At 60.3% G+C, this 114,550-nt stretch carries 106 protein-coding genes and 1 pseudogene (2 of these 107 cut by a window edge); 57 read left to right on the top strand and 50 right to left on the bottom strand.

The genetic code is table 11. The features are described from left to right. Both xerC and AB4N64_RS25780 read left to right on the top strand, forming a co-directional pair. Positions 1-72, top strand: the 3' end of a protein-coding gene (gene xerC / locus AB4N64_RS25785; protein ID WP_460119736.1) for a tyrosine recombinase XerC. Its footprint begins 828 nt before the window's first position; the window shows 72 of its 900 coding nt (coding positions 829-900); its start codon lies beyond the left edge, outside the window; its stop codon occupies positions 70-72. Continuing rightward, positions 69-776 (top strand): HAD family hydrolase, encoded by a 708-nt coding sequence (locus AB4N64_RS25780; RefSeq protein WP_460119734.1) that lies wholly within the window; start codon positions 69-71, stop codon positions 774-776. The genes xerC and AB4N64_RS25780 overlap by 4 nt, the downstream gene beginning before the upstream one ends. Positions 777-883: 107 nt before the next feature. Here AB4N64_RS25780 and sutA read toward each other — a convergent pair whose 3' ends face one another. From sutA to glnK, 4 genes are all read right to left on the bottom strand, one after another. Next, positions 884-1,207 (bottom strand): transcriptional regulator SutA, encoded by a 324-nt coding sequence (gene sutA, locus AB4N64_RS25775; protein WP_460119732.1) that lies wholly within the window; start codon positions 1,205-1,207, stop codon positions 884-886. A gap of 101 nt (positions 1,208-1,308) precedes the next feature. Beyond that, a complete protein-coding gene (locus AB4N64_RS25770) occupies positions 1,309-1,734 on the bottom strand; it encodes a secondary thiamine-phosphate synthase enzyme YjbQ (RefSeq protein WP_428273959.1) in 426 nt (141 codons plus the stop codon). Positions 1,735-1,950: 216 nt separating this feature from the next. After that, positions 1,951-3,288, bottom strand: coding sequence for an ammonium transporter (locus AB4N64_RS25765; protein WP_460119730.1), 1,338 nt, complete (start codon positions 3,286-3,288; stop codon positions 1,951-1,953). A gap of 36 nt (positions 3,289-3,324) precedes the next feature. After that, positions 3,325-3,663 (bottom strand): P-II family nitrogen regulator, encoded by a 339-nt coding sequence (gene glnK / locus AB4N64_RS25760; RefSeq protein ID WP_002555808.1) that lies wholly within the window; start codon positions 3,661-3,663, stop codon positions 3,325-3,327. Positions 3,664-4,083: 420 nt separating this feature from the next. On the opposite strand from glnK, the gene AB4N64_RS25755 reads away from it, so the two are divergent. After that, the gene (locus AB4N64_RS25755) at positions 4,084-4,344 is read left to right on the top strand and encodes an accessory factor UbiK family protein (protein WP_460119728.1); all 261 of its coding nucleotides are present in this window, start codon (positions 4,084-4,086) and stop codon (positions 4,342-4,344) included. A gap of 747 nt (positions 4,345-5,091) precedes the next feature. Then, positions 5,092-6,585, top strand: coding sequence for a YifB family Mg chelatase-like AAA ATPase (locus tag AB4N64_RS25750; protein ID WP_460119726.1), 1,494 nt, complete (start codon positions 5,092-5,094; stop codon positions 6,583-6,585). A gap of 111 nt (positions 6,586-6,696) precedes the next feature. Here the strand turns inward: AB4N64_RS25750 and AB4N64_RS25745 are convergent, their stop codons facing one another. Next, positions 6,697-8,673, bottom strand: a complete 1,977-nt coding sequence (locus tag AB4N64_RS25745; RefSeq protein ID WP_460119724.1) for a methyl-accepting chemotaxis protein — start codon at positions 8,671-8,673, stop codon at positions 6,697-6,699. 178 nt (positions 8,674-8,851) lie between these two features. Beyond that, the gene (locus AB4N64_RS25740) at positions 8,852-9,772 is read right to left on the bottom strand and encodes a LysR substrate-binding domain-containing protein (protein ID WP_460119722.1); all 921 of its coding nucleotides are present in this window, start codon (positions 9,770-9,772) and stop codon (positions 8,852-8,854) included. Positions 9,773-9,930: 158 nt separating this feature from the next. Between AB4N64_RS25740 and AB4N64_RS25735 the strand changes: the two genes are divergently transcribed. Further along, a complete protein-coding gene (locus AB4N64_RS25735) occupies positions 9,931-11,328 on the top strand; it encodes a NorM family multidrug efflux MATE transporter (protein ID WP_460119721.1) in 1,398 nt (465 codons plus the stop codon). Between the two features lie 64 nt (positions 11,329-11,392). Here the strand turns inward: AB4N64_RS25735 and AB4N64_RS25730 are convergent, their stop codons facing one another. Continuing rightward, entirely contained in the window at positions 11,393-13,066 is a 1,674-nt protein-coding gene (locus tag AB4N64_RS25730) for a putative bifunctional diguanylate cyclase/phosphodiesterase (RefSeq protein ID WP_460119719.1), read from the bottom strand. 264 nt (positions 13,067-13,330) lie between these two features. Between AB4N64_RS25730 and rep the strand changes: the two genes are divergently transcribed. Together rep and AB4N64_RS25720 are read left to right on the top strand one after the other, a co-directional pair. After that, entirely contained in the window at positions 13,331-15,340 is a 2,010-nt protein-coding gene (gene rep, locus AB4N64_RS25725) for a DNA helicase Rep (protein WP_460119717.1), read from the top strand. Between the two features lie 56 nt (positions 15,341-15,396). Beyond that, positions 15,397-15,969 carry a xanthine phosphoribosyltransferase gene (locus tag AB4N64_RS25720; RefSeq protein ID WP_460119715.1) on the top strand — a complete coding sequence of 191 codons (573 nt, stop codon included), beginning with the start codon at positions 15,397-15,399 and terminating at the stop codon, positions 15,967-15,969. Positions 15,970-16,025: 56 nt separating this feature from the next. Here the strand turns inward: AB4N64_RS25720 and AB4N64_RS25715 are convergent, their stop codons facing one another. The 6 genes from AB4N64_RS25715 to dadA form a co-directional block, all read right to left on the bottom strand. After that, positions 16,026-17,948, bottom strand: coding sequence for an acetyl-CoA hydrolase/transferase C-terminal domain-containing protein (locus AB4N64_RS25715; RefSeq protein ID WP_460119713.1), 1,923 nt, complete (start codon positions 17,946-17,948; stop codon positions 16,026-16,028). A gap of 269 nt (positions 17,949-18,217) precedes the next feature. Then, positions 18,218-18,628, bottom strand: a complete 411-nt coding sequence (locus AB4N64_RS25710) for a c-type cytochrome (RefSeq protein WP_460126868.1) — start codon at positions 18,626-18,628, stop codon at positions 18,218-18,220. A gap of 181 nt (positions 18,629-18,809) precedes the next feature. After that, on the bottom strand, positions 18,810-19,358 hold the full coding sequence (locus tag AB4N64_RS25705; protein ID WP_460119711.1) for a cupin domain-containing protein: 549 nt from the start codon (positions 19,356-19,358) through the stop codon (positions 18,810-18,812). Between the two features lie 116 nt (positions 19,359-19,474). Further along, the gene (gene alr, locus AB4N64_RS25700; RefSeq protein WP_460119709.1) at positions 19,475-20,548 is read right to left on the bottom strand and encodes an alanine racemase; all 1,074 of its coding nucleotides are present in this window, start codon (positions 20,546-20,548) and stop codon (positions 19,475-19,477) included. A gap of 104 nt (positions 20,549-20,652) precedes the next feature. Beyond that, positions 20,653-21,006: a RidA family protein gene (locus AB4N64_RS25695; RefSeq protein WP_460119707.1), complete on the bottom strand. Its 354-nt coding sequence runs from the start codon at positions 21,004-21,006 to the stop codon at positions 20,653-20,655. Continuing rightward, positions 20,978-22,282 (bottom strand): D-amino acid dehydrogenase, encoded by a 1,305-nt coding sequence (dadA, locus tag AB4N64_RS25690; RefSeq protein ID WP_460119705.1) that lies wholly within the window; start codon positions 22,280-22,282, stop codon positions 20,978-20,980. Before dadA ends, AB4N64_RS25695 begins: the two co-directional genes overlap by 29 nt. A gap of 155 nt (positions 22,283-22,437) precedes the next feature. On the opposite strand from dadA, the gene AB4N64_RS25685 reads away from it, so the two are divergent. Beyond that, positions 22,438-22,926: an Lrp/AsnC ligand binding domain-containing protein gene (locus AB4N64_RS25685; RefSeq protein ID WP_003177284.1), complete on the top strand. Its 489-nt coding sequence runs from the start codon at positions 22,438-22,440 to the stop codon at positions 22,924-22,926. A 166-nt stretch (positions 22,927-23,092) separates the two neighbouring features. On the opposite strand, the gene AB4N64_RS25680 is transcribed toward AB4N64_RS25685, so the two are convergent. Continuing rightward, entirely contained in the window at positions 23,093-23,446 is a 354-nt protein-coding gene (locus AB4N64_RS25680) for a YkgJ family cysteine cluster protein (RefSeq protein WP_460119703.1), read from the bottom strand. A 148-nt stretch (positions 23,447-23,594) separates the two neighbouring features. Here AB4N64_RS25680 and AB4N64_RS25675 point away from each other — a divergent pair, with 148 nt between their 5' ends. Further along, positions 23,595-24,887, top strand: coding sequence for an NAD(P)/FAD-dependent oxidoreductase (locus AB4N64_RS25675; protein WP_460119701.1), 1,293 nt, complete (start codon positions 23,595-23,597; stop codon positions 24,885-24,887). 124 nt (positions 24,888-25,011) lie between these two features. Here the strand turns inward: AB4N64_RS25675 and AB4N64_RS25670 are convergent, their stop codons facing one another. Beyond that, entirely contained in the window at positions 25,012-25,257 is a 246-nt protein-coding gene (locus AB4N64_RS25670; RefSeq protein ID WP_460119699.1) for a DUF1127 domain-containing protein, read from the bottom strand. Positions 25,258-25,436: 179 nt separating this feature from the next. Between AB4N64_RS25670 and AB4N64_RS25665 the strand changes: the two genes are divergently transcribed. Continuing rightward, positions 25,437-26,870 (top strand): aminotransferase-like domain-containing protein, encoded by a 1,434-nt coding sequence (locus tag AB4N64_RS25665; RefSeq protein WP_460119697.1) that lies wholly within the window; start codon positions 25,437-25,439, stop codon positions 26,868-26,870. Between the two features lie 60 nt (positions 26,871-26,930). Further along, positions 26,931-28,499, top strand: coding sequence for a phospholipase D family protein (locus AB4N64_RS25660; RefSeq protein ID WP_460119695.1), 1,569 nt, complete (start codon positions 26,931-26,933; stop codon positions 28,497-28,499). An 82-nt stretch (positions 28,500-28,581) separates the two neighbouring features. On the opposite strand, the gene AB4N64_RS25655 is transcribed toward AB4N64_RS25660, so the two are convergent. Both AB4N64_RS25655 and AB4N64_RS25650 read right to left on the bottom strand, forming a co-directional pair. Beyond that, positions 28,582-29,727 carry an MFS transporter gene (locus tag AB4N64_RS25655; RefSeq protein WP_460119694.1) on the bottom strand — a complete coding sequence of 382 codons (1,146 nt, stop codon included), beginning with the start codon at positions 29,725-29,727 and terminating at the stop codon, positions 28,582-28,584. Positions 29,728-29,912: 185 nt separating this feature from the next. Further along, a complete protein-coding gene (locus AB4N64_RS25650; protein ID WP_460119692.1) occupies positions 29,913-31,406 on the bottom strand; it encodes an aldehyde dehydrogenase in 1,494 nt (497 codons plus the stop codon). 236 nt (positions 31,407-31,642) lie between these two features. Here AB4N64_RS25650 and AB4N64_RS25645 point away from each other — a divergent pair, with 236 nt between their 5' ends. Together AB4N64_RS25645 and AB4N64_RS25640 are read left to right on the top strand one after the other, a co-directional pair. Further along, on the top strand, positions 31,643-32,005 hold the full coding sequence (locus AB4N64_RS25645) for a cupin domain-containing protein (protein WP_460119691.1): 363 nt from the start codon (positions 31,643-31,645) through the stop codon (positions 32,003-32,005). 283 nt (positions 32,006-32,288) lie between these two features. Then, positions 32,289-32,642 carry an I78 family peptidase inhibitor gene (locus tag AB4N64_RS25640; protein ID WP_460119689.1) on the top strand — a complete coding sequence of 118 codons (354 nt, stop codon included), beginning with the start codon at positions 32,289-32,291 and terminating at the stop codon, positions 32,640-32,642. A 106-nt stretch (positions 32,643-32,748) separates the two neighbouring features. Here the strand turns inward: AB4N64_RS25640 and rpmG are convergent, their stop codons facing one another. Continuing rightward, positions 32,749-32,904, bottom strand: coding sequence for a 50S ribosomal protein L33 (rpmG, locus tag AB4N64_RS25635; protein ID WP_007894709.1), 156 nt, complete (start codon positions 32,902-32,904; stop codon positions 32,749-32,751). A gap of 11 nt (positions 32,905-32,915) precedes the next feature. Beyond that, positions 32,916-33,149, bottom strand: coding sequence for a 50S ribosomal protein L28 (gene rpmB / locus AB4N64_RS25630; protein WP_077044789.1), 234 nt, complete (start codon positions 33,147-33,149; stop codon positions 32,916-32,918). Between the two features lie 445 nt (positions 33,150-33,594). On the opposite strand from rpmB, the gene AB4N64_RS25625 reads away from it, so the two are divergent. Beyond that, on the top strand, positions 33,595-35,184 hold the full coding sequence (locus AB4N64_RS25625) for an ABC transporter substrate-binding protein (protein WP_460119686.1): 1,590 nt from the start codon (positions 33,595-33,597) through the stop codon (positions 35,182-35,184). Positions 35,185-35,275: 91 nt separating this feature from the next. Here the strand turns inward: AB4N64_RS25625 and radC are convergent, their stop codons facing one another. Then, positions 35,276-35,950 carry a RadC family protein gene (radC, locus tag AB4N64_RS25620; RefSeq protein ID WP_460119684.1) on the bottom strand — a complete coding sequence of 225 codons (675 nt, stop codon included), beginning with the start codon at positions 35,948-35,950 and terminating at the stop codon, positions 35,276-35,278. A 136-nt stretch (positions 35,951-36,086) separates the two neighbouring features. Between radC and coaBC the strand changes: the two genes are divergently transcribed. From coaBC to argB, 4 genes and pseudogenes are all read left to right on the top strand, one after another. Next, a complete protein-coding gene (gene coaBC / locus AB4N64_RS25615) occupies positions 36,087-37,295 on the top strand; it encodes a bifunctional phosphopantothenoylcysteine decarboxylase/phosphopantothenate--cysteine ligase CoaBC (RefSeq protein ID WP_460126866.1) in 1,209 nt (402 codons plus the stop codon). A 4-nt stretch (positions 37,296-37,299) separates the two neighbouring features. Further along, on the top strand, positions 37,300-37,755 hold the full coding sequence (gene dut / locus AB4N64_RS25610) for a dUTP diphosphatase (protein ID WP_460119682.1): 456 nt from the start codon (positions 37,300-37,302) through the stop codon (positions 37,753-37,755). A gap of 284 nt (positions 37,756-38,039) precedes the next feature. Continuing rightward, positions 38,040-39,413, top strand: a pseudogene (locus AB4N64_RS25605) (phosphomannomutase/phosphoglucomutase); the annotation flags it as partial. 17 nt (positions 39,414-39,430) lie between these two features. Further along, positions 39,431-40,336 carry an acetylglutamate kinase gene (gene argB / locus AB4N64_RS25600; RefSeq protein ID WP_192307119.1) on the top strand — a complete coding sequence of 302 codons (906 nt, stop codon included), beginning with the start codon at positions 39,431-39,433 and terminating at the stop codon, positions 40,334-40,336. 178 nt (positions 40,337-40,514) lie between these two features. Here the strand turns inward: argB and pyrE are convergent, their stop codons facing one another. Then, positions 40,515-41,159 (bottom strand): orotate phosphoribosyltransferase, encoded by a 645-nt coding sequence (pyrE, locus tag AB4N64_RS25595; RefSeq protein WP_460119680.1) that lies wholly within the window; start codon positions 41,157-41,159, stop codon positions 40,515-40,517. Between the two features lie 82 nt (positions 41,160-41,241). Here pyrE and AB4N64_RS25590 point away from each other — a divergent pair, with 82 nt between their 5' ends. Beyond that, positions 41,242-42,021, top strand: a complete 780-nt coding sequence (locus tag AB4N64_RS25590) for an exodeoxyribonuclease III (RefSeq protein WP_192307121.1) — start codon at positions 41,242-41,244, stop codon at positions 42,019-42,021. Positions 42,022-42,211: 190 nt separating this feature from the next. On the opposite strand, the gene AB4N64_RS25585 is transcribed toward AB4N64_RS25590, so the two are convergent. Together AB4N64_RS25585 and rph are read right to left on the bottom strand one after the other, a co-directional pair. Then, the gene (locus tag AB4N64_RS25585; protein ID WP_460119678.1) at positions 42,212-42,580 is read right to left on the bottom strand and encodes a DUF4870 domain-containing protein; all 369 of its coding nucleotides are present in this window, start codon (positions 42,578-42,580) and stop codon (positions 42,212-42,214) included. A 28-nt stretch (positions 42,581-42,608) separates the two neighbouring features. Continuing rightward, positions 42,609-43,331 (bottom strand): ribonuclease PH, encoded by a 723-nt coding sequence (gene rph, locus AB4N64_RS25580; RefSeq protein WP_460119676.1) that lies wholly within the window; start codon positions 43,329-43,331, stop codon positions 42,609-42,611. A gap of 279 nt (positions 43,332-43,610) precedes the next feature. Between rph and AB4N64_RS25575 the strand changes: the two genes are divergently transcribed. The 6 genes from AB4N64_RS25575 (at position 43,611) to AB4N64_RS25550 (ending at position 48,917) form a co-directional block, all read left to right on the top strand. Further along, a complete protein-coding gene (locus tag AB4N64_RS25575) occupies positions 43,611-44,474 on the top strand; it encodes a YicC/YloC family endoribonuclease (RefSeq protein WP_460119675.1) in 864 nt (287 codons plus the stop codon). Positions 44,475-44,486: 12 nt separating this feature from the next. After that, entirely contained in the window at positions 44,487-45,107 is a 621-nt protein-coding gene (gene gmk / locus AB4N64_RS25570; RefSeq protein WP_460119673.1) for a guanylate kinase, read from the top strand. A gap of 167 nt (positions 45,108-45,274) precedes the next feature. Further along, a complete protein-coding gene (gene rpoZ, locus AB4N64_RS25565) occupies positions 45,275-45,538 on the top strand; it encodes a DNA-directed RNA polymerase subunit omega (RefSeq protein WP_007921129.1) in 264 nt (87 codons plus the stop codon). Positions 45,539-45,595: 57 nt separating this feature from the next. Continuing rightward, positions 45,596-47,701 carry a bifunctional GTP diphosphokinase/guanosine-3',5'-bis pyrophosphate 3'-pyrophosphohydrolase gene (gene spoT, locus AB4N64_RS25560; protein WP_460119672.1) on the top strand — a complete coding sequence of 702 codons (2,106 nt, stop codon included), beginning with the start codon at positions 45,596-45,598 and terminating at the stop codon, positions 47,699-47,701. 24 nt (positions 47,702-47,725) lie between these two features. Then, positions 47,726-48,106 (top strand): RidA family protein, encoded by a 381-nt coding sequence (locus AB4N64_RS25555; protein WP_003229509.1) that lies wholly within the window; start codon positions 47,726-47,728, stop codon positions 48,104-48,106. Positions 48,107-48,176: 70 nt separating this feature from the next. Further along, positions 48,177-48,917: a hypothetical protein gene (locus tag AB4N64_RS25550; protein ID WP_460119670.1), complete on the top strand. Its 741-nt coding sequence runs from the start codon at positions 48,177-48,179 to the stop codon at positions 48,915-48,917. Between the two features lie 73 nt (positions 48,918-48,990). On the opposite strand, the gene AB4N64_RS25545 is transcribed toward AB4N64_RS25550, so the two are convergent. Then, positions 48,991-49,848, bottom strand: coding sequence for an SDR family oxidoreductase (locus AB4N64_RS25545; protein ID WP_460119669.1), 858 nt, complete (start codon positions 49,846-49,848; stop codon positions 48,991-48,993). 188 nt (positions 49,849-50,036) lie between these two features. On the opposite strand from AB4N64_RS25545, the gene exbB reads away from it, so the two are divergent. The 6 genes from exbB to AB4N64_RS25515 all read left to right on the top strand — a co-directional run bounded on the left by exbB (position 50,037) and on the right by AB4N64_RS25515 (position 56,959). Then, positions 50,037-51,017 (top strand): tonB-system energizer ExbB, encoded by a 981-nt coding sequence (gene exbB, locus AB4N64_RS25540; RefSeq protein ID WP_460119667.1) that lies wholly within the window; start codon positions 50,037-50,039, stop codon positions 51,015-51,017. A gap of 6 nt (positions 51,018-51,023) precedes the next feature. Continuing rightward, complete coding sequence (gene exbD / locus AB4N64_RS25535; protein WP_460119666.1) at positions 51,024-51,452, top strand: TonB system transport protein ExbD; 429 nt, start codon at positions 51,024-51,026, stop codon at positions 51,450-51,452. After that, entirely contained in the window at positions 51,449-52,195 is a 747-nt protein-coding gene (locus tag AB4N64_RS25530) for an energy transducer TonB family protein (RefSeq protein ID WP_460119664.1), read from the top strand. Before exbD ends, AB4N64_RS25530 begins: the two co-directional genes overlap by 4 nt. Before the next feature lie 270 nt (positions 52,196-52,465). Continuing rightward, a complete protein-coding gene (locus tag AB4N64_RS25525) occupies positions 52,466-53,395 on the top strand; it encodes a LysR substrate-binding domain-containing protein (protein WP_460119662.1) in 930 nt (309 codons plus the stop codon). Between the two features lie 9 nt (positions 53,396-53,404). Further along, a complete protein-coding gene (gene recG / locus AB4N64_RS25520; RefSeq protein ID WP_460119661.1) occupies positions 53,405-55,480 on the top strand; it encodes an ATP-dependent DNA helicase RecG in 2,076 nt (691 codons plus the stop codon). A 78-nt stretch (positions 55,481-55,558) separates the two neighbouring features. Beyond that, on the top strand, positions 55,559-56,959 hold the full coding sequence (locus tag AB4N64_RS25515) for an aminoacyl-tRNA deacylase and HDOD domain-containing protein (protein WP_460119659.1): 1,401 nt from the start codon (positions 55,559-55,561) through the stop codon (positions 56,957-56,959). 175 nt (positions 56,960-57,134) lie between these two features. Here the strand turns inward: AB4N64_RS25515 and AB4N64_RS25510 are convergent, their stop codons facing one another. Then, complete coding sequence (locus tag AB4N64_RS25510) at positions 57,135-57,524, bottom strand: SCP2 sterol-binding domain-containing protein (protein WP_460119657.1); 390 nt, start codon at positions 57,522-57,524, stop codon at positions 57,135-57,137. A 497-nt stretch (positions 57,525-58,021) separates the two neighbouring features. On the opposite strand from AB4N64_RS25510, the gene AB4N64_RS25505 reads away from it, so the two are divergent. Further along, entirely contained in the window at positions 58,022-58,423 is a 402-nt protein-coding gene (locus AB4N64_RS25505; RefSeq protein ID WP_460119655.1) for a DUF6124 family protein, read from the top strand. Between the two features lie 89 nt (positions 58,424-58,512). Here AB4N64_RS25505 and AB4N64_RS25500 read toward each other — a convergent pair whose 3' ends face one another. The 3 genes from AB4N64_RS25500 to AB4N64_RS25490 all read right to left on the bottom strand — a co-directional run bounded on the left by AB4N64_RS25500 (position 58,513) and on the right by AB4N64_RS25490 (position 60,317). Next, positions 58,513-58,788 carry an HU family DNA-binding protein gene (locus AB4N64_RS25500; protein WP_040071769.1) on the bottom strand — a complete coding sequence of 92 codons (276 nt, stop codon included), beginning with the start codon at positions 58,786-58,788 and terminating at the stop codon, positions 58,513-58,515. 192 nt (positions 58,789-58,980) lie between these two features. Then, positions 58,981-60,129: an NAD(P)/FAD-dependent oxidoreductase gene (locus tag AB4N64_RS25495; RefSeq protein ID WP_460119652.1), complete on the bottom strand. Its 1,149-nt coding sequence runs from the start codon at positions 60,127-60,129 to the stop codon at positions 58,981-58,983. A 20-nt stretch (positions 60,130-60,149) separates the two neighbouring features. Next, complete coding sequence (locus AB4N64_RS25490; protein WP_460119650.1) at positions 60,150-60,317, bottom strand: rubredoxin; 168 nt, start codon at positions 60,315-60,317, stop codon at positions 60,150-60,152. Between the two features lie 201 nt (positions 60,318-60,518). On the opposite strand from AB4N64_RS25490, the gene AB4N64_RS25485 reads away from it, so the two are divergent. After that, complete coding sequence (locus AB4N64_RS25485) at positions 60,519-61,082, top strand: chorismate--pyruvate lyase family protein (protein ID WP_460119648.1); 564 nt, start codon at positions 60,519-60,521, stop codon at positions 61,080-61,082. Continuing rightward, positions 61,082-61,972, top strand: a complete 891-nt coding sequence (gene ubiA, locus AB4N64_RS25480) for a 4-hydroxybenzoate octaprenyltransferase (protein WP_460119646.1) — start codon at positions 61,082-61,084, stop codon at positions 61,970-61,972. The genes AB4N64_RS25485 and ubiA overlap by 1 nt, the downstream gene beginning before the upstream one ends. Before the next feature lie 122 nt (positions 61,973-62,094). Here ubiA and AB4N64_RS25475 read toward each other — a convergent pair whose 3' ends face one another. Next, entirely contained in the window at positions 62,095-62,478 is a 384-nt protein-coding gene (locus AB4N64_RS25475) for a COG4315 family predicted lipoprotein (protein WP_460119644.1), read from the bottom strand. A 152-nt stretch (positions 62,479-62,630) separates the two neighbouring features. Here AB4N64_RS25475 and phoB point away from each other — a divergent pair, with 152 nt between their 5' ends. From phoB to AB4N64_RS25460, 3 genes are all read left to right on the top strand, one after another. After that, complete coding sequence (phoB, locus tag AB4N64_RS25470) at positions 62,631-63,320, top strand: phosphate regulon transcriptional regulator PhoB (RefSeq protein WP_460119642.1); 690 nt, start codon at positions 62,631-62,633, stop codon at positions 63,318-63,320. 75 nt (positions 63,321-63,395) lie between these two features. Continuing rightward, positions 63,396-64,682: a phosphate regulon sensor histidine kinase PhoR gene (phoR, locus tag AB4N64_RS25465; RefSeq protein ID WP_460126864.1), complete on the top strand. Its 1,287-nt coding sequence runs from the start codon at positions 63,396-63,398 to the stop codon at positions 64,680-64,682. A gap of 123 nt (positions 64,683-64,805) precedes the next feature. Next, positions 64,806-66,146 carry a hemolysin family protein gene (locus AB4N64_RS25460; protein ID WP_460119640.1) on the top strand — a complete coding sequence of 447 codons (1,341 nt, stop codon included), beginning with the start codon at positions 64,806-64,808 and terminating at the stop codon, positions 66,144-66,146. An 80-nt stretch (positions 66,147-66,226) separates the two neighbouring features. Here the strand turns inward: AB4N64_RS25460 and AB4N64_RS25455 are convergent, their stop codons facing one another. From AB4N64_RS25455 to AB4N64_RS25425, 7 genes are all read right to left on the bottom strand, one after another. Beyond that, positions 66,227-67,123 (bottom strand): peptidoglycan DD-metalloendopeptidase family protein, encoded by an 897-nt coding sequence (locus tag AB4N64_RS25455; protein ID WP_460119638.1) that lies wholly within the window; start codon positions 67,121-67,123, stop codon positions 66,227-66,229. Between the two features lie 182 nt (positions 67,124-67,305). Then, positions 67,306-68,235 carry a response regulator gene (locus tag AB4N64_RS25450; protein WP_460119636.1) on the bottom strand — a complete coding sequence of 310 codons (930 nt, stop codon included), beginning with the start codon at positions 68,233-68,235 and terminating at the stop codon, positions 67,306-67,308. 165 nt (positions 68,236-68,400) lie between these two features. Beyond that, the gene (phoU, locus tag AB4N64_RS25445; protein WP_371049745.1) at positions 68,401-69,162 is read right to left on the bottom strand and encodes a phosphate signaling complex protein PhoU; all 762 of its coding nucleotides are present in this window, start codon (positions 69,160-69,162) and stop codon (positions 68,401-68,403) included. Between the two features lie 113 nt (positions 69,163-69,275). After that, positions 69,276-70,109 carry a phosphate ABC transporter ATP-binding protein PstB gene (gene pstB, locus AB4N64_RS25440; protein ID WP_460119634.1) on the bottom strand — a complete coding sequence of 278 codons (834 nt, stop codon included), beginning with the start codon at positions 70,107-70,109 and terminating at the stop codon, positions 69,276-69,278. 92 nt (positions 70,110-70,201) lie between these two features. Beyond that, entirely contained in the window at positions 70,202-71,872 is a 1,671-nt protein-coding gene (gene pstA / locus AB4N64_RS25435; RefSeq protein WP_460119632.1) for a phosphate ABC transporter permease PstA, read from the bottom strand. Positions 71,873-71,887: 15 nt separating this feature from the next. Further along, the gene (locus AB4N64_RS25430) at positions 71,888-73,921 is read right to left on the bottom strand and encodes an ABC transporter permease subunit (RefSeq protein ID WP_460126863.1); all 2,034 of its coding nucleotides are present in this window, start codon (positions 73,919-73,921) and stop codon (positions 71,888-71,890) included. A 412-nt stretch (positions 73,922-74,333) separates the two neighbouring features. Beyond that, positions 74,334-75,332 carry a phosphate ABC transporter substrate-binding protein PstS family protein gene (locus tag AB4N64_RS25425; protein WP_460119630.1) on the bottom strand — a complete coding sequence of 333 codons (999 nt, stop codon included), beginning with the start codon at positions 75,330-75,332 and terminating at the stop codon, positions 74,334-74,336. 186 nt (positions 75,333-75,518) lie between these two features. On the opposite strand from AB4N64_RS25425, the gene AB4N64_RS25420 reads away from it, so the two are divergent. Continuing rightward, positions 75,519-76,577 (top strand): helix-turn-helix domain-containing protein, encoded by a 1,059-nt coding sequence (locus AB4N64_RS25420; protein WP_460119628.1) that lies wholly within the window; start codon positions 75,519-75,521, stop codon positions 76,575-76,577. After that, a complete protein-coding gene (locus AB4N64_RS25415) occupies positions 76,574-77,065 on the top strand; it encodes a PIN domain-containing protein (protein ID WP_460119626.1) in 492 nt (163 codons plus the stop codon). Before AB4N64_RS25420 ends, AB4N64_RS25415 begins: the two co-directional genes overlap by 4 nt. 11 nt (positions 77,066-77,076) lie before the next feature. On the opposite strand, the gene AB4N64_RS25410 is transcribed toward AB4N64_RS25415, so the two are convergent. Then, positions 77,077-78,375, bottom strand: a complete 1,299-nt coding sequence (locus AB4N64_RS25410; RefSeq protein ID WP_460119624.1) for an MFS transporter — start codon at positions 78,373-78,375, stop codon at positions 77,077-77,079. 363 nt (positions 78,376-78,738) lie between these two features. Between AB4N64_RS25410 and AB4N64_RS25405 the strand changes: the two genes are divergently transcribed. Beyond that, positions 78,739-79,143: an acyl-CoA thioesterase gene (locus AB4N64_RS25405; protein WP_007896491.1), complete on the top strand. Its 405-nt coding sequence runs from the start codon at positions 78,739-78,741 to the stop codon at positions 79,141-79,143. Positions 79,144-79,199: 56 nt separating this feature from the next. Further along, positions 79,200-80,099 (top strand): D-hexose-6-phosphate mutarotase, encoded by a 900-nt coding sequence (locus tag AB4N64_RS25400; protein ID WP_460119622.1) that lies wholly within the window; start codon positions 79,200-79,202, stop codon positions 80,097-80,099. A 59-nt stretch (positions 80,100-80,158) separates the two neighbouring features. Here AB4N64_RS25400 and AB4N64_RS25395 read toward each other — a convergent pair whose 3' ends face one another. The 4 genes from AB4N64_RS25395 to purE form a co-directional block, all read right to left on the bottom strand. Beyond that, on the bottom strand, positions 80,159-80,695 hold the full coding sequence (locus AB4N64_RS25395; protein ID WP_460119620.1) for a DUF3299 domain-containing protein: 537 nt from the start codon (positions 80,693-80,695) through the stop codon (positions 80,159-80,161). 85 nt (positions 80,696-80,780) lie between these two features. Continuing rightward, positions 80,781-81,026 carry a GlsB/YeaQ/YmgE family stress response membrane protein gene (locus AB4N64_RS25390; RefSeq protein ID WP_368556199.1) on the bottom strand — a complete coding sequence of 82 codons (246 nt, stop codon included), beginning with the start codon at positions 81,024-81,026 and terminating at the stop codon, positions 80,781-80,783. Positions 81,027-81,134: 108 nt separating this feature from the next. Then, positions 81,135-82,217 (bottom strand): 5-(carboxyamino)imidazole ribonucleotide synthase, encoded by a 1,083-nt coding sequence (locus tag AB4N64_RS25385; protein WP_460119618.1) that lies wholly within the window; start codon positions 82,215-82,217, stop codon positions 81,135-81,137. An 11-nt stretch (positions 82,218-82,228) separates the two neighbouring features. Next, positions 82,229-82,720 carry a 5-(carboxyamino)imidazole ribonucleotide mutase gene (gene purE, locus AB4N64_RS25380; RefSeq protein WP_095194600.1) on the bottom strand — a complete coding sequence of 164 codons (492 nt, stop codon included), beginning with the start codon at positions 82,718-82,720 and terminating at the stop codon, positions 82,229-82,231. Positions 82,721-83,114: 394 nt separating this feature from the next. On the opposite strand from purE, the gene AB4N64_RS25375 reads away from it, so the two are divergent. Continuing rightward, on the top strand, positions 83,115-83,693 hold the full coding sequence (locus AB4N64_RS25375; protein ID WP_460119617.1) for a hypothetical protein: 579 nt from the start codon (positions 83,115-83,117) through the stop codon (positions 83,691-83,693). 49 nt (positions 83,694-83,742) lie between these two features. On the opposite strand, the gene AB4N64_RS25370 is transcribed toward AB4N64_RS25375, so the two are convergent. Further along, the gene (locus AB4N64_RS25370) at positions 83,743-84,648 is read right to left on the bottom strand and encodes a LysR substrate-binding domain-containing protein (protein ID WP_460119615.1); all 906 of its coding nucleotides are present in this window, start codon (positions 84,646-84,648) and stop codon (positions 83,743-83,745) included. Between the two features lie 180 nt (positions 84,649-84,828). On the opposite strand from AB4N64_RS25370, the gene aspA reads away from it, so the two are divergent. The 6 genes from aspA (at position 84,829) to AB4N64_RS25340 (ending at position 96,258) form a co-directional block, all read left to right on the top strand. After that, complete coding sequence (gene aspA, locus AB4N64_RS25365) at positions 84,829-86,253, top strand: aspartate ammonia-lyase (protein WP_460119614.1); 1,425 nt, start codon at positions 84,829-84,831, stop codon at positions 86,251-86,253. Positions 86,254-86,696: 443 nt separating this feature from the next. Next, entirely contained in the window at positions 86,697-88,145 is a 1,449-nt protein-coding gene (locus tag AB4N64_RS25360; RefSeq protein ID WP_460119612.1) for an alanine/glycine:cation symporter family protein, read from the top strand. 78 nt (positions 88,146-88,223) lie between these two features. Further along, on the top strand, positions 88,224-89,228 hold the full coding sequence (locus AB4N64_RS25355) for an asparaginase (protein WP_460119610.1): 1,005 nt from the start codon (positions 88,224-88,226) through the stop codon (positions 89,226-89,228). 178 nt (positions 89,229-89,406) lie between these two features. After that, positions 89,407-90,399, top strand: a complete 993-nt coding sequence (locus tag AB4N64_RS25350) for an AraC family transcriptional regulator (RefSeq protein WP_460119608.1) — start codon at positions 89,407-89,409, stop codon at positions 90,397-90,399. A 144-nt stretch (positions 90,400-90,543) separates the two neighbouring features. Then, positions 90,544-91,572: a histone deacetylase family protein gene (locus AB4N64_RS25345; protein WP_460119606.1), complete on the top strand. Its 1,029-nt coding sequence runs from the start codon at positions 90,544-90,546 to the stop codon at positions 91,570-91,572. 141 nt (positions 91,573-91,713) lie between these two features. Continuing rightward, on the top strand, positions 91,714-96,258 hold the full coding sequence (locus AB4N64_RS25340) for a dermonecrotic toxin domain-containing protein (protein WP_460119604.1): 4,545 nt from the start codon (positions 91,714-91,716) through the stop codon (positions 96,256-96,258). Positions 96,259-96,397: 139 nt separating this feature from the next. On the opposite strand, the gene pdxR is transcribed toward AB4N64_RS25340, so the two are convergent. Then, entirely contained in the window at positions 96,398-97,933 is a 1,536-nt protein-coding gene (gene pdxR / locus AB4N64_RS25335; protein WP_460119602.1) for a MocR-like pyridoxine biosynthesis transcription factor PdxR, read from the bottom strand. Between the two features lie 90 nt (positions 97,934-98,023). On the opposite strand from pdxR, the gene AB4N64_RS25330 reads away from it, so the two are divergent. Genes AB4N64_RS25330 through AB4N64_RS25320 form a run of 3 tightly spaced genes read left to right on the top strand, consistent with a single transcriptional unit; the run spans position 98,024 to position 99,792 of the window. Further along, entirely contained in the window at positions 98,024-98,647 is a 624-nt protein-coding gene (locus AB4N64_RS25330) for an FMN-binding negative transcriptional regulator (protein WP_460119600.1), read from the top strand. 9 nt (positions 98,648-98,656) lie between these two features. Next, complete coding sequence (locus AB4N64_RS25325) at positions 98,657-99,103, top strand: N-acetyltransferase family protein (protein ID WP_460119599.1); 447 nt, start codon at positions 98,657-98,659, stop codon at positions 99,101-99,103. 17 nt (positions 99,104-99,120) lie between these two features. After that, positions 99,121-99,792: a GNAT family N-acetyltransferase gene (locus AB4N64_RS25320; RefSeq protein ID WP_460119597.1), complete on the top strand. Its 672-nt coding sequence runs from the start codon at positions 99,121-99,123 to the stop codon at positions 99,790-99,792. A gap of 56 nt (positions 99,793-99,848) precedes the next feature. On the opposite strand, the gene AB4N64_RS25315 is transcribed toward AB4N64_RS25320, so the two are convergent. The 3 genes from AB4N64_RS25315 to AB4N64_RS25305 all read right to left on the bottom strand — a co-directional run bounded on the left by AB4N64_RS25315 (position 99,849) and on the right by AB4N64_RS25305 (position 103,887). Further along, positions 99,849-100,121 (bottom strand): transcriptional regulator, encoded by a 273-nt coding sequence (locus AB4N64_RS25315; protein ID WP_460119596.1) that lies wholly within the window; start codon positions 100,119-100,121, stop codon positions 99,849-99,851. A 440-nt stretch (positions 100,122-100,561) separates the two neighbouring features. Further along, positions 100,562-102,370, bottom strand: a complete 1,809-nt coding sequence (oadA, locus tag AB4N64_RS25310; protein WP_460119594.1) for a sodium-extruding oxaloacetate decarboxylase subunit alpha — start codon at positions 102,368-102,370, stop codon at positions 100,562-100,564. Positions 102,371-102,471: 101 nt separating this feature from the next. After that, on the bottom strand, positions 102,472-103,887 hold the full coding sequence (locus AB4N64_RS25305) for an acetyl-CoA carboxylase biotin carboxylase subunit (RefSeq protein ID WP_460119592.1): 1,416 nt from the start codon (positions 103,885-103,887) through the stop codon (positions 102,472-102,474). Positions 103,888-104,077: 190 nt separating this feature from the next. Between AB4N64_RS25305 and AB4N64_RS25300 the strand changes: the two genes are divergently transcribed. After that, positions 104,078-105,040 (top strand): LysR family transcriptional regulator, encoded by a 963-nt coding sequence (locus AB4N64_RS25300; RefSeq protein ID WP_460119590.1) that lies wholly within the window; start codon positions 104,078-104,080, stop codon positions 105,038-105,040. On the opposite strand, the gene AB4N64_RS25295 is transcribed toward AB4N64_RS25300, so the two are convergent. Continuing rightward, a complete protein-coding gene (locus AB4N64_RS25295) occupies positions 104,982-105,191 on the bottom strand; it encodes a PA3496 family putative envelope integrity protein (protein ID WP_460119588.1) in 210 nt (69 codons plus the stop codon). The two genes, AB4N64_RS25300 and AB4N64_RS25295, sit on opposite strands and share 59 nt — an antisense overlap. A 229-nt stretch (positions 105,192-105,420) precedes the next feature. Beyond that, positions 105,421-106,287: a transcriptional regulator HexR gene (gene hexR / locus AB4N64_RS25290; protein ID WP_192307191.1), complete on the bottom strand. Its 867-nt coding sequence runs from the start codon at positions 106,285-106,287 to the stop codon at positions 105,421-105,423. Between the two features lie 352 nt (positions 106,288-106,639). On the opposite strand from hexR, the gene AB4N64_RS25285 reads away from it, so the two are divergent. Next, positions 106,640-106,954: a hypothetical protein gene (locus tag AB4N64_RS25285; protein ID WP_460119586.1), complete on the top strand. Its 315-nt coding sequence runs from the start codon at positions 106,640-106,642 to the stop codon at positions 106,952-106,954. 62 nt (positions 106,955-107,016) lie between these two features. On the opposite strand, the gene AB4N64_RS25280 is transcribed toward AB4N64_RS25285, so the two are convergent. Further along, the gene (locus tag AB4N64_RS25280; RefSeq protein WP_460119584.1) at positions 107,017-109,881 is read right to left on the bottom strand and encodes an EAL domain-containing protein; all 2,865 of its coding nucleotides are present in this window, start codon (positions 109,879-109,881) and stop codon (positions 107,017-107,019) included. Positions 109,882-110,137: 256 nt separating this feature from the next. Here AB4N64_RS25280 and uvrD point away from each other — a divergent pair, with 256 nt between their 5' ends. The 4 genes from uvrD (at position 110,138) to AB4N64_RS25260 (ending at position 114,427) form a co-directional block, all read left to right on the top strand. Further along, positions 110,138-112,321, top strand: coding sequence for a DNA helicase II (gene uvrD / locus AB4N64_RS25275; RefSeq protein WP_460119582.1), 2,184 nt, complete (start codon positions 110,138-110,140; stop codon positions 112,319-112,321). 60 nt (positions 112,322-112,381) lie between these two features. Then, the gene (locus tag AB4N64_RS25270; protein WP_460119580.1) at positions 112,382-112,822 is read left to right on the top strand and encodes an EamA family transporter; all 441 of its coding nucleotides are present in this window, start codon (positions 112,382-112,384) and stop codon (positions 112,820-112,822) included. A 180-nt stretch (positions 112,823-113,002) separates the two neighbouring features. Next, positions 113,003-113,872, top strand: a complete 870-nt coding sequence (locus tag AB4N64_RS25265; RefSeq protein WP_460119578.1) for a Tim44 domain-containing protein — start codon at positions 113,003-113,005, stop codon at positions 113,870-113,872. Between the two features lie 147 nt (positions 113,873-114,019). After that, on the top strand, positions 114,020-114,427 hold the full coding sequence (locus AB4N64_RS25260; protein ID WP_077430996.1) for an SMI1/KNR4 family protein: 408 nt from the start codon (positions 114,020-114,022) through the stop codon (positions 114,425-114,427). Between the two features lie 20 nt (positions 114,428-114,447). On the opposite strand, the gene AB4N64_RS25255 is transcribed toward AB4N64_RS25260, so the two are convergent. Next, positions 114,448-114,550: the final stretch of a cation:proton antiporter gene (locus AB4N64_RS25255; RefSeq protein ID WP_460119576.1), read on the bottom strand. Its footprint extends 1,661 nt past the window's final position; only the last 103 of its 1,764 coding nucleotides appear in the window; its start codon lies off the right edge, out of view — the gene reads right to left on this strand; its stop codon occupies positions 114,448-114,450.

Below are 114,550 nucleotides of genomic sequence, written 5' to 3'. Positions count from 1 at the left end.
TTCCAGCACCTGGCGACGGTCTATGACAGTGCCCATCCAAGGGCCAAACGCATTAAGGGCGATGATTCATGACGATCCAGTTGATCACCTTCGACCTCGACGACACACTGTGGGACACCGCCCCGGTAATCGTCACTGCCGAAGCCGTGCTGCGCGAATGGCTGGCCGAACATGCGCCGGACCTGGGCGCGTTGCCGGTCGAGCATCTGTGGGAGATCCGCGAGCGCGTGCTGACCTCTGAGCCTGGACTCAAGCATCGCATCAGCGCGTTGCGTCGTCGCGTGCTGTTCCATGCCCTGCAAGAGGCCGGTTACGCACACGGCGAGGCATCGGACCTCGCCGATCAGAGCTTTGAAGTGTTCCTGCACGCGCGCCATCAGCTGGACATCTTCCCGGACGTGCAGCCGACCCTGGAGATCCTCGCCAATCACTACGCCCTGGGTGTGGTCACCAATGGCAACGCCGATGTGCGTCGGCTGGGACTGGCGGACTACTTCAAGTTCGCCCTGTGCGCCGAAGACATCGGCATCGCCAAGCCGGATGCGCGACTGTTTCATGAAGCCTTGCAGCGTGGTGGAGCCACCGCCGAAACGGCGGTGCACATCGGCGATCATCCTGGTGATGACATTGCCGGGGCGCAACAGGCCGGTTTGCGGGCCATCTGGTTCAACCCGGCGGGTAAGACCTGGGAAGCAGAGCACCTGCCGGATGCCGAGATTCGCAGCCTGACCGAGTTGCCGGCGCTGTTGGCGGGTTGGAACAGCACTTCAGCCTGACATTTATCCCCTGCTCCCACAGGTATCTCCTACACAATGAGTTTTCTGTTCACCCATGAAAAAGCCCGCAGCGACGGCGGGCTTTTTCAGCAAGCAAGGGGAGCGGCTCAGATAGGCCGGCTGCCGTACTTGTTGTCAGGCTTCTTGGGCGGATCGGCGACCACATTGGCCTCCACTTCCTGCACCCTGCCACCCCTGGCAAGGAACTCTTCCATGGCCTTGGCCAAGGCATCGCGCTCCTTGTTCTTGGCTTCCACGCTCGGCAGTTCATCGACCGACACTGCAGCCTTGGCTTTGCCTTTGGCGGTCGGAGCCGGCACGTCACCGCCGTCGTCTTCAGCGACGTCTTCGGCCGCTGCTTCCAAACCTTCTTCGGTTTCGTCGTCGTCGCCTACTTCGAGGTCGTCGTTTTCCAGATCATCGTCGCTCATGTTCTACCTCATGACTTGCGAAAAGCAGGTTAGTTATAGTCCAGCTTAGCCGTCTGTCGATGGCTGCCAGAAAAATTCAGTAACCGCTGGTGACCAGCGGTTTATGCCCCTTCACCGTATAAGGTGGCGAGGACTTTACGAGCACCGCCATGATCACGGTGCTCGCCCAGATAAACGCCTTGCCATGTCCCCAGCGCCAACCGGCCTGCCGAAATCGGCAAACTGAGCTGACAGCCAAGTACGCTGGCCTTGAAGTGCGCCGGGAGGTCGTCCAGGCCTTCGTCGTTATGCTCATAGCCGTCTGTGCCTTGTGGGATCAGACGATTGAAAAATCGTTCGAAGTCGCGACGTACCGCCGGATCGGCGTTCTCGTTGATGGTCAACGACGCCGAGGTATGCTGCAGCCACAAGTGCAACAGACCGACCCGGCATGCCTTGAGTTCAGGCAGGCCAGCGAGTAACTCGTCCGTTACCAGATGAAAGCCCCGGGGCCTGGCCCGCAGGGTAATCAGAGTCTGTTGCCACATACAGTTCTCCGCACGTTCGGGGCGCATTCTAGCGCGCTCTGTGAAAAAACAAAGGCCCCAATATTCCTTCAATTACGTAAGTGATCGGCTTGCAAAAAACGCTTGGCGCAAACGCCATCAAACATGTACGAAAAAACCTTTCAGCTGCCCCCTTACTGACAAATACCGGGCAAAAAAATGCCCGGCAAGCCGGGCAGTTTTTTTGTGGCGCGCGTCTTACAGGTTGTAGCCGCGCTCGTTGTGAAGGGCCAGGTCGATGCCCACGGCCTCTTCTTCTTCGGTGACACGCAAGCCCATGACAGCGTCCAGCACCTTGAGGATGATGTAGGTGACGATCGCTGTGTAGATAACGGTGAAGCCCACGCCTTTGCACTGGATCCAGACTTGTGCGGCGATGTCGGTCACGGTGCCGAAGCCACCCAGGGACGGGGCTGCGAACACACCGGTCAGGATGGCGCCGAGGATACCGCCGATACCGTGCACGCCGAAGGCGTCCAGGGAGTCGTCATAACCGAGTTTGCGTTTCAGGGTGGTGGCGCAGAAGAAGCACACCACGCCAGCGGCCAGGCCGATCACCAGGGCGCCCATTGGGCCGACTGTGCCCGCCGCCGGGGTAATGGCGACCAGGCCGGCAACCACACCCGACGCGATACCCAGTGCACTTGGTTTACCGTGGGTAATCCACTCGGCAAACATCCAACCCAGTGCAGCAGCAGCGGTAGCGATCTGGGTAACCAGCATCGCCATGCCCGCAGTGCCGTTGGCAGCAGCGGCGGAACCGGCGTTGAAACCAAACCAGCCAACCCACAGCATCGCAGCGCCCGTCAGGGTGTAACCCAGGTTGTGCGGAGCCATCGGGGTGGTCGGGAAGCCTTTACGCTTGCCGAGCACGATGCACGCCACCAGACCTGCGATACCGGCGTTGATGTGCACCACGGTGCCGCCAGCGAAGTCGAGTACGCCCCAGTCCCACATCAGGCCGCCGTTGCCGGACCAGACCATGTGCGCAATCGGTGCATAGACCAGGGTGAACCAGATGCCCATGAACACCAGCATCGCGGAGAACTTCATGCGCTCGGCGAAGGCACCGACGATCAGCGCCGGGGTGATAATGGCGAAGGTCATCTGGAAGGTGATGAACACGGCTTCCGGGAACAGCGCCGCCGGGCCGGTCAGGCTGGCTGGCGTGACACCGGCGAGGAAAGCCTTGCCCATGCCGCCGAAGAAGGAGTTGAAGTTGACGACGCCCTGCTCCATGCCGGTGGTGTCGAACGCGATGCTGTAGCCATAAATGACCCACAGGATGCTGATCAGGCCGGTAATGGCAAAGCACTGCATCAATACGGAAAGAATGTTTTTCGACCGAACCATGCCGCCGTAGAACAGCGCGAGGCCGGGGATGGTCATGAACAGCACGAGGGCTGTGGAGGTCAGCATCCAGGCGGTGTCGCCGGAATTGAGGACAGGGGCTGCCACTTCGTCTGCCGCCATGGCCAGGCTTGGCATTACGATGGACAACAGGGCTCCTAGCCCTGCGAATTTACGCAGAGTCATATTGTTTTCTCCTGGGGCGTTGGGGTTTGGGGCGGCTTAGATTGCGTCGGTATCGGTTTCGCCGGTACGGATGCGAATCGCCTGTTCCAGATTCACCACGAAGATCTTGCCGTCACCAATCTTGCCGGTGTTGGCGGCCTTGGTTATCGCCTCGATAACCCGGTCGAGATCCTTGTCGTCAATGGCGACATCGATCTTCACCTTTGGCAGGAAATCGACCACGTACTCCGCGCCGCGATACAGCTCGGTGTGACCCTTCTGCCGACCGAAGCCTTTGACTTCAGTGACGGTAATGCCCTGCACGCCGATTTCGGACAACGACTCGCGCACGTCGTCCAACTTGAACGGCTTGATGATGGCAGTGACTAGCTTCATGAAAACTCTCTCCCGAATTGGTGGACTTGCCCCAGGAAAACAAACCCGTCTCAAGTCTAAGCGCAGTGCCTGGCTTTGTAACGCATCGTCGGCCTTTAACCTGCCCGCCCGACGCCAGCTAACCACTCCGCGCGAAACACTTCCCCCGTTCCGCTTGGCGCACTGCATTCGTCACAGCGACTGCATCAGTGCATGGGTTACTACCGACTAAGCAGAAAGCTTGCCATCTCGGCAAAAATCCCAAAATTCAATTGCTTGCCCCTGCCAGCTGGCGATTGCGCACAAATAGCCCGGCGCATACGCACAATAACGGTGCGATGCGGCCCGCCCGTATGCGCGAAAAACGTGCAGGACCCGTGGTCTAAATGAGCGCAACGCACTGCGTGATACACTGCCGGCCTCGATTACAGGACATCCACCATGCTCGCGCCCAAAGACTTCCTCGACGCCCTGACCGGCACCGCCTCTCGTCTCTTCAGCGGTGACACCCCGCTGCCCAAAAGCGAAATCGAAAGTCAGTTCAAGATGTTGCTGCAAAGCGCCTTCAGCAAACTGGACCTGGTGAGCCGCGAAGAATTCGACAGCCAGATGGTCGTCCTCGCCCGCACCCGCGCGCGCCTGGAAAGCCTGGAAGCCAAAGTCGCGGAAATGGAAGCAAAGCTGAACCCGCCCACCGAATAACCCTCTGTAGGAGCGGGCTTGCCCGCGATGAAGGTCGAAACGACCTTCATCTCCTCTGTAGGACTTGCCGCAGTCACGCTCCTCGCCCGCAAAGATCCCGGCAACGTCCTACGCAAATCTCATCCCCCGTCTGATTGCCCCCATAACCTCCGATTTATAAGCTCTCCCAATGCTGAATGTTTCAGCACCGGGTTTGGCGACCTGGAAGCTCAAGGTGCACCACCACCGTCCGAAAGCGGGTTTCCTCCCGAATGTTCGAGTCATGGCGGTTGTGCGTGGGGGACCCTCGGGTCTGCCGGATTCCTTTTGCTCCGGTTCGCCAGCCTGCGTACAACTGCCACCCAATACCCAAGAATGTCGCCCACACATGATCGCTTCTGCTATCCAGAACAAATCAGGTCTTAATGAAACTCAAACAGCGATGGAAGCAACTTCGACAGATTGTTGAGCTTCACAATGAAGCCATCCGACTCGGCGGTAGCCTCTCAGCCAATCAACGACGGTTTCTTGATGTCGCTGGTGCTTACGGCAAAGAACTTGAACCTGCGGGTCTGATGGCAGGTAAGAGGGTCTGAGTTCTTCCGAAGAAACCGCCCGATGGGCGTTTTCGTCGACGGATCACTCCAATGTCGAACCGCAACATCCTGCGAACATTCGTCCTCACCGCCCCCCTGGAAAACCCTCACCCCACGTCTACCCTTGAAAAAACCGCAGGAAGCGGCCTTTCGTTTAGCTCAAGGAACGACCATGTCCCTCTCCATCGTCCACAGCCGCGCCCAGATCGGCGTGGATGCGCCCGCCGTCACCGTCGAAGTTCACCTGGCCAACGGTTTGCCGTCGCTGACCATGGTCGGCCTGCCGGAAGCGGCGGTGAAAGAGAGCAAGGATCGGGTGCGCAGCGCGATCATCAATTCGGGGCTGCAGTTTCCGGCGCGGCGGATCACCTTGAATCTGGCGCCCGCAGACTTGCCCAAGGATGGTGGGCGCTTTGACTTGGCGATCGCCCTGGGGATTCTGTCGGCGAGTGTGCAGGTGCCCACTCTCACACTGGATGACGTGGAGTGCCTGGGTGAGCTGGCGTTGTCCGGTGCGGTGCGGCCGGTACGCGGGGTGTTGCCGGCGGCGCTGGCGGCGCGAAAAGCGGGACGGATGCTCGTTGTGCCTCGGGCGAATGCCGAGGAGGCATGCCTGGCGTCGGGGTTGCAGGTCATTGCGGTGGATCATCTGCTGCAAGCGGTGGCGCATTTCAACGGGCATACGCCGGTCGATCCCTATGTTTCGGACGGTTTGATTCACGCCGCCAAACCCTATCCCGACCTCAATGAAGTGCAGGGCCAGTTAGCGGCCAAGCGTGCGCTGCTGATCGCTGCCGCCGGGGCGCACAACCTGTTGTTCAGTGGTCCGCCCGGCACCGGCAAGACCCTGCTGGCCAGCCGCCTGCCGGGGCTGCTGCCGCCGCTGGCCGAACATGAAGCCCTGGAAGTGGCGGCCATTCAGTCGGTGGCCAGCGGCGCACCGCTGACCCACTGGCCGCAGCGGCCGTTCCGCCAGCCACACCACTCGGCGTCCGGGCCGGCACTGGTCGGTGGCAGTTCAAAACCGCAGCCGGGGGAAATCACCCTCGCCCACCATGGCGTCTTGTTTCTCGATGAATTACCGGAGTTCGATCGCAAGGTATTGGAGGTTCTACGCGAGCCATTGGAATCCGGGCACATCGTGATTTCCCGGGCGCGGGAGCGGGTGCGCTTTCCAGCACGCTTCCAGTTGGTGGCGGCGATGAACCCTTGCCCTTGTGGGTATCTGGGCGAGCCCAGCGGCAAATGCAGTTGCACCCCGGACATGGTGCAGCGCTACCGCAACAAACTGTCGGGGCCGCTGCTGGATCGTATTGATCTGCACCTGACCGTCGCCCGCGAGGCGACCGCGTTGAGCCCTGCTGTAAGAGCGGGCGATGACAGCAGCAGCGCCTCTGCCCTGGTTGCGGAGGCGCGGGGGCGGCAACTGAAACGCCAGGGGTGTGCGAATGCCTTTCTTGATTTGCCGGGGCTGCGGCGGCATTGCGGGTTATCCACAGCCGACGAGCACTGGCTGGAAACGGCTTGCGAACGACTGACCCTGTCGCTGCGCTCAGCGCATCGGCTGCTCAAGGTGGCGCGCACATTGGCCGACCTTGAGCAGGTTGAGGAGATCACGCGGGAACATCTGGCCGAGGCGTTGCAGTATCGGCCGGCGACTCAATAGGGCTTGGATTGAGTCGCCCCCAATTGCGAGCACGCTCGCTCCCCCAGTAGATCTACATACTTCGGACCCTGTGGGAGCGGGCTTGCTCGCGATAGCTATTTCAGCCGTACCTCAACGAAACCGGTCAACCTCCGAGCGCAGATCCGCCGCCAGTTTCTCCAGCTCCTTCGCCGTGACAGCCAGGTTCGCCACCACTTCGCGTTGTTCGCTGTTGGCCAGCGCAATGCTTTGCAGGTTGCTGCTGAGCAACGTCGCTGTGCTGCTCTGTTCCTGGGTCGCGGTGGTAATTGCGGCGAACTGTTGACCGGCCGAGCGGCTTTGCTCGTCAATCCGCGCCAGTGCCGAGGCGACGTTGGCGTTGCGTGAAAGACCTTCCTGCATCAGCACGTTGCCCTGCTCCATGGTGCTGATGGCGTTGCCCGTTTCCTGCTGGATGCTCTGGATCATGCCGGAAATCTCGTCGGTTGCCTGACGAGTGCGGGACGCCAGGTTGCGCACCTCATCCGCCACCACGGCAAAACCGCGTCCTTGCTCGCCGGCACGGGCTGCTTCGATGGCTGCGTTGAGCGCCAGAAGGTTGGTTTGCTCGGCAATGGAGGTAATGGTGCCGACGATGCCGCCGATTTCCTGCGAGCGCTGCCCCAAGGTATTGATCACCGACGCCGTGCTGTTCAACGCACCGGCAATCTGCTCCAGCGAAGAAGACGCTTCGTCCATGGACGTACGACCGATCTGGGTTTGCTGGGCGTTCTCCTGGGCCAGTCGTTGGGTATTGCCCATGTTGTCGGCAATGTTCAGCGAGGTGGCACTGAACTCCTCTACGGCACCGGCCATGCTGGTGATCTCGCCCGACTGCTGCTCCATCCCTTCATAAGCACCGCCGGACAGGCCGGACAACGCCTGGGCACGGCTGTTGACCTCTTGCGAGGACTTGCGAATGTGCTCGACCATGGTCGACAGCGCCTGGCTCATCTGGTTGAACGCACGGGCCAGTTGACCTATTTCGTCATTGCTCGACACATTCAGACGAACGCTCAGGTCACCGGCACCCAGGGCTTCAGCCTGACGTACCAGATCGCTCAGTGGCGCAAGTTTACTGCGCAGCAGCCAGACTGCCGAACCCACGGCAATCAGCATCGCCAGCAAACTACCAATAGCCAGCTGAATACCGACGCTCCAGGTCACCGCGCTGATTTCCTCCTGCGGCATGCTGGCGACAACCGACCATGGACCGTCCTCGAAAGGCACCGCGACGCTGTAGAAGTCTTCCGAAGTGTCACTCCAGAAACCGCCATCGCTTGGCGTCTTCGCCAGATTGACGATGGCCGGGGCGGCTTTGTCCAGGGCTTGCACGCCGGCAATCGGCACCAGCCAATTGTTTTTCTCGTCGAGAAGCGCCAGCGATCCGGTCTGGCCAATACGGAAGCGCTTGAGGTTGGCAAACTGGGCGTTCTGCGCGTCGGTGTAGTCAAAACCCACGTACAGCACGGCAATCACCTTCCCGGTGCTGTCGCGCACCGGTGTGTATTGCGACATGTAGTAACGCTCAAACAACAGGGAGCGGCCAACAAAGCTCTGCCCCGACATCAAGCGAGCGTAAGCCGGGTTGGCATGATCGAGGATGGTGCCGATGGCACGGGTACCGTCCTGCTTCGTGACGTTGGTGCTGACGCGAATGAAATCCTCACCGTTGCGCACGAAGACCGTGGCCACGCCGGCGGTCATCTGCTTGAACTCGTCCACTTCCTTGAAGTTGTTGTTGAGCACTTCGTTACCCAGGTGCAGGCCAGGCGTCTGAGTGCCTGCCACGTTGAACTGTTCATCCGGGTGGACGCTCAGGCCGCCCGCGAAGCGCTTCTCGAACAGACCCGCCAGGCGCTGGGTACTTTCACGCAACGTGCTGTGGAAAGTAGTCAACTGATCGGCCAGCAAACGGGCTTCGCTGGCCAGGTGTTCCTCGCGTGTGGCGAGGTTGGCAGTGTCCAGCGAACGCAGGGCGAACAAGGTACTACCGGTGATAACGATTGCCAGGATCACAGCTAGCGCAAGGCCAAGCTGTGAGGCAATTCGAGCACGAGGTTGAGACATGACTGCTCCTGGCCGGGCGCCCTCCTCCTTGATTGGCTGCCCAGCAATTTTTCTAATAATGGGAATTGCGTGAAACCTGCACGAGGGTTCCACAATGATACTTTCGGCCTAAAAACCTAATACTTGAGTGGTTATCTCGGATACCGCGCAAGGCCGTGGTAGAGCAGGCTCTAACGATTCAGCGCAAGCGCTCTACGGCGGGCATTTTCATGGCTCGGACCTCGTTTTGCAGAAAGTCGCCGAGCCTGCGCAAACGTTCACCTCCCGGCCGGGTTTTCGGCCAAACGAGGTAATAATTCTCACCACTGGCGACGGCAGTGGGCCACGGCAAACTCAGTCGCCCCTGCGCCACATCCTCAGCCACCATCAGCAGGTCGCCCATCGACACGCCGTAACCCCGGGCAGCGGCAATCATGCCCAGCTCCAGCGTATCGAATACCTGGCCGCCCTTGAGCGACACCTGATCGGACAGCCCCATACGGTCCAGCCAACTGCGCCAGTCACGCCGGTCCGGCGTCGGGTGCAGCAGTTCAGCCTGAGCCAGGCGCTCGACATCCCACGGCTGGTCGTTGAGAAGATTCGGCGCGCCCACGGGGATCAGTTCTTCGGCAAACAACAGCCTGGCTTCCCAATCGGGTGGAAATTGCCCGTTACCCAGTATCACCGCGCAGTCGAAGGGCTCATGGTTGAAGTCCACCGAATCGATGTCCATCCACGCGCTGGTCAGTTGCACCTCGTTGCCCGGTTGCAGGTGGCGGAAGCGGCTGAGCCGCGCCAGCAACCAGCGCATGGTCAGGGTGGAAGGAGCTTTCATGCGCAGGATGTCATCTTCGGCCTGCAAGGTCTGACAGGCCCGCTCCAGCGCGGTAAAACCTTCGCGGATACCCGGCAGGATCAACCGCGCCGACTCGGTCAGTTGCAGGTGGCGACCGCTACGATGAAACAACCGGCAGGCAAAATGCTCTTCCAGAGTACGAATGTGTCGGCTGACCGCACTTTGCGTGATCGACAGTTCTTCAGCGGCGCGGGTAAACGAACTGTGACGTGCCGCCGCTTCGAATGCACGAAGGGCATACAACGGGGGAAGGCGACGAGACATGCGTAAAGCTCCTACAACGTAATCCCATAAACTTATCAGAAAGATCCCAAGATGAGTTTAAGTCATGCTACTCATCCTATTTATCCCTTTGTGCAAACCTCGCAAAGCGCCGAAAATCGACCCTTTCCTCTACTACCTGACTGTCGGGCGTGATAACAATGAAACATCCAGTGCGTTCAGAACTCTGGGCCATCCTGCGGCTGGCGGGGCCGTTGATTGCCTCGCAGCTGGCGCACATGCTGATGGTGCTCACCGACACCCTGATGATGGCGCGTATCAGTCCCGAGGCGTTGGCGGGTGGCGGACTCGGTGCGGCCACCTATTCATTTGTTTCGATTTTTTGCATCGGCGTGATTGCAGCGGTGGGCACACTGGTGTCGATCCGTCACGGCGCTGGCGATATCGTCGGCGCGGCGCGGCTGACCCAGGCCGGTTTGTGGCTGGCCTGGCTGATGGCGCTGGTGGCTGGGTTACTGCTATGGAACCTCAAACCCGTTCTGATCCTGTTCGGCCAGACCGAGACCAACGTGCAACTGGCCGGGCAGTTTCTGTTGATCCTGCCTTTCGCCCTGCCCGGCTACCTTAGCTTCATGGCCCTTCGCGGCTTCACCAGCGCCATTGGCCGCGCGACGCCGGTGATGGTCATCAGCCTTGCCGGCACCGTTGCCAACTTCGTGCTCAACTACGCGTTGATCACAGGAATGTTTGGTCTGCCGAAAATGGGCCTGGTGGGTATTGGCCTGGTCACGGCGATTGTTGCCAACCTGATGGCTTTGGCGTTGGCGTGGCATATCCGGCGGCACCCGGCCTACGATGCCTATCCATTGCGCCAGGGACTGTCGCGACCCAACCGTCAGTACCTCAAAGAGATGTGGCGCCTGGGTCTGCCGATTGGCGGCACTTACGCGGTGGAGGTCGGGCTGTTTGCGTTCGCGGCGTTGTGCATGGGAACCATGGGCAGCACGCAACTGGCTGCGCACCAGATTGCGTTGCAGATCGTTTCGGTAGCATTCATGGTCCCGGCGGGTATGTCCTATGCCATCACCATGCGCATCGGCCAGCACTACGGGGCCGGGCAATTGCAGCATGCCCGGATGTCCGGACGGGTCGGCATCGCTTTCGGAGCGGTGGCAATGCTGTGCTTTGCCATGGTGTTCTGGCTGTTGCCCAACCCGTTGATCGGTCTGTTCCTGGACCACAACGACCCGGCCTTCCGTCCGGTCATCGAACTGGCCGTCAGCCTGCTGGCTGTGGCGGCCTGGTTCGAGCTGTTCGACGGCACGCAAACCATCGCGATGGGATGCATTCGCGGGCTTAAAGACGCCAAAACCACCTTCCTGGTCGGGCTCGGTTGCTACTGGCTGATCGGCGCGCCTGCCGCGTGGTGGATGGCGTTCCATCTGAACTGGGGCCCGACGGGCGTCTGGTGGGGCTTGGCACTGGGCTTGGCCTGTGCGGCAGTGACGTTGACGCTGGCGTTCGAGTGGAAGATGGAGCGGATGATTCGACGGGAGTCGGCGTCCACAGACGGCTTTGCGAACGCTCAGACTGAGTGAGATTTACTGTTGGATAATATCCCCTGTGGGAGCGAGCAAGCCCGCTCCCACATTCGGTCAGTGTTTAACCCACAATCTCCAACGCCGGCTGCTGACTGCTGCCAAAGCTCAGATAATCCACCAACTCAGCCAACGGGAGCGGCTTGCTGATCAGATATCCCTGCACCTGATCGCAACCAAAGCCACGCAACAATTCCAGTTGCTCCGGCGTTTCCACCCCTTCGGCGACGACTTCCAGATTGAGGTTGTGCGCCAGGTTGATCATCGCGTGGACCAGCTTGCGGTTTTCCTCGCGCTCCTCCATGCCGCCGACAAAGCTCTTGTCGACCTTGAGCAGCGCAATTGGCAGGCTGTTGAGGTGCACGAAGGACGAGAATCCGGTCCCGAAATCGTCGAGCGAAAAACGCACGCCCAGGCGACCCAGGGCATCCATGGTCTGCTGAACAAGGTCGCTGCGACGCATGACCGCTGTTTCAGTCAACTCGAACTCCAGCCACTGCGCTTCGACGCCACGCTCGGCAATCAACCGGCTCAGGGTCGACAGCAACTGACTGTCCTGGAACTGTCGGAACGACAGGTTGATGGCCATGTGCAGGGCTGGCAAGCCACGCTCGCGCAGCACTTGCATGTCACGCAAGGCACGGGAAATCACCCAGTAACCCAGCGGCACGATCAAGCCGCTTTGCTCGGCCAGCGGCACGAACTCACTCGGTGGAAGCAAGCCGCGCTCGGCGTGACGCCAGCGCACGAGGGCTTCGAGGCCGACGATCTGGCCGTCCTCAAGGTTCATGCGTGGCTGGTAATGCAGCTCCAGCTCATCGCGACGCAAGGCCCGGCGCAGCTCGCTTTCAAGGTCGGCCATGCTGCGGGCATTGCGATTGATGCGCTCGTTGAAGATGTGAAAGGTGCAGCCCTGGGTGCTTTTGGCCTGCTGCATGGCGATGTGCGCGTGCCACATCAGCGGGTCCGCGCCAGCCTGGGCGCGAGCGTGGGCAATGCCCAGGCTGGAGCCGATCAACAGGCTTTCGCCGTCGACCCAGTAAGGTTCAGCCAAGGCTTCGGTGATGCGCTCGGCCATCCACTCGGCACGTTGGGGTGCACGGCGGGTGTCGATCAGCAAGGCGAACTCGTCACTGCCCAGGCGTGCCAGTTGATCGCCGGCTTCGAGCTGGCTTTTCAGGCGCGCGACCACTTGCAGGATCAGCCGGTCGCCGGCCTGATGACCCAGCGCGTCGTTGGCATGACGGAAGTTGTCGAGGTCGAGATGCCCCAAGGCCACGCCGCGGCCTTCGTTTTCCGCCAGTCGCGCGGCCAGCAGGGTCTGGAAGCCCTGGCGGTTGGCGATGCCGGTCAAAGGGTCCTGTTCGGCCAGGCGTTGCAGGGTGTTTTCCAGCAAGCCGCGCTCGCGCACATGCCGCAGGCAGCGGCGCAGCATGCCCGAGTCAAGATGGTCGCGCACCAACCAGTCGCTCACGCCATCGGGCGGCAGTTGCGGCTCCTGTTCGAGCAGCAACACCGTCGGCAAATTGCACCGCCCCGGCGCCGGTTGAAGGGCCGGTACCGTCAACAACACCGCACTGCGGTTGTCATCGAACAGCGTGCTGACCGATTCCCAGCTCGGAGCGCTGATGAGCACGGCCGAGCTCCCCATCGGAGCCAGGCACTCGCGCAACAACGCTGCCCACGCTGGCTCTTCGGCCAGTAGCAGCAAACGCAAGGGTTCGACAGGCGTAGACAAGCTTGCTCCCTAGACTCTGCAATGATGTAGGCGGCTGGCATTATGCCGTGCTGACAACCAATGACCAAACGACATCAGTTATCAAACGAGCGCCTTGTATCCGGAATTACGTACATTAGACGCAAATTCTTCGCGCATCCTGCGTGAAAGTATCAAAACCGGCAAATATGAATCGCGTGTTACGTCACAAGTCGGACAGAGCAGCACAATTCTGTGAGCCTGTTAAAATGCCGGCCCATTTTCTGACTGACCCCTGACAGACCTATGTCCCGACTCAATCCCCGGCAGCAAGAAGCCGTGAACTACGTCGGCGGCCCTCTTTTGGTGCTCGCCGGTGCAGGCTCCGGCAAGACCAGTGTAATCACGCGCAAGATCGCCCACCTGATCCAGAACTGCGGCATTCGCGCGCAGTACATCGTCGCCATGACGTTCACCAACAAGGCCGCGCGCGAGATGAAGGAGCGGGTCGGCACCCTGCTACGTGCGGGTGAGGGCCGGGGCCTGACGGTGTGCACGTTCCACAACCTGGGCCTGAACATCATTCGCAAGGAACACGTGCGACTGGGCTACAAGCCCGGGTTTTCGATCTTTGACGAGACTGACGTCAAGGCTCTGATGACCGACATCATGCAGAAGGAATACTCGGGCGACGACGGCGTGGACGAGATCAAGAATATGATCGGCGCCTGGAAAAACGACCTGATCCTGCCGGCCGTGGCCCTGGAAAACGCGCGCAACCCCAAGGAGCAGACCGCTGCGATCGTCTACACCCACTATCAACGCACGCTCAAGGCGTTCAACGCGGTGGACTTCGACGACCTGATCCTGCTGCCGGTGAAGCTGTTCGAAGAGCACGCCGACATTCTGGAAAAGTGGCAGAACAAGGTGCGCTACTTGCTGGTGGACGAATACCAGGACACTAACGCCAGCCAATACCTGCTGGTGAAAATGCTGATTGGCAAGCGCAACCAGTTCACCGTGGTAGGCGACGACGACCAGTCGATCTATGCCTGGCGCGGCGCACGCCCGGAAAACCTGATGTTGCTCAAGGAAGACTACCCGTCCTTGAAAGTGGTGATGCTGGAGCAGAACTACCGCTCCACCAGCCGCATTTTGCGCTGCGCCAACGTGCTGATTTCGAACAACCCGCACGAATTCGAAAAGCAGTTGTGGAGTGAGATGGGCCACGGCGACGAAATCCGCGTGATCCGGTGCCGCAACGAAGACGCCGAAGCCGAGCGCGTGGCCATGGAAATCCTCAGCCTGCACTTGCGCACCGACCGGCCATACAGCGATTTCGCCATTCTGTATCGCGGTAACTATCAGGCCAAGCTGATCGAGTTGAAGTTGCAACACCACCAGGTGCCCTACCGTCTCTCGGGTGGCAACAGCTTTTTTGGCCGTCAGGAAGTCAAAGATCTGATGGCCTATTTCCGCCTGATCGTGAACCCGGACGACGACAACGCCTTCCTGCGGGTCATCAACGTCCCGCGCCGGGAAATCGGTTCGACCACCCTGGAAAAACTCGGCAACTACGCCACCGAACGCAAGATTTCGATGTACGCCGCCACCGATGAAATCGGCCTGGGCGAGCATCTGGACAGCCGCTTCACTGATCGCCTGTCGCGCTTCAAGCGCTTCATGGACAAAGTCCGCGAGCAATGCGCGGGCGAAGACCCTATTTCTGCGCTGCGCAGCATGGTCATGGACATCGACTACGAGAACTGGCTGCGCACCAACAGTTCCAGTGACAAGGCGGCGGACTACCGGATGAGCAACGTCTGGTTTCTGATCGAGGCCTTGAAGAAGACCCTGGAAAAAGACGAAGACGGCGAAATGACCGTCGAAGACGCCATCGGCAAGCTCGTCCTGCGTGACATGCTGGAACGCCAGCAGGAAGAGGAAGACGGCGCCGAAGGCGTGCAGATGATGACCTTGCATGCGTCCAAGGGCCTGGAATTCCCCTACGTGTTCATCATGGGCATGGAAGAGGAAATCCTCCCGCACCGCTCCAGCATCGAAGCCGACACCATCGAAGAAGAACGGCGCCTGGCTTACGTGGGGATTACCCGCGCTCGCCAGACACTGGCGTTCACCTTCGCCGCCAAGCGCAAGCAATACGGCGAGATCATCGATTGCGCACCGAGTCGCTTCCTCGATGAGCTGCCGCCGGACGACCTGGCTTGGGAAGGCAACGACGACACCCCGACCGAAGTCAAAGCCGTTCGGGGCAATTCCGCATTGGCAGATATACGCGCGATGTTAAAGCGCTAGAATTGACCATTTTCACTAGACCTTCGGCGCCAATGGCGTCAAATGAGGACAGCTTCATGGAAGCCCTGCACAAGAAAATCCGCGAAGAAGGCATCGTGCTTTCCGACCAGGTCCTGAAAGTCGATGCCTTTCTGAACCACCAGATCGACCCGGCCCTGATGAAGCTGATCGGTGACGAATTCGCCGCATTGTTCAAGGATTCGGGCATCACCAAGATCGTCACCATCGAAGCCTCGGGCATTGCCCCCGCGATCATGACCGGCCTGAACCTTGGCGTTCCGGTGATTTTTGCACGTAAGCACCAGTCCCTGACCCTGACTGAAAACCTGCTGTCGGCGACCGTGTACTCGTTCACCAAGCAGGTCGAGAGCACCGTGGCCATCTCCCCACGCCACCTGACCAGCAGCGACCGCGTGCTGATCATCGACGACTTCCTGGCCAACGGTAAGGCGTCCCAGGCGCTGATCTCGATCATCAAGCAGGCCGGCGCCACCGTGGCAGGCCTGGGGATCGTGATCGAGAAGTCGTTCCAGGGTGGCCGTGCCGAGCTGGATGCCCAGGGTTATCGCGTTGAGTCGCTGGCGCGGGTGAAGTCGCTGGCGGATGGGGTTGTGACCTTCATCGAGTGATGACGGAACCTGTGGGAGCGGGCTTGCTCGCTCCCACAGTTGTTTTGTATTGACCGTTACTGCGCGGTGGCCTTGAGGCCCGTGAGCAACAGCCGCTGAAACAGTTCCTCCTTCAACCCCTCCGGCTGCGTCAGCCCCATGCGCTCCAGATGCTCTGGAAAAGCCCCGGCCTCAGGTGCATCCAGCGCCGCCTTGCCCAACTCCAGAATTTCGGTGAGCTTGAACTTGCTCTTCAGCCAGTTCAGCGCCCGCAGCAGATCGCGCTCCTGCGCAGTGAAATCACAGCCCAGCGGATACTCCGGAAACAGCTGCGGATGCCGCGCAGCAATGGCCTGCAAGCGCTCGGGAGTGTTGTCGGCAAAGCGAGGATCGATGCGGAAAGACTTTGGCAACTTGCCGGCTTTCTGAGCCTGCTCGATAAGCCCGGGCTGGAAGCGGGAATCGCTGATGTTCAGCAAGGCCTCAATCACCGCTGAATCGGTCTGGCCGCGCAGATCGGCGATGCCGTACTCGGTGACCACGATGTCCCGCAAGTGCCTTGGGATGGTGCAATGCCCGTACTCCCAGACGATGTTGGAACTGACGTCACCGCCCGCCTCGCGCCAGCTGCGCAACAGCAGGATCGAGCGCGCGCCTTCCAATGCGTGGCCCTGGGCAACGAAGTTGTATTGCCCGCCCACGCCGCTGAGCACCCGACCGTCCTCGAGCTGATCGGCCACTCCGGCGCCGAGCAGGGTCATGGTGAATACCGTATTGATAAAGCGCGCATCGAGGCGCTGTAAACGCTTGAGTTCTTCCTGACCATAGAGCTCGTTGATGTAGCTGATGCGGGTCATGTTGAATTCGCGACGCTTGCTCTGGGGTAACTCACGCAAACGCTCGTAGAAACTGCGCGGGCCGAGGAAGAAACCGCCATGCACCGAGATCCCATCGGGTTGCGCCGCTTCATCGAGGGTGCCGGCATTCGCCCGGAGCTGGGTCGGCACATCAGGATAGACCTTGCGCCGCACGATACCGGCCTCGGCCAGCACCAGCAGGCCGTTGACGAACATTTCGCTGCAGCCGTAGAGGCCCTTGGCGAAGGGCTCGAGCCCGCCTTCTCGTTTGATCAACTGCGCCCACTGGCTGAGGTTCACATCGTCCAGTAACGCCTTGTAACCCTGGTTATCCGCCTGCCGCGCCAGCAATGCGGCCGTCAACGCGTCACCCATGGCGCCGATGCCTATCTGCAACGTCCCGCCGTCACGCACCAGCGTACTGGCGTGCAGGCCAATCAAATGATCCTGGAAACCCACCGGCATGTTGGGCGTAGAGAACAGTGTGGTGTTGTCCTTCTCGTCGATCAGCAGGTCAAATGCATCGATGCCGACTTCCGCGTCACCGGGCATGTAGGGCAAGTCGCCATGCACCTGGCCCACCAGCAGAACGGTCTCCCCGGACGCCCGGCGCTTGTCGATCATCGGCATCAGGTCGAGGGTGATGTCCGGGTTGCAGCTCAGGCTCAGGCGATCCGGGTGGTCAGCATCACTGGCGACCATTTGCGCCACCAGGTTCAAACCGGCGGCATTGATGTCCCGCGCGGCATGGCTGTAGTTGCTGCTGACGTAATCCTGCTGCGCAGTGACGCTGTGCAACAGGCTGCCAGGCTGCATGAAGAATTGCTGGATGTGGATGTTGGACGGCAAATCGTCCTTGCGCAGGCCCACCAGGAAATCCAGCTCCGGGTAGTCACCAAACACACGCTCGATAAAGGGCTCAAGAAAGCGCTTCTGCAACCCATCGCCCAACGCCGGCCGGCCCAGGCAAAGCGCGGTATAGATCGTCAGCCGCCGCTCGGGCAACTGCGCTATCCGCTGGTACAGCGCGTTGACGAATGGATTGGGCTTGCCCAGCCCCAGCGGCAGGCCCATGTGGATATGCGCCGGCAACCGGGCCAACACCTCATCAACCGCTTGCTCGATAGAACACAGCTGCACCATCTGATCCTCCCTTGGCATTTGGGTTGGACCGAGATTGACGGGTCTTTGCTGCATTGAACAGTGTTGAATGGGCAATCACATACCATGGACGACGCCGCCCCTGTGGGAGCGGGCCTGCCCGCGAAAGCGGTGTGCCAGATATGTTGTTGCCGGATGTGCCGACGTCTTCGCGGGCAAGCCCGCTCCCACAGGAACATGAAGGCGGATGGTGAAATTTCGGGCACAAAAAAGCCGCTCGAAAGCGGCTTTTTGTGCAAGAGACGGGCGTATTACAGGCCGGACATCTCTTTGATTGCGCCCTTGAGCTCATCGTCGGAGCAGTCGGCGCAGGTGCCTTTAGGCGGCATGGCGTTGATGCCAGTGATGGCCTTTGCCAGGATGCCATCGAGGCCGCCCTGGTGGTCGGCGCGCTCTTTCCAGGCAGCCTTGTCGCCGATTTTCGGCGCGCCCAGCAGGCCGGTACCGTGGCAAGCGTTGCAGTGTTTGGCAATGACGTCTTTGGGTGCCTTGGCACCACCACCGCCAGTCGCCGCAGCGACTTCCATGCCCTTGCATTCCTGACCGGTCACGCAGACCTTGCCGACAGGCTCGATGCGTTTGGCGATTTCGTCGTTGGTCGCAGCTTGAGCGCTGGCAGCCCATAGGGCCAATACGGTTGCTGGTACAGCCAGCATTTTCATAATTAGGTTCACGCGTTCACCCTCATGGTGGCTAGTCACGCCTACGGCCACGGTTCGCAGGCGGGCGCAAGTATAACGGTTAGCCCGTCGCACTGAAACAACCCCAAAGTCGAAGGGGTCTTGTTGCACCACGGAAAAACCCTTCGGGTGCCGCTGCCATGCTGGCAGGACGCCTCTTCTGTTAGAAATTCGCCGGTGTAGCTGCGCTGATTAGTCGCGCCGGCGCGTCGAACGGATTGCGGAAACGATGCGGCTTGGTACTCTCAAAGTAGTAGCTATCGCCGGCCTCAAGCACAAAAGTTTCGAGCCCGACCACCAGCTCCAGCCGCCCTTCCACCAGAATTCCGGTTTCCTCGCCCTCATGGGTGAGCATTTCTTCGCCAGTATCAGCGCCCGGTGGGTACACCTCGGTAAGGAATGCGATGGCCCGGCTCGGATGAGCGCGGCCGACCAGTTTCATGGTCACGGCGCCATCGGAGATGTCGATCAGCTCGTTGGCTTTGTAGACGATCTGGGTCGGGACTTCCTGCAGGATCTCTTCGGAAAAGAACTCGACCATGGACATGGGTATCCCGCCCAGGACCTTGCGCAGCGAACTGATCGAGGGGCTCACGCTGTTTTTCTCGATCATCGAAATGGTGCTATTGGTGACGCCCGCGCGTTTGGCGAGTTCACGCTGCGAAAGGCCTTTGAGCTTACGGATGGATTGCAGTCGTTCACCGACGTCCAAGGCAGGAGCCTCCAGGAATCATGTTGTAGGAATATTGAGCGTCATCATGGCGACAGCGTTCAGTATTTACAACACTTGGGGGCCGATCCCGCCCTGGCGGATCGAGAGACGATGTTTCAATCCCCGGAATAGAGCACTGGCACCCGGCGCAGGTTGCAGAAGATCTGGTAGGGAATCGTCTCGGCCGCGGCAGCAACGTCGCTGGCCAGGATGTTCTTGCCCCACAACTCTACGGTCGATCCCAGGCCCGCCTGCGCAACATCGGTCAAGTCGATGCACAGCATGTCCATCGACACCCGGCCAATCAACCGGCTGCGCTGCCCCGCCACCAAAACCGGCGTGCCCGTCGGTGCCTGGCGCGGATAACCATCGGCGTAGCCCATGGCAACCACGCCAACGCGCATTGGCTTGTCGGTGATGAATCGGGCGCCGTAACCGATCGGCTCGCCGGCCGGCAGTTCACGCACGCAGATCACTTTCGATTCCAGGGTCATCACCGGCTGCAGGCGCGATGCCACGGCGTTGGATTCCTCGAACGGCGTGGTGCCGTAGAGCATGATCCCCGGACGGACCCAATCGCTGGGGATCTGCGGCCAACCGAGCACCGCCGGTGAGTTGCGCAGGCTGATTTCGGCTGACAAGCCCTGCCGCGCCGCTTCGAACACCGCCACTTGCTCAATGCTGGCCTGGCTGTGGAGTTCATCGGCGCGAGCGAAATGGCTCATCAATACGATCTTTGCCACCTTGCCGCTGGCCAGCAAACGCTGGTATCCGGCCTGATAGTCCTTGGGATGCAGGCCAACCCGGTGCATACCCGAATCGAGCTTGAGCCAGACAGTGATTGGCTTGCTCAGGGTGGCTTTTTCAATGGCTTCGAGCTGCCACAGCGAATGCACCACACACCAGAAATCGTGCTCGACGATCAACGGCAGTTCGTCGGCTTCGAAAAAGCCTTCCAGCAACAACACCGGCGCCCGGATGCCCGCGGCTCGAAGCTCCAGCGCTTCTTCGATGCATGCCACGGCAAAACCGTCCGCTTCGGCTTCCAGCGCCTGGGCGCAGCGCACCGCACCATGGCCGTAGGCGTCGGCCTTGATCACCGCGAGCGCGCGGGCGCCAGTGGTTTCACGGGCAATGCGGTAGTTGTGACGCAGGGCTTGGAGGTCGATCAGGGCACGGGCTGGGCGCATGGCGGCAGGCTTCTGGGCGGTCGTGGAAATAAAAACCGGCGCTGGCTGATGGCGTTAGACCACCAACAGCACCGGGAGAGGGATCGTTGTATTGGCGCGAACGTTTACGGCAGCGCGGCGACCACCGACAGTTCCACCAGGATCTGCGGCTCACACAGTTTCGCTTCAACGGTGGCACGGGCCGGGGCTACGCCTTTTGGCAGCCAGGTGTCCCACACCGAGTTCATGCCGGCGAAGTGCGCGTCGATGTCCTTCAGGTAAATCGTTACCGACAGCAAACGGCTTTTGTCGGTCCCGGCCAGATCCAGCATGCGCTCGATGTTGGCCAGGGTCTCCCGGGTTTGCTGCTCAATCCCGGCGTTCATGTCGTCGCCTACTTGCCCCGCCAGGTAAACGGTGCCCCCATGGACAACGATCTGGCTCATGCGCTCATTGGTGAGCTGGCGCTGGATTGACATGCTTTGCGGTCTCCTGAATTTTGCTGCCATAACGGGAAATATCGAGGCCTTCGGCACTGATCTGCGGAGTTTTCTTCGCCATCAGATCGGCCAGCAAGCGACCGGAACCGCAAGCCATGGTCCAGCCAAGCGTACCGTGTCCGGTGTTCAGGAACAGGTTACCAAACGGGGTCGCACCCACGATTGGCGTGCCATCCGGCGTGGTCGGACGCAGGCCGGTCCAGAAACTGGCCTCGGCCAGATTGCCGCCCTGAGGATAAAGGTCGTTGACGATCATCTCCAGGGTTTCGCGTCGACGCGGGTTCAGCGACAGGTCAAAACCGGCGATTTCCGCCATGCCGCCCACGCGGATGCGGTTGTCGAAGCGGGTGATCGCGACCTTGTAGGTCTCGTCCAGGATGGTCGAAGTCGGGGCCATCGCCGGGTTGGTGATTGGCACGGTCAACGAGTAACCCTTGAGCGGGTACACCGGCGCGCGGATGCCCAATGGCTTGAGCAGTTGCGGCGAGTAGCTGCCGAGCGCCAACACGTAACGATCGGCAGTTTCCAGCTTGCCGTCGATCCAGACGCCGTTGATGCGATCACCGGCGTAATCGAGACGCTGGATGTCCTGGTCGAAACGGAATTCCACGCCGAGTTTCACGGCCATTTCGGCGAGGCGCGTGGTGAACATCTGGCAGTCGCCGGTCTGGTCGTTCGGCAGGCGCAAGGCACCGGCGAGGATGTCCGTGACGTTGGCCAGGGCCGGTTCTACACGGGCAATGCCTTCACGGTCGAGCAATTCGAATGGCACACCCGACTCTTTCAAAACGGCGATGTCTTTTGCGGCGCCATCGAGTTGAGCCTGGGTACGGAACAGTTGGGTAGTCCCCAGGCTGCGGCCTTCGTAGGCAATACCGGTTTCCGCCCGCAATTCGTCCAGGCAATCGCGGCTGTACTCGGACAGACGGACCATGCGCTCCTTGTTCACCGCATAACGGCTGGCGGTGCAGTTACGCAGCATCTGCGCCATCCACAGGTACTGGTCGATGTCGGCGGTAGCCTTGATGGCCAGCGGGGCGTGGCGCTGCAACAGCCACTTGATGGCCTTGAGCGGTACGCCTGGGGCGGCCCACGGTGAGGCATAACCCGGCGATACCTGGCCGGCGTTGGCAAAACTGGTCTCCATGGCGGCAGCCGGCTGACGATCCACCACCACCACTTCAAACCCGGCACGCGCCAGATAATAAGCACTGGTGGTACCGATGACGCCGCTACCCAAGACCATAACGCGCATGTTGTATCCCTCATCGCGGCACGCCGCTGACGTTTGTTGTTCAGACCGTAGATGTGGGCAGTGTAAAAAAGTTTAGCCAGTGCATTTCACTATATAAGCGCCTATATTTGGCGACAATTCTCGGCAAAAACGCTTTTCACGGAGGCGCATCCCCTATGCGTACCAACACACAGACAAAACGTGAGCTGGACAAGATCGACCGCAACATCCTGCGGATCCTGCAAGCGGACGGACGTATTTCCTTCACTGAGCTTGGGGAAAAGGTCGGGCTGTCCACCACGCCCTGTACCGAGCGGGTTCGGCGCCTGGAGCGCGAAGGAATCATCATGGGCTACAACGCCCGGCTCAACCCGCAGCACCTCAAGGGCAGTCTGCTGGTGTTCGTTGAGATCAGTCTCGACTACAAGTCTGGCGATACTTTCGAAGAATTCCGGCGCGCCGTGCTGAAACTACCTCACGTGCTGGAATGCCATCTGGTGTCAGGGGACTTCGACTACCTGGTGAAGGCGCGGATTTCCGAGATGGCCTCGTACCGCAAATTGCTGGGCGACATCCTGCTCAAGCTGCCGCATGTACGCGAGTCCAAGAGCTATATCGTGATGGAAGAGGTGAAGGAGAGCTTGAGCTTGCCGATTCCGGATTGAGTTTTTGCGGGGCCTGTCAGGACCTCATCGCGGCGGTTCGACGCCTCGACAAGCCCGCTCCCACAGGGTTTGCTGTGAACACAGATCCTGTGACCGACGCAAAATACTGTGGGAGCGGACTTGCTCCGGGCGGCGTTCCTTCGATGCAGGCGACTCGGTCCAAAGGCTAGACCAACACCTGCCGATTCCCCGCCATGTACTCGAACACCTGCTTCTCCACCCGAGGATGAATCAACTCCGCCGGCCGCCGCCCATTCGGGCATGGCAGCGTATTGGTCGTGCCGAACAACCGACAGATCAGCGGGCGCTCCTCATACACCGTGCAGCCATTTGGCCCCAGGTGCACACAGTTGAGCTCTTCCATGGCCGCGTCCTGCTCGGCGCGGGTCTTGCGTGGCAGGCGGGACATTTCTTCGGGCGAAGTCGTCACCGGTCCGCAACAGTCATGGCAGCCGGGTACGCACTCGAACGAGGGGATCTGCTGACGCAGCTCGCGGATTTTCTGACTGTTGCAACTCATCCAGGTGCAGACCCAAAAACGCTATAGAACCAGGATTTTGCCGCAAACACCCCTATCCCGTCTGCCTTGGCCGACCAATGTTGCCCGTATCGGAAGGCGCGGCTTATGCTCCGTCAAATTTATCAGGACCTGAATCAGGATGAAGCCCATGAACGCCGGCGCCCAGCACGCTGCCTCCTATTACGCCGCCAGCAGCGTGTATCAGCCCGACTATCCAGCGCTGACGGGTGAGGTGGTGGCGGATGTGTGCGTGGTCGGTGGTGGGTTTTCCGGGCTGAACACCGCGCTGGAACTGGCCGAGCGCGGCCTCGATGTGGTGCTGCTCGAGGCCCGCAAGGTGGGCTGGGGCGCCAGCGGGCGCAATGGCGGGCAATTGATCCGCGGCGTCGGCCATGGCCTCGATCAGTTCGCCAACGTGATCGGCTCGGAGGGCGTGCGTGAGATGAAACTCATGGGCCTGGAGGCAGTGGAAATCGTGAGGCAGCGTGTCGAGCGATTTCGGATCCCTTGCGACCTGACCTGGGGCTACTGCGACCTCGCCAACAAACCCCGCGACCTGGAAGGCTTTGCCGAAGACGCCGAAGAACTGCGCAGCCTGGGTTATCGCTATGAAACCCGACTGCTGCAAGCGAGTGAAATACACACGGTGGTGGGTTCAGATCGTTATGTTGGCGGCCTCATCGACATGGGGTCGGGGCATTTGCATCCGTTGAACCTGGCGCTGGGTGAAGCGGCCGTCGCACAGCAACTGGGGGTAAGGCTGTTCGAGCAGTCAGCCGTGACCGGCATCGATTACGGCCCCGAAGTCAAAGTGCGCACCGCCCAGGGCTCGGTACGCGCCAAAACCCTGATGCTGGGGTGCAACGCCTACCTCAACCAGCTCAACCCTCAACTGAGCGGCAAAGTGCTGCCCGCCGGCAGTTACATCATCGCCACCGAACCCTTGAGCGAGGAGCAGGCTCACGCGCTGCTGCCGCAGAACATGGCGGTCTGTGACCAAAGGGTGGCGCTGGATTACTACCGACTCTCGGCGGATCGGCGATTGCTGTTCGGCGGCGCCTGCCATTATTCAGGGCGAGATCCGAAGGATATCGCGGCGTACATGCGGCCGAAGATGCTTGAGGTATTCCCGCAACTGGATGGGGTGAGGATCGACTTTCAGTGGGGCGGGATGATTGGCATCGGCGCCAATCGCCTGCCGCAGATCGGCCGGCTCAAGGATCAACCCAATGTCTATTACGCCCAGGCGTATTCCGGCCATGGGGTGAACGCCACACACCTGGCGGGCAAGTTGCTGGCCGAGGCCATCAGCGGCCACCACAGTGGAGGATTCGATCTGTTTGCCAAGGTGCCCCACATGACCTTTCCGGGCGGCAAGCATTTGCGTTCGCCGTTGCTGGCGCTGGGGATGTTGTGGCATCGGTTCAAGGAGTTGGTCTGACAGATTTTTGGTGACTGTATCAGCCCCATCGCGGGCAAGCCCGCTCCCACAATGGTCCGGTGTATACAGATCCACTGTGGGAGCGGGCTTGCCCGCGATGGGGCCGGTACAAACAACATCAAAATCAGATCCGCCAAAAAGGCTTCAACCCCTCCTCCACCGCCTGCTCCCGGGTCAAGCCAATGTCCTTGAGCTGCGCCGGCGTCAGGTCGAGCAGCGCCTTGCGCGTGTGCAGACGTTGCCGGAACAGGGCCCAGCGGCTGAGGCCCGACGCGGCGTTGCGCATGGGCGCCTCGCGCGCATCGTTTTTCTGCCCTGCTTCCAGTTCCTGACTGCGTAACGTCAGCCGCACATCGCTCAAGCCGTTCATGTTGATTGCTCCTGTTTACTTGGGTAGCCAGAGGTTTCATGATGCGTGGGTGAGCAAAAGCATTACAGATCCAATACACAGGTATTAATTCCATACAGATTTGCCGATTCCGCCACTGAATCAGCATTTTTGGCTCGATCTGTACTGGTCAGCCTAATCACCCATCTTGAGACTGCGCCATGACCCTTTACGTAAACCTCGCCGAATTGCTCGGCACGCGTATCGAACAAGGCTTCTATCGCCCCGGTGACCGGCTGCCCTCGGTGCGGGCCTTGAGCGTGGAGCACGGGGTCAGCCTGAGCACGGTGCAACAGGCATATCGGGTACTGGAAGACAGCGGGCTGGCGATGCCCAAACCCAAGTCAGGTTATTTCGTGCCGGTTGGCCGTGAGTTGCCGGAATTGCCGGCGATTGGCCGCCCGGCGCAGCGCCCGGTGGACATTTCGCAGTGGGATCAAGTGCTGGAACTGATCCGCGCCGTACCCCGCAAGGACGTGGTGCAACTGGGTCGCGGCATGCCGGACATCACCACGCCCACCATGAAGCCGCTGCTGCGCAACCTCGCGCGCATCAGTCGCCGACAGGACATGCCGGGGCTGTATTACGACAACATCCACGGTTCCCTGGAGCTGCGCGAACAGATCGCCCGTTTGATGCTCGATTCAGGCTGCCAGTTGACCGCCAACGATCTGGTGGTCACCACCGGTTGCCACGAAGCGCTGTCCACCAGCATCCGCGCGATCTGCGAGCCGGGCGACATCGTTGCCGTCGACTCGCCGAGCTTTCATGGCGCCATGCAGACGCTCAAGGGCTTGAACATGAAAGCCCTGGAAATCCCCACCGACCCACTCACCGGGATCAGCCTCGATGCCCTGGAACTGGCCCTGGAGCAATGGCCGATCAGGGCCATACAGTTGACCCCCAACTGCAATAACCCGCTGGGCTACATCATGCCGGAGTCGCGCAAACGTGCCCTGCTGACCCTGGCACAGCGCTTCGACGTGGCGATTATCGAAGATGATGTGTATGGCGAATTGGCTTACAACTACCCGCGACCGCGCACCATTAAATCCTTCGACGAAGATGGCCGCGTCCTACTTTGCAGTTCATTTTCCAAGACCCTGGCCCCCGGCCTGCGCATTGGCTGGGTTGCACCGGGCCGCTATCTTGAGCGGGTACTGCACATGAAGTACATCAGCACGGGTTCCACCGCGCCGCAACCGCAGATCGCCATTGCCGAATTTCTCAAGGCCGGTCACTTCGAACCGCATTTAAGGCGGATGCGCACGCAATACCAGCGCAATCGCGACATGATGATTGATTGGGTCAGCCGCTATTTCCCCGCCGGCACTCGGGCAAGCCGTCCCCAGGGCAGCTTCATGCTGTGGGTGGAGCTACCGGATGGCTTCGACACCTTGAAACTCAATCGCGCGCTGCACGACGAAGGCGTACAGATTGCCGTGGGCAGCATCTTTTCCGCCTCGGGCAAGTATCGCAATTGCCTGCGGATGAACTACGCTGCCAAGCCAACACCGCAGATCGAAGAAGCGGTGCGCAAGGTGGGCGCAGCAGCCATCAAACTGCTCGCGGAAAATGACAGCTTCACTGACTGACTTTTTCGCTTTAATCAGCGTCCATATGCCGACACCCGCCGCCATTCGGAACGATCCTACGTGAGAGTCAGACAGCCCCTGCTTGCTCTTTTGCTGCTCGCTTCGCTCTTGGGCGGCTGCGCCGGCCTGGATGTGCAACGCCACCCGAGCCAGGCGCTGCCGGCCAGTGATTCGGCGTTTGGCCGCTCGATCCAGGCCCAGGCCGAGCCCCATGAAGGCAAATCCGGCTTTCGCCTGCTGTCCAACAGCAGCGAGGCCTTCATGGCCCGAGCCGAGCTGATCCGCAACGCCCAAAGCAGCATCGATTTGCAGTACTACATCGTCCACGACGGCATCAGCACGCGCATGCTGGTGGAGGAACTGCTCAAGGCAGCCGACCGTGGCGTACGAGTCCGGATTCTGCTCGACGACACCACCAGCGATGGCCTGGACTGGATCATCGCCACGCTGGCCGCACACCCGCAGATCCAGATCCGTCTGTTCAATCCATTGCACCTGGGTCGTTCCACCGGTGTGACGCGGGCCATGGGTCGACTGTTCAACCTGTCGCTGCAACACCGGCGCATGCACAACAAGTTGTGGCTGGCCGACAACAGCGCGGCCATCGTCGGCGGGCGCAACCTGGGCGATGAATATTTCGATGCCGAACCCAATCTCAATTTCACCGACATCGACTTGTTGAGCGTCGGCCCGGTCGCCGAGCAACTTGGCCACAGTTTCGACCAGTACTGGAACAGCGCGCTGAGCAAGCCGATCGACGAATTCCTGTCGAGCAAGCCTACGCAAAAGGACCTGCAAAACACCCGCACGCGCCTGGAAGAATCATTGGAAGAGACGCGCAAACAGAATCACGCGCTGTATCAACAACTGATGACTTACACCACACAGCCGCGCCTGGAGATCTGGCGCCGAGAGCTGATCTGGGCCTGGAACCAGGCGTTGTGGGACGCGCCGAGCAAAGTCCTGGCAGACGGCGAGCCCGACCCGCTCCTGCTGCTGACCACGCAGTTGGCGCCTGAGCTCAACAGGGTCAGCAAAGAGCTGATCATGATCTCGGCCTACTTCGTCCCAGGACAGCCAGGGCTGGTTTACCTCACAGGCCGCGCAGACGCCGGCGTCTCGGTCAGCCTGTTGACCAATTCGCTGGAGGCTACCGACGTGCCGGCGGTGCATGGCGGTTATGCGCCCTACCGCCGGGCGCTGCTGGAACATGGGGTGAAATTGTACGAATTGCGTCGCCAGCCCGGCGAAGGCGGCGGCAGCGGGCCGCACATCTTCTACAGCAAGTCGTTTCGCGGTTCCGATTCCAGCCTGCACAGCAAGGCGATGATCTTCGACCAGCAGAAATCTTTCATCGGCTCATTCAATTTCGATCCGCGCTCCGTGCTGTGGAACACTGAGGTCGGCGTGCTGGTCGACAGCCCCGAGCTGGCGACGCATGTGCGTAAGGCAGCGCTGGAGGGTATGGCACCGCCGCTAAGCTATGAAGTGAAACTGGAAAATGACCGGATTGTCTGGGTCACCGAGGACGACGGCCAGATGCACACACTGACCCGTGAGCCCGGCAGCTACTGGCGCCGGTTCAATGCGTGGATCAGCAAGGCGGTAGGGTTGGAGAAGATGCTCTAACTCAAACTTCCCCTCCCCCTGTAGGAGCGAGCATGCTCGCTCCTACAGGAGACAGAAGGAAGCAGAAGGGACCAGGCCAGGCTCAGGCCGGTTCGGCCACCGTGCCAAACGCCCCCTGTCGGGTCAGCAGAATCACCAGGCCCAAGGCCCCTGCGGCCATGAACAACGGCAAGGCGTGCCCACTGATCCACTGACTGCCCGCACCAGCCACCAGCGGCCCCACCAGGCATCCCACGCCCCACAGCTGCGCAATGTGCGCATTGGCTCGCACCAGCGCATCGTCGCGATATCGCTCGCCGATCAGAATCAGCGACAATGTGAACAAGCCACCGGCACTGGCGCCGAACAGCACCCACAGCGGCCAGATCAACAACGTATTGAGCAGCAACGGGATGGCGAGGCTCGAAAGCAGCAGCACCACCGCGCAACCGCCAAACAGGGTGCGACGCGACAGACGATCCGCCAACGCACCGATCGGGAGTTGCAGCAAGGCATCTCCCACCACGACGGTGCTGACCATTGCCAGGGCGATGTCCGTGGTAAAGCCCTGTTGCAGGCAGTAGACCGGCAGCAAAGTCAGGATCATTGCTTCGAACGCGGCGAACAATGCCACGCCCCAGGCGATCGCCGGCAACCCCCGGCAAAACACCCACAAGTCGCCAAACGTCACGCTGCACGCTTCGCTGCTGGGCGCGCCGCTGCGACCCAGCAACAGGAACGGTGCGGCCGTGAGCAAGCCGACGCCAACCCAGAATCCGTAATCGTGCTCGGTGCCCAATACGCCCAGTAACACCGGGCCGGCCAACTGGCTCAACGCATAGCTGCTGCCATACAGCGCCACCAGCCGACCGCGCCATTGCTCGACGACCAACTGGTTGATCCAGCTCTCGCCAAGGATGAACACCAAGGTCAGGATGACGCCGATCATCAGGCGCAGCACCAGCCACACCGGGTAACTGGGCAACAGGGCCAACAGACCGATCGATACCGCCCCGGCCCACAGGCACAGGCGCATCAGATTGGCGGTGCCGAGGCGCGCCGCCAGGTGGCTGGAGATTTTCGCACCCAGCAACACGCCAATCGCCGGCATTGCCGCCATCACACCAATGGCAAACGAGCCGTAGCCCCAGCCTTCCAGGCGAAACGACACCAGCGGCATGCTCACACCCAGGGCCAGGCCAACGCTCAAGACAGCGGCCAACACGGCGAAATAAGTCGCCCAACGCATGTTCCACGCTCCTGTGGATAACTATTCTCTGCAGGCATCACAAAGCAAATGTGGGAGCGGGCTTGCTCGCGAATGCGGCGGGTCAGTCAACATCATTGCTGAATGACACACCGAATTCGCGAGCAAGCCCGCTCCCACAAGGGATCTGTGGAGTTCAGAGGCCCCCTGAGGGCCTCGTCACCGGCTTACAACTTGATCCAGGTCGCCTTCAGTTCGGTGTATTTGTCGAATGCGTGCAGCGACTTGTCGCGGCCGTTACCAGACTGCTTGAAGCCACCGAACGGGGCGGTCATGTCGCCACCATCGTATTGGTTCACCCACACGCTACCGGCACGCAAGGCACGGGCAGTGAGGTGCGCCTTGGAGATGTCCTGGGTCCACACGGCAGCAGCCAGGCCATACGGCGTGTCGTTGGCAATCGCAATGGCTTCCTCGGCGGTATCGAAGGCGATGACCGACAACACCGGGCCGAAAATTTCTTCCTGGGCGATTTTCATCGCATTACTCACGCCGTCGAAAATCGTCGGCTCAACGTAGGTGCCACCGGTTTCCTGCAGCGTACGCTTGCCGCCAGCGACCAATTTGGCGCCATCGCTGTGGCCAGACTCGATGTACGACAGCACGGTATTCATCTGCTGGGTATCGACCAGCGCGCCAACGTTGGTCGCCGGATCCAGCGGGTTGCCCGGCTTCCAGGTTTTCAACGCTTCGATCACCAGAGGCAGGAATTTATCCTTGATCGAACGCTCGACCAGCAGGCGCGATCCGGCGGTGCAGACTTCGCCCTGGTTGAAGGCGATGGCACCCGCGGCAGCCTCAGCGGCGGCTTGCAGGTCCGGGGCATCGGCGAACACGATGTTCGGGCTCTTGCCACCGGCTTCGAGCCAGACACGTTTCATGTTCGACTCACCGGAGTAAACCAGCAGTTGCTTGGCGATCTTGGTCGAGCCGGTAAACACCAGGGTGTCGACGTCATTGTGCAGACCCAGGGCCTTGCCGACCGTATGACCGTAACCCGGCAGCACGTTCAGCACGCCTTTCGGAATGCCGGCTTCGACAGCCAGCGCCGCGATGCGGATGGCGGTCAGCGGTGATTTTTCCGACGGTTTGAGCACCACCGAGTTACCGGTGGACAGCGCCGGCCCCAGTTTCCAGCAAGCCATCATCAGCGGGAAGTTCCATGGCACGATGGCGCCAACCACGCCCACGGGCTCACGGGTGACCAGGCCCAATTGGTCGTGCGGGGTCGCGGCGACTTCATCGTAGATTTTGTCGATGGCTTCACCGCTCCAGCTCAGGGCTTGCGCCGCGCCGGGAACGTCGATGTACAGGGAGTCGCTGATCGGCTTGCCCATGTCCAGGGTTTCGAGCAGGGCCAGCTCTTCGGCGTGCTGCTTGAGCAGGCCGGCGAAGCGAATCATCGTGGCTTTACGCTTGGTCGGCGCCAGGCGCGACCAGACCCCGGAATTGAATGTGGCACGGGCATTTTCCACCGCACGCTGGGCATCGGCAGCGTCACAGCTGGCGATCTTACCCAGCAGACGGCCATCGACCGGGCTGATGCAGTCAAAAGTCTCGCCGGAGACAGCATCGGTGTATTCGCCATTGATGTACGCGCGGCCTTCGATTTTCAGATCGCGAGCACGTTGCTCCCAATCGGCACGAGTCAGGGTGGTCATTCGAGTGTCCTCCTCTTATTGAATACGAGCGCCGCGCGTTTTTCGCGGGCGTCCCCGGCAATCTGCCCGGCCAGCCTGTTAATCGGCGCAGAGCAACCGCCACCCTAAACCAGTGAGCGGGGTTGTTTCAATATATTTGACATAAGGTCGGCAAACGGCCTTGCGGTGTTCAATTTAATAAACATAGACTTTGGACATTCCAGCCACTCGCGCCGCAATCACGGGGGATTACAACAATGAGCATCCAGAACATCGTCGACTTCAGCCAGGCCACCACCGAGGCAGAACGCTACCGGCCAGACCCGGCGAAAATCCTCAAGGGCGATCCTGAACAGGTGGTGTTCAACCACTACAACAGCCCGTGCGGCCAGTTGAACGCCGGTGTCTGGAAAGGTGCGGTGGGCCAGTGGCACGTGAACTTCACCGAGCACGAGTATTGCGAAATCATCCAGGGCGTTTCGGTGCTGCGCGACAACGACGGCAACAGCAAGACCGTGCGCGCCGGAGATCGCTTCGTCATCCCGGCCGGGTTCCGGGGCACCTGGGAAGTGCTTGAGCCGTGCCGCAAGATTTATGTGGCGTTCGAGCAAAAGGGCTGAAGCTCCGCTTGTCTGCCGCTGCACAACACCTCGAAAAAGCAAAGGCCTGTATCTAGCGATGCAGGCCTTTTTTCTTTATGCCAGTCTATACATCTAAAAATCGATACTAGAAACTCGTAAAAAAGCCGGGACCTTCTTTAAATAAAAAATATAAGCCGCGGACCAGGAAACAGGTTCTAATATTTTACCGCTGGCCAACTTATCCAGCACCAGACAACACTACATGGGCGTTGCGAATATATTCATCAAAAGAACAACACATGGAAGATGTGCAGCTAATTTGGTGAGCGAACGCCTTAGTCCTATTAAAAACAGCATGGAGGCACAAATGCCTAACACTACCCGTTTGAAAATCGTTGCCTTGGCAGCCCTGTTCACTCTGAGCCTCGGCTCGCTGCAGGCTTCGGCTTCCGAGACCCCGGCCCAGCAAAGCTTGTGCAATGACAATTTTGGCTTCAACACATTGGTACCAGCACAGGTAACGCCCGCGCTCCTGGAAACACTGCGCCAACTTTCGGGAGCGGCAACGGTGCGTCATGAGGAACCAGGTAAGGGTTATTCCAGGGACTACAGGAAAGATCGCCTGCGAGTCTTCAGCACTGAAGGAAACATCCTCAGCCATTACACGTGCGGTTGATTAATCGCACGCGGTAAACTGGATATATTGAATACCCAGATGTACAAGTAATAAAAAAGGCCCGTATCTCGCGATACGGGCCTTTTTCACAAGAGGGGAAAATCAATTACTTGATTTTGCCTTCTTTGTAGATCACGTGCTTGCGAACAACCGGATCAAATTTCTTGATCTCGATTTTGTCCGGAGTAGTGCGCTTGTTCTTGTCGGTAGTGTAGAAGTGACCAGTACCGGCGCTCGAAATCAAACGAATCAATTCACGCATGATTATCTCCCTTAGATCTTGCCAGCTTTGCGGATGTCGGCCAGAACGGCAGTGATGCCGCGCTTGTCGATGATACGCATGCCTTTGGCAGATACGCGCAGACGCACGAAACGTTTCTCTTCTTCAACCCAGAAGCGGTGATGCTGCAGGTTAGGCAGGAAACGACGACGGGTTTTGTTGTTTGCGTGGGAAATGTTATTCCCAGTCACCGGACCCTTACCGGTAACTTGACATACTCTAGACATGCCTCAGCCCTCTAAAACCACATGCCCAACCCGGCATGGGTTGGCCGCTTAATCTCTAGTCATTGTGGCGCCAGGCGCCGCGATTCTTTAGAGGTCTTACCGGCTACACCTACAGTGAAGGAACCGGGCCCCTAGAAAAGAGCGCTGCTTTATACCAGAAAGACTAGGGTGCAACAACATTCGGTGTGCGCTGAATCAACAAAAACCCCAATTTTCCGGCTTCAGGCGCCTTGAACAAAGGCTGCCGACGCTGGCGACCGCTCGTCGCAGAAAACCGCCTTACAGGCGATCCCGACGATTTTCCCGGTCGACGCCTGCAAAAACAAGGGCACCTCGTCCCCTAAAAATGAAAAAGGGGATAGTCATTTGCAAAGGAGCCCACTAGGGTAAGCCTTTTCCAGACTGCACTTGCAGATGGGCCTTCGATCTGTAAAGGAATCCGACCATGCGCCTTGCTGCCCTACCGCTGTTGCTTGCCCCGCTTCTGTTGAGCCCATTGGCCCAGGCCGCCGCCCTGAGCGTGTGCACCGAGGCCAGCCCGGAAGGGTTCGATGTGGTGCAATACAACTCGCTGACCACCACCAATGCCTCGGCCGACGTGCTGATGAACCGCCTGGTGGACTTCGACACTGCCAGCGGCAAAGTGGTCGCCGGGCTGGCCGAGAGCTGGGAAGTCACGCCCGACGGTTTGACCTACGTGTTCAAGCTGCGCCCGCAGGTGAAGTTCCACCGCACCGAGTATTTCAGTCCGAACCGCGACCTCACGGCCGAAGACGTGAAGTTCAGCTTCGATCGCATGCTCGACCCGGCGAATCCCTGGCATAAAGTCGCCCAGAGCGGTTTCCCGCACGCGCAATCGATGCAACTGCCAACGCTGATCAAGAAAATCGACGCGCTGGACCCGCTGACCGTGCGCTTCACGCTGGATCACGCCGACTCGACTTTCCTCGCCACCCTGAGCATGGGTTTCGCCTCGATCTACTCGGCCGAGTACGCCGACAAACTGATGAAGGCTGGCACGCCCGAGAAACTCAACAGTCAGCCGATTGGCACCGGGCCGTTCGTGTTCACACGCTTCCAGAAAGACGCCTCGGTTCGTTACAAGGCCAACCCGGACTACTTTGGTGGCAAACCTTCAGTGGACCCCCTGATTTTCGCCATCACGCCGGACGCCAACGTCCGCTTGCAGAAACTGCGGCGTAACGAATGCCAGATCGCCCTGTCGCCTAAACCTCTGGACGTGCAAGCAGCGCTGAAAGAGCCGACCTTGAAAGTCGAAAAGACCGACGCCTTCATGACGGCGTTCGTCGGCATCAACAGCCAGCACCCGCCGCTGGACAAACCTGAGGTGCGGCAGGCGATCAACCTGGCGTTCGACAAGACCAGCTACCTCAAAGCCGTGTTCGAAGACACCGCCGAAGCGGCCAACGGTCCGTACCCGCCAAACACCTGGAGCTACGCGAAGAACCTGCCGGGTTACGCGCACGATGTCGAGAAAGCCAAGGCACTGATGGCCAAGGCCGGGCTCAAGGAAGGCTTCCAGACCACCATCTGGACGCGCCCGTCTGGCAGCTTGCTCAACCCCAACCCGAGCCTCGGCGCGCAGATGCTGCAATCGGATCTCGCGGAAATCGGCATCCAGGCCGAGATTCGGGTGATCGAATGGGGCGAACTGATCCGCCGGGCGAAGGCCGGCGAACACGACCTGCTGTTCATGGGCTGGGCGGGTGACAACGGCGACCCGGACAACTTCCTCACGCCGCAGTTTTCCTGCGCTGCGGTCAAGTCCGGCACCAACTTCGCCCGCTACTGCAACCAGGACCTGGACCGGCTGATCAGTGCCGGCAAGACCACGGGCGAACAAGGCGTACGAACCAAGTTGTATGAACAGGCACAAGCGCAGATCCAGCAACAGGCACTCTGGCTGCCACTGGCCCACCCGACGGCCTTCGCCCTGACACGCAAGGACGTCACCGGTTATACGGTGAGTCCGTTTGGGCGGCAGGATTATTCTAAAATCAGCTTCAAGCCATAAGCTTCGAGCTCCAAGTTAAAGCAGTCCTCGCACCGCTTTAGCTTGGAGCTTGGAGCTTGAAGCTTGAAGCTTGAAGCTTGAAGCTGCTCCCCTACATCCACCCATACTCTGCCATCGACAACGGATCCCCATCGCCGATGATGAAGTGATCCAATACGCGCACGTCGATCAGGCTCAGCGCCTCTTGCAGGCGCCTGGTTAATTTTCGATCAGCTTCACTGGGGTCCGAATTGCCCGATGGGTGGTTGTGACACAGAATCAACGCCGCTGCGTTGTGGGCCAGGGCACGCTTGACCACCTGGCGCGGATAAACACTGGTGGTATCGATGGAGCCGCGAAACAGCGACTCGAACGCCAGCACTCGGTGCTTGGAATCAAGGAACAGGCAGCCGAAGACCTCATGGGGCTCATGGCGCAGCATCGACTTGAGGTACTCACGCACCACCACGGGATTCTCCAGTACGGAATCATGCCGAAGCCGCTCCGCCAGATGTCGCCGAGCCATCTCCAACACCGCCTGCAACTGCACGAACTTGGCCGGCCCGAGACCGAGCTGGCCGCTGAAGGTGCGCAAATCTGCCTCCATCAACCGGCGCAGACTGCCAAATTGGCTTAATAGATGGCGCGCCAGATCCACGGCGCTTTTACCGGACACCCCGGTACGGAGGAAGATCGCCAGCAGCTCGGCGTCCGAGAGACTCGTCGAGCCCTGCTCCAACAGTTTCTCCCGCGGCCGCTCTGCCGCCGGCCAATTGCGAATACTCATAACACCTCCCTGGTCTGTGGGCGCCGCTGCTCCATAGCGGTCGCTGTGATATCTTAGCCCATCTTTTTTGTGGGCGATTTCACTCCTGGGGAGGGGGTTTCGCCACACAGTCATCAACGAAATGAAAGGCAGACCTATGCAGCGGCTGTATCGGAAACGCATCGTTCTGGGCGTCGGCGGCGGCATTGCAGCCTACAAGAGCGCCGACCTGGTTCGCCGCCTGATCGACCAGGGCGCCGAGGTGCGCGTGGTCATGACCCGTGGTGGCAGCGAGTTCATCACCCCGCTGACCATGCAAGCGTTGTCCGGCCATCCGGTCCACCTGGACCTGCTGGACCCTGCGGCCGAAGCTGCCATGGGCCACATCGAGCTGGCCAAATGGGCCGACATGGTGCTGATCGCCCCGGCCACCGCCGACCTGATCGCCCGTCTGGCCCAAGGCATCGCCGATGACCTGTTGACCACGCTGGTGCTGGCCACCGATGCCGTGGTCGCCATTGCCCCGGCAATGAACCAGGCCATGTGGCGCGATCCGGCGACCCAGGCCAACCTGCAGGTCCTCGAAAGCCGCGACATCAAGGCCTTTGGTCCTGCCTCCGGGAGCCAGGCCTGCGGCGACGTCGGCCTGGGCCGCATGCTCGAAGCCGTCGATCTCGCCCAATGTGCCGCTGACTGCTTCAAACGCCAGGCGCTGACGGGCAAACACGTACTGATCACCGCTGGTCCGACCCAGGAAAACATCGACCCGGTGCGCTACATCACCAACCACAGCTCCGGGAAAATGGGCTTTGCCCTGGCCGAAGCCGCAGTGGAAGCCGGCGCCCGCGTCACCCTGATCACCGGCCCGGTGCATCTGCCGACCCCGGATCGCGTCACGCGGATCGACGTAGTCAGCGCCCGCGACATGCTGGCCGCCTGCGAAGCCGCGATCCCTTGCGACCTGTTCATCGCCTCGGCAGCAGTCGCGGATTACCGCCCGGAAGTGGTCGCCCCACAAAAACTCAAGAAAGACCCTACGAGCGGCGACGGCCTGTTGCTACAGATGGTGCGCAACCCTGACATCCTGGCCACCATTGCCACGCGCCCCGACCGTCCGTTCAGTGTCGGTTTCGCCGCCGAGACCGAACACCTGCTCGACTACGCTGCACGCAAGTTGAAAGACAAGAACCTCGATCTGATCGTCGCCAACGACGTCGCCAACCCGAGCATTGGCTTCAACAGTGAAGAAAACGCCTGCAGCGTGATTGACCGAGAGCTGCACGCCACGCTTTTCGCCCAGACCAGCAAGGGCAAAATCGCTCGCCAACTGATCACTTTTATCGCCGAACGTCTGAACCAGGTTTAATTCAATGCACGCTTTGCAAGCCAAAATCCTCGACCCACGCATCGGCAGCGAATTCCCGCTGCCCCAGTACGCCACGCCAGGCTCCGCCGGCCTCGACCTGCGCGCGATGCTGGACAAGGACACCATCATCCGGCCTGGTGAAACCCTGCTGATCCCGACCGGCCTGTCCGTCTACATCGGTGATCCGGGCCTGGCCGCGCTGATTCTGCCGCGCTCCGGCATGGGGCATAAGCACGGTATCGTGCTGGGTAACCTGGTCGGCCTGATCGACTCCGATTACCAGGGCCCACTGATGGTGTCGTGCTGGAACCGTGGCCAAAACGACTTCAACATCGTGGTTGGCGAGCGCCTGGCCCAGCTGGTGCTGGTTCCCGTCGTACAGGCCCACTTCGAAATGGTCGAAGAGTTCGTAGAAACCGAGCGTGGCACGGGTGGTTTCGGGCATTCCGGCCGCCATTGATCCAAGTTCAGGCTGGGCGCCCTGCCCGGCCTGATCCGTTTTCGGCATTTTCAGGATGAAAATTGCACCGAGGTGATCTGCAGGGTTTAGCGCTGAAATCAAGGCATTGGTGGCTCGGATGCGAGCCCGCTTGGGTGGCATGGCCTTTTCGCACCACGAACTCTCTGCGCAAAACGCCGTCATACCCTTCAGTTTGAGCCAGCCGGCGAGCTTTTTCCGCGCACAGGTCCAGTCATTTTCGAGATGGAGCATCCCTACAGATGAACACCCCAGCCACCGTCGTACCCAAGTTCCCAGACAGCATTTTCCGCGCCTATGACATTCGTGGCACCGTTCCGGAGTTCCTCAATGCCGAGACCGCCTACTGGCTGGGCCGCGCCATTGGCGCGCAGAGCCTGGCCCAAGGTGAACCGAACGTTTGCGTAGGCCGTGATGGCCGCCTGTCGGGTCCTGAGCTGGTGGCTCAACTGATCAAGGGCTTGGCCGAAGCGGGCTGCCACGTCAGCGACGTCGGCCTGGTGCCGACGCCTGCCCTGTACTTCGCCGTCAATGTACTGGCGGGCAAGTCCGGTGTGATGCTCACCGGCAGCCACAACCCGTCGAACTACAACGGCTTCAAGATCGTCATCGCCGGCGACACGCTCGCCAACGAGCAGATCCAGGCCCTGCATGACCGCCTCAAGACCAACAACTTGACCCGCGGCAACGGCAGCGTTACTCAAGTCGAAATTCTCGACCGCTACAACACGCAAATTGTCCAGGACATCAAACTGGCCCGTCGCCTGAAAGTCGTGGTCGACTGCGGTAACGGCGCCGCCGGCGTAATCGCCCCGCAACTGATCGAAGCGCTGAACTGCGAAGTCATCCCGCTGTTCTGTGAAGTCGATGGCAACTTCCCCAACCACCATCCGGATCCGGGCAAACCCGAGAACCTCGAAGACCTGATCGCCAAGGTCAAGGAAACCAACGCCGACATCGGCCTGGCCTTCGACGGCGACGGCGATCGCGTCGGCGTGGTGACCAACACCGGCAGCATCGTCTACCCGGACCGCCTGCTGATGCTGTTCGCCCGCGACGTGGTGGCGCGCAACCCGGACGCGGAGATCATTTTCGACGTCAAATGCACCCGTCGACTGACGCCGCTGATCAAGGAATACGGTGGCCGGCCGCTAATGTGGAAGACAGGTCACTCGTTGATCAAAAAGAAAATGAAACAATCCGGCGCCCTGTTGGCCGGCGAAATGAGCGGGCACATCTTCTTCAAGGAGCGCTGGTTCGGTTTCGACGACGGCATTTACAGCGCCGCCCGGCTGCTGGAGATCCTGAGCAAGGAAAAATCCAACGCAGAGGAGCTGTTCGCGACCTTCCCGAACGATATTTCTACGCCGGAAATCAATATCCATGTGACCGAAGAGAGCAAATTCAGCATCATTGATGCATTGCACGACGCGCAGTGGGGCGAAGGCGCCGACCTGACCACCATTGACGGCGTGCGAGTCGACTATGCCAAAGGCTGGGGCCTGGTTCGCGCCTCCAACACCACACCGGTGCTGGTGCTGCGCTTCGAGGCCGATGACGAGGCAGAACTTTCGCGCATCCAGGACGTTTTCCGCGTCCAGTTGAAGCGTGTTGCACCTGATCTCCAACTACCGTTCTGATTCACCCGGAGCCCTGAATGACCCTCGAACGCGAAGCCGCTGCCAACACCGCCAAGGTCCTGTCCGAAGCGCTGCCTTACATCCGCCGCTATGTCGGCAAGACGCTGGTGATCAAGTACGGCGGCAACGCGATGGAAAGCGAGGAGCTGAAAACCGGCTTCGCCCGCGACATCGTGCTGATGAAGGCCGTGGGCATCAACCCGGTGGTGGTTCACGGCGGCGGCCCGCAAATCGGTGACCTGCTCAAGCGCCTGTCGATCGAAAGCCACTTTGTCGATGGCATGCGCGTCACCGACGCTGCCACCATGGACGTGGTGGAAATGGTCCTCGGCGGCCAGGTGAACAAGGACATCGTCAACCTGATCAACCGTCACGGCGGCAGCGCCATCGGCCTGACCGGTAAAGACGCCGAGCTGATTCGCGCGAAGAAGCTCACCGTGACCCGCCAAACCCCGGAGATGACCCAGCCGGAAATCATCGACATCGGCCATGTAGGCGAAGTGGTCGGCATCAACACCGACCTGCTGAACTTGCTGGTCAAGGGCGACTTCATTCCGGTAATCGCGCCGATCGGTGTGGGTGCCAACGGCGAGTCGTACAACATCAACGCGGACCTGGTGGCCGGTAAAGTTGCGGAGGCACTGAAAGCCGAAAAGCTGATGCTGCTGACCAACATCGCCGGCCTGATGGACAAGGAAGGCAAAGTACTGACCGGCCTGAGCACCCAGCAGGTCGACGCGCTGATCGCCGACGGCACCATCTACGGCGGCATGCTGCCCAAGATCCGTTGCGCGCTGGAAGCGGTCCAGGGCGGCGTAGGCAGCTCGCTGATCATCGACGGTCGCGTACCGAACGCGATCCTGCTGGAGATCTTCACCGATACCGGCGTGGGCACCCTGATCAGCAATCGCAAGCGTCCGTAAGGGCTCACAGATACAAAAAGACCCCACCCGGCCTGGCCGGGTGGGGTCTTTTTTTGCCCGCAATCCCACACATTACCTGTAGGAGCGAGCTTGCTCGCGATGGCAGTGTGTCAGCCACTATTTAAGTACCTGACTTACCGCCATCGCGAGCAAGCTCGCTCCTACAGGGGATCGGGGATCAGACGCCAAACTGCGCGCGATACGCCTCGACGGCTGGCAGGTGCTGCTTGAGCTGCGGATCGTCCGCCAAAAATTCCAGCACCTGGTTCAGCGAAACGATGCTGATCACCGGGATACCGAAGTCACGCTCGACTTCCTGAATGGCCGACAACTCACCGTTGCCGCGCTCCTGACGGTTCAGGGCAATCAGCACGCCCTTGGCCTTGGCGCCGTCCTGGGAGGCGATGATCTGCATCACTTCACGGATGGCGGTGCCGGCGGTGATCACGTCGTCGATGATCAGCACATCACCGGTCAACGGCGCGCCGACCAGGCTGCCGCCTTCACCGTGGGCCTTGGCTTCCTTGCGGTTGAAGCACCATGGCAGATCACGATCATGGTGTTCAGCCAGGGCCACTGCGGTAGCGGCTGCCAATGGAATGCCTTTGTACGCCGGGCCAAACAGAACGTCGAACGAAACACCGCTTTCCACGATGGCCGCTGCGTAGAAACGACCCAGTTGAGCCAGGGCGGAACCCGAGTTGAACAGGCCGGCATTGAAGAAATACGGACTGGTGCGCCCGGACTTCAGGGTGAACTCACCGAAGCGCAAAACGCCGCGATCGATGGCAAAACGAATGAAATCGCGCTGATACGCCTGCATGAAAAAAACCCCAAATACCACGGATTTAGCTAAATAGGTTGACGCCGTGTATCATACACGCACGCGATTTTTGGGGCCATTTATGCGGATCATCAGTGTGAACGTCAATGGTATTCAGGCTGCAGTCGAGCGAGGTTTGCTCAGTTGGCTGCAAGCACAGAATGCCGACGTCATCTGCTTGCAGGATACCCGCGCCTCCGCCTTTGAACTGGACGATCCAGCCTTCCAACTGGATGGCTACTTCCTTTATGCCTGCGAAGCTGAAGTTCCTGCCCAAGGTGGCGTGGCTTTGTATTCGCGGTTGCAACCGAAGGCAGTCATCAGCGGTCTCGGCTTCGAGACAGCCGACCGCTACGGGCGCTACCTGCAAGCCGATTTCGACAAGGTCAGCATCGCGACCTTGCTGCTTCCTTCGGGGCAGAACGGCGATGAAGACTTGAACCAGAAGTTCAAGCTAATGGACGACTTCGGCCGTTATCTGGATAAACAGCGGCGCAAACGTCGCGAGTACATATATTGTGGCTCGCTCTACGTGGCGCAACAGAAGCTGGATATCAAGAACTGGCGTGACAGCCAGCAATCCCCGGGATTCCTGGCACCTGAACGTGCCTGGATGGACGAGATTGTCGGCAACATGGGCTATGTCGATGCCCTGCGTGAAGTCAGCCGTGAAGGCGACCAGTACAGCTGGTGGCCGGACAACGAACAGGCCGAGATGCTCAATCTCGGCTGGCGTTTCGATTACCAGATCCTGACGCCGGGCCTGCGCCGCTTCGTACGAAGCGCACGCTTGCCTCGTCAGCCACGGTTCTCGCAGCACGCGCCGCTGATCGTTGACTACGACTGGACGCTGACCATTTAAGCGTTTGCAGCACGCAAAAAAGCCGACATGACTGTCGGCTTTTTTGTGTGCACTTTTTGCCTTCCTGTAGGAGCGAGCATGCTCGCGATGGACGCCAGAACACCGCGGGGTGCCTGAATCCCCGCGTTATCGTTACAGACCATCGCGAGCATGCTCGCTCCTACAGATGATCAGGTGAATCAGCCGATCATTATTTGACCAGGCGCCAGGTAAACGGATACCGGTAAGGCAAGCCCTCATTGGCCTTGACCCCGGCGATGATCGTCAGCACCAGTGCGCCGATGGCGATCAGGCCAAACAGGAAGAAGCCGATGATCACCACCATCAGCAGGAAGCAGATGGCGGACGCGATGGCGACGGTGATCTGGAAGTTCAGCGCTTCCTTGCCCTGCGCATCGACGAAAGGATCCATCTCGCGCTTCATCTGCCACAGGATCAATGGGCCAATCAGCGTGCCGAATGGAATCCAGATGCCCAGCAAGGCGGACAGGTGACAGAACATTGCCCACTGCCGGGCCTCTTTGCTGGGGGTCGGTAGCAGCTCTTGTTCGTCATTCATGATGTCCTCCTTGTCTGGAGCGGCTTGATCAGTCGGCCAGTGCGGCCTTTTGCAGTTCGAAAATCTCGGTCATGCCTTTTTTCGCCAGATCAAGCATCGCGTTCAGGTCTTCAGGCTGGAACGGCGCACCTTCAGCAGTGCCCTGAACTTCGATGAAACCGCCCGTGCTGGTCATCACCACGTTGAGGTCGGTCTCGGCGGCCGAATCTTCAAGATAGTCCAGGTCGAGTACGGCTTCACCCTGATACATGCCGACCGAAACGGCACCGATCATTTGCTTGAGCGGATCGCCGGCTTTCAGGCCGCCGCGTTTCTTGATCACTTTCAGCGCATCGACCAGTGCAACCATGGCGCCGGTGATGGACGCGGTACGGGTGCCGCCATCGGCCTGGATCACATCGCAGTCGACGTACAGGGTGACATCGCCCAGCTTGGACATGTCCAGGGACGCGCGCAGCGAGCGGCCGATCAGACGCTGGATCTCGAGGGTACGTCCACCCTGCTTGCCGCGGCTGGCTTCACGCTGGTTACGCTCGCCGGTGGCGCGCGGCAGCATGCCGTATTCGGCGGTCAACCAGCCCTGGCCCTGGCCCTTGAGGAACCGTGGCACGCCGTTTTCGACGCTGACGGTGCAGATGACCTTGGTATCACCGAACTCGACCAGTACAGAACCCTCGGCGTGTTTGGTGTAGTTGCGGGTGATGCGGATCGAGCGGAGCTGATCGGCGGCGCGACCACTTGGACGTTTCATAGGGAATACCTGTACGGGGGACGGAAAACTGCGGGCATTATAGAGCCGTGCACCGAGCCTGGGCACTTCTAAAACACCCGCCCGACGATTGAAGGCCCGTGCTTGAGCCTGGAACAGCGCTTAACCGACGGCGTGCAGCCGTTTGTCGCGCCCTGCGTTTGGGCGCATTCGCCCCACTGCGCTACAATCCTGCGCCTTTGCTGCCTGTCGGCTTTAATTCACAGATATCGGATTGCGCGAAACCTCTGGTAACGCAAAGCCCAATTGCGAGGTACCCCCATGGTACACAGCATGACCGCCTTCGCCCGCGTCGAAAAAGCCGGCGCCCAAGGCACCCTGAGCTGGGAACTGCGCTCGGTCAACAGCCGCTACCTGGAACCGCACCTGCGCCTGCCCGAGACCTTCCGCGACCTCGAAGGCGCGGCCCGCGAAGCGTTGCGCCAGGCTATCTCGCGGGGCAAGCTCGAATGCACCCTGCGCTTTACCGAAGAAAACACCGGCAAGGCCCTGCAAGTGGATCGCGAGCGCGCCGCGCAACTGGTGGCGGCGGCCGAAACCATTGCCAGCCTGATCAAGAACCCGGCAGCCCTGAACCCGCTGGAAGTGCTGGCGTGGCCAGGCGTGCTGGTCGGCGATGCAACCGACCCGCAAGCACTGAACGCCGAGGCATTGGCGCTGTTCAATGAAGGCCTGAAGGAACTCAAGGCTGGTCGCGAGCGCGAAGGCGCGGAGCTGGCGCGGCTGATCAACGAACGCCTGAGCGCCATCGAACAAGACGTGGTGACCCTGCGCGAGCTGGTCCCGCAGATGCTCGCCACCCAGCGACAGAAAGTCCTCGACCGCTTTGCCGATATGAAAGCCGAGATGGACCCACAGCGCCTGGAACAGGAAATGGTCATGCTCGCTCAGAAGAGCGACGTCGCCGAAGAACTGGATCGCCTGAGCACCCACATCATCGAAGTTCGCCGGGTGCTCAAGTCCGGCGGCGCAGCCGGGCGCCGCCTGGACTTCCTGATGCAGGAGCTCAACCGCGAAGCCAACACATTGGGCTCCAAAGCCTTCGACCCGCGCAGCACCCAGGCGGCGGTCAACCTCAAGGTGTTGATCGAGCAGATGCGCGAACAAGTGCAGAATATTGAGTAAGGCAACCCCGACATGACCCACAGCACCGGCACCCTGTACATCATTTCCGCCCCTTCGGGCGCAGGCAAGAGCAGCCTGGTCAAGGCCCTGACCGACGCCGACCAGGAGATCCGCGTCTCGGTTTCGCACACCACCCGCGCCATGCGCCCCGGTGAAGTGAATGGCGTGAACTACCACTTCGTCGAGCGCAGCGACTTCGTGAAGATGATCGAGCACGGCGATTTCCTTGAGCGCGCCGAAGTGTTCGGCAATCTCTACGGCACTTCGCAAAGCCACCTGCAGCAGACCCTGGACGAAGGCCACGACCTGATCCTGGAAATCGACTGGCAGGGCGCGGAACAAGTGCGCAAGTTGATGCCCCAGGCCCGTTCGATCTTCATCCTGCCGCCGTCGTTGCAGGCCTTGCATCAGCGCCTGACCAATCGCGGCCAGGACAGCGACGAGATCATCGATGGCCGCATGCGCGAAGCCGTCAGCGAAATGAGCCATTACGTCGACTACGACTACCTGATCATCAACGACGATTTCGCCCACGCGTTGCGCGATTTGCAGGCGATTTTCCGCGCCAACCAGCTCAACCAGAAACGCCAACAGCAGCGACACGGCAAACTTTTGGCCCAATTGCTCGACTAAAGAGCTCTTCCCAAAACCGCTGCAAGCGCTTTACATTGGCACTTGCAGCGCGTCGAAGGGCCTGGTCAAAAAAACAGCGCTTCCCTAATCGCTGGTGATTTTTTAAACTGTTGAGTCCGCTCGCCCAACCGGGCAGCGCGCATCTTGCATTCGCTCCGAGGAATACCATGGCCCGCGTAACCGTTGAAGACTGCCTAGAACACGTGGATAACCGCTTTGAGCTGGTCATGCTCTCTACCAAGCGTGCCCGTCAACTGGCCACCGGCGGCAAAGAGCCGAAGGTAGCATGGGAAAACGACAAGCCTACCGTTGTCGCCCTGCGTGAAATCGCTGAAGGCCTGATCGACTACGCCGCTATCGCCGAAGCCGAAATCGTTGAAGATGAACCGCTTTTCGCTGCGTTCGAGGACGAGTCCAACGAGGCCGTCTAAGCCTATGCCTGGTCGACGTAGCACGGCGCGGGATCACAGCCTGTGGCAGGAGTCATCATGCCGAGCATAGACGCCCTCGCCGATCGCTTATCGACCTACCTCGGCACGGACCAGGTCAACCTGGTCCGCCGAGCGTATTTCTACGCCGAACAAGCCCACGACGGCCAACGCCGCCGCAGCGGCGAGGCGTACGTCACGCATCCTCTTGCCGTGGCCAATATTCTTGCCGACATGCACATGGACCATCAGAGCCTGATGGCTGCGATGCTGCATGACGTGATCGAAGACACCGGTATTGCCAAGGAAGCGCTGCAGGCGCAGTTCGGCGAAACCGTGGCCGAACTGGTCGACGGGGTCAGCAAACTGACCCAGATGAACTTCGAGACCAAGGCCGAAGCGCAAGCCGAAAACTTCCAGAAAATGGCCATGGCCATGGCCCGCGACATTCGCGTGATCCTGGTCAAGCTGGCCGACCGCCTGCACAACATGCGCACGCTGGAAGTGCTGTCCGGCGAAAAACGTCGGCGCATCGCCAAGGAAACCCTGGAAATCTATGCTCCCATCGCCAACCGGCTGGGGATGCACGCCATCCGCATAGAATTCGAAGACCTCGGTTTCAAGGCCATGCACCCGATGCGTTCCGCGCGGATCAACCAGGCGGTCAAACGCGCCCGGGGCAACCGCAAGGAAATCGTCAACAAGATCGAAGAATCCCTCAGCCACTGCCTGGCCATCGACGGCATAAAGGGCGAGGTCAGCGGTCGCCAGAAACACCTCTACGGCATCTACAAGAAAATGCGCGGCAAACGTCGGGCCTTCAACGAAATCATGGACGTCTACGCGTTCCGGATTATCGTCGACAAGGTCGATACCTGTTACCGCGTGCTGGGTGCTGTGCATAATTTGTACAAACCGTTGCCGGGTCGCTTCAAGGACTACATCGCCATCCCCAAGGCCAACGGCTACCAGTCGCTGCACACCACGCTGTTCGGCATGCACGGTGTACCGATCGAGATCCAGATCCGCACCCGCGAAATGGAAGAGATGGCCAACAACGGCATCGCTGCCCACTGGCTGTACAAGTCCAGCGGCGACGAACAGCCCAAAGGCACTCACGCCCGCGCCCGCCAGTGGGTCAAGGGTGTGCTGGAAATGCAGCAACGTGCCGGCAACTCGCTGGAATTCATCGAGAGCGTGAAGATCGACCTGTTTCCGGACGAGGTCTATGTGTTCACGCCCAAGGGCCGGATCATGGAGCTGCCCAAAGGCTCCACGGCGGTCGACTTCGCCTATGCGGTGCACACCGACGTGGGCAACAGTTGCATCGCCTGTCGGATCAATCGTCGCCTCGCACCGCTGTCCGAACCGCTGCAAAGCGGCTCCACGGTCGAGATCGTCAGTGCTCCGGGGGCCCGGCCAAATCCGGCCTGGCTCAACTTCGTGGTCACCGGCAAGGCGCGCACACACATCCGTCACGCCCTGAAACTGCAACGTCGCTCCGAATCCATCGCCCTCGGCGAACGCCTGCTGAACAAGGTTCTCAACGGTTTCGACAGCGCGCTGGACCAGATTTCGGCCGAGCGCATCAAGGCGATGCTCACCGAATATCGCCTGGAACTGATCGAAGACCTGCTCGAAGACATCGGCCTGGGCAATCGCATGGCCTACGTGGTGGCGCGCCGCCTGCTCGGCGAAGGCGAGCAATTGCCAAGCCCCGAAGGCCCGCTGGCGATTCGCGGCACCGAGGGCCTGGTGCTCAGCTACGCCAAGTGCTGTACGCCGATTCCGGGCGACCCGATTGTTGGACACCTGTCGGCGGGCAAAGGCATGGTCGTGCACCTGGACAACTGCCGCAACATCAGCGAAATCCGCCACAACCCGGAAAAATGCATCCAGCTCTCGTGGGCCAAGGATGTCACCGGCGAATTCAATGTCGAACTGCGCGTCGAGCTCGAACACCAGCGCGGCCTGATCGCACTGCTGGCCAGCAGCGTCAACGCGGCCGACGGCAACATCGAAAAAATCAGCATGGACGAACGTGATGGTCGCATCAGCGTGGTCCAACTGGTGGTCAGCGTGCACGACCGCGTGCACCTGGCTCGCGTGATCAAGAAACTGCGTGCGTTGACCGGTGTGATCCGCATCACCCGGATGCGTGCCTGACCCACTTATTACAAGGAGTCATTCATGACCAAGACCGTAATCACCAGCGACAAGGCCCCGGCCGCCATCGGTACTTACTCCCAGGCAATCAAGGCGGGCAACACCGTCTACATGTCGGGCCAGATTCCACTGGACCCAAAAACCATGGAACTGGTCGAAGGCTTCGAAGCCCAGACCGTCCAGGTGTTCGAAAACCTGAAGGCCGTGGCTGAAGCGGCTGGCGGTTCGTTCAAGGACATCGTCAAGCTGAACATCTTCCTCACTGACCTGAGCCACTTCGCCAAGGTCAACGAGATCATGGGCAAGTACTTCGACCAGCCTTACCCCGCCCGCGCCGCCATCGGCGTAGCCGCCCTGCCGAAGGGTTCGCAGGTTGAAATGGATGCCATCCTGGTCATCGAGTAATGCCTGTGGCGCAGCCTTCGCGGGCTGCGCCGCTACCCTCCGTATCAAAGCGTTTTGAAAGGATTCCACCATGCGCAAAGCGCTAGCCCTCCCGCTGCTCGCCCTGATTCTGGGCGGTTGTGCCAGCAACCCTGCCGACCGTGACATCAGCGGCACCTGGATCAACCAGGTGGCGATCGATGCGGCCGCCAAAGGCGTTCCCCTGAGAGAAGCACTCCAGGCCAATGGTCCGAACCTGGAGTGGGACGTCAACACCAAGGCCGGCCAGGCACGTTACACCAACGGTTTTGAGAACGTCGACGGCACGCTGTCGGCCGAAGAGTCCGGCGCCTGGAAGGTCGACTTTTATGGCAGCTCCGGCAGTCAGTTGAAACGCGACGGCAAGCAATTAAGCCAGGCAGGTTTCGATAACGAGCCAGCCCAAGTCTTCGATCGCGCGGTGATCACAGTACCCGAGGGCGCCCCGATGGGCGCAAGCTTCGAACGCGCGCTGTACTCCGCCTACATGGGCGGCGACTGGAAGATCGTCAGCGGCCCAGGCGAAGGCAACTCCGTCCAATTCCTGGCTGACGGCCAGGTGACTGGCCTGCCGAGCACCGATCGCTATGCGTTGTGCCTGGCTGGCGACTGCGCGTCGATGAGCGGCGGCAACGACAACATGTGGCTGCAACTGAACGGCCAGGGCAACACCTGGATCTTCAACCGCAACGGCAAGGAACTGGAGATCTTCCAGGCGGTGAACACCGCCCAGGCGGACGAAATGCCGCAGTTCATGCCAGGGAACCGCAAGTGGCTGCTGGAAAAGCAGTAAGCGGAATTTGAAGCAACTCAACCCTGTGGGAGCGGGCTTGCTCCCACATTTGGTCTGCGGTGCTTCTGGCGACTCAGCACTGCCCTTCCAGAATCGCCGCATACCCCTCGCGGAAACTCGGGTACTTCGGCGTCCAGCCCAGGGCCTTCGCCCGCGCATTGCTGCAACGCTTGCTGCCGGTGCGACGCACGCTGGCATCGTCGGCCCACTCGGTGACGCCCAGATACTCGCGCAGCCAGCCGACGACGTCCGCCAGGGGTGCAGGTGCGTCGTCCACGCCGATGTAGACGTCATCCAGCGCCACGCCGCGGTGATCCGCTTCCAGCAGAAAGGCAATCAATCCGGCGGCGTCATCCACGTGAATCCGATTGCCGTACAACGGCGGCTCAGTCACCACGCGATAACCGCGGCGCACCTGAGTCAGCAACCATTCGCGGCCAGGGCCATAGATGCCGGTCAGGCGCACGATACTGGCCGGGAATCCGCTGGACAGGGCCACTTGCTCGGCTTCGAGCATGACCTGCCCGGAATAGCCGGTCGCCACCGCAGGCGACGTTTCGTTGACCCATTCGCCATTCTGCTGCCCGAACACGCTGCTGCTGGAAACGAACACCAGGCGCTTGGGCGCCTGCCCGTAGTCGTTCAACCACTCCAGCACATGCTGCAAACCCTGAATGTAGGCGGCGCGATAGCCCGCTTCATCGTGATCGGTGGCGGCCGCGCAGTACACCAGGTAATCGACGGCGCCGATTGGCCAGGTTGCCGGGCATTCCTTGTTGAACAGGTCGCCGGCGACGCCAATTACACCTTCAGGCAGGCGTGCGACGTTACGCCGCAAGCCGTGGACTTCCCAGCCAAACTTCAGTAACCGGGAAGCCAGACGACTGCCGACATCACCGCAACCGGCAATCAATACAGAGGGCGCGGACATTAAAAAACTCCTATTTCAAAGGCACAGACTATCGCCGGCAATGGACGAGCGGCTAGCGCTGAAGGAAAAAAAGATACTCTATTACTTTTGTTAACAAGAATTACTTGCAATAATGCCCACCACTTTTGTTCTCGGCCTTCGAGGCCTGGAAGAACATTTACCGTCTTTTTCCCTTAGGTCCGGCCAGCATGACACGCAATCAATTCTTCGCCTCGCCAACCAAACGACCTCGCGCCTGGAGCGCAGTGGCCGCCCTGTTGCTAAGCCTGATGCTGGCGCCTGTCGCCGCATTCGCTGACGCCCAGGCACCTGCCTCCCCAGCCGCCTCCGCGGCACCGGCGCCAGCCGATCACGCTGCGCAACATGGCACCGATCAAGCGGCACCAGCGGCCACCGCCCCAGCCGTCGCCGCAGACGCTCCCACCGAAGACCTGCCCGAAGTCCTCGAAGCCGACAACACCTTGGGCATGGCCCATGACCTGTCGCCGTGGGGCATGTACCAGAACGCTGACATCATCGTGAAAATCGTGATGATCGGCCTGGCTATTGCGTCGATCATCACCTGGACCATCTGGATAGCCAAGGGCTTCGAGCTGTTGGGCGCCAAACGCCGTCTGCGCGCTGAAATCGTCCAGCTGAAAAAAGCGACCACCCTTAAAGATGCCAGCGCCACCGCGACCAAGCCGGGGACCCTCGCCAATCTGCTGGTGCACGATGCGTTGGAAGAAATGCACCTGTCGACCAACACCCGTGAAAAAGAAGGCATCAAGGAACGTGTTGCCTTCCGACTGGAACGTCTGGTTGCAGCCGCTGGCCGCAACATGAGCAGCGGCACCGGCGTGCTCGCCACCATCGGTTCCACCGCGCCGTTTGTCGGCCTGTTCGGTACCGTGTGGGGCATCATGAACAGCTTCATCGGCATCGCCAAAACCCAGACCACCAACCTGGCCGTGGTAGCCCCCGGTATCGCCGAGGCGTTGCTGGCCACCGCACTGGGTCTGGTTGCCGCGATCCCTGCCGTTGTGATCTACAACGTCTTCGCCCGCTCCATCGCCGGTTACAAGGCGCAAGTGTCCGACGCATCGGCAGAAGTCCTGTTGCTGGTCAGCCGCGACCTCGACCACCAGCCTGAGCGCAGCTCGCAACCGCACATGGTGAAAGTGGGGTAATCGGCCATGGGCCTGCATTTGAAAGAAGGCGCAGACGACGATCTGGCCGAGAACCACGAAATCAACGTCACCCCGTTCATCGACGTGATGCTGGTGCTGTTGATCATCTTCATGGTGGCCGCTCCGTTGGCCACCGTGGACATCAAGGTTGACCTGCCGGCCTCGACCGCCAAACCGGCGCCGCGGCCAGAGAAACCGGTGTTCCTCAGCGTCAAGGCTGACCAACGCCTGTTCCTGGGCGAAGACGAAGTGAAACCCGAAACACTGGGTGCCACACTCGACGCCAGGACTCACGGCAAGAAAGACACGACGATCTTCTTCCAGGCCGACAAGGGTGTGGATTACGGCGACCTCATGAGCGTGATGGACAACCTGCGCTCGGCCGGTTACCTGAAGGTCGGACTGGTCGGTCTCGAGACGGCAGTGAAAAAATGATCACGACGCGCCAAAAGCTGACGCGTTACAGCGGTAGCCTGGCGGTGGTGCTCGGTGTCCATGCGCTGGCCATTGCGCTCGCGCTGAACTGGACCACGCGCCCACCTATCGAGCTGCCGCCGCAGGCGATGATGGTCGAGTTGGCGCCGGTTCCGGCTCCGCCACCACCGGCACCGCCAAAGGTGATAACGCCACCACAACCACCGGCACCGGTGGAAGAGCTGCCGATTCCGAAGCTGGCTGAAGCGCCGAAGGCCGAGATTGCCGTGCCAAAACCGGCCAAGCCAAAGCCCAAGCCACAGCCGCCCAAGCCCGTTGAGAAAAAGCCGGAGCCGCCGAAGGAAAAACCTTCGGAGGAAAAACCGGCCGACACGCAACCGACTCAGGCACCGACGGAGAAATCCGCGCAACCGGCACCCGGCCCTTCCCCTGCCCAGATGGCTGCCAAGGCAAGCTGGCAGGGCACCCTGCTCGCTCACCTGGCCAAGTACAAAAAGTACCCGGCCAGTGCTCAGGCACGGGGCAAGGAAGGCCTGAACCGCCTGCGTTTTGTGGTGGATGCCGAAGGCAACGTGTTGTCGTTCGAGCTGGTGGGCCGCTCCGGCAACGCCGATCTGGACCGGGCTACCCTGGAAATGATCCGCCGCGCACAACCGCTGCCCAAGCCTCCGGCCGACATGCTGACCAACGGCTCGATTGAAATCGTTGCACCGTTTGTTTACTCGCTGGAACGCCGGCGCTAAACACGACCCCTGTAGGAGCGAGCACGCTCGCGATGGTCGTGAACGATAACGTGGGGTGTCTGACACCCCGCAGCGCTCTCAAGTCCATCGCGAGCATGCTCGCTCCTACAGGGTTCGACGGAACACGCCAAAGGCACCGCAAGGTGCCTTTGGCGCATCTACGGTTTGCAAACACGCATTACAAGGTGTCACTCGACACCCGCACTCTGATAACGTGCGTCTATCGATTGCAGTCGGTATGCTTGGCTCGCAACTTCATGGACGCTCGCTATGACTCTCACAGAATTACGCTACATCGTTACCCTCGCCCAAGAGCAGCACTTCGGCCATGCGGCCGAGCGTTGCCACGTCAGCCAACCGACCCTGTCGGTGGGCGTGAAGAAGCTTGAAGACGAACTCGGTGTGCTGATTTTCGAGCGCAGCAAGAGCGCCGTGCGCCTGACGCCCGTTGGCGAAGGCATCGTGGCCCAGGCGCAGAAAGTCCTGGAGCAGGCACAAGGCATCCGCGAACTGGCCCAGGCCGGCAAGAACCAGCTGACCGCCCCGCTGAAAGTCGGCGCGATCTACACCGTCGGCCCGTACCTGTTCCCCCACCTGATTCCACAACTGCACCGGGTTGCCCCGCAGATGCCGTTGTACATCGAAGAGAACTTCACCCACGTGTTGCGCGACAAACTGCGCAATGGCGAACTCGACGCGATCATCATCGCCCTGCCGTTCGCCGAAGCCGACGTGCTGACCCTGCAACTCTACGATGAGCCGTTCTATGTCCTGATGCCGGCCCAGCACCCGTGGACGCAGAAAGAAACCATCGACGCCGGCCTGCTCAACGACAAGAGCCTGCTGTTGCTTGGCGAAGGCCATTGCTTCCGCGACCAGGTGCTCGAAGCCTGCCCGACCCTGACCAAGGGCGGTGACGGCGCCAAGCACACCACGGTGGAATCCAGCTCGCTGGAAACCATCCGCCACATGGTCGCCTCGGGGCTGGGCATCTCGGTCCTGCCGTTGTCGGCCGTGGACAGCCACCATTACGCCCCTGGGGTGATCGAAGTGCGCCCGCTGACGCCACCTGTTCCTTTCCGCACCGTGGCCATCGCCTGGCGCGCCAGCTTCCCACGGCCCAAAGCGATTGAAATCCTCGCTGACTCCATTCGCCTGTGCTCGGTGGCCAAGCCATCAGCGCCGGTGGTTGCAGCTTAAGTCGCACGCATGACCGAGTTGTCGCAGGTATCGGTGACGGCACTCAAGGGTGTTGGCGAGGCCATGGCCGAGAAACTGGCCAAGGTCGGCCTGGAGAATCTACAGGACGTGCTGTTTCACCTGCCGCTGCGTTATCAGGACCGCACGCGCGTGGTCCCGATTGGCCACTTGCGGCCCGGGCAGGACGCCGTGGTCGAAGGCACCGTCAGCGGTGCCGACGTGGTCATGGGACGTCGTCGCAGCCTGGTGGTGCGCATGCAGGACGGCACCGGCGGGCTCAGCCTGCGCTTCTACCATTTCAGCAACGCGCAAAAAGAAAGCCTCAAGCGTGGCACGCGGATTCGCTGCTACGGCGAAGTGCGGCCCGGCGCGTCGGGGCTGGAAATCTACCACCCGGAATACCGCGCCATCACCGGTGACGAACCCCCGCCCGTGGATGAAACCCTGACGCCGGTCTATCCGTTGACCGAAGGCCTCACGCAACAGCGCCTGCGCCAGTTGTGCATGCAAACGCTGACGATGCTTGGCCCGACCAGCCTGCCCGACTGGCTGCCGACCGAACTCGCCCGGGACTACCAACTGGCGCCGCTGGCGGATGCAATCCGCTACCTGCACAACCCGCCCGCCGATGCCGATGTGGATGAACTCGCCCTGGGACATCACTGGGCGCAGCACCGTCTGGCCTTTGAAGAACTGTTGACTCACCAGTTGTCCCAGCAGCGATTGCGCGAAAGCATGCGCTCGCTGCGTGCGCCAGCGATGCCCAAAGCCACCCGGTTACCGGTGAAGTACCTGGCCAACCTCGGCTTCAGCCCAACCGGCGCGCAACAGCGGGTGGGCAACGAGATCGCCTACGACCTCAGCCAGCATGAACCGATGCTGCGCCTGATCCAGGGTGACGTGGGCGCCGGCAAAACCGTGGTGGCGGCCCTCGCCGCACTGCAGGCGCTGGAGGCCGGTTATCAGGTCGCGTTGATGGCGCCCACCGAGATCCTTGCGGAACAGCATTTCATCACGTTCAAACGCTGGCTCGAACCCCTGGGCATCGAAGTAGCGTGGCTGGCCGGCAAGCTCAAGGGCAAGAACCGAACCGCCGCGCTGGAACAGATTGCCAGCGGCGCACCGATGGTGGTCGGCACCCATGCGCTGTTCCAGGATGAAGTCCAGTTCAAGAACCTGGCGCTGGTCATCATCGACGAGCAACACCGCTTCGGCGTGCAGCAACGCCTGGCGCTGCGCCAGAAAGGCGTGGGCGGCCGCATGTGCCCACACCAATTGATCATGACCGCCACACCGATCCCGCGCACGCTGGCCATGAGCGCCTACGCCGACCTCGACACCTCGATCCTCGACGAACTGCCGCCCGGCCGGACTCCGGTGAACACCGTACTGGTCACCGACACACGCCGCGTCGAAGTCATCGAACGGGTGCGCAGCGCCTGCGCTGAGGGGCGGCAAGCGTACTGGGTGTGCACGCTGATCGAAGAGTCCGAAGAGCTGACCTGCCAGGCCGCTGAAACCACCTTTGAGGACCTCACCGCCGCGCTGGGCGAACTGAAAGTCGGGTTGATCCACGGCCGCATGAAGCCGGTTGAAAAGGCTGCGGTCATGGCCGAGTTCAAGGCCGGTCACCTGCAACTGCTGGTGGCCACCACCGTGATCGAAGTGGGTGTGGACGTGCCAAACGCGAGCCTGATGATCATTGAAAACCCCGAACGCCTGGGCCTGGCGCAACTGCACCAGCTGCGCGGCCGCGTGGGTCGCGGCAGCGCAGCCAGCCATTGCGTGCTGCTCTACCATCCGCCGCTGTCGCAGATCGGTCGGCAGCGCCTGGGTATCATGCGTGAAACCAATGACGGGTTTGTCATCGCCGAAAAGGACCTCGAACTGCGTGGTCCCGGCGAAATGCTCGGCACGCGGCAGACCGGTCTGCTTCAATTCAAGGTCGCGGACCTGATGCGTGATGCCGACTTGCTGCCGGCGGTGCGCGATGCCGCGCAAGCCCTGCTGGAACGCTGGCCCAACCACGTCAGCCCGCTGCTCGACCGCTGGTTGCGCCACGGGCAGCAATACGGCCAAGTGTGAGCACCGTCGCAGTTTGTGGACGATGCTTTTAACCAAGCTGGTTATACTCCTGCCACTGTTTGAATACGGATACACACCATGACTGAAGCTGCCCTCGTCCCAGAAACCCCGCACGCTCCGTCTGTGATTCGGCTGCTGCTCAACAAATTGGGCATCGCGTACGAAGAAGTTCTCGACCATCACGGCTTGAACGCCTCGCGCAAAGTGCAGGCCGTGCTGCTCGACGACGCGGTGGGCGCTCTCATGGTGCTGTTCCCACAGAGCCAACTGCTCGACCTCAATCGCCTCGCCGAACTGACCGGCCGCCGCCTCACCGCCGTGTCCACCGAACGCCTGGAAAAAATGCTCGGCAAGCACAGCCTGAGCTTGTTGCCCGGCCTGCCGGCGCTGACCAGCTCGCCGTGCCTGTACGAAGAAAGCCTGCTGCGTGAACCCAAGTTGCTGATCAACTCGGGCGAGCCCGGCCTGCTGCTGGAAATCACCAGCGAAGCGTTCAAGTCGATGCTCACCAAGGCCAGCGCCGCCAACTTCGGTGAAAACGTCAGCAGCATCCGCCCCAACCTTGACCGCCCCGACGACGATCGGGAGGAAATCACCCAGGCCGTTCAGGCGTTCACGGCGCGACGCATCCAGCAACGGCTGGAAGCGACCATTGAAATTCCGCCGCTGGCCGAGACGGCGCAAAAGATCATCAAGCTACGCGTTGACCCCAACGCCACCATCGACGACATCACCGGCGTGGTGGAAACCGACCCGGCCCTGGCCGCGCAAGTGGTGAGCTGGGCCGCGTCGCCGTACTACGCTTCGCCGGGCAAGATTCGTTCAGTGGAAGATGCGATCGTGCGGGTGCTGGGTTTCGACCTGGTGATCAACCTCGCGCTGGGCCTGGCCCTGGGCAAAACCCTGAGCCTGCCCAAGGACCATCCGCAACACACCACGCCGTACTGGCAGCAGTCGATCTACACCGCCGCCGTCATCGAAGGCCTGACCCGCGCCATGCCGCGCGCCCAGCGCCCGGAGTCCGGCCTGACCTACCTCGCCGGTTTGCTGCACAACTTTGGCTACCTGCTGCTGGCCCACGTGTTCCCGCCGCACTTCTCGCTGATCTGCCGCCACCTGGAGGTCAACCCGCACCTGTGCCACAGCTACATCGAGCAGCACCTGCTGGGCATCAGCCGCGAACAGATCGGCGGCTGGCTGATGCGCTACTGGGACATGCCCGACGAACTGTCCACCGCCCTGCGCTTCCAGCACGACCCCCACTACGACGGCGCCTACGCCGAGTACCCGAACCTGGTGTGCCTGTCGGTGCGCCTGCTGCGCGCCCGCGGCATCGGCTCCGGCCCGGACGAAGACATCCCCGACGCCCTGCTGGAACGCGTCGGCCTGACCCGCGACAAAGCCAACGACGTGGTCAGCAAGGTGCTTGAAGCCGAAGTGCTGCTGCGCGAACTGGCTTCGCAGTTCTCACAGGCCTAAAACCACTCCGCAGCAAGCTCGCTCCTACAGTTGACCTCATTCTCCCTGTGGGAGCGGGCTTGCCCGCGATGGTCGTCAACGATGACGAGGGCCGTCTGGCACCCAGCGGTGTCTGGGCCACCATCGCGAGCAAGCTCGCTCCTACAGTTGATCCCTTGAAATGCTCACCCCGACCTCAAACCTTGGGCACCGCCTTGGCTTTTCTCGGCTTCAAATACTTGGTCAAACCCTGGAACCACATCACCAGCGCCGGGTTGCCCTTGATCTGGATCGATTTGTCCTGAATCCCCGTCATGAACGCCAGTTGCTTGTTCTTGGCTTGCATCGTGGCGAATCCATAAGCGGCGTCCTTGAACGCAATGGCAAACGCAGGCTCGGCGTAGACGCCCGAATGGCTGGTGATGCGCTGATCCTTGACGCGGAAATGCCGCGAGACCTTGCCGTCCAACGTCTGTAGTTGAAACACCAAGTCCTTGTCACCCAACTGCTGCTGAAACGCAGGATTGGTCCTACTGGCCTTGCCCATCAGCAAACCCAGCATCCACAAAAGAAAACGAAATTTCATGCACACAGCCTCAGAGGGGAAATGAACGGCTGGCGCAGTTTAGCGACTTGGTGAAATAACGCCACTATCTGAATACGTTTGAAGAAGATGAGTGTGTTTTTGGCGCCAATGACTACCAAGTCATCAACTAAACGCTGTTGTTTAAACACGGCCGGGTTTTAGTCTTCATACGCTCGAGACTCGGTGATTTTTCCTTCAATACGTAGCGCCCTGCGTGAACTAGGCAGGCTTAACATCCCCCTATAGCCTGTTCTCGTCGCCGCAAAAAACGGTGACACGGACGTGCAAGTCCGGTACATATCGGCGCGCAACCGCCTGAAGTTCACTGAGCAGAGTCAGGCTCAATGAATCACTCAATGGCGGCTGTGCGTGGGAGGTCCCTTTGGGGTCTGCCGGGTTCCGATATGCCCGGTCTTGCACACCCGCGTATGGCCGCCACCCTTACTCGAATGCAAGCGAGTTGGTGCCAGCCCCATAAAACATATCGGAGCTACACCATGATCAAACCCACTCCCAACCCACCAGACGACTTCACAACTTCCCCGTACGAATCACCCGGTTCGAAGAAGCTTCACGACGCCGTTCAGCGCGCCCTTGATCATCACTTTCCCCCCAGCGAACCGGAGTCGCCAAACGACAAGGAATCGCTGTTCAGCGTGAGCCCTGGCGTCCACACCGAAACCCTGCTCGCCAATGCTTCCGAGGACTTGCTCGCCATTAGCGCAATCGCCGTGGACCTCGCCGATACCGTGGAAGGTTCGCGCCGTTCCGTAGCCCTGGCAATCAGCCGGATCGCCGACGGTGTTCACTTGTTGGTGGAGCGTGCATTGGATCATTTGGATGACCCCGACATGGCGGCCATTGTCGCGAAGCAAGAAAGGAGAGCGGCTGACGTTTAGGTGAGTGCTACAAAAAATGGGCACTCAACCCTCGGTTGGCGTGCCCATTTTTTATCCCACTGACCCGTCAGGCGGGTAGTCGGTACGTGTTACGGATTGACGCTGTCTTTCAACGATTTGCCTGGCTTGAACGCGACGGTATTGCTGGCCTTGATTTTGACGGGCTCACCGGTTTGCGGGTTTTTGCCGGTGCGGGCGCCGCGGTGGCGTTGCAGGAAGGTGCCGAAGCCGACCAGCGTTACGCTGTCCTTGCGGTGCAGGGCGCCGGTGATTTCTTCGAGAACGGCGTTAAGAACGCGACTGGCCTGTTCTTTGGTGAGATCTGCTTTCTCCGCGATGGCTGCGGCGAGTTCTGGTTTACGCATAAGTGAAGCCCCTTTGACGGTTTTTTGTTGTTATGTCCGTGCTGCTCTCGTTGGAACAGCGCCCAAAGCGCCGCAGGTGCTCTACTCTGCGGCAGACCGGAGTGAGAATGGCACGCGCAGAGTGGCGGCGCCAGCCTGCACGCGACGTTTGTAACAACAAAAGAGGGGTTATTGCGACAGAACGCCCGCCATTTACGCCAGCAATGGTGGAAGTTCTTTGTTCAGCGCCAGTTTGTCCATCACCGCCGCACCGGTCAGGGCGTAACCCAGCAGCTTGCCACCTGCGTCGCGGCACAGCACCTTGATGTCAGCGCCCTGCCCTTCGACCGTCCAAACACCTTCCGTCCCCCGTGGCGGCGGGGACACCACCAACGGGCAGACCGGCGTTTTGACGGTGATCGGCATCGCGCCGTAGCTCACGGCCGTGGGATTGCCGGCCAGGGTTTGGGCCAGCGCTCTCGCACAACTCATGAGGGGCATGACGTACAGCAGATTCAGCCCGTCGACCTCGGCGCAGTCGCCCAGGGCGTAGATGTTGGCGTGGGAAGTCTTGAGGTGGCGGTCGACGACCACGCCGCGATTGACCTGCACGCCGGCAGCCGCCGCCAGATCAATGCGCGGACGCAGGCCGATGGCCGAGACCACCACGTCGCAGGCAATCACCTGACCGTCCGACAGGTGCGCTTCAAGGCCATCCGCCACGCGCTGCAAGCGGTTCAGCACCGGCCCCAGGTGGAAGCGCGCGCCGAGGCTTTCCAGCCCGGCCTGCACTGCCGCAGCGGCCGCCGGGTGCAGCAGCATCGGCATGACTTGCTCGCACGGTGCCACCAGTTGCACCTCGAAACCGCCGAGGATCAGGTCGTTGGCGAATTCACAGCCAATCAGGCCCACGCCCAGCATCAACACCCGACGCTTGCCGGCGGCGAAGGCGCGAAAGCGTGCGTAATCTTCCAGGTCGTTGATCGGGAACACCGCGTCGCCGGCATCGCCTTCGATGGGCACACGCACGGTCTCGGCGCCCCAGGCCAGGATCAGGTCGCGGTAGATGACCGCCTCTTCCCCGATCCACAGGCGCTTGTGGCCGGGGTCGATGCCGCTGATGCGGGTGTGGGTGCGTATTTCGGCCTTCAACTGTTCGGCCATGGCGCCGGGTTCGGCCATGCTCAGGCCGTCGGCGTCCTTGTTCTTGCCAAAACCGGTGGACAGCATCGGCTTGGAGTAAGAGCGCCCGTCATCGGCCGTGATCAGCAGCAGCGGGGTTTCGCCATCGAGTTTGCGAAACTCGCGGGCCAGGTTGTAGCCCGCCAGGCCAGTGCCTACGATTACGACCGGTGCGTTCATGCCTTACTCCTTGATAGGTCTCAGATGATTTCGATCATTTCGAAATCCATCTTGCCCACGCCACAATCCGGGCACAGCCAGTCTTCCGGTACGTCTTGCCACAGGGTACCCGGCGCAATGCCGTCATCCGGCCAACCGTCGGCTTCGTTGTAGATCAGGCCACAGACCACACATTGCCACTTTTTCATTGCGCTACTTCCTCAGGTTCAGGCTCATCGCCGGCGCGGACGGTCGATGGTTACAGCGTTGCCGTCCGGCTCAGGGCGTTTTTGTACTGGGGGTGCCCGGCAGATGCAAGCCTGTTCGATGCACCGGCCCGCCTCATCACTCAATATGATGGGCTGACATGGTAAGCTCGCCGCCTCATTTGCTGCCAATAACGACTCACTGTGCCGCACTCTACTTCCCTCCGCACGGCCCCGCTCTGGCTCGCTCGCAGCCAGCTCGCTCCTCTCCCCGACGCCGCGACCCTGGACTGGCTCTTCGACGAAGGTTCGCTGACCCGTCGGCTGACGCGCCTGTCGAACGACGGTTTCAGCGTGACGCCGTTGTTCGAAGGCTGGCAGACGCTGCGCGCCGACGAGTGCGCGGCACTGGACCTGGCCGAAGGCAGCGACGGCTGGGTGCGCGAGGTGTACCTGCGCGGTCACGGCCAAGCCTGGGTGTTCGCTCGCAGTGTGGCGGCGCGCAGCGCGCTGCAGGGCGACGGGCTGCATATGGATGAGTTGGGCAGCCGTTCGCTGGGCGAGTTGCTGTTTTCCGACAAGGCGTTCACCCGGCGCGCCATCGAGGTTTGCCACTATCCTCAGCAATGGCTGCCACCCGAGTCCAGCGCGCCTGAATTGTGGGGCCGGCGCTCGCGTTTCGACCGTGGCGCCTTGAGCGTGCTGGTGGCCGAAATTTTCCTGCCGACCTTGTGGCTCGCCACCCGCGCCCACCCGGAGAACTGCTGATGTACCAGAGCCTGCTCAAGTCCCTGAATCGTTTGAACCCCCGGGCCTGGGATTTCATTCAGCTGACGCGCATGGACAAGCCCATCGGCATTTACCTGCTGCTGTGGCCAACGCTGTGGGCGCTGTGGATTGCTGGCAAGGGCAGCCCGTCGCTGGCCAACATCGTGATTTTCGTGCTCGGTGTGGTGCTGACCCGCGCTGGCGGTTGCGTGATCAACGACTGGGCGGATCGCAAGGTCGACGGCCATGTGAAGCGCACCGAGCAACGGCCACTGGTCAGCGGCAAGATCAGCTCGCGCGAAGCCCTGGTGTTCTTTGCGCTGTTGATGGGCGTGAGTTTCCTGCTGGTGTTGTGCACCAACGCGACCACGGTGTGGTTATCGTTCGGCGGCCTGGCGCTGGCGTTCAGTTACCCGTTCATGAAGCGCTACACCTATTACCCGCAAGTGGTGCTGGGCGCGGCGTTTTCCTGGGGCATGCCGATGGCGTTCACCGCCGAGACCGGTGAACTACCGGCAGCGGCGTGGTTGCTGTGGATTGCCAACTTGCTGTGGACGGTGGGCTACGACACCTATTACGCCATGACCGACCGCGATGACGATTTGAAGATCGGGGTCAAATCCACGGCGATTCTGTTTGGCGAGGCGGACCGGGTGATCATCGTGAGTCTGCAAGCGTTGGCGTTGGGTTGCCTGTTGCTGGCGGGGTCGAAATTTGAGCTGGGTGTGTGGTTCCACCTGGGGTTGCTGGTGGCGGCAGGCTGTTTTGCCTGGGAGTTCTGGTACACCCGTGGCAAGGACCGGATGCGTTGCTTCAAGGCGTTCTTGCACAACCACTGGGCGGGGCTGGCGATTTTTGTCGGGATCGTGCTGGATTACGCGTTGCGTTGAGGGCCCCTGTAGGAGCGAGCTTGCTCGCGATGGTCGAAAGGACGCCGCGGGGTGTCAGGTTTCCAGCGTAATCGTTGGCGACCATCGCGAGCAAGCTCGCTCCTACAGGGACAGGGGATTGCTTACTTGTGCTCGTGCAGCACGTGCCACACGTCTTTCATGCCGTCACCTTTCATTTCGCCCGGTTTTTCATCCTTGACGAAGGTGTACAACGGTTTGCCGTCGTAGGCGTACTGCATCATGCCGTCATCGCGTTTGATGACCGACCATTTACCTTCAGCCTTGGCTCCCGCCGGCGCCATCATCGGTGGCCAGTTCTTGGCGCAATCGGCGTTGCACATCGACTTGCCGCCAGCGTCCTTGTCGAACGTGTAAAGCGTCATCCCTTTGTGATCGACCATCATCCCGTCCTTCATCATCGCAGGATCAGCCGCGACGGCCATTGCGGGCACGCAAAGGGCGGCTGCCAGCATCAGGGCTTTAAGGGATTGCGAGTAGTGAGTCATGGAAACCTTCTCTTGTGGTTGTCAGGATTCGGACTTAGAGAATAGTTCAGGATCGCTCCAATCGCCGGCCAGCTAAAATGTTGTCACACGACTGCAATAATTCCGTTATCTAATGCGGCGCAAGACAGTTAAATGACAAGAGGATTAATGGCATGGTTGGCAGGAGCATTCTGATCGTCGACGACGAAGCGCCCATCCGCGAGATGATCGCCGTTGCGCTGGAAATGGCCGGCTATGACTGCCTCGAGGCCGAGAACTCGCAGCAGGCGCACGCGGTCATCGTCGACCGCAAGCCGGACCTTATCCTGCTCGACTGGATGCTGCCCGGCACGTCCGGCATCGAGTTGGCCCGCCGCCTCAAGCGTGATGAACTGACCGGGGACATCCCGATCATCATGCTCACTGCCAAGGGCGAAGAGGACAACAAGATCCAGGGCCTGGAAGTCGGCGCCGACGATTACATCACCAAACCCTTCTCCCCCCGCGAGCTGGTGGCCCGCCTCAAGGCCGTGCTGCGCCGTGCCGGACCGACCGATGGCGAGGCCCCCATCGAAGTGGGCGGCCTGCTGCTGGACCCGATCAGCCACCGCGTGACCATCGACGGCAAACCGGCCGAGATGGGCCCGACGGAATACCGCTTGCTGCAATTTTTCATGACCCACCAGGAACGCGCCTACACACGCGGCCAGTTGCTGGATCAGGTCTGGGGCGGCAACGTCTATGTCGAAGAGCGCACCGTCGACGTGCATATTCGTCGCCTGCGCAAAGCCCTCGGCGATGCCTACGAAAATCTGGTACAAACCGTGCGCGGCACAGGTTATCGGTTCTCGACCAAAGCCTGATCCGGACCGCCCGACAAGCTGACAAGGACGCGCGTTAACGTGAACCAAAACTGGCATGGCATCCTCATTCGCCACATGCTGCTACTGGTCACCGCCTGCCTGGTGATCGGCTTGATTACCGGCTATTACGGCTGGAGCCTTGCCGCAGGTCTGGGCCTTTACCTGGCCTGGACCCTCAAGCAATTGCTGCGTCTGCACGAGTGGCTGCGCTTGCACAAACCCGATGAAGCACCGCCCGATGGCTACGGCCTGTGGGGTGAGGTGTTCGACAGCATTTATCACCTGCAACGGCGCGACCAACGGGTACGCGGGCGCCTGCAAGCGGTGATCGATCGTGTCCAGGAGTCCACCGCCGCGCTCAAGGACGCGGTGATCATGCTCGACACCGACGGCAACCTGGAATGGTGGAACCGCGCCGCCGAAACCCTGCTGGGCCTCAAGACGCCGCAGGACAGCGGACAGCCAGTGACCAATCTGGTGCGTCATCCGCGTTTCAAAGAATATTTCGAGCAGGACAACTACGCCGAACCGCTGGAAATTCCTTCACCGACCAACGACCGCGTGCGTATTCAGCTTTACATCACCCGCTACGGCAATAACGAACACCTGATGCTGGTGCGCGACGTGACGCGCATCCATCAGCTGGAGCAGATGCGCAAGGACTTCATCGCCAACGTCTCCCACGAACTGCGCACACCATTGACGGTGATCTGCGGCTACCTGGAAACGCTGCTCGACAACGTCGAGGAAGTGAACCCGCGCTGGAGCCGCGCCCTGCAGCAAATGCAGCAGCAAGGTGGGCGCATGCAGACGCTGCTCAACGATTTGTTGTTGTTGGCCAAGCTGGAAGCCACCGATTACCCGTCCGACAACCACCCGGTGGCCATCGACGGCTTGCTGCAATCGATCAAGAGCGATGCGCAGCAATTGTCCGGGCAGAAGAACCAGCGCATTACCCTGGAAGTGGACCCGACGATCCATCTCAAGGGCAGCGAAGCCGAGCTGCGCAGCGCATTTTCCAACCTGGTATTCAACGCAGTGAAATACACCCCGGCCGAAGGCAACATCCGCATTCGCTGGTGGGGCGATGAGCAAGGGGCACACTTGAGCGTGCAGGACTCGGGCATCGGCATCGACAGCAAGCACCTGCCGCGCCTGACCGAACGCTTCTATCGGGTGGATTCCAGCCGCAACTCCAACACCGGTGGCACCGGGCTCGGGCTGGCCATCGTCAAGCATGTGCTGCTGCGCCATCGCGCGCGCATGGAAATCAGCAGCGTGCCGGGCCACGGCAGTACGTTTACCTGCCATTTCGCTCCGGCCCAGGTCAGCCAAACACGGGCAATCAGCACCGCCGACTGATACCGGCCAGCACGCGCCACTAGGCAATCGTCCGGTCAGCCGCTACATTGGCTGACTTGTGCCTGCCTTTCAGGCGCTGCATTTTTCCCCTTTTCGAATACACGGAAACCGCAAAACTCCATCATGGACCCTTCCCCTGGCTTGACCCTCGCGACACTTTTCGCCGATTTCGGCATGATTCTTTTTGCTCTGATCCTGGTCCTGCTCAACGGTTTTTTCGTTGCTGCGGAATTTGCCATGGTCAAGCTGCGCTCGACCCGAGTCGAGGCCATCGCCGATAAAAACGGCTGGCGCGGGCACATCCTGCGTACCGTTCACAGTCAGCTCGATGCCTACCTGTCGGCGTGCCAGTTGGGTATCACCCTCGCCTCCCTGGGCCTGGGCTGGGTCGGTGAACCGGCCTTCGCGCACATCCTCGAACCGTTGCTGGAAACCGTTGGTGTGCAGTCGCCCGAAGTGATCAAGGGCGTGTCGTTCTTCGCCGCGTTCTTCGTGATTTCGTACCTGCACATCGTGGTGGGCGAGCTGGCGCCAAAATCCTGGGCCATCCGCAAACCCGAACTGCTGTCGCTGTGGACCGCCGTGCCGCTGTACCTGTTCTACTGGCTGATGTACCCGGCGATCTACCTGCTCAACGCCAGCGCCAACACCATTCTGCGTATCGCTGGCCAAGGTGAGCCCGGCCCGCATCACGAACACCATTACAGCCGGGAAGAACTCAAGCTGATCCTGCACTCCAGCCGTGGTCAGGACCCCAGCGACCAGGGCATGCGCGTGCTGGCCTCGGCCGTGGAAATGGGCGAGCTGGAAGTGGTCGACTGGGCCAACTCCCGTGAAGACCTGGTGACGCTTGAGTTCAACGCGCCGCTCAAGGAAATCCTGGCGATGTTCCGTCGCCACAAGTTCAGCCGCTACCCGGTGTACGACAGCGAGCGTCAGGAGTTCGTCGGCCTGCTGCACATCAAGGACCTGCTGCTGGAACTGGCAGCCCTGGATCACATTCCCGAGTCGTTCAACCTGGCTGAGCTGACCCGCCCGCTGGAACGGGTGTCGCGGCACATGCCGCTGTCGCAATTGCTGGAACAGTTCCGCAAGGGCGGTTCACACTTTGCCCTGGTCGAGGAGGCCGACGGCAACGTCATCGGTTACCTGACCATGGAAGACGTGCTGGAAGTGCTGGTGGGCGATATCCAGGACGAACACCGCAAGGCGGAACGCGGCATCCTGGCCTACCAGCCGGGCAAGCTGTTGGTGCGCGGCGACACGCCGCTGTTCAAGGTCGAGCGCCTGCTGGGCATCGATCTGGACCACGTCGAGGCCGAAACCCTGGCCGGCTTGGTCTACGAATCGCTCAAGCGGGTGCCGGAAGAGGAAGAAGTGCTGGAAGTCGAAGGCCTGCGGATCATCATCAAGAAGATGAAGGGGCCGAAGATCATTCTGGCCAAGGTGTTGATGATTGATTGAGGGCGCCTGGGTTTAAGACCGAGGCGCGGCCATCGCGGGCAAGCCCGCTCCTACAGGATGAGGCCGAACCAGCCAACCCCCTACTGTTTGCCCAACGCAAAGTTGGGCAACACCCCCATCGGCTGCTTGAACTGGTACGGAATCGAGACCAGGCCCAACCCGGTATTGCGCTGCACCACAAAATGCAGGTGTGGCCCACTGCTGTTGCCGGTGTTGCCCGACAGCGCCAACGCAGTGCCCACTGACACCCGCTGCCCTTCGCGAACGATCACCGAGCCTTGCTTGAGGTGCAGGTACACGCCCATCGTCCCGTCATCGTGCAGCACCCGCACAAAATTACCGGCGGGGTCGTTGCCGCGCCCGGTCTGCGCATTCTCGGTTTTCACCACCACCCCGCCACGCGCCGCAATAATCGGAGTGCCTTCGGGCATGGCGATGTCCATGGCGTAGCGGTTTTTGGGGCCGAAGTGACTGTACTGGCCATTATTGCCCTGGCTCAGCCGAAACGGACCACCCCGCCAGGGATACGGGTATTGATAGGCCATGGCAGCCCCTGAGGGGTCGCCCAGGGAATATTCGAACTTGGGGACGTAGGCCAGCGGCTTCTGGGCATCCATCGCCGTGAGCAGCGCCAGGCGAATGCTGCTGCGCGCAGGCATGACCCGGCGAATCGGCCGGCTCGGTGCACCATTGACGTTCTGCAGCCCGGCAAAGCTCAACTCGATCTCGACCGGCGCATATAAGTCATTGCGCACATAGACGCTGTCTGCGCCCTTCTTCTTGGTGATGATCAGGTACACCTGCCGCTCGAGGTGCTCGACCATGCGATCGCGGAAGGTGAACACCTGCGCACCTTTGGACGGGCGGTCGCTGTAAGACACCACGCCATTGGCGTCGGTGGACTTGTAGATCGTCATGGCCGACGCCTGGGCGCCGGCCAACAACAGACCGCAGAAAAACATCGAGCGCATGAACATGGGCAGGATTCTGTCGAGTGATACCTGGGAGTGAGCCTAGCAGCTGCAATGGACCCGGGTAGTCGGCAGAGGTTTCAAAGCGGTGTCGCCTTCATCGCGGGCAAGCCCGCTCCCACAGGGAAACACATTCCACTGTAGGAGCGAGCTTGCTCGCGATAAGGCCAGCTCAGGCAACGCGGTTATCAGGCACCCGGCACAAAATGCTTCTGCGCCGTACCCCGAGCAATCAGGCGCGACAGGTAGTCGAGCTTTTGCGCGTCCTTGTCGACAAAGCGGAAGGTCAGTTGCAGCCATTCGCTGTCGGGTTTCTGTTCATGGGCGACGATGGCGTGCAGGTAGCCGTTCAAGCGCGCTGTTTCCGCACTTTCGCCCTGTTCCAGGTCGAGCACGGCGCTGTCGAGTACTTGTGGCAGGGCATCGACGCGCTTGACCACCAACAGCGCTTCCTTGAGGCTCAAGGCCTTGATCACACAGGGCTGCACGCCGTTGGGCAGGCGCAATTGGCCCTGGCCACGGCCACCGGTGGCAGCGGAGGCCGCTGGCGCTGGCGCTTTCACCGGCGGGCTGTTGAGCAGACCACGGGACGGCGCAGCGGCGGGTGCCAGGGCGGCAGCCGGCGTCGATGCAACGGCGGCAACGGCCGGTTTGCCGCCCGTCAGCGCGCTCAGGGAATCGTTGCCGAAGGCCGAATTCATCTTGGTCGGTGCACTGTTCATCAAGGTATCGAGTTTGCCGACCTTGTTCAGCGCCTGCTTGACCTTGGTCAGCAGTTGTTCGTTGGTGAAGGGTTTGCTGACGTAACCGGAAACACCGGCCTGGATGGCCTGGACGACGTTTTCCTTGTCGCCACGGCTGGTCACCATCACGAAGGGCATGGTCTTGAGGTTGTCCTGTTCACGACACCAGGTCAGCAGCTCCAGGCCAGACATTTCCGGCATTTCCCAGTCGCACAGGACCAGGTCGAACGCTTCGCGCGCCAGGATGGCCTGGGCCTTTTTACCGTTAATGGCGTCTTCGATGCGAATGCCCGGGAAGTAATTACGCAGGCACTTCTTCACCAGGTCACGAATGAACGACGCATCGTCCACGACCAATACACTGACCTTACTCATCCATCACCCCTTTAAAAAATCCTGGCAAGCATACCGCTTTACTGATGGCACTTCGCCATAAACCTCAGTCACGCCGGGACTTTTCGTTCGCGGGTGCTGCTGTGCAATTCTGGCCCGTAAACAAAAACGCCCGGCCAAAAGACCGGGCGCTTTACTAGGGCAATCTTATTTATCGTCAGCTTCGCCCGGAACATTAGCGGTTTCACCACTTGTGCCTTCAACTTCTTCCTTCATGCGCTTGAGGCCCATGTGGCGCACGTCGGTGCCGCGCACCAGGTAAATCACCAATTCGGAGATGTTGCGCGCGTGGTCGCCGATGCGCTCCAGCGAACGCAGCACCCAGATGATGCTCAACACCCGCGAGATAGAGCGTGGGTCTTCCATCATGTAGGTGGCCAGTTCACGCAACGCCGTCTTGTACTCACGGTCGATGATCTTGTCGTACTGCGCCACCGACAACGCCAGGTCCGCGTCGAACCGGGCGAAAGCGTCCAGCGCGTCACGCACCATGTTACGCACCTGGTCGCCAATGTGGCGCACTTCGACGTAACCACGCGGCGCTTCGCCTTCCTCGCACAACTGGATGGCGCGGCGGGCGATCTTGGTCGACTCGTCGCCGATACGCTCCAGATCAATCACCGACTTGGAAATGCTGATGATCAACCGCAGGTCGGACGCCGCCGGCTGACGACGGGCCAGAATGCGCAGGCATTCTTCGTCGATGTTGCGCTCCATCTGGTTGATCTGTTCATCGATCTCGCGCACTTGCTGGGCCAGGCCGGAGTCCGCCTCGATCAATGCAGTGACCGCGTCGTTGACCTGCTTTTCCACCAGCCCGCCCATGGCCAGGAGGTGGCTGCGCACTTCCTCGAGCTCGGCGTTGAATTGCGCGGAAATGTGATGGGTAAGGCCTTCCTTCGAAATCATGGGTTTGCTCCGCAAAAGCTGTAAGCCGCAAGCTACGAGCTGCAAGCTGTTTAATGTCGTACCCGAACTGCTCTTACTTGCCGCTTGAAGCTTGCGGCTTGTAACTGCCTCAACTAGCCATATCGACCGGTAATGTAGTCTTCGGTCTGCTTCTTCGCCGGATTGGTGAACAGGGTATCGGTGTCGCCGAATTCCACCAGTTTGCCCATGTACATGAACGCCGTGTAGTCGGAGACCCGTGCGGCCTGTTGCATGTTATGGGTGACGATGACGATGGTGAACTTCGATTTCAGCTCATAAATCAGCTCTTCGACCTTGAGCGTGGAAATCGGGTCGAGTGCCGAGCACGGTTCGTCCAGCAGCAGCACTTCGGGCTCCACGGCGATGGTGCGGGCAATCACCAGACGCTGTTGCTGGCCACCGGACAGGCCCAGTGCCGAATCGTGCAGGCGGTCTTTGACCTCGTCCCACAACGCCGCGCCTTTCAATGCCCACTCGACGGCTTCGTCGAGCACGCGTTTTTTGTTGATGCCCTGGATGCGCAGGCCGTACACCACGTTTTCGTAGATCGTTTTCGGAAACGGGTTGGGCTTCTGGAACACCATGCCCACGCGGCGACGCAGCTCGGCCACGTCTTCGCCCTTGCGGTAGATGTTGTTGCCGTAGAGGTTGATTTCACCTTCCACGCGGCAGCCGTCGACCAGGTCGTTCATGCGGTTGAAGGTGCGCAGCAGCGTGGACTTGCCGCAGCCGGACGGGCCGATGAAGGCGGTCACGCGCTGTTTCGGGATGTTCATGCTGACGTCGAACAGCGCTTGTTTATCGCCGTAGAACAGGCTCAGGCCTGGCACTTCGATGGCCACGGTTTCCTGCGCCAGGTTCAGGCTTTGCTTGTCGCGACCCAGGGCGGACATGTTGATGCCGTGGGAATGGGTTTCGTGCTGCATGATCTCACTCCGTTCGTAGCTGCAAGCTTCTAGCTGCAAGCTGCAAGTTTGAGCAAAAGCGGCTTGTAGCTTGCCGCTTGTGGCTAATGGCTTTAGCTGTCCAACGCTTTGTATTTTTCGCGCAGGTGGTTACGGATCCACACCGCCGACAGGTTCAACGTCGCGATCACCAGCACCAGCAACAGCGCCGTGGCGTAGACCAGCGGCCGCGCCGCTTCGACGTTCGGGCTCTGAAAGCCGACGTCATAAATATGGAAGCCCAGGTGCATGATTTTCTGGTCCAGGTGCAGGTACGGGTAGTTACCGTCCAGTGGCAGCGACGGCGCCAGTTTCACCACGCCCACCAGCATCAGCGGTGCCACTTCGCCAGCAGCGCGAGCGACAGCGAGGATCATGCCCGTCATCATTGCCGGGCTGGCCATGGGCAGTACGATCTTCCACAGGGTTTCCGCCTTGGTTGCGCCGAGGGCCAGCGAGCCTTCGCGCACCGTACGCGGAATCCGTGCCAGCCCTTCTTCGGTGGCCACGATCACCACCGGCACCGCCAGCAGCGCCAGGGTCAGGGACGCCCAGAGCAGGCCTGGCGTACCGAACGTCGGTGCCGGCAGCGCTTCGGGGAAGAACAGGCGGTCGACCGAGCCGCCCAGCACATAGACGAAGAAGCCGAGACCGAACACGCCGTACACAATTGCCGGGACGCCCGCCAGGTTGTTCACCGCAATGCGGATCACCCGGGTCAGTGCGTTCTGCTTGGCGTATTCACGCAGGTACACCGCCGCCAGTACGCCGAACGGGGTCACGATCATCGCCATGATCAGGGTCATCATTACGGTACCGAAGATCGCCGGGAAGATCCCGCCTTCGGTATTGGCCTCACGCGGGTCGTCGCTGAGGAATTCCCAGACCTTGCTGAAGTAGAAACCGATTTTGGTGAAGGTGCCCATGGCGTTCGGCTGGTAGGCGTGAACCACTTTGCCCAGGCCGATTTCGACTTCCTTGCCGTTGGCATCGCGGGCCGTCAACGCATCGCGGTTGAACTGGGTATGCAGGTCAGTCAGACGCGCTTCGATTTCCTGGTAACGGGCATTGAGTTCGGCGCGCTCGGATTCCATGTCCGCTTGCGCAGCCGGGCTGAGTTTGCCTTCCAGTTCCAGTTTGCGGCCATGCAGACGGATGCGTTCAAGACCTGAGTTGATGGCGCCAATGTCAGTCTTCTCAATGGTCTTGAGCTGGCCCGCAAGCTTGTTCACCCGGTCGATCCGCGCTTGCAGTTCAGGCCACGCCGCTTCGCCTTCCGCGACGACTTTGCCGTCTTGCTTGACGTTGACCAGATAGCCGTAGAAATTGCCCCACTCGCGACGCTCAATGGCCATCAGCTCCACGGGCGTCGTTTGGTTGGTCAGCCACTCACCGACGACCCACGTGAAGTCGTTGCCGTTCAGGTCACGGTTGCCGACCTTGATCAGCTCACGGGTCATGAATTCCGGGCCTTGGTCCGGCACCGGCAGGCCGGCACTTTTCAGGCGTGCGCGGGGCACTTCTTCTTTCTGTACCACTTCGCCGATGACCAGGTGATTACCCTGCCCCGGTACGTCGTAGCTGGCGTGAATCAAGTCCGCCGGCCAGAAGTGACCCAGGCCGCGCACGGCAATCACCGCCAGCAGGCCGATGGTCATGATGACTGCGATGGACACCGCGCCACCACTGATCCAGACACCCGGGGCGCCGCTCTTGAACCATCCTTTCAGGGAGTTCTGTTTCACAGACTTCTACCTTTCTTAAAGCGACGAGTATTTCTTGCGCAGACGCTGACGAATCAGTTCCGCGAGGGTGTTCATGACGAAGGTGAACAACAGCAGCACCAGCGCCGAGAGAAAGAGCACGCGGTAGTGGCTGCCGCCGACTTCCGACTCGGGCATTTCCACCGCGACGTTGGCGGCCAGGGTGCGCAGGCCTTCGAACAGGTTCATTTCCATGACCGGGGTATTACCGGTGGCCATCAGCACGATCATGGTTTCACCCACCGCACGCCCCATACCGATCATCAGCGCCGAGAAAATACCCGGACTGGCGGTGAGGATCACTACGCGGGTCATGGTTTGCCACGGTGTGGCACCCAGGGCCAGGGAACCCAGGGTCAGGCCACGGGGCACGCTGAACACGGCGTCTTCGGCGATGGAGTAGATGTTGGGGATCACCGCAAAACCCATGGCCAAACCGACGACCAGGGCGTTGCGTTGGTCGTAGGTGATGCCCAGGTCGTGGGAAATCCACATGCGCATGTCACCGCCGAAAAACCAGTTTTCCATGAACGGGCTCATGTACAGCGAGAGCCAGCCCACGAACAGGATTACCGGAATCAGCAGTGCACTTTCCCAGCCGTCCGGCACTTTCAGACGGATCGATTCAGGCAGGCGACTGAACACGAAGCCTGCGACCAGGATGCCAATCGGCAGCAGCATCAACAGGCTGAAGATGCCCGGCAGATGACCTTCCACATACGGCGCCAGGAACAGCCCGGCGAAGAATCCGAGGATCACCGTCGGCATCGCTTCCATCAGTTCGATCACCGGCTTGACCTTGCGGCGCATGCCGGGCGCCATGAAGTACGCGGTGTAGATCGCTGCGGCAACGGCCAGCGGTGCGGCCAGCAGCATGGCGTAGAACGCCGCTTTGAGGGTACCGAAGGTCAGCGGTGACAGGCTCAGCTTGGGCTCGAAGTCGGTGTTGGCGGCGGTCGATTGCCAGACGTACTTAGGTTCGTCGTAGTTTTCGTACCAGACCTTGCTCCACAGCGCGCTCCAGGAAACCTCGGGATGCGGGTTGTCGAGCAGCAGCGGCTTGATCTGGCCGCCCGCTTCAACGATCACGCGGTTGGCCCGTGGTGACAGGCCGAACAGGCCCTGGCCGTCCACCACCTGATCGACCAGCAAGGTGCGGTGCGCAGTACTGTGGAAAACACCCAACTGGCCAGCGGCGTCCAGGGCGATGAAGCCTTTGCGACGTTCTTCAGCGGTGATTTCCACGATCGGCGTACTGCCCATCTGGAAGGTGCGAATTTGCTTCAAGCGTTGTTCGCCATCCGGATCGCGAGCCATGAACCACTGCGCCAGACCGCCCTTGGAGTCGCCGATGATCAGCGAGATGCCACCCACCAGTTGGGTGGCAGCGGTGACTTGTGCCTCGCCGTCCTCCAACAGTTTGTAGCGTCCGTTGAGGCTTTTGTCGCGCAGGCTGAACACGTCGGCCTGGGCACGACCATTGATCACGTACAGCCACTGCTGACGCGGGTCGACGAAGATATTCTTCACCGGCTCGGTCATCTGCGGCAGCTCAATACGATTCTGCTCGTTGGTGACTTCGCCGGTCATCATGTTCTCTTCGCTGGTCAGCGACAGGACATTGAGTTGCGAACCGGTGGACCCCACCAGCACCAGCGTTGAGTCAGTGGCGTTGAGGCTGACATGCTCCAGCGCACCGCCCGCTTCGTTCAGTGCAACGGGTGCTTCACCGTACGGGTACTCGATCGCCGGGGTAATGGTTTTCTTGCCGTCCGGGTAGCTGACCTTATAAGTGTGGCGAAACACCAGCGCCTGGCCATTGGACAGGCCCACGGCCACCAGCGGATGACCTGGCTGATCCTCGCCGATGGAGGTGACGCTGGCGCCAGCCGGGACCGGCAGGTCGATGCGCTTGAGCTCGGCGCCGCTGTCGATGTCGAAAAACAGCGCCTGGCCCTTGTCGGAAACGCGCATGGCCACCTGGTTCTGTTCTTCCAGGGAAATCATCAGCGGCTTGCCGGCGTCCTGCATCCAGGCCGGGGTAATGGCGTCCTTGGCCGTCAAGCTGGCCCCCTGGAACAGAGGCGCGACGACGTAGGCAAGAAAGAAGAAGATCAGGGTGATCGCGCCCAGCACGGCCAGGCCGCCAACGAGCACATACCAGCGGGTCAGGCGATCCTTGAGCGCGCGAATGCGGCGCTTTCGTTGCAACTCAGGCGTATTGAAATCAATTCGCTTGGGGGGATTTGTAGTCATGTTGGAATTGGCCAGATCATTCATTCGCACACCCTAGCGATCCTGTATGACAGAAAGATGACAGCATGGTGACGCAACAAATCCGCCGCAGGCAGTGACCCGCAGAGGATTGGGAATTTGAAATGAATGGGGGCGGTTTTGGCCGCCCCCATCTTGAGCCTTCGGGGTTCACCCTACGCTCAGTTTGTTACTTCTTTGCGACAGTGCCGCCTTCTTGCAGACCCAGGTCAGCCAGTGCTTTGGCAGCAACCTTGGCTGGCAGTGGGATGTAGCCGTCTTTAACAACCACTTCCTGACCCTGTTTGGACAGAACCAGTTTCACGAACTCGGCTTCCAGCGGGGCCAGAGGCTTGTTCGGGGCCTTGTTGACGTAAACGTAGAGGAAACGCGACAGCGGGTATTTGCCGTTCAGGGCGTTTTCTTCGGTGTCTTCGATGAACTCGGTGCCGCCTTTCTTGGCCAGGGCAACGGTTTTCACGCTGGCGGTCTTGTAGCCGATCCCCGAATAACCGATGCCGTTCAGCGAGGAGCTGATCGACTGCACGACCGAAGCCGAACCAGGTTGTTCGTTGACGTTAGCCTTGTAGTCGCCTTTGCACAGGGCTTCTTCCTTGAAGTAGCCGTAGGTGCCGGATACCGAGTTACGACCGAACAGTTGCACTGGCTTGTTGGCCAGGTCGCCAGTCACGCCCAGGTCGCCCCAGGTTTTCACATCGGCTTTGGCGCCGCACAGGCGGGTGGACGAGAAGATCGCGTCAACCTGTTCCATGGTCAGGTGCTGAATCGGGTTGTCCTTGTGTACGAATACAGCCAGGGCGTCGACGGCAACCGGGATGGCGGTAGGCTTGTAGCCGTACTTCTGCTCGAAGGCTGCCAGTTCGGTGTCCTTCATCTTGCGGCTCATAGGGCCCAGGTTGGAGGTGCCTTCAGTCAGCGCAGGCGGCGCGGTGGCGGAGCCAGCAGCCTGAATCTGGATGTTGACGTTCGGGTATTCCTTTTTGTAGTTCTCGGCCCACAGGGTCATGAGGTTGGCCAGGGTATCGGAGCCGACGCTGGACAGGTTGCCCGACACACCGGTGGTCTTGGTGTAGCTCGGGATAGCAGGGTCAACAGCGGCAACTGCGTTGGCAGTCGCAACGCCAGCAGCGACAAAAGTCATTGCCGCCATCAAACGCTTCAGTTTCATGCCTTACTCCTAGCAGATAGGTGTTTTAAGTCGGGGCCAAGTATCAGCAGGCCATGTGAACACTCTATGGCTGAAATATGACAATTGGATGAAAGGCCATCATTGACCAGGGAATCGTATCAAGCCTTACCACCAAGGTTGACAAAACAGATGAAAAATATAATTTGTCAACCAAGAGAGGATCACATGATCAATGACCGAATTCGTCGCGCCCGCCTTCTGCGGGGTATGTCACTGGAGGCCTTGGCCCTCCAACTGGGCGACATCACCAAGCAGGCGTTGAGTAAATATGAAAAAGGGCTGAGCACCCCCGATTCGACTCGCCTGTTGAAAATGGCAAAGGTTCTGCAGGTCAACCCTGAGTACTTTTTCCGTGCGGAGGCCGTTCCTCTTGCGCCACTGGAGTTTCGCAAGCTGGCGAAAATGCCCAAATATCGCCAGGTTCAAGTCGAAGAGCAGATCAGGGAACACCTGGAACGGTACATCGCTCTGGAAGACTGCTTCGACCCGGCAGACATTCGAACTCCAGAAACCCCATCGCAAATGTTCCCGGTTTCATCTCTCGACGAAGCTGAGCACGCCGCCGAATTGCTCCGCAATTACTGGGGGATAGGCAGCGACCCTATTTCCAACCTGACCGAACAGTTGGAGGAGCACAGTATCAAGGTCGCGATGCTGACGGGGCCGGAGGATTTCGATGGGGCATGTGCCGCTACCGGCGACGGCCAACACGTATTGATCGCGCTGAATGCTGAGCGTCCAGGTGAACGCATACGCTTTACTGCCGCGCACGAACTCGGTCACTGGGTGATGCAATTATCTGACGACATGCCGGAGCGAGAAAAAGAGAACTGCTGCCATCGGTTCGCCGGAGCCTTGCTCTATCCCGCTAAAGGAGTCACTGGTGACTTCGGCACTCACCCTCGCTCTCGCGTACATCCTCGTGAGCTGTTGATCGCCAAACGCCAATATGGAATTTCCATGCAGGCAGCCCTGCGTCGCCTGAAAGACCTGAACCTTCTCAGCGACAGTGGGTACAAATCCCTCACCATCCAATTCGGTGCAAATGGATGGCGCAAGGCTGAACCTGAACCATTGCCCTGCAAACCACCACAACGGTTTGAATCGTTGGTGTTCTGGGGACTTGCGGAAGGGCTGATTACCAAGTCTCGCGCAGCCGAATTTCTACGCAAACCAGTGAGTGCCCTTGACCCCAATTTCCTGGGCTCACTGGAGAGTGCATGAGCCTGATCTACATCAGCGACACCAATATCTGGATTGATTTCAGGAATGCAGGATTGTTGGATCAAATGTTCAGCCTGCCATTCACTCTTTGCTGTACAGACTTCGTACTGCACGAACTGGAGGACTTTTGCGTCGATGAATTGGTGAGTCACGGACTGTTGGTCGAGTCATTCGACGAATCGGGAGTGACAAGGCTGTTTGGTCTGAAGATGGAGCACAACAATAGTTCTTTGGCCGACGTTTCCTGCTACCTGCTCGCAAAGCAAACAGGTCGGCCACTTTTGACCGGTGACGGAAAACTCCGGCGTCAGGCTCAGCGCGACGGGTTGAAAGTGCATGGCGCTCTTTGGTTGCTGGACTTGATGATTGAGCATCAGGCCATAAGCCCAACAGAGGCCGCCGACGCGCTCATCGATATGCTTGAGCGCGGGGCACGTTTGCCTTCTGGCGAATGCGATACAAGGCTTTCACATTGGCGAAAGCCTTGAAGTGGGTGCTGTTATCGCCCCTTTTTCCAGAGATAAACCCCCAACACAATCCCCATCCCGCACAGCACAGCCACGTAGTACGCCGGCCCCATGGCGCTTTCCTTGAGCAGCAGGCTAACGACCATCGGAGTCAGGCCGCCGAATATGGCGTAGGCGACGTTGTAGGAAAAAGACAGGCCGCTGAAACGCACTACCGGCGGAAACGCCTTGACCATCACGTACGGCACCGCACCGATGGTCCCGACCAGCAGGCCGGTCAGGGCGTACAACGGAAACAGCCAGTCCGGATGCTCGGCCAGGCTGTGATAGAAGATCCACGAGCTGGCCAGCAAGGCAGTGCAGCCGAACACGAATACACGGCCGGCACCAAAACGGTCAGCCAGCGCACCGGAAATGATGCAGCCGAAGCTCAGCATCACGATGGCCACGCTATTGGATTGCAGGGCCGTGGTCGGTGAGAAGTGGTAGACGGTCTGCAGCACGGTCGGCGTCATCAGGATCAGCACCACGATGCCTGCCGACAGCAGCCAGGTCAGCAACATGGAAATGACAATCGCCCCACGATGGTCACGCAGCACCGCGCGCAGCGGCACTTCCTCGGCCAGGGCCTTGCGCTGTTGCAGCTCGGCGAACACCGGGGTCTCGTGCAGCCAGCGGCGCAGATACACCGAGAAGAGGCCAAACACACCGCCGAGCAGGAACGGGATCCGCCAGGCGTAATCGGACACTTCCACCGGGGTGTAGAGGCTGTTGATCGCGGTGGCGACCAGCGAGCCCAGCAGAATGCCCGCGGTCAGGCCGCTCGTCAGCGTACCGCAGGCATAACCGATATGCCGCTGCGGCACGTGTTCGGAAACGAAGACCCAGGCGCCCGGCACTTCACCCCCAATCGCCGCGCCCTGGATCACTCGCATCAACAGCAGCAGGATCGGCGCCCACAGGCCGATTTGTGCGTAAGTCGGCAGCAGGCCCATGATCAGGGTCGGCACCGCCATCATGAAAATACTCAGGGTGAACATCTTCTTGCGCCCCAGCAGGTCGCCGAAGTGCGCCATCACGATGCCGCCCAACGGCCGGGCCAGGTAACCCGCCGCGAAAATGCCGAAGGTCTGCATCAGCCGCAGCCACTCAGGCATGTCGGCCGGGAAGAACAGCTTGCCCACGACGGTTGCGAAGAAAACGAAAATGATGAAGTCGTAGAACTCCAGCGCGCCCCCCAGGGCAGACAGCGACAGCGTCTTGTAATCATTACGGGTCAACGGTCGTGCGGGTTGGGTCGGCTGCGCGATGCTCGAAGGCGCTGTGGTCATGGCAAGGCTTCTCTTTATAGGCGGTTCTGCCACCCCGACAACGCTGGCCAGGGCTTGGGCAGGTCCGGCACGATAGCAAATTGTTCGAAAAAGCACATAGAGGCGCGTGTTTGACGGTCAAAATGAGAACCGGACGGTCGTCTCGGAGTCTATCGACCGATATACTCGGGGTCTTGCAACGGTTTTGAAGGGTTGCTGTGCGAAAACGCCTGTCGGGATTCAGGCGGTTTCGCAGAGTTTCCCTTTAGGCGCCTTACGAAAAACGTGACGAACAGGGTATGTTCGGGGCTGAATCGTTTTTCTTTAGACGGCTATTCACCTTGCAACACTTATGAAGAGTCACGGGTCAGAGGCACCCCCGGCATGATAGAGCTCGAACAAGAAGATCCGATCCCCCAGGGCGACCTGGCCTTGCAAATCACCGCGCTCCCACGTGAAACCAACGGTTTCGGCGATATTTTCGGCGGCTGGCTGGTCGCGCAGATGGACCTGGCCGGCACCGCTATGGCCAGCAAGGTTGCCGGCGGTCGAGTAGCCACCGTTGCGATCGATCGCATGGCGTTCCTGGTACCCGTCGCCGTGGGCGCGCAGTTGTCCTTTTATACCCAGGCGCTGGAAATTGGCCGCAGCTCCATCCAGATGATGGTCGAGGTCTGGAGCGACGACCCGCTGTCCAGCGAGTGGCGTAAAGTGACGGAAGCGGTGTTCGTGTTCGTTGCCATCGACGGCAGTGGCCGCACCCGTTCGGTTCCGCCACGGGCGCGTTAAACGCAGCCACTGTTTTGCGGTCCATTGCAGTCCTGTTCCCGATAGAGAGTGGTTCCATGAACACGCCCAACGTTGAAGCCGTGAAGCTCAATGAACTGAACTGCTGGCGTATTCGTCACGGTCAGGCCGAATTGCTGGTGGCCCAGCAAGGCGCGCACATCCTCAGTTATCAGTTGGCCGGCCAGCCGCCGCTGATCTGGCTGAACGATGAAGCGGTGTTCAAGACCGGCACCAACATCCGTGCTGGCGTGCCGGTGTGCTGGCCGTGGTTCGGTAATTTGGCGCGCAACCCGCAGAGCGTCCAGGCCATGCGCACCAGCAGCGAGCCGGCCACTGCCCACGGTTTTGTGCGGGCAACGGATTGGGAGCTGGCGGGTATCGAGACCGAAGGCGAAAGTCTGAAGGTGGAATTCGTCCTGCCCTACCCCGAAGGTGGCTTCGCCGAGTGGCCCCATCAGGTGGGCCTGACGCTGAGCATTCGCCTGGACGAGCAACTGCACATCAGCCTGACCAGCCACAACCAGGGGACCGACACGGTGACCCTCAGCCAGGCGCTGCACACTTATTTCGCGGTCAGCGATGTGCGCAACGTGCACGTCGAAGGGCTTGATGGCTTGAGCTACATCGAAACGCTGGAAGACTGGAAAACCAAACCCCAGACCGGCGACCTGCATTTTGCCGGCGAGACCGACCGGATCTATCTCGACACCCCGCCGAAGCTGAGCATTGTCGACCCCACCTGGGAGCGGCGCATCGAGCTGACCAGCAGCGGATCGCGCTCAGCGGTGATCTGGAACCCATGGGTAGCTCGCGCTGCGGCATTCAGCGACATGGCTGACGATGGCTGGCAGCGCATGCTGTGCATCGAGACGGCGAACGTGATGGATGACGTGGTGACGCTCAAGCCGGGGGCTATGCATACGCTGGGTGTGAATATCGGTAGCAAGCCCCTCTGACACCGCATCGCGAGCAGGCTCGCTCCCACAATGATTTGAAGTGAGTCCTGCTGTCGCGCTTACAAATCCGACTCTTTCACCACCCGAACCTTCGCCGCATCCAGTGCGTAGGCCGCGTCGGCCAGGTCGTTGTTGACCTTCTCGATCTTCAAGGTCCCCGTCACCCATAACGGGGTGTAGATGTCGTTAAGCTTCAAGCCCTGTGGATAACGCACCAGCACCAACTGGTTGGGCGGCGGTGGCGGCACGTGAATGCAGGCGCCCGGATACGGCACAAGGAAGAACAGTGTACTGCGGCCCTTGGCATCGGACTCCAGCGGCACCGGGTAACCGCCGATGCGAATGTGCTTGTCGTTCATCGACGGCACCGTCTTGGTCGAGTACATCACCGCCGGCAAGCCCTTGGCCTGTTTCATGCCACCTTTCTGGTCAAAGGTGCCATTGGCTTCGGGGGAGTTGTGATCGATTTCGGGCATGGCCTCGAGGGCTTTCTGGTCGGACTTGGGCATCAGATCCAGCCAGTCGGTTTCCGGCAGTTCGCCGGCGTGGGCAAAGCCCGAGCCCAGTAAAACAAGAGTCAACAAAAGACGGCGCATGAAGGTGCTCGGCAAGGGGGACGATACGACGCCGAGCATTCTAGCCCTCTCCGCGCATTTGTCAGAGAGGGCTTTGTCGCTTGAATCAGTTCTTTTTGATCAGACCGTAGATCACCAGTAAAACGATGGCGCCAATCAGCGCGCCAATGAAACCGGCACCTTGGCCTGCCTGGTAGATGCCCAGGGCCTGGCCGCCGTAGGTGGCTGCCAACGAACCGCCAATACCGAGCAGGATGGTCATGATCCAGCCCATGCTGTCATCGCCCGGTTTCAGGAACCGGGCCAGCAGGCCGACGATCAAGCCGATAAAGATGGTTCCGATAATTCCCATGGCACTTCCCTCTGGTTTGGTAGATAGAAGCCTAGTCAGACTTTGGCATCCTGCCATGAGAGAACGGCGGGCCCGCAATGGTTCCGCCGTTGCCACGTGAAACTGGATTTACTCGGCGATCAGCGCTTCAACCTTGAGGATCTGCGCGGCCAGCGTCTCGCGATCGGCACACCGCAGGTTGGCGTGGCCGACTTTGCGCCCGGCCTTGAAGGCCTTGCCGTAGTGATGCAGATGGCAATCGGCGATGGCCAGGACCTTGTCCGCCTCAGGTACTTTGCCGATGAAATTGAGCATTGCGCTCTCGCCCACCTTGGCCGTCGAACCCAACGGCAGGCCGGCGACGGCCCGCAGATGGTTTTCGAACTGGCTGCATTGCGCGCCTTCGGTGGTCCAGTGCCCAGAATTGTGTACACGCGGCGCGATTTCGTTGGCTTTCAAGCCGCCGTCGACTTCAAAGAATTCGAAGGCCATTACGCCGACGTAATCCAGCTGCTTGAGCACGCGGCTGGAATAATCTTCTGCCAGGGCCTGCAACGGGTGATCGGTGCTGGCGACCGACAGCTTGAGGATGCCGCTGTCGTGAGTGTTGTGCACCAGTGGGTAGAACCTGGTCTCACCATCGCGAGCCCGCACGGCAATCAGCGACACTTCGCCGGTGAACGGCACGAAGCCTTCCAGCAGGCAGGCGACGCTGCCCAGTTCAGCAAAGGTACCGACCACGTCTTCAGGTGTGCGCAAGACTTTCTGACCCTTGCCGTCGTAACCCAGGGTGCGCGTTTTGAGCACGGCCGGCAGGCCGATGGTCGCCACGGCGGCGTCCAGGTCGGCTTGCGACTGGATGTCGGCGAACGCCGGGGTGGGGATCCCCAGGTCCTTGAACATGCTCTTCTCGAACCAGCGATCACGAGCAATGCGCAAGGCTTCGGCGCTCGGATAGACCGGGACGAATTGCGAGAGGAACGCCACGGTTTCAGCCGGTACGCTCTCGAATTCGAACGTCACCAGATCGACTTCATCGGCGAGCTGGCGCAGGTGGTCCTGATCGCCGTAATCGGCCCGCAGGTGTTCACCCAACGCGGCTGCACAAGCATCCGGTGCGGGGTCCAGGAAAGCGAAGTTCATGCCCAGCGGAGTGCCCGCCAGCGCCAACATGCGACCCAACTGGCCGCCACCGATTACACCGATCTTCATCGTCAACAACCTCAGGCGATACGTGGGTCTGGATTTTCCAGCACGCTGTCTGTCTGTTCGGCACGGAAGGTTTTCAAAACCTTGTGGAACTGCGGGTGCTTGGCGCCCAGGATACTTGCCGACAGCAGCGCGGCGTTGATCGCACCTGCCTTGCCGATGGCCAGGGTCGCCACTGGGATGCCCGCCGGCATTTGTACGATGGACAGCAGCGAGTCGACGCCCGAGAGCATGGCGGACTGCACCGGCACACCCAGCACCGGCAGGTGAGTCTTGGCCGCACACATGCCTGGCAGGTGCGCTGCGCCACCGGCACCGGCGATGATCACCTCGATGCCACGCGCCTCAGCCTCTTCGGCGTACTGGAACAGCAGGTCCGGGGTGCGGTGAGCAGAAACCACTTTCACCTCGTAGGGAATGCCGAGCTTTTCCAGCATATCGGCGGTGTGGCTAAGGGTGGACCAATCGGACTTGGAGCCCATGATCACGCCAACCAATGCACTCATCGTCGTGCCTCTTCTCTCTGGGCGCCCGCAGGCGCGTCAAAAACAACAAGCCACGCAAAATGCGTGGCTTGAATTGTACGAAAAATAGCCGAACGAGCCGGCCAAAGGCCGCGCAGTATACCGCAATACCGAAGATAAACAGCCCCTGTTTCGACCATCTGTCATCTGCCATGAAAGGGCCGATTATTGACTCGAAAGTCAGCAGTCTGACTCTCAAGAAACACACAAGCGCTCGCTGATCAACTTCTGAAAAGTATCAACTAAGCAAAATGATGCATGCCAGATCGGCAATAGTGAGAAATATACAACTTCTCGCCATATCCTTGCGTGAAGTTTAACTTAGCCCTCGCAACAACAACCCCCATAAACAACTGAACTAGACATAAATAAAAACATGGCAAACAAAAACCCCATCGATATATTCGTCGTCATCCATGACGATATAAACCCATCAATAAAACAACAGATGGCAGCGAGTTACTTTAGCCATCTACAGAAAGAGTTAGAAAGTTTCACCGATCGGAAGGTTAACATTTTCTATGGCACAGGCTCTCCCCACAACAAGTTTGACTACAAGGGAAGCAATGAAACGGAAATATTGCAACGCTGGGAAAAACTGGGTCTCCAGTGGCTGGAGTTTCGCAGCAAAGAAGGCTTCATAATCACTCAAACAAGCCTGGTGCTATTGTTCACCGCACACCCTATCAATGAAAACGTCTCGGGCGCCGCTTTGGTGGATTTGCGCAAAAATGGCGGTCGGTTTGCGATTGCATCGGCTGGCAGCAATTTGTATCCCGCTCATGAGATAGGTCATTTGCTGGGCGCAAAACATGATGACTATGAAGTCAACTATGATGGCTGGTGGTGTGAAACTTACATGACTCCAAACCCCCATCTCTTACGGAGCAATTGTTACAAATACAGCCCGGCTAATCGAAACGCCATTAAACACTACCTGGCGTCCATGGATTAAGGATTAAGCGGTAATATCCGCGTAACCTGATGCTGAACCTGAAGCACGACTAACTGGGGGTCGCCGCCCCTTCAAGTTTGCGCCACAACAAGCGCACATTGGCCTTGCGCACCAACGCACAGCGATACAGACGAATCTCCAGGGGCACATGCCATTGCGGGCCGCCGCAGATCACCAGTTCGCCGCGTGCCAATTCCGCTCGCACACTCAACTGCGGCACCCAGGCGATGCCCAGGCCTTCGAGCGCCATGCTTTTGAGGCTGTCGGCCATGGCAGTTTCGTAGACGGTCGTGAACCGCAAGGCGCGCTGGCGCAACAGCAGGTTCACCGAGCGCCCCAGAAACGCACCGGCGCTATAAGCCAGCAGCGGCACGCTGCCCTCGCCTTCCAGGTCGTACAGTGGCTTGCCGTCTGCATCCGCCGCGCAAACCGGCAGCATCTCGGTCTGACCCAAGTGCAGCGAAGGGAAGATTTCCGGGTCCATTTGCATCGCCGCATCCGGGTCATAGAACGCCAGCATCAGGTCGCAACCCCCTTCTCGCAACGCATGCACCGCGTCGCCGACGTTGGTGGCGACCAGTCGCGTCGCGATGTTGAGCCCTTCGTTACGCAGTTGCGCGATCCAGCGCGGGAAGAATCCCAGCGCCAGCGAGTGTGCGGCGGCGACTTGCATCACTTCGCCCTGCCCGCCTTCAAGGTGATGTAGATGGCGCAGCACTTCGCCGAGTTGCTCGACCACCGTTCGCGCAGTCACCAGAAACAATTGACCCGCCGCCGTCAGCTCGATGGGGGTGCGCGAACGGTTGACCAGTTGCAACCCCAGCGCCGCCTCAAGGCTGCGAATACGCCGGCTGAACGCCGGTTGCGTCACGAAGCGGCGCTCAGCCGCCTGGGAGAAGCTACGGGTAGCGGCCAGGGCACTGAAGTCTTCCAGCCATTTACTTTCCAGGTTCATTACGTCCTCCCGGACACGCACCAAATTGGGTCGCACGCTCGCCGCAAACACGGCGTCACACCAGCATTATGCCGAATATGCATAGGCCAGTGTTTAACAGCATTGGCCCTAAATTATCCACAAGCCTAGCATTTGCAGTGTTCCGGCACAGACCGGGTCCATATCGAGATGATTTCCGTCATGTCCTCCGCTGCATCATTCCGCACAGAAAAAGACCTGCTTGGCGTACTCGAAGTACCGGCTCAAGCGTATTACGGCATCCAGACCCTGCGAGCGGTGAATAACTTCCGTCTCTCCGGCGTTCCGATTTCGCATTACCCCAAGCTGGTGGTCGGCCTGGCCATGGTCAAGCAGGCTGCTGCTGACGCCAACCGCGAGCTGGGCCACCTGAGCGAAGCCAAGCACGCCGCCATCAGCGAAGCCTGTGCACGATTGATCCGCGGCGATTTCCACGAAGAGTTCGTGGTGGACATGATTCAAGGCGGCGCTGGCACTTCGACCAACATGAATGCCAACGAAGTCATCGCCAACATCGCGCTGGAGGCCATGGGTCACCAGAAAGGCGAATACCAATACCTGCACCCCAACAATGACGTGAACATGGCGCAGTCGACCAACGACGCCTACCCGACCGCGATCCGCCTGGGTCTGCTGCTGGGTCACGACACCCTGTTGGCCAGCCTCGACAGCCTGATCCAGTCGTTCGCCGCCAAGGGTCAAGAGTTCAGCCACGTCCTGAAGATGGGCCGTACCCAACTGCAAGACGCCGTGCCGATGACCCTCGGCCAGGAATTCCGTGCCTTCGCCACCACCCTGAGTGAAGACCTGGCACGCCTGAAGACGCTGGCGCCAGAACTGCTGACCGAAGTGAACCTGGGCGGCACCGCCATCGGCACCGGCATCAATGCCGACCCGCGTTACCAGGCCCTGGCCGTTCAGCGCCTGGCCACCATCAGCGGTCACCCGCTGGTACCGGCAGCCGACCTGATCGAAGCCACCTCTGACATGGGCGCCTTCGTGCTGTTCTCCGGCATGCTCAAGCGCACCGCAGTCAAGCTGTCGAAGATCTGCAACGACCTGCGCCTGCTCTCCAGCGGTCCGCGCACCGGCATCAACGAGATCAACCTGCCAGCGCGTCAACCTGGCAGCTCGATCATGCCCGGCAAGGTCAACCCGGTGATTCCGGAAGCCGTGAACCAAGTGGCTTTCCAGGTCATCGGTAACGACCTGGCCCTGACCATGGCAGCCGAAGGTGGTCAACTGCAACTGAACGTGATGGAGCCGCTGATCGCCTTCAAGATCCTCGACTCGATCCGCCTGCTGCAACGCGCCATGGACATGCTGCGCGAGCACTGCATCACCGGCATCACCGCCAACGAAGCGCGTTGCCGCGAGCTGGTCGAACACTCGATCGGCCTGGTCACCGCACTGAACCCGTACATCGGCTACGAAAACGCCACGCGCATCGCTCGCATCGCACTTGAAAGCGGCCGCGGCGTATTGGAACTGGTGCGCGAGGAAGGCTTGCTCGACGACGCCATGCTCGACGACATCCTGCGTCCGGAAAACATGATTGCTCCGCGTCTGGTGCCTTTGAAGGCATGAGCCGACGCGTACTTGTAGCACCGCTCACCAGGTTGAGGGACTAGACACCTCTCACCTTTTGAGGGCCTGGAGGTCGCTCTCCAGGCCCTTTTTTTATCCGCTGCAAATGCACCACCAGTGGGAGCGGGCTCGCTCGCGAAGGCGGTGTGTCAGTGACACATGTATGAGCTGACACACCGCTTTCGCGAGCAAGCCCGCTCCCACCCAAAGCAAAACCGTGCAGACGGACACAACTGCGACCGGTATAGTGCCGCCCCTCTTCGCGGGGGCGGTCGTCGGTAGCGAGATCACAACCCAAGCGATACCCCTTACTTACAACAAACCCGCGAATTGGAACCGGAACGAAACCTTCGCACCACCAGCTCTGCCGCAAAAAAGCCGGTGTAACACGATGTTTCCACCCGACCAGCATTTGCTCACATAAAAACAGCGAGGAATAATCCATGCTCGAAGTCATCAACGACTTCCTCTCAGGGAAAGTACTGATCGTGCTCATTGTCGGGCTCGGTAGCTACTTCACGATCCGCTCGCGTTTCGTTCAACTGCGTCATTTCTTCCACATGTTCGCGGTGTTCCGCGACAGCCTCAAAAGCAGCGCTGGCCAGCTCAGCTCGTTCCAGGCCCTGATGCTCAGCCTCGCCGGCCGAGTGGGTGCGGGCAACATTGCCGGCGTTGGCATTGCCGTGACCCTGGGTGGCCCGGGTGCCGTGTTCTGGATGTGGGTGACCGCTCTGGTCGGCATGTCCAGCAGCTTCTTCGAATGCTCCCTCGGCCAGCTGTACAAACGCTGCGACTCCGAAGGCCAGTTCCGTGGCGGTCCGTCCTACTACATTGAGCACGGCCTGAAAAAGCGCTGGCTGGGCGCGATCATGGCGTTCCTGTTGCTGGTGACCTTCGGGTTTGCCTTCAACGGCCTGCAATCCCACGCCGTGACCCACTCGCTGAACAATGCGTTCGGTTTCGACACCACTTGGACCGGCCTGGCGCTGGCGGTGTTGCTGGGCCTGGTGTTCATCGGCGGGATCAAGCGTATTGCCAAGGTCGCTGACCTGCTGGTGCCGGTGAAAACCCTGGTGTACATCGGCGTGACCATCTACGTGATCGTGCTGCAATTCGACCACGTGCCGGCCATGCTGATGACCATCGTCAAGAGCGCATTCGGTCTGGACCAGGCCTTCGGCGGTCTGGTCGGCAGTGCGATCGTCATGGGCGTGAAGCGCGGCGTGTTCGCCAACGAAGCCGGCCTTGGCAGTGCGCCAAACGTGGCGGCCGTGGCCTCGGTGGAGCATCCGGTGGCACAAGGCGTGGTACAGGCTTTCAGCGTGTTCCTCGACACCTTCGTGATCTGCACCTGCACCGCGTTGCTGATCCTGCTCTCGGGCTTTTACACCCCGGGCTTCGAAGGCGACGGCATTGCCCTGACCCAGAACTCGCTGGCGGCTGTCGTCGGCGATTGGGGTCGGATGTTCATCTCGGTGGCACTGGCGCTGTTCGTGTTCACGTCGATTCTCTACAACTACTACCTGGGCGAGAACAATCTGCGCTTCTTGATTGGTGAAAACCGCAAGGCGTTGATCGGATACCGCGTCATGGTGTTGGCCCTGATCTTCTGGGGCGCCATCGAAAACCTCGGCACGGTGTTCGCATTCGCCGACATCACCATGACGCTGTTGGCGTTCGTGAACCTGATCGCGCTGTTCCTGCTGTTCAAGGTCGGCATGCGCATCCTGCGTGACTACGACGACCAGCGTGCAGCCGGGATCAAGACGCCGGTGTTCGATTCGAGCAAGTTCCCGGACCTGGACCTGGATCTGAATGCCTGGCCAGCCAACCCGCCAGCGGCCGGCAAGGCCGAAGCCGAGGCGCAAGGCGTACCCGCAGCGCAACGCTGATCGGTTAAAGTTCGAAACACCTGTGGGAGCGAGCTTGCTCGCTCCTACAAAGGACGTCATTGTTCTCGGAGCCGCTTCATGAATTCCTCGACCTACCCCGCCGCTCAGCACGTCATGGTGCTTTACACGGGTGGCACCATCGGCATGCAGGCCAGCGCCAACGGCCTGGCCCCGGCATCCGGTTTCGAAGCGCGGATGCGCGAGTATCTGCACAGCCAGCCTGAGCGGGTCGTACCGCAGTGGCGCTTTCGCGAGATGTCTCCGCTGATCGACAGCGCCAACATGTCCCCGACGTACTGGCAGCAACTGCGTGAGGCGGTGGTCGACGCAGTGGACGTGCAAGGTTGTGACAGCGTGCTGATCCTGCACGGCACCGACACCCTGGCCTACAGCGCGGCAGCCATGAGTTTTCAACTGCTGGGCATCAAGGCTCGCGTGTGCTTTACCGGTTCGATGCTGCCTGCCGGCGTGACCGACAGCGATGCCTGGGAAAACCTTGGCGGCGCGCTGGTTGCCCTAGGTCAAGGACTGGCGCCGGGCGTGCACCTGTACTTCCACGGCGAACTGCTGGACCCGACCCGATGCGCCAAGGTGCGCAGTTTTGGCCGGCATCCGTTCAAACGCCTGGACCGTCAGGGTGGCGGTGTGAAAGCCTCGACGCTGCCGGTCGCGCTGAATTACAACCAACCCAAACAACTGGCGAACGTTGCGGTGTTGCCGCTGTTTCCGGGCATTGGCGCCGAGCAACTGGACGGCGTGCTGCAAAGCGGCATCCAGGGCCTGGTGCTGGAGTGCTACGGCAGCGGCACGGGCCCCAGCGACAACCCGCAGTTTCTCGCCGCGCTGTCGCGGGCGCGCGACAACGATGTGGTCGTCGTTGCCGTAACGCAGTGCCATGAAGGGGGTGTGGAGCTGGATGTGTACGAAGCCGGCAGCCGCTTGCGCGGTGTGGGTGTGTTGTCGGGTGGTGGCATGACCCGCGAAGCGGCGTTCGGCAAGTTGCATGGTTTGCTGGGGACCGGGCTCGATGTGGCCGAAGTACGTCGGCTCATGGAACTCGACCTGTGCGGTGAGCTGAGCTGAGCTGAGCTCCACCCCTTTGTAGGAGCGAGCATGCTCGCGATGGACGTTAACGATGACGCGGGATATCAGATATCCCGCGGTGCCCTTGCGTCCATCGCGAGCGTGCTCGCTCCTACAGGGGACCGCGTACGGCATATTCCTTGCTGTAATCCAGCCACACCCCAGGCTGGAAGCTCCCATGCTCCACTCCCACCTCACCACGCTCAACGCTGTTTCCCTGGTGCTCAACGCCTTCAAGGCCGACGGTTTGTCCAGCGAGGCGCTGTTGGCCGGCAGTGGTATCAGCACCGCAGACCTGAGCCGGGCGGACACGCGCATCACCACCAACCAGGAAATGCAGGTGTGTGCCAACGCGGTGGCGCTCAAACGCGACATCGGCCTGGAGCTGGGTCGGCGCATGCATGTTTCGTCCTACGGCATGCTCGGTTATGCGCTCCTCACCAGTGCCACCTTCGGTGACGCTTTACGTCTGGCGATGCGTTATCCGGCGCTGTTGGGAACACTTTTTGAACTGGGCCTGGAAGAAGATGGCGAACGCATCTGGTTCGTCGCCGGCGATTACCGCGAAAGCCCGGCCATGGCAGTGTTCAACGCGGAGTTTTGCATGGTGTCGTTGAAAGTCATCTGCGACGACCTGCTTGGGCATTCGCTGCCACTGCTGGCGGCACGCTTCGAACACCCTGGGCCCGACTATCGGGCAACCTATGCCGAACACTTCGATTGCCCACTGAGTTTCGACGCCCCGAACAACGCTTTCGCCTTTGATAAGCGCTGGCTCGATCAACCCTTGCCGTTGGCCGATGTCATCACCCACCAGGCCATGGCCGAACGCTGCCGCAAACAGAACACCGAATTCACCGGGCGCCAGGCCTGGCTGGGGCGAATTCGCCAACTGCTCAGCGCTCAACTCAATGCGGCACCGGGCCTGGACGGCCTGGCCGGGCAGATGAAATGCTCCACGCGAACCCTGCGCAGGCATCTCAAGGACATGGGCTGCAGTTATCAGGAGTTGCTCGACGAGCTGCGTTTCGAACAGGCCAAGCAGATGCTGTGCGAGGACCAGATGCCGATCTACCGGATTGCCGAGGCGCTGGGTTTCAGCGAGACGGCGAGTTTTCGGCATGCGTTCGTGCGCTGGAGCGGTGTAGCACCGAGTCAGTTCAGACCCTGAGTACTCACTGCCGCGCCAATAAGGGGCGAATTCCGGTCATAGGTTTTGGCCATATCAATCCCCTTTTGGCCTTTCCTGCCGTTCTCCAAAATCGCGGGTGCCGCAAGACTGTGAGCAACCGAATCAGCTTGCGGAGAACAACAAATGCTGACGATCTACTCCGATGATCACCACCTGCACCACGGCCGTTGCGAATTGATCGACGGGCAACTCAAGCCCTGTTTCGAAATGCCTTCGCGCGCCGACCATGTCCTGCAACGGGTGAACAACCAGAATTTGGGGCCGGTCGAAGCGCCCAAGGATTTCGGCCTCGACCCGATCGCCCGCGTACACACTCGCGACTACCTCGACTTCTTCAAGGGTGCCTGGGCACGCTGGACCGAATTCAATACCGACGGCGACTTGCTGCCCTACACCTGGCCAGCGCGCACCCTGCGCGCGATCAAGCCGAAAAGCCTGCACGGCGAACTCGGGTATTACAGCTTCGACGGTGGCGCCCCGATCACCGCCGGGACCTGGCAAGCGGCCTATAGCGCCGCGCAAGTGGCATTGACCGCCCAGGCGGAGATCCAGCGCGGCGCCCGCAGCGCCTTCGCCCTGTGCCGCCCGCCGGGACATCACGCCGCCAGCGATGTCATGGGTGGCTATTGCTACCTCAACAACGCTGCCATTGCCGCCCAGGCCTTCCTCGATCAGGGCCACAAGAAAGTCGCGATCCTCGACGTCGACTATCACCACGGCAATGGCACCCAGTCGATTTTCTACGAGCGCAGTGACGTCCTGTTCACCTCGATCCACGGCCACCCGGAAGCCGAGTTTCCGTTTTTCCTTGGTTTTGACGATGAGTTGGGCGAAGGCGCGGGCGAAGGTTTCAACTTCAACTACCCACTGCCCGCCGGCAGCGGTTGGGACACCTGGAGCGCTGCGCTGGAACAGGCCTGCAAAGAGATCGAAAACTACGGCGCCGACATCATCGTCGTTTCACTGGGCGTCGATACGTTCAAGGACGATCCGATCTCGCAATTCAAGCTCGACAGCCCGGATTACCTGGCGATGGGCAAGCGAATCGCCGGTCTCGGCAAGCCCACGCTGTTCGTGATGGAAGGCGGTTATGCGGTCGAGGAAATCGGCATCAACGCCGTGAACGTACTCGAAGGTTTTGAAAGTTTCTAATCAGTCATCCGCCCCAAAGACCCGCACACTGCGGGTCTTTTTTTGCCCACGATATTTATCTACCGCCAGCCGGCGGCGTCCGCCCGATAACGTCTTCGACCCCAAAGCTGTGTCATCTGCAGCGGTCATCAGGAGACAACCATGTCCGAAACCACCTTCCAGAAAGAACTGGATTTACTGACCGAACTGATCACGGGCCCCTTGATCACTGAAGTCGCCGCCAATGTGCTGCGGCCAGCGCTTGCCGCGTTGTACCCGCACTTGGAAATCAATCCGGCGCTCGCCACGGTCGTGAGTCCGACCTGGGTGATCACCACCGGACACGTGATCCCCGGAAAAAACACCTACGAATCCCTGACCAATGTGCTGATACGCCTGGGGTACACGCGGGGGTACGTGAATTACATCGACGGCGAACACTTTCTGACACTGCATCCGGGTGTCGAACCGATGGTTCAACTGGCCGTGAAGATCGATGCCATCGGCGGCCTGCTCAATTCGCTCGCACCGCTGTTGTTCAATGCATTTCAGCAACAACAGCTCGATTACTGGAACACGCTGATCCGCCCCTCAACGCCGCGATGGCATCAACTCTCGCTGTCGCTGCAAGGCATCTGGAACCTCGACCCGACCCTGGATTGGAACGAAGACGAAAAAGCCATGGCGCGTGCGGTGTTCAGCCAGCCGGATCGGGCAATACGACGGATGACCGACAAGTACCTGACCAAGGCGTGCCTGATCGACATTGACGTGGTGGCAGAACCAGGCACAACGGATAAGCACTCGTGGATTCTCGATGCGGCCGTTCTCGTTGGCACACTCGGCGGGCGGACGTACGTGATCACGCACTCGATCATCGAGGGATTCAAACGTTACGACTCTTTGGACGCATTGGGTAAAAGGCTGCCCACCCAGCAGAACATCCAGTGGCGACTGTATGAGCCCGACGGCCATTTTTTTCATCATCAGGCCTGCGCACTCATTGCCCTGGAAGTCGACGCCATTGGCGACCTTAACCGCCCTGACAAGTCCTCGCCAGTGAACCCGTCATCGCCCTCGAATCCTCATCCCAGGAATTTCACGAGCGGCGACCAACCACCGTCCTCCTACTTCAGCAAAGTCGAAGCCTTGACGCCCAACTGGCTGAAACGTGCTTCACCGGCAGACCTCACCCGCTACAGCCGGCACTTGATGGACATTGCCAACTTGCGAGAAAAGGATGCGGGCAAGACCTTTCTTGACGACATTCCGGCATTGCGCGAATTCACCCTGCAACGGCTGCGCGAGCGGATCATCAAGGATCACCCCGATGCCTCGACGCTCAAGCTTGAGGACGTCGAATTCAGTATCACCAGCGTGGTGGTGATCGGGACCTTTGTCGTACCGACGAAGACCCAGACCCTGCGGCTCTCGCTGGTGGACCTGGCATTGCAAAATCTGGTCGGCCTACCGCTGGGGAACAAGGCTGTGCAGTACAAAAACCGCAACCCGACGCCAGGCTGGATGACCGCCGAGTATCTGGAGCAACTGGTCACTCAGGTGGACATTGGCCAGACCTATCCCGCCCTGATCAAGCGCAAGCTGCTCACCGACACGCAGGACACATCACGCAGGCAAGGCTTGTACAGTCGGCACCTGCGCATCCAGCTGCCGCTGCAAGCGCTGCAACGCAAGATCCGCGGCGAGGAAGGTCTCGACGAGCGCGGTTATCAATACCTGCTGGCGGTCATGCAGGAGGACCCCGCTCTGCGCTATGTCGACGGGCTGGAAATCATCATTCGGCCGTTGGCGTTCGTCACTGGCGACGATGCCGAGAGCTCGGCGGATACGGTCGCGAACATGTTTGTCATCGGGCCACGCTTGGCGACCAAGGGTCCGTGCCTGCTCTACCGACCGCTGCTTGAGCATCCGCTGTTGCAATATCCAGGCGAGGCGAACCTGCTGTATGCGATCAGACACAGCACAATACTGCGGCAATCCATCCTGGCCTGGCTGCCGGACGGCGTGCGTTTCAACTACTCGCAATACGTCTTTCCCGGCGAGCTGCCGGCGGTCTGGACCATTGGCCAATTGCTGGTGGAGCCCAACTCGTTACTCGGCAAGATGGCCAATGTGAGGTTCAGCACCACGGCAGTGGAGGGTGAACCGGTCGCCGCGTTATTCAAAGCCAACGCCGACGCGATCGTCACACTGGCGGATCGCCAATCGGTGTCCAACGCCGAGGCCCGCTGGACCACACTCAAGCACGGTGCGTGGATGATGTTCAGCGTGGCGCTGCCGTTCCTCGGTCGCACAGTGAGTACGGCGGCGTGGATCTGGCAAATCATGGACGACTTGCAACAAGCCAACGACGCCTGGACGAACGACGACCACGAGGGGAGCTGGTCGGCCATGACGGATTTGCTACTGACCCTCGGCATGGTGCTCGCCCATCAGGCCGCCGCCCGGCAGAGATCCTCTGCAAAAGTGCTGGAGAAAACCATCGTGGAGCGTCCCGCCTCGCCCGCATTGCCTGCACCCAAGGCGAGCGTGATTCGCCTGCCGGATTGGCAAGCCAGCCTACCCCCCGCCGCCCACGAATCCTCGTTGCACGCGCTCGGCGCGCTGACCTCCAAGGGCCTGGGTGAAGTCCTCGACGGCCTGAGCATTGCCGAACCAGCCGACCTCAAGCCACCGGCGCTCGACCCCGGTGCCTACCAGTATCTGAGGGGGCTCAACCATCAGTGGTACGCCAAAGTCGGTCAGCGTTGGTTCGAAGTCGCGCTCAACGACAACGAAGACGTGCAGATCATCGACTCGCGCAAGACACCGGCGGCCAAAGGTCCGTTATTGATTCATTCAGCCAAGGGGGAGTGGTTTGTCGACATGCGTCTTCGATTGCGTGGCGGTGGTCGTCGCCAGATGCTCATGCGCCAGAACGAGCAGCGCAAGACAGACTTGAGGCAGAAACTGGAAGCGTTCGACATTCGAAAACGTGAGCTGGAAGTGCAACTGCAAAAAGCTGAAAAAGCCTTCTCCAAATCCAGTCGCCAGGCGCTGGGCGAAACGCTGGATGCGCAGGTGGTGGAGTACGGCGCCTACATCCAACAGGTCAAGGACTTCAACGCACTTGAGCCACTGCAGAACTATCGACCGGTGCTGGTCAGTTGTCTGGATCAACAATTATCGCTGACGCAAAAATGGTTCGCCCTGCAACACAACAGCTTCAGGGAAGCCATGCGCCAGTCCCTTGCACTGCTCGACCACGAAACATTCGAAAGCGATCGGACGCCTCGCCAGATCCATCAACTCACCAGTGACATGACGCAGGGCTTTATCGACAGAATCGAGTTCGCCCAGGCCCGAATTGATGAAATGACTCGACTGGGCAAGGACGCCAGCGAAATCGCCCGTGATTACTCAATGCACATGCCAGGGTTCAAAATGCAGGATCTGAAAATGTTCCAGATCAGCATTGCTCAAGAGCTGTGCCTCAACGATGCCGCACCGGGTGACTCGGCGTCGGCGCGACAAGCCATGGAGAGAGTTGTCGAAGACGTCTGCCTGACAATCCAGTCGTCCCTGGACCTCACCGCTGAAGGCGAGACTCTGCCATTGCTGGAGCGAATCGACGGTTTCAATGACCTGGTGGAGCAATTTTCCAACCTCGATCAGCGCATTGCCGATCTGGGACCCGAGTTTCCCGATGAACTCCTGGACGCTCCCCTTGACCTCATGCGCGAACGGGTCAAGGCGTTCAACGAACCCACCACGCAGCAATTGGCCCACCTGCTGATTGAACGCAGGCTGCTCGAACCGACACCTGGACCGTCCCGGCCCGCACCACCGCATAGCCGCATCATCAAGACGCGCTTCAAGGGTACGGTGGTCGGCACCCCACGCCAGCGAGTGGCGGGCGAGGAAGCTGATCTGTTTGACGTGAAATCACCCCTGACCGGCCAGGTGATCGCGACCTTTCACGAGAAAACCCCGGGCAACTGGCTTGAACATGTGCCTGCGCAAACGCCGTCGACGGCACGCCCCAACCTCGACCCCAGTATTCAGAAGGGTCAGATGCTGTTCGACCAGATGGCGTCCTTCAGCCGTCGAACCGAATCGCACGCCAACCAGGCAGGGCGCATTCCGGTGGAAATCGAGGACATGTTCAGTCAACAGGCCCGCCGAATGACAGAAGCGGCCGACGCCATCGAAAACGCCCTGACCGACCTGAACGCCACGGACGGCGGCCAGGTGTCAGCCGTCAACCTGGTCAAGCAGCTCAATGACGGCGCCGCCAGCCTGTACGAAAAGGGGCGTCAGTGCCGAATCAATATGATCAAAAAACAACCACCCACCGCCGCCCGGGTTCAATGGCTGCAGGATCAGGGCCTGGTGGACATTGTTCGGATTCCTGGGCGAACCCGGCTAAAGGGGCAACGAAAGGATTTTCTCGAGGAGTACGAAATCCGCGAGCGCGTAGCAGGCGACAGCAAGGGGGTGCTCTGGTATGCGCACTTTCATTACCCCAAGCCAGACACGCCGATTGATGGCTACACGGCAGCCCATCTGAAAACCGTTTCTCAACGCAAATTGGGCAGTGGGTTCGAAATGAAAACCGCACCGTCCAACAACGAACTGATCGAAATCTATCGCAGCGAAATCAGTCCGCAATTGGCCAAGGCGCTGTTCCTGCCCTCAAAAAACTGACCCATCCCCTGTAGGAGCGAGCATGTCGAGGCGTCGAACCGTCGCGATGGAGGTCAACGATAACGCGGGCTGCCTGGATGCCAACGGTGCCTGTGATTCCATCGCGAGCATGCTCGCTCCTGCAGGGTTGGGAATGGGGTCAGCGCCAGGCTTTTTTCAACCGCGTCAGCGCCGCCCGGATATCCGCCTCCGGCACCGCTGCAAAGCCAAGCACCAGCCCGGCACGCAGGTCCAGCGGCGTTTGTGAGTCGGGCAGCCAGTAGCTGCTCAGCGGGTTGATCTCGACATCGACACGTGCGGCCTTCTCGACCAGTTCCTGCTCTCGGGCCTTTGAGTCCACTGCCACCGTCAAGTGAAGCCCGGCCGCTACACTCGGCAGTTGGCCGACACCTGAAATGCCCTGGGGCCAATCCGCCATGAGTGTGTTGCGCCGGCTCAAGGCTGCGCGGCGCATCCGGCGGATGTGGCGCTGAAAGTGCCCGGCCGCCATGAATTCAGCCATGACCGCCTGGGTGCTCACTTCGGAGTGCCGGACATCCACCGCACGCCGCCGCGAAAACGCGTCCACCAGCCCCGGAGGTAAAACCAGGTAGCCCAGGCGCAAGGCCGGAAAGGCGACTTTGCCGAAGGTGCCGACATACAGCACCCGCCCCTGCCGATCGAGGGCGGCCAGCGGCGCCAATGGCGCGCCGGTGTAACGGTACTCGCCGTCGTAGTCGTCTTCGACGATCCAACCCTGATTCCGCTCGGCCCAGGCCAGCAATTCAAGACGCCGTGCCAGGCTCATGACGACACCGCTCGGGTACTGGTGCGAAGGGGTGACATACGCCAGCCGGCAATTGCTGTAGGTCGCCAACTCATTGCAGTCGATACCCTCGCTGTCCACCGCCACACCTTGCAGGCGCGCTCCGGCCACGGCGAAGGCATGACCCGCTGCGCGATACCCCGGATTTTCGATAGCCACCCCATCGCCCGACTCCACCAGCAGCTGTGCACAAAGGCTAATCCCTTGCTGCGCCCCACTGGTGATCACAATTTGCTCAGCCGTGCACTGCATACCTCGGGAACTGCGCAGGTACGCGGCAATGAGCCCTCGCAAGCGCTCATCACCTGCCGGGTCGCCATAACACAACTGGTGCAAATCCGGTTTGCGCCAGAAAGCCGCGTTCAGCTTGGCCCACACCTCGAAAGGGAACAGATCGAATGCCGGAACACCCACCCGAAATGCTCGGGGAGGACCGCTCGGCGGCAAGGCCAAATGGTTATTTTCGACCCTCTCCATCGCGCCACTGTGGATAACTTTACTGGATGGAACCACAGGTAAATCCAGCAAATTTGTGGATAACCCTGTGGGTAAGCCTGTTGAAAAGCCTGTGGATACTTTTGTGGATAGTTTTTTTGTCTGCGGCAGTTGAGCCACGTACGTGCCGTCGCCCACTCGCCCTTCAATGAAGCCCTCGGCGTAGAGCTGATCGTAGGCCCTGACCACGCTGTTGCGCGAAATCGCCAACGCGCCAGCCAGATCCCGACTGGCTGGCAACCGGGTGCCGCTGACCAATCGCCCGTCGAGCACCCGTGCGCGCAACGCTTGATAGAGCTGACGACTCAGCCCCTGGCGTCGATCGAGTTCTATGCCCGCCGGGTTGAATGAAAGCGAAAGCGGCACGTCCGTCATGGTAATGGACCTATTAAATGGGTCTTAAATGGCTCTTACAACAGACCAATAGCCTGCCTAGGATGCAAGCAATCGCCAAGGAAAATATCCATGTACACGCCACGTAGTTTTGCCATCGACGATTTGCAGCAGATACAGCAGCAAATGCGGGATACCCGCTTGGCCGTGCTCGTGACCCACGGTGCGCAGGGCTTGCAGGCCAGTCACTTGCCACTGTTGCTGCGTCCGGACGAGGGCGCCAACGGCACTCTCTACGGTCACTTTGCCCGCGCCAATCCACAGTGGAAGGACCTGCAGGACGGCGCCGAGGCGCTGGTGATCTTCGCTGGTCCCGACGCCTACGTGAGCCCCGGGTTCTATCCGAGCAAGGCCGAACACGGAAAGGCTGTACCGACCTGGAACTACATCGCGGTGCACGCCTATGGCACTGCCGACGTATTCACCGACACCGGACGCCTGCATGACCTGGTCAGTGCATTGACCGATCGCCACGAAACCGGCCGCCCACAGCCGTGGAAGGTCACCGATGCCCCCGCCGACTACATCGACGGCATGCTCAAGGCCATCGTCGGTTTTGCCTTGCCGATCCAACGCCTGGAGGGCAAACGCAAGCTCGGCCAGAACCGCAGCAGCGCAGACGTTGCCGGCGTGCGCGAAGGGCTTGCCGCCAGCCCGGATGCCCAGGACCGCGCCCTCGCCCACTTGATGACATAAGGAACACCCATGAGCCAGATAGAAATCCGTCAGGTCAGCGCTGACGATCACGCCGCGTGGCTGCCGTTGTGGCAGGCCTACCTGCGCTTTTACAAAACCGAGTTACCGGAGGCGGTCAGCCAGAGCACCTGGCAGCGCATCCTCGACCCGAGCGAACCGACCCACGCCGCGCTGGCCTGGGCGGATGGCAAAGCGGTGGGCATGGTGCATTTCATCTACCATCGCTCCAACTGGGCCATCGAAAACTCCTGCTATCTGCAAGACTTGCTGGTGGTGCCTGAAACCCGTGGCACCGGTGTCGGCCGCCAGTTGATCGAATTCGTCTATGCCACGGCCAAGGCCGATGGTTGCAGCAAAGTCCACTGGCTGACCCACGAAACCAATGCCACCGCGATCCAGCTCTACGAGCGCATCGCCGAACGCCCGGGTTTCATCCAGTTTCGCAAAGCCATTTAAGGTTCAAGGAGAACACGATGTCGACTTCACTCGCCGATTGGAAAGGCGCCCCGGCCCCCACCGTGCAAACCCTCGAAGGGCGCTTCATTCGCCTGGAAAGACTCGACCCGGCGCGACACGGCGACGAGCTGTTCAACGCTTTGCATGGTCCCGGCGCCGACCCGAAACTGTGGGACTACCTGCCTTACGGCCCGTTCCCGGAGCGCAGCGCCTTCAATGACTGGCTGAACAACCACGCCGCCAGCAGCGACCCGTATTTCTTCAGCGTGGTCGACCGTGCCAGCGGTGAAGTGCAAGGCATCCTCAGCCTGATGTCGATCGTACCGTCCCAGGGCCGTATCGAAATTGGACACGTGACCTTCGGCGCGCCGATGCAGCGCTCGCCGAAAAGCACCGAGGCGGTTTACCTGCTGGCCAAAGAATCATTCGCCTTGGGCTACCGTCGCCTGGAGTGGAAATGCAACAACGGCAATGCCCGCTCCAAATACGCGGCAGAACGCCTGGGCTTCAGTTTTGAAGGCGTGTTCCGCCAGCACATGGTAGTCAAGGGACAGAACCGCGATACAGCGTGGTACTCGATCATCGACTCGGAGTGGCCGGCAGTCGCAGCGGGTTTCGAGCGCTGGTTGAGTGATGAGAATCAGTTGGGGGCCGGGCAAGTGAAGACGCTGGCGGAGTGCCGGGGATAAGTCACCGACGTCTGCACAGAGGCCTCCGAGCCCAAGTATGCGAAGGCGCTCTCGGTTCAATCCCTGCGGATGCGCACCACCCCCATCTTCATGCCAAAGGGACGGAACACGGCATTCAGCGATTTGAGTGTCTGGTTCCCTTCCCCATGCTCAATGTGTACCAGTGTGCGCACCGATATCCTGCACATTTTCGCGAACTGAACCTGGTGCATGCCTGTGACCTCGACCCGCAATCGCCGGACGGCTTCGCCGATTTCAAGCGTGCCCTGATTCAACGCTTCCTGAATGCTGTCCAAGAGCACTGCACGTTCAGCGACGGTCATGCTCATTTCAGATGCCACTCTTTCAAACGTTGCTCCAGGTTTTTCAGGGCTACACACGCAACATAATGCATATGCATTGACGTAACAGTCGTAATAAACGCAATAAAATGCAGATCTTCAACACTTTTACCCCGCAAATCTGCAAAACAATGCACACACACCTCAGTCGAAGAATCCTCTGTAGGCTTAAACCAGCAATGAGTACAGCGTCTACAGTGCGCCTGTGGATCGGGACACGTTGATGGTCGATGCCGGCCTGGACCTGAACCTCTCGGCACACAATACGCTGGGCGTGGGTTTGAACGGAGAAAGGGGCAGCGACAGTCGCGGCCATGGCCTGATGGGGCCGTGGCGCATAAGCTTTTGAGCGGCGACGAAATTCGGGCAAAAAAAAGGGGAGCACCCGCTCCCCCGAGGATTAAAACGTTGTGACCGAGGCTGTTAGATCAGCCTTCGATCTCGATCAGGATTTCGCCCGGGTTTACCCGGTCGCCCTTGGCCACGTGAATGGCGGTGACCTTGCCGGCAATGGCTGCCTGGACTTCGGTTTCCATTTTCATGGCTTCGGTGATCAGTACGGCCTGGCCAGCCTTGACGGTGTCGCCTTCCTTGACCAGTACGTCGACGATGTTGCCCGGCATGGTGGTGCTGACATGGCCCGGTGCAGTCGCTTGCTTGCGCTTGCTGCTACCACCGCCGACGAATTCGTTCAGCGGCTCGAACACCACTTCCTCCGGCATGCCGTCGATGGACAGATAGAAGTGACGCTTGCCTTCGGCCTTCACGCCGACACCGGTGATGTCGACACGGTAGGTTTCGCCGTGGACGTCGATGACGAACTCAGTCGGTACGCCTTCACCACCGGCGGAAGCGACCTTGCCGGCTTCCGGAATCGGCAACAGCACTTCCGGAGTCAGGGTGCCGGCAGCGCGTTCCTCGAGGAACTTGCGGCCAATGTCCGGGAACATGGCGAAGGTCAGCACGTCTTCTTCGGACTTGGCCAACGCACCGATCTCTTCACGCAGCTTGGCCATTTCCGGCTTGAGCAGGTCGGCTGGACGCACGTCGATGACGTCTTCGCTGCCAATGGCCTGGCGACGCAGTTGCTCGTTCACGGTGCCCGGTGCCTTGCCGTAGCCACCTTGCAGGTACAGCTTCACTTCGTTGGTGATGGTCTTGTAGCGCTCGCCGGCCAGCACGTTGAAGAACGCCTGGGTACCCACGATCTGTGAAGTCGGAGTCACCAGAGGCGGGAAGCCGAGGTCTTCGCGCACCCGCGGGATTTCTGCCAACACTTCGCCCATCCGGTTCAGGGCGCCCTGTTCCTTGAGCTGGTTGGCCAGGTTGGAAATCATCCCGCCTGGAACCTGGTTGACCTGCACGCGGGTATCGACTGCGGTGAATTCACTTTCGAACTGGTGGTACTTCTTGCGCACGGCGTAGAAGTACAAACCAATCTCTTGCAGCAGTTCCAGGTTCAAGCCGGTGTCGAACTCGCTGCCCTTGAGGGCAGCGACCATCGACTCGGTGCCCGGGTGGCTGGTACCCCAGGCGAAGCTGGAGATGGCGGTGTCAATGTGGTCGGCACCGTTTTCGATTGCCTTGAGCTGGCACATCGCGGCGAGGCCGGCGGTGTCGTGGGAGTGGATGAACACCGGCAACGACTGCTCGGCCTTCAATGCCTTGACCAGTTCGCCCGTGGCGTAAGGGGTCAGCAGGCCGGCCATGTCCTTTATCGCCACCGAGTCGCAACCCATGGCTTCCATTTGTTTGGCTTGTGCCACGAACGCCTCGATGGTGTGCACCGGGCTCGTGGTGTAGGCGATGGTGCCCTGGGCATGTTTGCCGGAGGCTTTCACGGCTTCGATGGCCACGCGCAGGTTACGCACGTCGTTCATGGCATCGAAAATACGGAACACATCGATGCCGTTGACCGCGGCCTTGGCGACGAAGGCCTTGACCACGTCATCGCTGTAGTGGCGGTAGCCCAGCAGGTTCTGGCCGCGCAGCAGCATTTGCAGGCGGGTGTTGGGCAGCGCGGCGCGCAGTTGGCGCAGGCGCTCCCACGGATCTTCCTTGAGGAAGCGTACGCAGGCGTCAAACGTGGCGCCGCCCCAGCACTCCAGCGACCAGTAGCCGACTTTGTCGAGCTTGTCGCAGATCGGCAGCATGTCTTCGGTGCGCATGCGGGTCGCGAGCAGCGATTGGTGGGCGTCGCGCAGGATGGTGTCAGTAACGAAGATCTTCTTAGTCATTGGTATCTCCTCATAGCGGCAAGCTTCGAGCTACAAGCGTCAAGCAAAAGCAGATCGGCTTTTACTTGCAGCTTGCAGCTCGGCGCTTGCAGCTGTTTCATTCATAGGCCTGCGTGGGCGGCGATGGCGGCGGCGATGGCCAGGGCCAGCTCTTCGGGTTTGCGCTTGATCGAGTAGTTGGTCAGTTCAGGGTGGCTTTCAACGAAGCTGGTGTTGAACTGGCCGCTACGAAATTCCGGGTTGCGCAGGATTTCCTGGTAGTACGCGGCGGTGGTCTTGACCCCTTGCAGACGCATGTCGTCGAGGGCGCGCAAGCCACGGTCCATCGCTTCTTCCCAAGTCAGCGCCCACACCACCAGTTTCAGGCACATGGAGTCGTAGAATGGCGGAATGGTGTAGCCGGTGTAGATCGCCGTGTCGGTGCGCACGCCGGGACCGCCGGGCGCGTAGTAACGGGTGATCTTGCCGAAGCTGGGCAGGAAGTTGTTTTTCGGGTCTTCGGCATTGATCCGGAACTGCAGCGCGAAGCCACGGTGCTGGATGTCTTCCTGTTTTACCGAGAGCGGCAAGCCGGAAGCGATGCGGATCTGCTCACGGACGATGTCGATGCCCGTGATTTCTTCGGTGATGGTGTGTTCCACCTGCACCCGGGTGTTCATCTCCATGAAGTACACCTCGCCCTCGGCGAGCAGGAACTCCACGGTGCCGGCATTCTCGTAGCCCACGGCCTTGGCGGCGCGCACCGACAGGTCACCAATGTAGGCGCGCTGTTCGGGGGTCAGTTGCGGGCTCGGGGCGATCTCGATGAGCTTCTGGTTGCGGCGCTGGATCGAACAGTCACGCTCGAACAGATGCACCACATTGCCAAAGCTGTCGCCGAGGATCTGCGCTTCGATGTGCTTGGGGTTTACGATGCATTTTTCCAGGAACACTTCCGCCGAACCGAACGCCTTGGTGGCCTCGGAAATCACTCGAGGGAAAGCCTGTTCAAGTTCCTCGCGGCTGTTGCAGCGACGGATACCACGGCCGCCACCACCGGAGGTCGCCTTGAGCATCACCGGATAACCGATGCGGTCGCCTTCGGTGAGGGCTTCTTCGATGCCGGATACGTTGCCTTCGGTGCCCGGAGTCACCGGTACGCCGGCCTTGATCATGCTGCGACGAGCTTCGGTCTTGTCCCCCATGCGGCGGATGACTTCAGCCGAGGGGCCGATGAATTTGATGCCGCGTTCGGCGCAAATCTCTGCCAGCTCGGCGTTTTCCGACAGGAAACCATAGCCGGGATGCAAGGCATCGCAGCCAGTTTCCACCGCCAGGTTCACCAGCTTGCGCGGGTTCAGGTACCCGGCCAGTGGCTCGGCGCCAATGCTGTGAGCCTCGTCTGCACGCTTCACGTGCAGCGCATGGCGGTCGGCATCAGAGAAAATCGCCACCGAGCGGATGCCCATCTCGGCGCAGGCTCGCACGATGCGGACGGCAATCTCACCACGATTGGCGATCAGGATCTTTGTTATCACTTGGAGTTTCCCTTGAGCCGCTGGTACCCACGACCTGCTAGACCAGGTCGACGCGTGACCAAATGTTTCAATTTAGTCGCAACCCCACACTAGCCCGCACAAGGGATTAACAAAAATGATTAATTATTGGGTCATGCATAAGTAAAGACTTATAGTTGAACCATCAGCCTGCGGCAGGAGTGATCGGATAATGCGTAAGTCATTGATGCGTATGACATTGCGTCAATTGCAGATTTTCAACGAGGTGTGCGACCTGCGCTCATACAGCCGCGCCGCCGACGAAATGTCACTCACTCAACCCGCCGTGAGCCTGCAGATTCGTCAGCTCGAAGAGCTGATTGGCCAGCCTCTGTTCGACTACGTCGGCAAAAAGCTCTACATGACCGAAGCCGCTGAAGCGCTTCAGCGAGCCAGTCGCGACATCTTCGGTCGCCTGGAAAATCTCGACATGCAGCTGTCGGACATGCAGGGTTCGTTGCAGGGCCAACTGAAACTGGCCATCGAATCCAGCGCGAAATATTTCGTGCCGCACTTGTTTGCCGCGTTCAAGCGCCAGCATCCGGAGGTCAACCTGCAACTGACGGTGGTCAACCGTGGGCAGGTGATCCGCCGCCTCTCGGACAACCGTGATGACTTGGTGATCATGTCCATGGTTCCGCAGGACATGGGGCTGGAATTCTTGCCTTTCCTCAACAATCCGATCGTCGCGGCGGCGCCGCCCGATCATCCGCTGTGTCACATGGGCCCGCTGCGCTTGCAGGATCTGGAACCCTATACCCTGCTGCTGCGCGAGCCCGGCTCCGGTACGCGCATGGCCTGCGAGGAGTATTTCAAGGAGAAGCGCGTGCACTTCAACCAGACTCAGGAGGTCTCGTCGGCCGAAGCTCAAAGGGAATGCGTGTTGGCGGGTCTGGGCGTCGCGCTGATGACGCGCCACGCCCTGAACCTGGAATTGGCGACCGGTGGTTTGATTGAGTTACCGGTCGAGGAGCTGCCGCTGTTTCGCAGTTGGTGCCTGGTCCAGGCCAAGGCCAAGCGGCTGTCGCCGGTGGCCCACGCATTCCTTGCGTTCATCCGCAGCGAACGGGTGCAGATCAGCGCCCTGGTTGAGCGTTTCGACGGGAAGTTGCGGGAGTTGCCTGCCAGTAGTTGAGTTCCAGCTCTGGAAAATCACCGATCTCGGCCATTAACTGGCGGCGCTCGCAGCGATCTTCGATGGCGCGGCGAAACTCCATGCGGCGCTGGTCTTCCTGTTGACGACGGGTTCTGACAGCGCTGTTGCGTTCTTCGTAGGGCTGGGCCATTTCGAGTCTCCCAAGGCGAGTACGGGAGTTACAGGATGGGCGCGGGGGATGACGATTTGGCGGCGGGTGGGTTACAGGCTGATGAAAGTTGCCGATTTGGAAGGCGCTATCGCGACGGTGCGACGACTCGACAAGCCCGCTCCTACAGTGGAGCGGTGTTCACAAAACCGTTGTAGGAGCGAGCTTGCTCGCGATCAGGGTCGGCACGACCTTGCGATGACGCCAGTCATCAATCATCCAGCGCTTTCACCGCCTTTGGCGACAAGCGCAAGCTGCGCAGACTGCGCTTGACGCTCTTGAGGTGGTTTACCAGGCTCGGCCCGCGCGCCATCGCCACGCCCATCGCCAGCACGTCGATCACCACCAGGTGAGCGATGCGCGAAGTCAGCGGCGTATAAATTTCGGTGTCTTCGTGCACGTCGATGGCCAGATTGACCGTCGACAACTCGGCAAGCGGCGTCTGGCTCGGGCACAGGGTAATCAACGAGGCGCCGCTTTCGCGCACCAGGTTGGCCGTAATCAGCAAGTCCTTGGAGCGCCCCGACTGGGAAATGCAGATCGCCACGTCGCTTGGCTTGAGCGTCACCGCCGACATCGCCTGCATGTGCGGGTCGGAATACGCCGCCGCCGTCAGCAGCAGGCGAAAGAACTTGTGCTGCGCATCAGCCGCCACCGCGCCGGATGCACCGAAGCCATAAAATTCGACACGCTGCGCCTGGGACATGAGCGACACGGCCCGTTGCAACTCCACCGGATCGAGCTTCTCGCGAACCTCCATCAGGGTGTGCAGCGTGGTATCGAAAATCTTCAGGCTGTAGTCGGCGACGGAGTCATCTTCATGGATGGCGAACTGGCCAAAACTCGCCCCCGCCGCCAGGCTCTGCGCCAGCTTGAGTTTCAGATCCTGAAACCCGGAGCAACCGATGGCACGACAGAAGCGCACGATGGTCGGCTCGCTGATACCCACGCTGTGGGCCAGATCGGCCATGGAACTGTGCATCACCGCCGCAGGGTCAAGCAGCACATGGTCGGCGACCTTGAGCTCCGACTTGCGTAACAGGTGACGTGACTGGGCGATGTGTTGCAGCAGATTCAAGGGCCTGGACTCTTTGTTATGGGCAGGTGCCGGAGATGTAGCACGCTTGTAGTTATACTACATGAATCGGCTTTTTGCCTGCTCAAATGCGTGACCAGATCCCTCATTTTCCGGCATGTGCGTTCCATGTAGCACTTTTTGACAGCGTTTTTTAATGTCGGCACGCGCCTATCAAACGAACAACGTTTTCAGTTCAAATCCTTGATAATTTTAAAAAGCTTCTTCCGCAACTAATCCCACATACAACACGACAACTTACAAATACCTGATAATAACAACTTCCAAATAACCAGAACCTTCGTTAAGTTAATCGGGCAGGACGCAACTAACTTAATTAAAAGGAACTACACTAATGTTTATCGAAACCAAAAATTGGACCGCACAAATCAGCCAACTGCCCGACTCGGAATTTTTCCGCACTGACGGCACCGTAATCGTTCCGCACGCTGGCGTTACCCCACGGCTTGTTATGACTCCCATTCAGGACAAATCGTTTAACCTGCGACTTGAGTTGAAACTTGATGTCATCGACGAACCAGCCGCTCAAATTCGCGTTGAAAAGAGTGTTGAGTACGTAGCATCCGGCAAGTCTAACGTCACTGGCGTTGATATCTTCTTTGAAGGTGCATTACTGCACCACATTGATACGATCATTATGCCGCGTTAATGCGTCACCGGTAAAACTCGGAGTTCTTCACCCGTTCCCTGCAACTGATGGAGAACTCCAACTCAGTTACATTGCGCTCGCAACAAGACCGCCAGCCCATCCGCTTCAATCGGCCGACTGATCAGGTAGCCCTGCACCTCATCGCAGCGCTCACCCTGGAGAAACTCCAGCTGCTCCTGCTTCTCGACCCCCTCGGCCACCACCTTCAACGACAACCCATGCGCCATCGCAATGATCGCCCGGGTAATCGCCGCGTCCACCGTGCCCTCCCCCAGGCCGCGAATGAACGACTGATCGATCTTCACGTAGTCCACCGGAATCCGCTTGAGGTAACTCAGGGACGAGTAGCCGGTGCCGAAGTCGTCGATCGCCAGTTTCACGCCCAGGTCCCGCAGTTGCTGGAAGGTCGCGATGATGTGTTCGACGCTGTCCAGCAAGTGGCTTTCGGTCAGTTCCAGTTCCAGGTAGTGCGGCGCCAGGCCAGTTTCTTCCAGCACCTGACGCACCAGGCTGACCAGTTTGCCCTGGCGCAGTTGATGCACCGACAGGTTCACCGACACCCGTATAGGCTCCAGGCCCTGGCGCTGCCACTCGCAGGCCTGCCAGCACGCCTGTCGTAACACAAACTCACCGATCGGGCCGATCAACCCGGTTTCCTCGGCCAGGCCGATGAAGTCTCCCGGCGGGACGTTGCCTAATAGAGGGTGATCCCAACGCACCAGCGCCTCGGCAGCATTCAGCCGGCCGGTGGCGAGGCACAGTTTGGGTTGATAGAAGACGTTCAGCTGCTTTTCTTCAATGGCTTTGCGCAGCCGGTTTTCCAGTTGCAGGCGCTCAAGGGTGCTGGCTTGAAGGCTGTCGGTGTAGAACTGGAAATTGTTGCCGCCCAGGTGCTTGGCGTGTTGCATGGCCATGTTCGACTGGCTCACCAGGGCGGAGATTTCCCGCGCATTGTCCGGCAGCATGCTGATGCCCATGGAGGCGCTGACCACCAGTTCATGCCCGTCGACCGTCACCGGCACGCGCAGCTTGGTCGACAGTCGCGTCGCCACCCGCGCCAGGCTCGAGAGTGTGCCGTAGGCGTCGAACAGCACGGCGAATTCATCGCCGGACAGCCGCGCGATGGTGTCCGCCTCCGGCAGCGCGTTGACCAGACGCCGGGACATTTTCTGCAACAGCTGGTCGGCGATTTCATGGCCCAGACTGTCGTTGAGCAATTTGAAGCGGTCGAGGTTAATGTGCAGCAACGCCAGGCTACGACCGCCCTGGCGCACACGCTGATGGGCCTCTCTCAGGCGTTCGTGGAACAGCGAGCGGTTGGCCAGGCCAGTCAGTTCGTCGTAGTGAGTCAGATAGCGCATGCGCTCTTCAGATTCACGTCGCGCTGAGAGATCGGCGAAGAAGCCCACGATATGGCTGATATTTCCTCGGTTATCGCGCACAACGTTCAATTGCAGCCACTGCGGATAAAGCTCGCCATTCTTGCGCGTTTCTACCAGCTCGCCTTGCCAACTGCCATGCTGCTCCAGTGCCTGATGGATCGCCCCGTAGTGCCGGCGGGCATCGCGACTGCATGGCAGCTCGACAACGTTGCACCCGATCATGTCTTCCAGGTCATAACCGCTTAAACGGCTGAACGCCTGGTTGACCGCGATGAGGGCGTAGTTCGGGTCGAAAATCATGATGCCTTCACTGGCCGCCTCGAACACCGTCGCCGCCAGTTGCTGCTGCGCCTCGAGGTTTTTACTGGCAGTGATGTCGCGGCGGGTACCGACCATGCGGATCACCCGGCCATTTTCGGTACGCTCGACCGCGCGCCCCCGGTCCTCGATCCAGACCCAGTGACCCGCCCCATGGCGCACCCGGTACTCAATCTGATAATCCTCGCTGCGGCCCTTCAAGTGCTCGACGAGAGCCCGCTTGAGTCCTGGCACGTCCTCCGGGTGCAAACGCGGCGTGAGATGACCAAGCATCGCCGTAATGAACTCCGGATCGAGGCCAAACAGCTCCTGCAGATGCGTGTGGTGAACCTCGTCGGTCTGCAGATTCCAGTCCCACAACCCCAATTCGCTGGCTTTCAACGCCAGCGCCAGCCGCGCCTCACTTTTTCCCAGAGCATGGTTGGCGGCGTCCAGCTCGAGGCCGCGCTCGTCGACGCGGGTTTGCAGCCCGGTCTGGATTTCACGTAACTCATCTTCAGCACGGCGACGCTGCTCGATTTCCCTGGCCAACTCCTGGTTCAGTTGATCGCTTTGGTTTTGCGCGGCCTGCAAGTGTTCAATCAGCGCCTGGTTCTGGAAACGACGCAGCAAGCCGCCATCGATCAGCCGATTGACCTGCCAGGCCACGACACTCAATGCGCCCAGCAGGATCAGTCCGAACCAGCCCCAACCCTGCCCTTGCGAGTCACCCCCCCAGAAAAGGTAAGCGATGGCAGGCAACAGGCACGGCAAGGTGAACGAAAGGAACGCAGGAAGGCTGACTGCGTAGGCCACACTGGCCGAAAGCGCCGCCGCGCCGATGAGGCCAAACACCCAGGCCTGCTGGATGAAATCGTCGGCGGGGACCAGGGCGATGCCGGCGCCGGCCAGCGTCAGCCCGGTCATGGCCGAGCCCAGCAGGAACATGCGACGCCAGACGGGATGAGCCTGGCGGTGAGGTATCGCCGAATCGAAGGCCGCCACCTGGATGACGCGCAACGCCACCAGCGAGAGCAACCACACCAGCCAGACGGTGACCACGAAATAGCGCTGTGGACTCCACAGCAGGCCTGCACAGACCAGTCCATTGATCAGCATGAACAGTGTCGGCAACAGCGAGCCTTGATAAAGCAGGCGCGTACGCTCGACCGCCATTTCCATGGCGTACTGTTTGCGAATAACCCGGGGCTCCACAACAGGGCCCGACAGGTCGGAGCTGAGGGTCATAGACAATGTTCTTGTTCTTATAAGGATGAGCTGAGTCCGAACGTGGACGGAGCATACACAAGCCAATGACCTTACCAAACTGCTGCAGATCATAAATTCGACAAAAGTACTTGGCCCTCCGGCCCCCCGCAAACCCTGCAAGCGAGGCCCGTCAGCACCTGCAGCGGATGACCGACCGGTCGTCCCGGCCGCATCTTTCATCGGCTAAAGCAAAGCGGGGTTTGCCCGGTGTGGCGCGGCCCCCTAGAATGCCCCGATGCGCGATGATCTCTCCCTTTTGCTGAACTCCCTCAACGATGCCCAACGTCAGGCCGTAGCGGCCCCCGTGGGTCGTCAGTTGGTCCTGGCCGGTGCTGGCTCCGGTAAAACCCGAGTGCTGGTGCACCGTATCGCCTGGTTGATCCAGGTCGAAAACGCCTCGCCCCACTCAATCCTGTCGGTGACTTTCACCAACAAGGCCGCTGCCGAGATGCGCCATCGCATCGAGCAGCTGATGGGCATCAACCCGGCCGGCATGTGGGTCGGCACCTTCCACGGCCTGGCGCACCGACTGCTGCGGGCGCACTGGCAGGAAGCCGGCCTGAGCCAGACCTTTCAGATTCTCGACAGCGACGACCAGCAGCGACTGGTCAAGCGCGTGGTCCGCGACCTGGGCCTGGACGAGCAGCGCTGGCCGGCCCGTCAGGCCCAGTGGTTCATCAACGGGCAGAAAGACGAAGGCCTGCGCCCGCAACACATTCAAGCCAGTGGCGACCTGTTCCTGGCGACCATGCGCAGCATTTATGAAGCCTATGAGGCCGCGTGCCTGCGCGCCGGTGTCATCGACTTCTCCGAACTGCTGCTGCGCGCACTGGACCTGTGGCGCGATCATCCAGGCCTGCTGGCGCATTACCAGAAACGCTTCCGTCACATCCTTGTGGACGAGTTCCAGGACACCAACGCCGTCCAGTACGCCTGGCTGCGGCTGCTGGCCAAGGGCGGCGACAGCCTGATGGTGGTCGGCGACGACGATCAGTCGATCTATGGCTGGCGTGGCGCAAAAATCGAGAACATCTATCAGTACTCCGATGATTTTCCGGATGCCGAGATCATCCGCCTGGAGCAGAACTACCGCTCCACCGCCGGCATTCTGAAAGCTGCCAATGCCCTGATCGCCAACAACACCGGGCGCATGGGCAAGGAGCTATGGACGGACGGCGGCGATGGCGAAGCGATCAACCTGTACGCCGCGTTCAACGAACATGATGAAGCACGCTATGTGGTGGAAACCATTGAAAGCGCGCTGAAAACCGGCCTGGCCCGCAGTGATATCGCGATTTTGTACCGCTCCAACGCCCAATCGCGCGTTTTGGAAGAAGCCCTGCTGCGCGAGCGCATTCCGTATCGCATTTATGGCGGCCAGCGCTTCTTCGAGCGGGCGGAAATCAAGAATGCCATGGCTTACCTGCGCTTGCTGGAAGGCCGTGGCAACGATGCGGCGCTGGAACGGGTAATCAATGTTCCGACCCGTGGCATCGGCGAAAAAACCGTTGAAGCGATTCGCGAACATGCGCGCCACAGCGACGTATCGATGTGGGAAGCCATGCGCCAGTTGATCGCCAACAAAGGCGTGACTGGCCGTGCAGCCGGCGCACTGGGCGCGTTCATGGAGTTGATCGAGAACCTCGCCGCCAAGTGCATCGAGATGCCGCTGCACCTGATGACCCAAACCGTCATCGAGCAGTCCGGGCTGATCGCCTACCACGAGGCGGAAAAAGGCGAGAAAGGCCAGGCCCGGGTAGAAAACCTTGAGGAGCTGGTCAGCGCCGCGCGCAACTTCGAAAACACCGAAGAGGACGAAGACCTGACGCCATTGGCGGCGTTCCTCGGCCACGCATCGCTGGAGGCCGGCGATACCCAGGCGGACGAGCACGAAGACAGCATTCAGTTGATGACCTTGCACAGCGCCAAGGGCCTGGAGTTTCCCTACGTGTTCCTGGTGGGCATGGAAGAAGGCCTGTTCCCGCACAAGATGAGCCTGGAAGAACCCGGCCGTCTCGAGGAGGAACGGCGTCTGGCATATGTGGGCATTACCCGCGCCATGCAGAATCTGGTCATGACCTACGCGGAAACCCGACGGCTGTACGGGAGTGAGACCTACAACAAGGTTTCGCGATTCGTACGTGAGGTGCCTAAAGGTCTGGTTCAGGAAGTACGGCTGTCCAATAGCGTGAGCCGGCCGTTCGGTGGCGGTCAGCAACAAAGTACATCCAGCCTGTTCAGCGGTAGCGAGATCCCGCAAACCGGTTTCACCCTTGGCCAGGCCGTACGCCACTCGGTGTTTGGCGAAGGCGTGATCCTCAACTTCGAAGGCGCGGGAGCCCAGGCGCGGGTACAGGTGAACTTCAGCGAAGGCAGCAAGTGGCTGATGCTGGGGTATGCGAAGCTGGAAGCGATCTAGGGCTTTCTGTAGGAGCGAGCTTGCTCGCTCCTACAGGGACTGTCACCACAAGGAGCAACCATGGGCTCGGGTTTCTTTTCTTCCTGGACGTTCTGGGCGCTGTTGTCCGCTGCTTTCGCGGCGTTGACCGCCATTTTCGCGAAAATCGGCGTGGAAAACGTCAACTCGGACTTCGCCACGCTGCTGCGCACCGTGGTGGTCCTGGTCAGCCTGGCCTTGATTTTGTACGCCACGGGCCAATATCAATCCCTGGGATCTATCTCGCCAAAGAGTTACCTGTTCCTGCTGCTGTCGGGTCTTGCGACCGGAGCATCGTGGATTTGCTACTTCCGTGCGCTGAAAGTCGGCCCAGCGTCGTTGGTGGCACCCGTGGACAAGCTCAGCGTGGTGTTGGTAGCCGTGCTTGGCGTCTTGCTGCTGGGCGAGAAACTCGACCTGCGCCAATGGGGTGGAATCGGTCTGATCACTGCGGGTGTGGTGATGCTGGCGTTACGACGCTGAGACACCTTCCTACAGAACTTATCCACCAATCCTACTGACCAAAGTAAACAAGCCTGATTGCGCTGACTGAAGCTGAACCCGACCTGTCAGGCAAAAGCCCGAAACAATCTGTCGCTAGCCAGTCACCCTTCACCTGTGCAACATGGCGACGCGTGCCATCCACAAATGGGAATTCCCTTTATGAAACGTTTTCTTAGCATCGCCATGGCGTTGTGCATCGGCCTGACGATGAGCCTCGACGCCAACGCCAAGCGCTTTGGTGGCGGCAAGAGCTCCGGCGCCGCGCCGACTCACCAGACCAGCCAAATGGCTCCTTCTTCTGCTGCAGGCGGCGCTGCTGCCACTGCGGGCGCGGCCGGTGCCGCTGGCGCTGCCGCCAAAGCCGGCGGTGCCTCTCGCTGGCTCGGCCCCCTGGCCGGCATCGCCGCCGGTGGCCTGCTGGCCTCCATGTTCATGGGCGGCGGCTTCCAGGGCATGCAGATCTTCGACATCCTGATCATGGCAGTCATTGCCTTCCTGGTCTTCCGCTTCATCGCCGCTCGCCGCCGCAAGCAACAGGAGCACCTCGCTCCAGCCGGCGCTCCAATGCAGCGTGAAGTGTTCGAGCAAAAGCCATCCATGGGCTCGATCTTCGGTGGTTCCGCGGCTCCGGCTGCCGCCCGTCCGGTGATCAATGCCCCGGCCTGGTTCAATGAGCACAACTTCATTGAAGCCGCACGCAGTCACTTCCAGTCCCTGCAGCAACATTGGGACGCCAACGAAATGGACAAGATTGCCGAGTTCGTCACCCCGCAACTGCTTGAGTTCCTCAAGCGCGAGCGTGCCGATCTGGGCGACGGTTTCCAGTCGACCTACATTGACAACCTCAACGTGCAACTCGATGGCGTCGATGATCGTGCCGACAAGACCATCGCCACCCTGACCTTCAGCGGCGTGTCGAAGACCTCTCGCTTCGACCAGGGCGAAGTCTTCAGCGAAAGCTGGAACATGGAACGTGCTCAGGGTGAGAACCAGCCTTGGCTGGTGGCCGGTATCCGCCAGAACGGCTGATCTGCCCTGCGTTCGATGTGACTCAACGCTGTCTAATGAAAAACCCGGCCTCGGCCGGGTTTTTCTATTTCGCGGTTGCATCCATAGCAAGCTACTGTATAAACCGCCCCATACAAACCGCGCCACACAAGCTAGAGGATCCCGGACGTGGAAGAAATCATCGAACAACTGCGTGAAGCCAACGAACCGGTTCCGGTGCCCCTGGAGTTACCCGACGAGGACCTGTTGGTCGAAATCGAAGAACAGCTGTTCATCGACATTCCCTTTGTCTTCCGGGAGTTTTTGCTGACCGTCAGCGACGTGGTCTATGGCAGCCTGGAGCCGGTGACCGTCACCGACCCGCAATCCCACACCTACCTGCCCGATGTGGCTGCCAACGCCTGGGACGCTGGCGTCGATCGCAGCATGATCCCGATCTGCCAGGACGGTGACGATTATTATCTGGTCGAAGAAGACGGCACCGTGGTGCTGTGGCAAGCCGAAGAAGAGCTGATTGCCGAAGAAACCTGGGAGTCGGTGTGGCACTGGGCACGGGACGTCTGGCTGGAAAGCTGAGACGCCCGCACCCCGTATGCTCAATGCCCGGCTGAATCCTTGTGGTTATCCAGAGTGTCGAGCAAGGCCACCTGCATCCGCGTGTGCACGCGGATGAACCAGCGCCAGAGCAACGCCGCCACG

Source organism: Pseudomonas sp. S2_C03 (genome assembly GCF_054668405.1).
Note: the sequence above shows the minus strand (reverse complement) of the source record. Positions and strands in the feature narration are given on the sequence as shown.

Bases quoted from the DNA above. Each gene is read 5' to 3' on its own strand.
- AB4N64_RS25345 (WP_460119606.1), top strand. From the start codon at position 90,544: ATGCTGACGATCTACTCCGATGATCACCACCTGCACCACGGCCGTTGC.
- AB4N64_RS25685 (WP_003177284.1), top strand. From the start codon at position 22,438: ATGCGTACCAACACACAGACAAAACGTGAGCTGGACAAGATCGACCGC.
- aspA (WP_460119614.1), top strand. From the start codon at position 84,829: ATGTCCTCCGCTGCATCATTCCGCACAGAAAAAGACCTGCTTGGCGTA.
- ubiA (WP_460119646.1), top strand. From the start codon at position 61,082: ATGTACCAGAGCCTGCTCAAGTCCCTGAATCGTTTGAACCCCCGGGCC.
- AB4N64_RS25770 (WP_428273959.1), bottom strand. From the start codon at position 1,734: ATGTGGCAACAGACTCTGATTACCCTGCGGGCCAGGCCCCGGGGCTTT.
- rep (WP_460119717.1), top strand. From the start codon at position 13,331: ATGTCCCGACTCAATCCCCGGCAGCAAGAAGCCGTGAACTACGTCGGC.
- AB4N64_RS25270 (WP_460119580.1), top strand. From the start codon at position 112,382: ATGGGCTCGGGTTTCTTTTCTTCCTGGACGTTCTGGGCGCTGTTGTCC.
- AB4N64_RS25455 (WP_460119638.1), bottom strand. From the start codon at position 67,123: ATGTTCATGCGCTCGATGTTTTTCTGCGGTCTGTTGTTGGCCGGCGCC.
- AB4N64_RS25500 (WP_040071769.1), bottom strand. From the start codon at position 58,788: ATGCGTAAACCAGAACTCGCCGCAGCCATCGCGGAGAAAGCAGATCTC.
- AB4N64_RS25515 (WP_460119659.1), top strand. From the start codon at position 55,559: ATGACTGAAGCTGCCCTCGTCCCAGAAACCCCGCACGCTCCGTCTGTG.
- AB4N64_RS25390 (WP_368556199.1), bottom strand. From the start codon at position 81,026: ATGGGAATTATCGGAACCATCTTTATCGGCTTGATCGTCGGCCTGCTG.
- AB4N64_RS25285 (WP_460119586.1), top strand. From the start codon at position 106,640: ATGTTTATCGAAACCAAAAATTGGACCGCACAAATCAGCCAACTGCCC.
- purE (WP_095194600.1), bottom strand. From the start codon at position 82,720: ATGAGTGCATTGGTTGGCGTGATCATGGGCTCCAAGTCCGATTGGTCC.
- AB4N64_RS25655 (WP_460119694.1), bottom strand. From the start codon at position 29,727: ATGCGTTGGGCGACTTATTTCGCCGTGTTGGCCGCTGTCTTGAGCGTT.
- AB4N64_RS25385 (WP_460119618.1), bottom strand. From the start codon at position 82,217: ATGAAGATCGGTGTAATCGGTGGCGGCCAGTTGGGTCGCATGTTGGCG.
- AB4N64_RS25735 (WP_460119721.1), top strand. From the start codon at position 9,931: ATGAAACATCCAGTGCGTTCAGAACTCTGGGCCATCCTGCGGCTGGCG.
- AB4N64_RS25645 (WP_460119691.1), top strand. From the start codon at position 31,643: ATGAGCATCCAGAACATCGTCGACTTCAGCCAGGCCACCACCGAGGCA.
- pyrE (WP_460119680.1), bottom strand. From the start codon at position 41,159: ATGCAGGCGTATCAGCGCGATTTCATTCGTTTTGCCATCGATCGCGGC.
- AB4N64_RS25280 (WP_460119584.1), bottom strand. From the start codon at position 109,881: ATGACCCTCAGCTCCGACCTGTCGGGCCCTGTTGTGGAGCCCCGGGTT.
- spoT (WP_460119672.1), top strand. From the start codon at position 45,596: ATGCCGAGCATAGACGCCCTCGCCGATCGCTTATCGACCTACCTCGGC.
- AB4N64_RS25590 (WP_192307121.1), top strand. From the start codon at position 41,242: ATGCGGATCATCAGTGTGAACGTCAATGGTATTCAGGCTGCAGTCGAG.
- AB4N64_RS25555 (WP_003229509.1), top strand. From the start codon at position 47,726: ATGACCAAGACCGTAATCACCAGCGACAAGGCCCCGGCCGCCATCGGT.
- AB4N64_RS25295 (WP_460119588.1), bottom strand. From the start codon at position 105,191: ATGGCCCAGCCCTACGAAGAACGCAACAGCGCTGTCAGAACCCGTCGT.
- exbB (WP_460119667.1), top strand. From the start codon at position 50,037: ATGACACGCAATCAATTCTTCGCCTCGCCAACCAAACGACCTCGCGCC.
- gmk (WP_460119673.1), top strand. From the start codon at position 44,487: ATGACCCACAGCACCGGCACCCTGTACATCATTTCCGCCCCTTCGGGC.
- AB4N64_RS25525 (WP_460119662.1), top strand. From the start codon at position 52,466: ATGACTCTCACAGAATTACGCTACATCGTTACCCTCGCCCAAGAGCAG.
- alr (WP_460119709.1), bottom strand. From the start codon at position 20,548: ATGCGCCCAGCCCGTGCCCTGATCGACCTCCAAGCCCTGCGTCACAAC.
- AB4N64_RS25495 (WP_460119652.1), bottom strand. From the start codon at position 60,129: ATGAACGCACCGGTCGTAATCGTAGGCACTGGCCTGGCGGGCTACAAC.
- AB4N64_RS25505 (WP_460119655.1), top strand. From the start codon at position 58,022: ATGATCAAACCCACTCCCAACCCACCAGACGACTTCACAACTTCCCCG.
- AB4N64_RS25340 (WP_460119604.1), top strand. From the start codon at position 91,714: ATGTCCGAAACCACCTTCCAGAAAGAACTGGATTTACTGACCGAACTG.
- AB4N64_RS25765 (WP_460119730.1), bottom strand. From the start codon at position 3,288: ATGACTCTGCGTAAATTCGCAGGGCTAGGAGCCCTGTTGTCCATCGTA.
- phoB (WP_460119642.1), top strand. From the start codon at position 62,631: ATGGTTGGCAGGAGCATTCTGATCGTCGACGACGAAGCGCCCATCCGC.
- AB4N64_RS25395 (WP_460119620.1), bottom strand. From the start codon at position 80,695: ATGCGCCGTCTTTTGTTGACTCTTGTTTTACTGGGCTCGGGCTTTGCC.
- exbD (WP_460119666.1), top strand. From the start codon at position 51,024: ATGGGCCTGCATTTGAAAGAAGGCGCAGACGACGATCTGGCCGAGAAC.
- AB4N64_RS25710 (WP_460126868.1), bottom strand. From the start codon at position 18,628: ATGAAAATGCTGGCTGTACCAGCAACCGTATTGGCCCTATGGGCTGCC.
- AB4N64_RS25420 (WP_460119628.1), top strand. From the start codon at position 75,519: ATGATCAATGACCGAATTCGTCGCGCCCGCCTTCTGCGGGGTATGTCA.
- AB4N64_RS25680 (WP_460119703.1), bottom strand. From the start codon at position 23,446: ATGAGTTGCAACAGTCAGAAAATCCGCGAGCTGCGTCAGCAGATCCCC.
- AB4N64_RS25405 (WP_007896491.1), top strand. From the start codon at position 78,739: ATGATAGAGCTCGAACAAGAAGATCCGATCCCCCAGGGCGACCTGGCC.
- rpoZ (WP_007921129.1), top strand. From the start codon at position 45,275: ATGGCCCGCGTAACCGTTGAAGACTGCCTAGAACACGTGGATAACCGC.
- AB4N64_RS25585 (WP_460119678.1), bottom strand. From the start codon at position 42,580: ATGAATGACGAACAAGAGCTGCTACCGACCCCCAGCAAAGAGGCCCGG.
- AB4N64_RS25695 (WP_460119707.1), bottom strand. From the start codon at position 21,006: ATGTCAATCCAGCGCCAGCTCACCAATGAGCGCATGAGCCAGATCGTT.
- AB4N64_RS25510 (WP_460119657.1), bottom strand. From the start codon at position 57,524: ATGAAATTTCGTTTTCTTTTGTGGATGCTGGGTTTGCTGATGGGCAAG.
- AB4N64_RS25545 (WP_460119669.1), bottom strand. From the start codon at position 49,848: ATGTCCGCGCCCTCTGTATTGATTGCCGGTTGCGGTGATGTCGGCAGT.
- dadA (WP_460119705.1), bottom strand. From the start codon at position 22,282: ATGCGCGTTATGGTCTTGGGTAGCGGCGTCATCGGTACCACCAGTGCT.
- AB4N64_RS25350 (WP_460119608.1), top strand. From the start codon at position 89,407: ATGCTCCACTCCCACCTCACCACGCTCAACGCTGTTTCCCTGGTGCTC.
- AB4N64_RS25370 (WP_460119615.1), bottom strand. From the start codon at position 84,648: ATGAACCTGGAAAGTAAATGGCTGGAAGACTTCAGTGCCCTGGCCGCT.
- oadA (WP_460119594.1), bottom strand. From the start codon at position 102,370: ATGACTAAGAAGATCTTCGTTACTGACACCATCCTGCGCGACGCCCAC.
- rph (WP_460119676.1), bottom strand. From the start codon at position 43,331: ATGAAACGTCCAAGTGGTCGCGCCGCCGATCAGCTCCGCTCGATCCGC.
- AB4N64_RS25750 (WP_460119726.1), top strand. From the start codon at position 5,092: ATGTCCCTCTCCATCGTCCACAGCCGCGCCCAGATCGGCGTGGATGCG.
- dut (WP_460119682.1), top strand. From the start codon at position 37,300: ATGCACGCTTTGCAAGCCAAAATCCTCGACCCACGCATCGGCAGCGAA.
- AB4N64_RS25530 (WP_460119664.1), top strand. From the start codon at position 51,449: ATGATCACGACGCGCCAAAAGCTGACGCGTTACAGCGGTAGCCTGGCG.
- AB4N64_RS25550 (WP_460119670.1), top strand. From the start codon at position 48,177: ATGCGCAAAGCGCTAGCCCTCCCGCTGCTCGCCCTGATTCTGGGCGGT.
- AB4N64_RS25265 (WP_460119578.1), top strand. From the start codon at position 113,003: ATGAAACGTTTTCTTAGCATCGCCATGGCGTTGTGCATCGGCCTGACG.
- AB4N64_RS25715 (WP_460119713.1), bottom strand. From the start codon at position 17,948: ATGGTGCAGCTGTGTTCTATCGAGCAAGCGGTTGATGAGGTGTTGGCC.
- AB4N64_RS25575 (WP_460119675.1), top strand. From the start codon at position 43,611: ATGGTACACAGCATGACCGCCTTCGCCCGCGTCGAAAAAGCCGGCGCC.
- AB4N64_RS25720 (WP_460119715.1), top strand. From the start codon at position 15,397: ATGGAAGCCCTGCACAAGAAAATCCGCGAAGAAGGCATCGTGCTTTCC.
- recG (WP_460119661.1), top strand. From the start codon at position 53,405: ATGACCGAGTTGTCGCAGGTATCGGTGACGGCACTCAAGGGTGTTGGC.
- AB4N64_RS25375 (WP_460119617.1), top strand. From the start codon at position 83,115: ATGGCAAACAAAAACCCCATCGATATATTCGTCGTCATCCATGACGAT.
- AB4N64_RS25400 (WP_460119622.1), top strand. From the start codon at position 79,200: ATGAACACGCCCAACGTTGAAGCCGTGAAGCTCAATGAACTGAACTGC.
- AB4N64_RS25330 (WP_460119600.1), top strand. From the start codon at position 98,024: ATGTACACGCCACGTAGTTTTGCCATCGACGATTTGCAGCAGATACAG.
- sutA (WP_460119732.1), bottom strand. From the start codon at position 1,207: ATGAGCGACGATGATCTGGAAAACGACGACCTCGAAGTAGGCGACGAC.
- AB4N64_RS25325 (WP_460119599.1), top strand. From the start codon at position 98,657: ATGAGCCAGATAGAAATCCGTCAGGTCAGCGCTGACGATCACGCCGCG.
- AB4N64_RS25650 (WP_460119692.1), bottom strand. From the start codon at position 31,406: ATGACCACCCTGACTCGTGCCGATTGGGAGCAACGTGCTCGCGATCTG.
- AB4N64_RS25745 (WP_460119724.1), bottom strand. From the start codon at position 8,673: ATGTCTCAACCTCGTGCTCGAATTGCCTCACAGCTTGGCCTTGCGCTA.
- AB4N64_RS25450 (WP_460119636.1), bottom strand. From the start codon at position 68,235: ATGAGTAAGGTCAGTGTATTGGTCGTGGACGATGCGTCGTTCATTCGT.
- AB4N64_RS25755 (WP_460119728.1), top strand. From the start codon at position 4,084: ATGCTCGCGCCCAAAGACTTCCTCGACGCCCTGACCGGCACCGCCTCT.
- uvrD (WP_460119582.1), top strand. From the start codon at position 110,138: ATGCGCGATGATCTCTCCCTTTTGCTGAACTCCCTCAACGATGCCCAA.
- AB4N64_RS25360 (WP_460119612.1), top strand. From the start codon at position 86,697: ATGCTCGAAGTCATCAACGACTTCCTCTCAGGGAAAGTACTGATCGTG.
- AB4N64_RS25625 (WP_460119686.1), top strand. From the start codon at position 33,595: ATGCGCCTTGCTGCCCTACCGCTGTTGCTTGCCCCGCTTCTGTTGAGC.
- rpmB (WP_077044789.1), bottom strand. From the start codon at position 33,149: ATGTCTAGAGTATGTCAAGTTACCGGTAAGGGTCCGGTGACTGGGAAT.
- phoU (WP_371049745.1), bottom strand. From the start codon at position 69,162: ATGATTTCGAAGGAAGGCCTTACCCATCACATTTCCGCGCAATTCAAC.
- AB4N64_RS25475 (WP_460119644.1), bottom strand. From the start codon at position 62,478: ATGACTCACTACTCGCAATCCCTTAAAGCCCTGATGCTGGCAGCCGCC.
- AB4N64_RS25675 (WP_460119701.1), top strand. From the start codon at position 23,595: ATGAACGCCGGCGCCCAGCACGCTGCCTCCTATTACGCCGCCAGCAGC.
- AB4N64_RS25780 (WP_460119734.1), top strand. From the start codon at position 69: ATGACGATCCAGTTGATCACCTTCGACCTCGACGACACACTGTGGGAC.
- AB4N64_RS25740 (WP_460119722.1), bottom strand. From the start codon at position 9,772: ATGTCTCGTCGCCTTCCCCCGTTGTATGCCCTTCGTGCATTCGAAGCG.
- AB4N64_RS25425 (WP_460119630.1), bottom strand. From the start codon at position 75,332: ATGAAACTGAAGCGTTTGATGGCGGCAATGACTTTTGTCGCTGCTGGC.
- AB4N64_RS25490 (WP_460119650.1), bottom strand. From the start codon at position 60,317: ATGAAAAAGTGGCAATGTGTGGTCTGTGGCCTGATCTACAACGAAGCC.
- coaBC (WP_460126866.1), top strand. From the start codon at position 36,087: ATGCAGCGGCTGTATCGGAAACGCATCGTTCTGGGCGTCGGCGGCGGC.
- radC (WP_460119684.1), bottom strand. From the start codon at position 35,950: ATGAGTATTCGCAATTGGCCGGCGGCAGAGCGGCCGCGGGAGAAACTG.
- glnK (WP_002555808.1), bottom strand. From the start codon at position 3,663: ATGAAGCTAGTCACTGCCATCATCAAGCCGTTCAAGTTGGACGACGTG.
- AB4N64_RS25320 (WP_460119597.1), top strand. From the start codon at position 99,121: ATGTCGACTTCACTCGCCGATTGGAAAGGCGCCCCGGCCCCCACCGTG.
- AB4N64_RS25460 (WP_460119640.1), top strand. From the start codon at position 64,806: ATGGACCCTTCCCCTGGCTTGACCCTCGCGACACTTTTCGCCGATTTC.
- AB4N64_RS25315 (WP_460119596.1), bottom strand. From the start codon at position 100,121: ATGAGCATGACCGTCGCTGAACGTGCAGTGCTCTTGGACAGCATTCAG.
- AB4N64_RS25410 (WP_460119624.1), bottom strand. From the start codon at position 78,375: ATGACCACAGCGCCTTCGAGCATCGCGCAGCCGACCCAACCCGCACGA.
- AB4N64_RS25670 (WP_460119699.1), bottom strand. From the start codon at position 25,257: ATGAACGGCTTGAGCGATGTGCGGCTGACGTTACGCAGTCAGGAACTG.
- pstB (WP_460119634.1), bottom strand. From the start codon at position 70,109: ATGCAGCACGAAACCCATTCCCACGGCATCAACATGTCCGCCCTGGGT.
- phoR (WP_460126864.1), top strand. From the start codon at position 63,396: ATGCTGCTACTGGTCACCGCCTGCCTGGTGATCGGCTTGATTACCGGC.
- rpmG (WP_007894709.1), bottom strand. From the start codon at position 32,904: ATGCGTGAATTGATTCGTTTGATTTCGAGCGCCGGTACTGGTCACTTC.
- AB4N64_RS25355 (WP_460119610.1), top strand. From the start codon at position 88,224: ATGAATTCCTCGACCTACCCCGCCGCTCAGCACGTCATGGTGCTTTAC.
- AB4N64_RS25300 (WP_460119590.1), top strand. From the start codon at position 104,078: ATGCGTAAGTCATTGATGCGTATGACATTGCGTCAATTGCAGATTTTC.
- AB4N64_RS25415 (WP_460119626.1), top strand. From the start codon at position 76,574: ATGAGCCTGATCTACATCAGCGACACCAATATCTGGATTGATTTCAGG.
- pdxR (WP_460119602.1), bottom strand. From the start codon at position 97,933: ATGACGGACGTGCCGCTTTCGCTTTCATTCAACCCGGCGGGCATAGAA.
- argB (WP_192307119.1), top strand. From the start codon at position 39,431: ATGACCCTCGAACGCGAAGCCGCTGCCAACACCGCCAAGGTCCTGTCC.
- AB4N64_RS25665 (WP_460119697.1), top strand. From the start codon at position 25,437: ATGACCCTTTACGTAAACCTCGCCGAATTGCTCGGCACGCGTATCGAA.
- AB4N64_RS25430 (WP_460126863.1), bottom strand. From the start codon at position 73,921: ATGCAGGACGCCGGCAAGCCGCTGATGATTTCCCTGGAAGAACAGAAC.